General features: G+C 67.2%; 100 protein-coding genes and 2 tRNA genes (2 of these 102 cut by a window edge). 45 read left to right on the top strand and 57 right to left on the bottom strand.

Features of this window, described 5'->3' with window-relative positions; genetic code table 11:
* From AB4Z48_RS17430 to AB4Z48_RS17360, 15 genes are all read right to left on the bottom strand, one after another.
* On the bottom strand, positions 1-774 hold the 5' portion of the coding sequence (locus tag AB4Z48_RS17430) for an ABC transporter ATP-binding protein (protein WP_441616094.1). It extends 21 nt beyond the left edge of the window; 774 of the gene's 795 nt are visible here — the first part of the coding sequence; the start codon lies at positions 772-774; its stop codon lies beyond the left edge, outside the window.
* Between the two features lies 1 nt (position 775).
* Positions 776-1669 carry an ABC transporter permease gene (locus AB4Z48_RS17425; RefSeq protein WP_441616092.1) on the bottom strand — a complete coding sequence of 298 codons (894 nt, stop codon included), beginning with the start codon at positions 1667-1669 and terminating at the stop codon, positions 776-778.
* 161 nt (positions 1670-1830) lie between these two features.
* The gene (locus AB4Z48_RS17420; RefSeq protein WP_441616090.1) at positions 1831-2802 is read right to left on the bottom strand and encodes an ABC transporter substrate-binding protein; all 972 of its coding nucleotides are present in this window, start codon (positions 2800-2802) and stop codon (positions 1831-1833) included.
* Positions 2803-3084: 282 nt separating this feature from the next.
* A complete protein-coding gene (locus AB4Z48_RS17415) occupies positions 3085-4143 on the bottom strand; it encodes an aldo/keto reductase (protein ID WP_441616088.1) in 1059 nt (352 codons plus the stop codon).
* Positions 4144-4233: 90 nt separating this feature from the next.
* Complete coding sequence (locus AB4Z48_RS17410) at positions 4234-5268, bottom strand: quinone-dependent dihydroorotate dehydrogenase (RefSeq protein WP_441616086.1); 1035 nt, start codon at positions 5266-5268, stop codon at positions 4234-4236.
* Between the two features lie 107 nt (positions 5269-5375).
* Complete coding sequence (locus AB4Z48_RS17405) at positions 5376-6218, bottom strand: arginyltransferase (RefSeq protein WP_441616084.1); 843 nt, start codon at positions 6216-6218, stop codon at positions 5376-5378.
* A gap of 91 nt (positions 6219-6309) precedes the next feature.
* On the bottom strand, positions 6310-7062 hold the full coding sequence (aat, locus tag AB4Z48_RS17400; RefSeq protein ID WP_441616082.1) for a leucyl/phenylalanyl-tRNA--protein transferase: 753 nt from the start codon (positions 7060-7062) through the stop codon (positions 6310-6312).
* A 58-nt stretch (positions 7063-7120) separates the two neighbouring features.
* A complete protein-coding gene (locus AB4Z48_RS17395; RefSeq protein WP_441616080.1) occupies positions 7121-7705 on the bottom strand; it encodes an NUDIX hydrolase in 585 nt (194 codons plus the stop codon).
* Positions 7706-7898: 193 nt separating this feature from the next.
* A tRNA-Met gene (locus AB4Z48_RS17390) sits at positions 7899-7974 on the bottom strand.
* Between the two features lie 127 nt (positions 7975-8101).
* Positions 8102-8854: an RES family NAD+ phosphorylase gene (locus tag AB4Z48_RS17385; RefSeq protein ID WP_441616078.1), complete on the bottom strand. Its 753-nt coding sequence runs from the start codon at positions 8852-8854 to the stop codon at positions 8102-8104.
* Positions 8814-9227, bottom strand: a complete 414-nt coding sequence (locus AB4Z48_RS17380) for an MbcA/ParS/Xre antitoxin family protein (protein WP_441616076.1) — start codon at positions 9225-9227, stop codon at positions 8814-8816. The genes AB4Z48_RS17385 and AB4Z48_RS17380 overlap by 41 nt, the downstream gene beginning before the upstream one ends.
* Positions 9228-9361: 134 nt before the next feature.
* Positions 9362-10609 carry a benzoyl-CoA 2,3-epoxidase subunit BoxA gene (gene boxA, locus AB4Z48_RS17375; RefSeq protein WP_441616074.1) on the bottom strand — a complete coding sequence of 416 codons (1248 nt, stop codon included), beginning with the start codon at positions 10607-10609 and terminating at the stop codon, positions 9362-9364.
* Positions 10610-10704: 95 nt separating this feature from the next.
* Positions 10705-12141: a benzoyl-CoA 2,3-epoxidase subunit BoxB gene (gene boxB / locus AB4Z48_RS17370; RefSeq protein WP_441616072.1), complete on the bottom strand. Its 1437-nt coding sequence runs from the start codon at positions 12139-12141 to the stop codon at positions 10705-10707.
* A gap of 48 nt (positions 12142-12189) precedes the next feature.
* Positions 12190-13881 carry a 2,3-epoxybenzoyl-CoA dihydrolase gene (gene boxC, locus AB4Z48_RS17365; RefSeq protein WP_441616070.1) on the bottom strand — a complete coding sequence of 564 codons (1692 nt, stop codon included), beginning with the start codon at positions 13879-13881 and terminating at the stop codon, positions 12190-12192.
* Between the two features lie 113 nt (positions 13882-13994).
* On the bottom strand, positions 13995-14933 hold the full coding sequence (locus AB4Z48_RS17360; protein WP_441616068.1) for a helix-turn-helix transcriptional regulator: 939 nt from the start codon (positions 14931-14933) through the stop codon (positions 13995-13997).
* Between the two features lie 225 nt (positions 14934-15158).
* On the opposite strand from AB4Z48_RS17360, the gene AB4Z48_RS17355 reads away from it, so the two are divergent.
* The 10 genes from AB4Z48_RS17355 to AB4Z48_RS17310 all read left to right on the top strand — a co-directional run bounded on the left by AB4Z48_RS17355 (position 15159) and on the right by AB4Z48_RS17310 (position 26684).
* Complete coding sequence (locus tag AB4Z48_RS17355; protein ID WP_441616066.1) at positions 15159-16808, top strand: benzoate-CoA ligase family protein; 1650 nt, start codon at positions 15159-15161, stop codon at positions 16806-16808.
* Between the two features lie 127 nt (positions 16809-16935).
* Entirely contained in the window at positions 16936-17751 is an 816-nt protein-coding gene (locus AB4Z48_RS17350; protein ID WP_441616064.1) for an alpha/beta fold hydrolase, read from the top strand.
* Positions 17752-17905: 154 nt separating this feature from the next.
* A complete protein-coding gene (locus AB4Z48_RS17345) occupies positions 17906-19087 on the top strand; it encodes an ABC transporter substrate-binding protein (protein ID WP_441616062.1) in 1182 nt (393 codons plus the stop codon).
* A gap of 146 nt (positions 19088-19233) precedes the next feature.
* Positions 19234-20100 carry a branched-chain amino acid ABC transporter permease gene (locus AB4Z48_RS17340; RefSeq protein WP_441616060.1) on the top strand — a complete coding sequence of 289 codons (867 nt, stop codon included), beginning with the start codon at positions 19234-19236 and terminating at the stop codon, positions 20098-20100.
* 87 nt (positions 20101-20187) lie between these two features.
* A complete protein-coding gene (locus tag AB4Z48_RS17335) occupies positions 20188-21132 on the top strand; it encodes a branched-chain amino acid ABC transporter permease (protein WP_441616506.1) in 945 nt (314 codons plus the stop codon).
* Entirely contained in the window at positions 21129-21938 is an 810-nt protein-coding gene (locus AB4Z48_RS17330) for an ABC transporter ATP-binding protein (protein ID WP_441616059.1), read from the top strand. The genes AB4Z48_RS17335 and AB4Z48_RS17330 overlap by 4 nt, the downstream gene beginning before the upstream one ends.
* Entirely contained in the window at positions 21935-22645 is a 711-nt protein-coding gene (locus AB4Z48_RS17325) for an ABC transporter ATP-binding protein (RefSeq protein ID WP_441616057.1), read from the top strand. Before AB4Z48_RS17330 ends, AB4Z48_RS17325 begins: the two co-directional genes overlap by 4 nt.
* A 360-nt stretch (positions 22646-23005) precedes the next feature.
* A complete protein-coding gene (locus tag AB4Z48_RS17320; protein ID WP_441616055.1) occupies positions 23006-24904 on the top strand; it encodes a potassium transporter Kup in 1899 nt (632 codons plus the stop codon).
* A 165-nt stretch (positions 24905-25069) separates the two neighbouring features.
* On the top strand, positions 25070-25330 hold the full coding sequence (locus AB4Z48_RS17315) for a helix-turn-helix domain-containing protein (RefSeq protein ID WP_441616053.1): 261 nt from the start codon (positions 25070-25072) through the stop codon (positions 25328-25330).
* Between the two features lie 10 nt (positions 25331-25340).
* Positions 25341-26684 (top strand): type II toxin-antitoxin system HipA family toxin, encoded by a 1344-nt coding sequence (locus AB4Z48_RS17310; RefSeq protein ID WP_441616051.1) that lies wholly within the window; start codon positions 25341-25343, stop codon positions 26682-26684.
* 11 nt (positions 26685-26695) lie between these two features.
* Here AB4Z48_RS17310 and AB4Z48_RS17305 read toward each other — a convergent pair whose 3' ends face one another.
* A complete protein-coding gene (locus AB4Z48_RS17305) occupies positions 26696-29047 on the bottom strand; it encodes a Tex family protein (RefSeq protein WP_441616049.1) in 2352 nt (783 codons plus the stop codon).
* A 260-nt stretch (positions 29048-29307) separates the two neighbouring features.
* Here AB4Z48_RS17305 and AB4Z48_RS17300 point away from each other — a divergent pair, with 260 nt between their 5' ends.
* The 3 genes from AB4Z48_RS17300 to AB4Z48_RS17290 all read left to right on the top strand — a co-directional run bounded on the left by AB4Z48_RS17300 (position 29308) and on the right by AB4Z48_RS17290 (position 32631).
* On the top strand, positions 29308-30027 hold the full coding sequence (locus tag AB4Z48_RS17300) for a hypothetical protein (RefSeq protein WP_441616047.1): 720 nt from the start codon (positions 29308-29310) through the stop codon (positions 30025-30027).
* A 125-nt stretch (positions 30028-30152) separates the two neighbouring features.
* The gene (locus AB4Z48_RS17295; protein ID WP_441616045.1) at positions 30153-30356 is read left to right on the top strand and encodes a YdcH family protein; all 204 of its coding nucleotides are present in this window, start codon (positions 30153-30155) and stop codon (positions 30354-30356) included.
* A 67-nt stretch (positions 30357-30423) separates the two neighbouring features.
* The gene (locus AB4Z48_RS17290) at positions 30424-32631 is read left to right on the top strand and encodes an ATP-dependent DNA helicase (protein ID WP_441616043.1); all 2208 of its coding nucleotides are present in this window, start codon (positions 30424-30426) and stop codon (positions 32629-32631) included.
* 71 nt (positions 32632-32702) lie between these two features.
* Here the strand turns inward: AB4Z48_RS17290 and AB4Z48_RS17285 are convergent, their stop codons facing one another.
* Complete coding sequence (locus tag AB4Z48_RS17285) at positions 32703-33533, bottom strand: outer membrane protein assembly factor BamD (protein ID WP_441616041.1); 831 nt, start codon at positions 33531-33533, stop codon at positions 32703-32705.
* A 16-nt stretch (positions 33534-33549) separates the two neighbouring features.
* Between AB4Z48_RS17285 and AB4Z48_RS17280 the strand changes: the two genes are divergently transcribed.
* Positions 33550-34767, top strand: a complete 1218-nt coding sequence (locus AB4Z48_RS17280; RefSeq protein ID WP_441616039.1) for an RluA family pseudouridine synthase — start codon at positions 33550-33552, stop codon at positions 34765-34767.
* Entirely contained in the window at positions 34757-35551 is a 795-nt protein-coding gene (gene pgeF / locus AB4Z48_RS17275) for a peptidoglycan editing factor PgeF (RefSeq protein ID WP_441616038.1), read from the top strand. The genes AB4Z48_RS17280 and pgeF overlap by 11 nt, the downstream gene beginning before the upstream one ends.
* Before the next feature lie 12 nt (positions 35552-35563).
* Here the strand turns inward: pgeF and AB4Z48_RS17270 are convergent, their stop codons facing one another.
* A complete protein-coding gene (locus tag AB4Z48_RS17270; RefSeq protein ID WP_441616036.1) occupies positions 35564-35872 on the bottom strand; it encodes a hypothetical protein in 309 nt (102 codons plus the stop codon).
* A 393-nt stretch (positions 35873-36265) separates the two neighbouring features.
* Between AB4Z48_RS17270 and phaC the strand changes: the two genes are divergently transcribed.
* From phaC to AB4Z48_RS17225, 9 genes are all read left to right on the top strand, one after another.
* A complete protein-coding gene (phaC, locus tag AB4Z48_RS17265; protein ID WP_441616034.1) occupies positions 36266-38062 on the top strand; it encodes a class I poly(R)-hydroxyalkanoic acid synthase in 1797 nt (598 codons plus the stop codon).
* A 76-nt stretch (positions 38063-38138) separates the two neighbouring features.
* Complete coding sequence (locus AB4Z48_RS17260) at positions 38139-39320, top strand: acetyl-CoA C-acetyltransferase (RefSeq protein ID WP_441616032.1); 1182 nt, start codon at positions 38139-38141, stop codon at positions 39318-39320.
* 118 nt (positions 39321-39438) lie between these two features.
* The gene (locus tag AB4Z48_RS17255) at positions 39439-40179 is read left to right on the top strand and encodes a 3-ketoacyl-ACP reductase (RefSeq protein WP_441616030.1); all 741 of its coding nucleotides are present in this window, start codon (positions 39439-39441) and stop codon (positions 40177-40179) included.
* 427 nt (positions 40180-40606) lie between these two features.
* Positions 40607-41158, top strand: coding sequence for a polyhydroxyalkanoate synthesis repressor PhaR (gene phaR / locus AB4Z48_RS17250; RefSeq protein WP_006155938.1), 552 nt, complete (start codon positions 40607-40609; stop codon positions 41156-41158).
* A 463-nt stretch (positions 41159-41621) separates the two neighbouring features.
* Complete coding sequence (locus AB4Z48_RS17245) at positions 41622-42602, top strand: tRNA dihydrouridine synthase (RefSeq protein ID WP_441616027.1); 981 nt, start codon at positions 41622-41624, stop codon at positions 42600-42602.
* 232 nt (positions 42603-42834) lie between these two features.
* A complete protein-coding gene (rimO, locus tag AB4Z48_RS17240; RefSeq protein WP_441616025.1) occupies positions 42835-44214 on the top strand; it encodes a 30S ribosomal protein S12 methylthiotransferase RimO in 1380 nt (459 codons plus the stop codon).
* A gap of 103 nt (positions 44215-44317) precedes the next feature.
* Positions 44318-45502, top strand: coding sequence for a beta-ketothiolase BktB (bktB, locus tag AB4Z48_RS17235; RefSeq protein WP_441616023.1), 1185 nt, complete (start codon positions 44318-44320; stop codon positions 45500-45502).
* A gap of 34 nt (positions 45503-45536) precedes the next feature.
* Positions 45537-46154: a hypothetical protein gene (locus AB4Z48_RS17230; protein ID WP_441616504.1), complete on the top strand. Its 618-nt coding sequence runs from the start codon at positions 45537-45539 to the stop codon at positions 46152-46154.
* Positions 46155-46276: 122 nt separating this feature from the next.
* Positions 46277-47503: a cystathionine beta-lyase gene (locus AB4Z48_RS17225; protein ID WP_441616021.1), complete on the top strand. Its 1227-nt coding sequence runs from the start codon at positions 46277-46279 to the stop codon at positions 47501-47503.
* 83 nt (positions 47504-47586) lie between these two features.
* On the opposite strand, the gene AB4Z48_RS17220 is transcribed toward AB4Z48_RS17225, so the two are convergent.
* The 8 genes from AB4Z48_RS17220 to mfd form a co-directional block, all read right to left on the bottom strand.
* Positions 47587-49761 carry a TonB-dependent siderophore receptor gene (locus AB4Z48_RS17220; protein WP_441616019.1) on the bottom strand — a complete coding sequence of 725 codons (2175 nt, stop codon included), beginning with the start codon at positions 49759-49761 and terminating at the stop codon, positions 47587-47589.
* Positions 49762-49864: 103 nt separating this feature from the next.
* On the bottom strand, positions 49865-51496 hold the full coding sequence (locus AB4Z48_RS17215; RefSeq protein WP_441616017.1) for a PepSY-associated TM helix domain-containing protein: 1632 nt from the start codon (positions 51494-51496) through the stop codon (positions 49865-49867).
* 22 nt (positions 51497-51518) lie between these two features.
* Entirely contained in the window at positions 51519-51830 is a 312-nt protein-coding gene (locus AB4Z48_RS17210) for a hypothetical protein (RefSeq protein WP_441616015.1), read from the bottom strand.
* Positions 51827-52126 carry a hypothetical protein gene (locus tag AB4Z48_RS17205; protein ID WP_441616013.1) on the bottom strand — a complete coding sequence of 100 codons (300 nt, stop codon included), beginning with the start codon at positions 52124-52126 and terminating at the stop codon, positions 51827-51829. The genes AB4Z48_RS17210 and AB4Z48_RS17205 overlap by 4 nt, the downstream gene beginning before the upstream one ends.
* A gap of 246 nt (positions 52127-52372) precedes the next feature.
* The gene (serB, locus tag AB4Z48_RS17200) at positions 52373-53227 is read right to left on the bottom strand and encodes a phosphoserine phosphatase SerB (RefSeq protein ID WP_441616011.1); all 855 of its coding nucleotides are present in this window, start codon (positions 53225-53227) and stop codon (positions 52373-52375) included.
* A gap of 139 nt (positions 53228-53366) precedes the next feature.
* Positions 53367-54749 (bottom strand): amidohydrolase, encoded by a 1383-nt coding sequence (locus AB4Z48_RS17195; RefSeq protein WP_441616010.1) that lies wholly within the window; start codon positions 54747-54749, stop codon positions 53367-53369.
* A gap of 228 nt (positions 54750-54977) precedes the next feature.
* A complete protein-coding gene (argE, locus tag AB4Z48_RS17190; protein WP_441616008.1) occupies positions 54978-56183 on the bottom strand; it encodes an acetylornithine deacetylase in 1206 nt (401 codons plus the stop codon).
* Between the two features lie 143 nt (positions 56184-56326).
* Entirely contained in the window at positions 56327-59785 is a 3459-nt protein-coding gene (gene mfd / locus AB4Z48_RS17185; protein WP_441616006.1) for a transcription-repair coupling factor, read from the bottom strand.
* Positions 59786-60186: 401 nt separating this feature from the next.
* Here mfd and ispD point away from each other — a divergent pair, with 401 nt between their 5' ends.
* Positions 60187-60954, top strand: coding sequence for a 2-C-methyl-D-erythritol 4-phosphate cytidylyltransferase (gene ispD, locus AB4Z48_RS17180; RefSeq protein ID WP_441616004.1), 768 nt, complete (start codon positions 60187-60189; stop codon positions 60952-60954).
* Positions 60955-61013: 59 nt separating this feature from the next.
* Complete coding sequence (ispF, locus tag AB4Z48_RS17175) at positions 61014-61523, top strand: 2-C-methyl-D-erythritol 2,4-cyclodiphosphate synthase (protein ID WP_441616002.1); 510 nt, start codon at positions 61014-61016, stop codon at positions 61521-61523.
* Between the two features lie 52 nt (positions 61524-61575).
* On the opposite strand, the gene AB4Z48_RS17170 is transcribed toward ispF, so the two are convergent.
* From AB4Z48_RS17170 to ompR, 6 genes are all read right to left on the bottom strand, one after another.
* Positions 61576-62145 (bottom strand): GNAT family N-acetyltransferase, encoded by a 570-nt coding sequence (locus AB4Z48_RS17170; protein ID WP_441616000.1) that lies wholly within the window; start codon positions 62143-62145, stop codon positions 61576-61578.
* Positions 62146-62286: 141 nt separating this feature from the next.
* Entirely contained in the window at positions 62287-62808 is a 522-nt protein-coding gene (locus tag AB4Z48_RS17165) for a carboxymuconolactone decarboxylase family protein (protein ID WP_441615999.1), read from the bottom strand.
* Between the two features lie 140 nt (positions 62809-62948).
* Positions 62949-63497 (bottom strand): peroxiredoxin, encoded by a 549-nt coding sequence (locus AB4Z48_RS17160; RefSeq protein ID WP_441615997.1) that lies wholly within the window; start codon positions 63495-63497, stop codon positions 62949-62951.
* Positions 63498-63845: 348 nt separating this feature from the next.
* Positions 63846-65147 (bottom strand): MFS transporter, encoded by a 1302-nt coding sequence (locus tag AB4Z48_RS17155; RefSeq protein WP_441615995.1) that lies wholly within the window; start codon positions 65145-65147, stop codon positions 63846-63848.
* Positions 65148-65525: 378 nt separating this feature from the next.
* The gene (locus tag AB4Z48_RS17150) at positions 65526-66875 is read right to left on the bottom strand and encodes an ATP-binding protein (protein WP_441615993.1); all 1350 of its coding nucleotides are present in this window, start codon (positions 66873-66875) and stop codon (positions 65526-65528) included.
* 13 nt (positions 66876-66888) lie between these two features.
* Complete coding sequence (gene ompR, locus AB4Z48_RS17145) at positions 66889-67611, bottom strand: osmolarity response regulator transcription factor OmpR (protein ID WP_006576352.1); 723 nt, start codon at positions 67609-67611, stop codon at positions 66889-66891.
* A gap of 292 nt (positions 67612-67903) precedes the next feature.
* Here ompR and AB4Z48_RS17140 point away from each other — a divergent pair, with 292 nt between their 5' ends.
* Complete coding sequence (locus AB4Z48_RS17140; RefSeq protein WP_441615991.1) at positions 67904-68290, top strand: hypothetical protein; 387 nt, start codon at positions 67904-67906, stop codon at positions 68288-68290.
* 113 nt (positions 68291-68403) lie between these two features.
* Here the strand turns inward: AB4Z48_RS17140 and AB4Z48_RS17135 are convergent, their stop codons facing one another.
* The 3 genes from AB4Z48_RS17135 to hpnD all read right to left on the bottom strand — a co-directional run bounded on the left by AB4Z48_RS17135 (position 68404) and on the right by hpnD (position 71661).
* Positions 68404-69300 (bottom strand): SMP-30/gluconolactonase/LRE family protein, encoded by an 897-nt coding sequence (locus tag AB4Z48_RS17135; protein WP_441615989.1) that lies wholly within the window; start codon positions 69298-69300, stop codon positions 68404-68406.
* A gap of 105 nt (positions 69301-69405) precedes the next feature.
* Entirely contained in the window at positions 69406-70716 is a 1311-nt protein-coding gene (locus AB4Z48_RS17130; RefSeq protein ID WP_441615987.1) for a Zn-dependent hydrolase, read from the bottom strand.
* Positions 70717-70824: 108 nt separating this feature from the next.
* On the bottom strand, positions 70825-71661 hold the full coding sequence (gene hpnD / locus AB4Z48_RS17125; RefSeq protein ID WP_441615985.1) for a presqualene diphosphate synthase HpnD: 837 nt from the start codon (positions 71659-71661) through the stop codon (positions 70825-70827).
* 495 nt (positions 71662-72156) lie between these two features.
* On the opposite strand from hpnD, the gene AB4Z48_RS17120 reads away from it, so the two are divergent.
* Both AB4Z48_RS17120 and AB4Z48_RS17115 read left to right on the top strand, forming a co-directional pair.
* Positions 72157-73254 (top strand): efflux RND transporter periplasmic adaptor subunit, encoded by a 1098-nt coding sequence (locus tag AB4Z48_RS17120; RefSeq protein WP_441615983.1) that lies wholly within the window; start codon positions 72157-72159, stop codon positions 73252-73254.
* A gap of 10 nt (positions 73255-73264) precedes the next feature.
* A complete protein-coding gene (locus tag AB4Z48_RS17115) occupies positions 73265-76378 on the top strand; it encodes an efflux RND transporter permease subunit (protein WP_441615981.1) in 3114 nt (1037 codons plus the stop codon).
* Between the two features lie 37 nt (positions 76379-76415).
* Here the strand turns inward: AB4Z48_RS17115 and AB4Z48_RS17110 are convergent, their stop codons facing one another.
* From AB4Z48_RS17110 to AB4Z48_RS17080, 7 genes are all read right to left on the bottom strand, one after another.
* Positions 76416-76826 (bottom strand): DUF3830 family protein, encoded by a 411-nt coding sequence (locus AB4Z48_RS17110; protein ID WP_441615979.1) that lies wholly within the window; start codon positions 76824-76826, stop codon positions 76416-76418.
* 93 nt (positions 76827-76919) lie between these two features.
* Positions 76920-78110, bottom strand: a complete 1191-nt coding sequence (locus tag AB4Z48_RS17105) for an amidase (RefSeq protein ID WP_441615977.1) — start codon at positions 78108-78110, stop codon at positions 76920-76922.
* 28 nt (positions 78111-78138) lie between these two features.
* Positions 78139-79119, bottom strand: coding sequence for an ABC transporter ATP-binding protein (locus AB4Z48_RS17100; protein WP_441616502.1), 981 nt, complete (start codon positions 79117-79119; stop codon positions 78139-78141).
* 84 nt (positions 79120-79203) lie between these two features.
* Positions 79204-80259 (bottom strand): ABC transporter ATP-binding protein, encoded by a 1056-nt coding sequence (locus AB4Z48_RS17095; RefSeq protein WP_441615975.1) that lies wholly within the window; start codon positions 80257-80259, stop codon positions 79204-79206.
* Between the two features lie 4 nt (positions 80260-80263).
* The gene (locus AB4Z48_RS17090; RefSeq protein WP_441615973.1) at positions 80264-81151 is read right to left on the bottom strand and encodes an ABC transporter permease; all 888 of its coding nucleotides are present in this window, start codon (positions 81149-81151) and stop codon (positions 80264-80266) included.
* Between the two features lie 25 nt (positions 81152-81176).
* A complete protein-coding gene (locus AB4Z48_RS17085) occupies positions 81177-82127 on the bottom strand; it encodes an ABC transporter permease (protein WP_441615971.1) in 951 nt (316 codons plus the stop codon).
* A 152-nt stretch (positions 82128-82279) separates the two neighbouring features.
* Positions 82280-83968, bottom strand: coding sequence for an ABC transporter substrate-binding protein (locus AB4Z48_RS17080; protein ID WP_441615969.1), 1689 nt, complete (start codon positions 83966-83968; stop codon positions 82280-82282).
* Positions 83969-84182: 214 nt separating this feature from the next.
* On the opposite strand from AB4Z48_RS17080, the gene AB4Z48_RS17075 reads away from it, so the two are divergent.
* Positions 84183-85430, top strand: a complete 1248-nt coding sequence (locus tag AB4Z48_RS17075; protein ID WP_441615967.1) for a Zn-dependent hydrolase — start codon at positions 84183-84185, stop codon at positions 85428-85430.
* A gap of 77 nt (positions 85431-85507) precedes the next feature.
* On the opposite strand, the gene AB4Z48_RS17070 is transcribed toward AB4Z48_RS17075, so the two are convergent.
* Positions 85508-86347 carry an IclR family transcriptional regulator gene (locus tag AB4Z48_RS17070; RefSeq protein ID WP_441615965.1) on the bottom strand — a complete coding sequence of 280 codons (840 nt, stop codon included), beginning with the start codon at positions 86345-86347 and terminating at the stop codon, positions 85508-85510.
* Positions 86348-86749: 402 nt separating this feature from the next.
* On the opposite strand from AB4Z48_RS17070, the gene AB4Z48_RS17065 reads away from it, so the two are divergent.
* From AB4Z48_RS17065 to AB4Z48_RS17035, 7 genes are all read left to right on the top strand, one after another.
* Positions 86750-87457 (top strand): GntR family transcriptional regulator, encoded by a 708-nt coding sequence (locus AB4Z48_RS17065; RefSeq protein WP_441615963.1) that lies wholly within the window; start codon positions 86750-86752, stop codon positions 87455-87457.
* 37 nt (positions 87458-87494) lie between these two features.
* A complete protein-coding gene (locus AB4Z48_RS17060) occupies positions 87495-88172 on the top strand; it encodes a DUF2848 domain-containing protein (RefSeq protein ID WP_441615961.1) in 678 nt (225 codons plus the stop codon).
* Positions 88169-89503, top strand: coding sequence for an amidase (locus AB4Z48_RS17055; protein ID WP_441615959.1), 1335 nt, complete (start codon positions 88169-88171; stop codon positions 89501-89503). The genes AB4Z48_RS17060 and AB4Z48_RS17055 overlap by 4 nt, the downstream gene beginning before the upstream one ends.
* Before the next feature lie 102 nt (positions 89504-89605).
* A complete protein-coding gene (locus tag AB4Z48_RS17050; protein ID WP_441616500.1) occupies positions 89606-90895 on the top strand; it encodes an MFS transporter in 1290 nt (429 codons plus the stop codon).
* 239 nt (positions 90896-91134) lie between these two features.
* Positions 91135-91221 (top strand) — tRNA-Leu (locus tag AB4Z48_RS17045).
* 275 nt (positions 91222-91496) lie between these two features.
* Positions 91497-91661: a BrnT family toxin gene (locus AB4Z48_RS17040; RefSeq protein WP_441615958.1), complete on the top strand. Its 165-nt coding sequence runs from the start codon at positions 91497-91499 to the stop codon at positions 91659-91661.
* Positions 91645-91995, top strand: a complete 351-nt coding sequence (locus AB4Z48_RS17035; RefSeq protein ID WP_441615956.1) for a BrnA antitoxin family protein — start codon at positions 91645-91647, stop codon at positions 91993-91995. The genes AB4Z48_RS17040 and AB4Z48_RS17035 overlap by 17 nt, the downstream gene beginning before the upstream one ends.
* A gap of 647 nt (positions 91996-92642) precedes the next feature.
* Here the strand turns inward: AB4Z48_RS17035 and AB4Z48_RS17030 are convergent.
* Both AB4Z48_RS17030 and AB4Z48_RS17025 read right to left on the bottom strand, forming a co-directional pair.
* Positions 92643-93134, bottom strand: a complete 492-nt coding sequence (locus AB4Z48_RS17030) for a hypothetical protein (RefSeq protein ID WP_441615955.1) — start codon at positions 93132-93134, stop codon at positions 92643-92645.
* Between the two features lie 537 nt (positions 93135-93671).
* Positions 93672-94682 (bottom strand): GlxA family transcriptional regulator, encoded by a 1011-nt coding sequence (locus tag AB4Z48_RS17025; protein ID WP_441615953.1) that lies wholly within the window; start codon positions 94680-94682, stop codon positions 93672-93674.
* Between the two features lie 56 nt (positions 94683-94738).
* Here AB4Z48_RS17025 and AB4Z48_RS17020 point away from each other — a divergent pair, with 56 nt between their 5' ends.
* Both AB4Z48_RS17020 and AB4Z48_RS17015 read left to right on the top strand, forming a co-directional pair.
* On the top strand, positions 94739-95518 hold the full coding sequence (locus AB4Z48_RS17020; protein ID WP_441615951.1) for an MBL fold metallo-hydrolase: 780 nt from the start codon (positions 94739-94741) through the stop codon (positions 95516-95518).
* Between the two features lie 379 nt (positions 95519-95897).
* On the top strand, positions 95898-96200 hold the full coding sequence (locus AB4Z48_RS17015; RefSeq protein WP_441615949.1) for a hypothetical protein: 303 nt from the start codon (positions 95898-95900) through the stop codon (positions 96198-96200).
* Positions 96201-96212: 12 nt separating this feature from the next.
* Here AB4Z48_RS17015 and AB4Z48_RS17010 read toward each other — a convergent pair whose 3' ends face one another.
* Both AB4Z48_RS17010 and AB4Z48_RS17005 read right to left on the bottom strand, forming a co-directional pair.
* Positions 96213-96527 carry a hypothetical protein gene (locus AB4Z48_RS17010; protein ID WP_441615947.1) on the bottom strand — a complete coding sequence of 105 codons (315 nt, stop codon included), beginning with the start codon at positions 96525-96527 and terminating at the stop codon, positions 96213-96215.
* A gap of 39 nt (positions 96528-96566) precedes the next feature.
* Positions 96567-97277, bottom strand: coding sequence for a phospholipase D-like domain-containing protein (locus AB4Z48_RS17005; protein ID WP_441615945.1), 711 nt, complete (start codon positions 97275-97277; stop codon positions 96567-96569).
* A 160-nt stretch (positions 97278-97437) separates the two neighbouring features.
* On the opposite strand from AB4Z48_RS17005, the gene AB4Z48_RS17000 reads away from it, so the two are divergent.
* A complete protein-coding gene (locus AB4Z48_RS17000; RefSeq protein WP_441615943.1) occupies positions 97438-97719 on the top strand; it encodes an excalibur calcium-binding domain-containing protein in 282 nt (93 codons plus the stop codon).
* Positions 97720-97808: 89 nt separating this feature from the next.
* Here AB4Z48_RS17000 and AB4Z48_RS16995 read toward each other — a convergent pair whose 3' ends face one another.
* Positions 97809-99398: an arylsulfatase gene (locus AB4Z48_RS16995; RefSeq protein WP_441615941.1), complete on the bottom strand. Its 1590-nt coding sequence runs from the start codon at positions 99396-99398 to the stop codon at positions 97809-97811.
* Between the two features lie 313 nt (positions 99399-99711).
* Positions 99712-100770: a helix-turn-helix domain-containing protein gene (locus tag AB4Z48_RS16990; RefSeq protein WP_441615939.1), complete on the bottom strand. Its 1059-nt coding sequence runs from the start codon at positions 100768-100770 to the stop codon at positions 99712-99714.
* A 378-nt stretch (positions 100771-101148) separates the two neighbouring features.
* On the opposite strand from AB4Z48_RS16990, the gene AB4Z48_RS16985 reads away from it, so the two are divergent.
* On the top strand, positions 101149-101544 hold the full coding sequence (locus AB4Z48_RS16985) for an avidin/streptavidin family protein (RefSeq protein WP_441615938.1): 396 nt from the start codon (positions 101149-101151) through the stop codon (positions 101542-101544).
* Positions 101545-101548: 4 nt separating this feature from the next.
* Here AB4Z48_RS16985 and AB4Z48_RS16980 read toward each other — a convergent pair whose 3' ends face one another.
* On the bottom strand, positions 101549-102352 hold the full coding sequence (locus AB4Z48_RS16980) for a BPL-N domain-containing protein (protein WP_441615936.1): 804 nt from the start codon (positions 102350-102352) through the stop codon (positions 101549-101551).
* Between the two features lie 146 nt (positions 102353-102498).
* On the opposite strand from AB4Z48_RS16980, the gene AB4Z48_RS16975 reads away from it, so the two are divergent.
* Complete coding sequence (locus AB4Z48_RS16975) at positions 102499-103200, top strand: GntR family transcriptional regulator (protein ID WP_441615934.1); 702 nt, start codon at positions 102499-102501, stop codon at positions 103198-103200.
* A gap of 5 nt (positions 103201-103205) precedes the next feature.
* Here the strand turns inward: AB4Z48_RS16975 and AB4Z48_RS16970 are convergent, their stop codons facing one another.
* The 7 genes from AB4Z48_RS16970 to accB are packed head-to-tail and all read right to left on the bottom strand — an operon-like array spanning position 103206 to position 111314.
* Positions 103206-104375, bottom strand: coding sequence for a thiolase C-terminal domain-containing protein (locus AB4Z48_RS16970; RefSeq protein ID WP_441615932.1), 1170 nt, complete (start codon positions 104373-104375; stop codon positions 103206-103208).
* 10 nt (positions 104376-104385) lie between these two features.
* Positions 104386-105930 carry an AMP-binding protein gene (locus AB4Z48_RS16965; protein ID WP_441615930.1) on the bottom strand — a complete coding sequence of 515 codons (1545 nt, stop codon included), beginning with the start codon at positions 105928-105930 and terminating at the stop codon, positions 104386-104388.
* Positions 105927-106382, bottom strand: coding sequence for a Zn-ribbon domain-containing OB-fold protein (locus tag AB4Z48_RS16960; protein WP_441615928.1), 456 nt, complete (start codon positions 106380-106382; stop codon positions 105927-105929). The genes AB4Z48_RS16965 and AB4Z48_RS16960 overlap by 4 nt, the downstream gene beginning before the upstream one ends.
* A gap of 10 nt (positions 106383-106392) precedes the next feature.
* Positions 106393-107895, bottom strand: coding sequence for a carboxylase (locus AB4Z48_RS16955; protein ID WP_441615926.1), 1503 nt, complete (start codon positions 107893-107895; stop codon positions 106393-106395).
* Between the two features lie 4 nt (positions 107896-107899).
* Positions 107900-109369 (bottom strand): hypothetical protein, encoded by a 1470-nt coding sequence (locus AB4Z48_RS16950; RefSeq protein ID WP_441615924.1) that lies wholly within the window; start codon positions 109367-109369, stop codon positions 107900-107902.
* Positions 109366-110817 carry an acetyl-CoA carboxylase biotin carboxylase subunit gene (gene accC / locus AB4Z48_RS16945; RefSeq protein WP_441615922.1) on the bottom strand — a complete coding sequence of 484 codons (1452 nt, stop codon included), beginning with the start codon at positions 110815-110817 and terminating at the stop codon, positions 109366-109368. Before accC ends, AB4Z48_RS16950 begins: the two co-directional genes overlap by 4 nt.
* Positions 110818-110819: 2 nt before the next feature.
* On the bottom strand, positions 110820-111314 hold the full coding sequence (gene accB, locus AB4Z48_RS16940; RefSeq protein WP_441615921.1) for an acetyl-CoA carboxylase biotin carboxyl carrier protein: 495 nt from the start codon (positions 111312-111314) through the stop codon (positions 110820-110822).
* Positions 111315-111460: 146 nt separating this feature from the next.
* Between accB and AB4Z48_RS16935 the strand changes: the two genes are divergently transcribed.
* The 3 genes in view from AB4Z48_RS16935 to AB4Z48_RS16925 are tightly spaced (at most 5 nt apart) and all read left to right on the top strand, a layout consistent with a single transcriptional unit that may run on beyond the window.
* Positions 111461-111685, top strand: coding sequence for a biotin/lipoyl-binding carrier protein (locus AB4Z48_RS16935; protein ID WP_441615919.1), 225 nt, complete (start codon positions 111461-111463; stop codon positions 111683-111685).
* Between the two features lie 5 nt (positions 111686-111690).
* Positions 111691-112470 carry a GntR family transcriptional regulator gene (locus tag AB4Z48_RS16930; RefSeq protein WP_441615917.1) on the top strand — a complete coding sequence of 260 codons (780 nt, stop codon included), beginning with the start codon at positions 111691-111693 and terminating at the stop codon, positions 112468-112470.
* Positions 112467-113171: the beginning of a class I adenylate-forming enzyme family protein gene (locus AB4Z48_RS16925; RefSeq protein WP_441615915.1), read on the top strand. It continues 873 nt past the right edge of the window; the window shows 705 of its 1578 coding nt (coding positions 1-705); its start codon is at positions 112467-112469; its stop codon lies off the right edge, out of view. The genes AB4Z48_RS16930 and AB4Z48_RS16925 overlap by 4 nt, the downstream gene beginning before the upstream one ends.

Genomic DNA, 113171 nt, shown 5'->3' with positions numbered 1-113171 from the left:
GTCATCGAGCTGCTCATGCCGCGTCTGCTCGAACATGCGCAGCAGATCCGGCACGTCGAGCCCGGCACGCTGTTCGCCGGAGACGTCGAGCACCACTTGTCCCTGGTGCAGCATCACCGTGCGCTGGCCGTAGTCCAGCGCCTGTCGCATGCTGTGCGTGACCATCATGGTGGTGAGCTTGCTCTCTTCCACGATCTTGGCGGTCAGCTCCAGCACGAAGGCGGCGGTCTTGGGATCCAGCGCGGCGGTGTGCTCGTCGAGCAGCAGGATGCGCGAGGGCTGCAACGAGGCCATCAGCAGGCTGACCGCCTGGCGCTGGCCGCCCGAGAGCAGGCCGATACGGTCCGTCAGGCGGTTTTCCAGGCCCAGGTTGAGCAGGCGCAGCTTGTCGCGGAACAGCTCGCGCGAGGGCTTGTTGAGCGCTGCGCGGAAGCCGCGGCGGCTGCCGCGCGCCATGGCCAGCGCCATGTTTTCCTCGATCGTCAGCGCCTCGCAGGTGCCCGCCATCGGGTCCTGGAACACGCGCGCCACCAGGGGAGCGCGGTCCCAGGCCGGCTTGCGGGTGACATCGACGTCATCGATGGTGATGCGCCCCGTGTCCACCATCTGGTCGCCACTGATGGCGTTGAGGAAGGTCGACTTGCCGGCGCCGTTGGAGCCGATCACGGCCACGAACTGGCCGGTCGGGATATCCAGGCTGAGGCCGCGCAGGGCGCGCGTCTCGATCGGGGTGCCGGGATTGAAGGTGAGTTTCAGGTCTTGTGCGCGCAGCATCTCAGGCACCTCCCTTGCGGCCGAACAGCTTCTTGCGGGTGCCCGGCAGCACCAGGGCGCCGGTGACCAGCACGGCGGTGACCAGGTTCAGGTCTTGCGCCTTGAGGCCGATGAACTCGCTGTTGAGCGCGAGCGCGATGAAGAAGCGGTACAGGATGGCGCCCAGCACCACGGCCAGCGTGGTGTACACCAGCCGGCGCGCCGGCAGGATGCTTTCGCCGATGATCACCGCGGCCAGGCCGATCACGATAGTGCCTATGCCCATGGAGATGTCGGAGCCGCCCTGGGTCTGCGCGAACAGCGCGCCCGCCAGTGCCACCAGGCCGTTGGACAGCGCCATGCCGGCCAGCGTGGCGCGGCCGGTGGCGATGCCCTGGGAGCGCGCCATGCGCGGGTTGGCGCCGGTGGCGCGCATGGCCAGGCCGAGCTGCGAGGAGAAGAACCAGTCGAGGCCGAGCTTGGCCACGATCACCACGACCAGCAGCAGTGCGGGGCGCAACATGTAATCCGGCAGCCAGTCAGGCTGCAGGATGGTGAAGATGGTGGATTCGGTGATCAGCGGCACATTGGGCTTGCCCATGATGCGCAGGTTGACCGAGTACAGCGCGATCATCATCAGGATACTGGCCAGCAGGTCCATGATCTTGAGGCGCACATTGAGCCAGCCGGTGACGAAGCCGGCAAAGGCGCCCGCCACGATCGCCAGCGCGGTGGCCACGAAGGGATCCTGGCCCGCGGCAATCAGCGTGGCCGCCACGGCGCCGCCCAGCGGGAAGCTGCCGTCGACGGTCAGGTCGGGAAAGTTGAGGATGCGGAAGGAAATCAGCACCCCCAGGGCGACGAGGCTGAAGATCAGGCCGATCTCCAGTGCACCCAGGATGGAAAAGAGGGACATGGGGAAATCCAGTTGCTGTTTCCGGCACGGGGGGCCGGATCTGAAACGCCTGGCGCGCCGCCCGGATCAGGCGGCGCGCCACGGGCGTTCCGGGGCGGGCCCGGGTAAGGCCGGCGGCGGGGCCAACCGCGCGCCAGGGCGCGCGGGGTCAGCGTGCCGTATTACTTGATGACGGTCTTCGCTTCCTTGATCAGCTCGGGCGACAGCGTCACGCCTTGCTTTTCGGCCGCGCCGGTGTTCACGAACAGTTCGAGCTTGTCGCTGGTCTCGGAGGCGATCGCGCCGGGCTTCTCGCCCTTCAGGATGCGCACCACCACCTTGCCGGTCTGGTGGCCGAGGTCGCCGTAGTTGATGCCCAGGGCCGCGATGGCGCCGCGCTTCACGCTGTCGGTGTCAGCCGCCACCAGCGGGATCTTCGATTCGTTGGCGACCTTGACCAGGGCTTCGTACGCCGACACCACATTGTTGTCGGTGTTGGTGTAGATCACGTCGACCTTGCCGATCAGGCTCTTGGCGGCGGCGCCGATGTCAACCGTGCGCGGTGCGGCGGCTTCCTTGAGCGCCAGGCCGTCCTTGGCCAGCAAGGCCTTCAGTTCCTTGACCACCACCACCGAGTTGGCTTCGCCCGGGTTGTAGACCATGCCCACGGTCTTGACCTTGGGCACCACGCGCTTGATCAGCGCAACCTGGCGGTCCAGCGGCAGCTTGTCCGACACGCCGGTCACGTTGGTGCCCGAAGCGCCCCAGCCCTTCACCAGCTGGGCAGCGACCGGATCGGTCACGCCGGAATACACCACCGGCACCGACTTGGTGGCGGCAACCACGGACTGGGCCGACGGCGTCGCGATGGCAACGATCACGCTGGGCTGGTCGCCGACGAACTTGCGGGCGATCTGGGCGGCGGTGCCGGTGTTGCCCTGCGCGCTCTGGTATTCCCACTTCAGGTTCTTGTCGGCGTCGTAGCCGGCGGTCTTCAGTTCGTCGCGCACGCCATCACGGATGGCGTCGAGCGCGGGGTGGTCGACGATCGAAAGCACCTTGACGGTCTGGGCCTGCACGGCGCCGCCGTACAGCAGCGCGAGGGCGACGGCGCTGCCCAGGATGGTCTTGGTCGATGTCTTCAGGCACTTCATGGTCTTGTTCTCCCCCGGATATGGGTTCTGGGTGGTAAGCCGCTGTTCGTTGTTGCCGATCAGGCTCGGTCCGCCGTCCTGACTGGCCGCCGACCGGATCCGGTCGGCACGGGCCAGCCGCTCCGTGGCGTGGCGAGCCGCCTGGCGGCGGGCAGGCGCCTCGCTGCGGCGCCACGGTTGCGACGGCGATAAGCCTGCGAGGATACCATTTTCGCCGCGCGATTTGCCCGGTTTGCCCCGTTCTAGTGCGTCGGTGGGGAGCAAGCCGGGCGCGGCAGGGGCTTACTGGGCAGGGTTGTGGATCGCGGCGTGGATGCGCTCGATACCCGCGGCGATGTCTGCCGAAAGCGGCACCTGCCAGGCATCGATGTTCTCGCGCAGTTGTTCCACCGAAGTGGCGCCGACGATCGTGCTCGCCGCGAACCAGCGCGAGTAGGTCCAGGCCAGCGCCAGCGTGGCCGGCGAGATGCCGTGTTCGCGCGCCAGCTTCACGTAGCGGGCCGAGGCGGCCAGGCTGTCCGGGCGCAGGTAGCGCGGGCTCCACTCGGGCGGGAAGCGCGTCAGGCGTCCCTGGGCCTGCGTGTCGAACACCGGCTGCTCGGGCGTGCCGCCGATGTATTTGCCGGTCAGCTGGCCGAAGGCCAGCGGGCTGTACACCAGCAGGCTCACGTCGGTGCGGAAGCAGGCCTCGTCCGTGCCTTGCTCGAAGCTGCGATTGAGCAGGTTGTACGGATTCTGGACGGTGGCGATGCGCGGCAGGCCGTGCAGCTCGGCCTGCTTGACGAACTCCGCCACGCCCCACGGCGTCTCGTTGGACACCCCCACGTAGCGGATCTTGCCGGCGCGCACCAGCTCGCCCATGGCTTCGAGCTGGGCCTGGACCGACGCGCATTCGCGCTCCTTGGCCGGGTCGAACTGCTTTTGCCCGAAGATCGGCGCGTTGCGGGCCGGCCAGTGGATCTGGTAGAGATCGATGTAGTCGGTCTGCAGGCGCGCCAGCGAGGCGTCCACGGCGGCGCGGATGCTCTCCGGCGTCAGGTCGCCGCCATTGCGGATCCACGGCATGCGCGCCGGGCCGGCGACCTTGGTGGCCAGCACGATGCGGTCGCGCTGCTGGCGCTTGAGCCAGCTTCCGACGATGCGCTCGGTGCTGCCGTAGGTCTCGGCGCGCGGCTTGACCGGGTACATCTCGGCGGTATCGATGAAGTTGATGCCGCGCGACACGGCGTAATCGAGCTGGTCGTGGCCTTCGGCTTCGGTGTTCTGCTCGCCGAAGGTCATGGTGCCGAGGCAGATGCGCGAGACCTGCAGGTCACTGCGGCCCAGACGGATGGTTTCCATGGCGTTCCTTGTCACGCTGAGGGTGGGGTGGACGAGTGCGAGGCGCAGACGATACGGCTACGGCAGTATGCCGGCGTGCGGCCGTGCGCGTCAGGCGCGCAGCGCGTCCGCGCATTCCTTGACCAGTGCCGGCCCGCGGTAGATCAGTCCGCTGTACACCTGCACCAGTTGCGCGCCGGCGGCGATCTTGGCGCGTGCGTCGGCGCCGCTGAAGATGCCGCCCACGCCCACGATGGGTACCGCGTCGCCGACCACCGCGCGCAGGCCTTCCACCACGCGCGTGGAAGCCGCGAACACCGGCCGGCCGGACAGGCCGCCGGCTTCCTCGCCGTGCGGCATGCCCTTGACCGCGTCGCGCGCGATGGTGGTGTTGGTGGCGATCACGCCGTCGATGCGGTGGCGGACCAGGGCGTCGCCGATATTGCCGATCTGGTCGGCATCGAGATCGGGGGCGATCTTGAGCGCCAGCGGCACATAGCGCTTGTGCTGGTCGGCCAGGCGCTGCTGCGCGTCCTTGAGCGTGGAGAGCAGGCTGTCCAGCTCGCTCGCGCCCTGCAGCTGGCGCAGGTTCTTGGTATTGGGCGAGGAGATGTTGACCGTGACGTAGCTGGCGTGCGGATAGACGCGCTCCAGGCAGTGCAGGTAGTCGTCCACCGCACGCTCGATCGGGGTGTCGGCGTTCTTGCCGATGTTCAGGCCCAGCACACCGCCCCTGGCTTTCCATTCGGACGCATTGACGTTGGCGATGAAGGCGTCCACGCCGCCGTTGTTGAAGCCCATGCGGTTGATCAGCGCATCGGCCTGCGGCAGGCGGAACATGCGCGGGCGCGGATTGCCGGCCTGCGCGCGCGGCGTCACGGTGCCCACCTCGATAAAGCCGAAGCCGAAGGCGGACAGCCCGTCGATATAGGCGCCATCCTTGTCCAGCCCGGCGGCCAGGCCGACAGGGTTGGGGAAGCGCACGCCCATCACGGTGCGCGGGTCGTCGGCGATGGTGTTGCCGAGGCAGCCCGCCAGCCCCAGGCGTTTGGCGCGCCGCAGGTTGTTCAGGGTGAAGTGGTGGGCATCCTCCGCATCCATCGAAAACAGGGCGGGGCGAAACAGGGGGTAGAGCGCGTTCAGCACGGGGAGTCAGCTTGGAAGTCGGGACCAGGCCGGCATTGTAACGGTTGAGCCGCCACCAGGCCTGCCGGGCCTGCCGGGTTTGCACAACGCCGCAGGCCGGCGCCTGGCTACCGGCCGGGCAGGTTCTCGCTTGCGCCGTCCTCGTCGCCGGGCTGCGACGGGATCACGGGTGCCGCCGTCGGCGAGCCCGGTGGCGCAGGGACGGGCGGCGCGTCGAACGAGCGCCACTGGTTGCCGGTCAGCACCTGGAGCGGCTGGTAGCGCGCCTTGTAGGCCATCTTGCGGCTGTCGGCGATCCAGTAGCCAAGGTAGAGATGGGGCAGGGCGAGTTCCCGCGCCTGCCGGATCTGCCACAGGATGTTGTAGGTGCCATAGCTGGCGCCCGTCTCCAGCGGATCGTAGAAGGTGTAGACCGAAGACAGTCCGTCGTCGAGCACGTCGATCATGCTGACCATGCGCAGGCGCCCGGCCTGCGGCGAGCCCGGCGGCTCGCGGAACTCCACCAGGCGGGAGTTGACGCGGCTTTGCAGCAGGAACTGCTCGTACTGGTCGCGGCTGTCCTGGTCCATGCCGCCGCCGGCGTGGCGCATCGACTGGTACAGCAGATATAGCGCGTAGTGCTCTTCGACGTAGGTCAGCGGCGCCACCAGCGCCTGCAGGTCCTGGTGCTGCCGCCAGGCGCGGCGCTGGCTGCGGTCCGGCTGGAAGCGGTCCACCAGCACGCGGCAGGGCGTGCAGGCGTGGCATTCGTCGCAGTAGGGCCGGTAGGTGAAGATGCCGCTGCGGCGAAAGCCGGCACGCACCAGCCGCGAATAGACGTCGGCATTGATCAGGTGGGCCGGGGTGGCTACCTGCGAGCGCGCCATGCGCCCGTCGAGATAGCTGCAAGCGTAGGGCGCAGTGGCGTAGAACTGCAGCGCGGAAAGGGGTAGTTCCTTTAGCTTGCTCATGTGTCTGCAACGGCCAGAGGTGAAACGGCAAGGCGGGGAAGCCGTCCGCGCCGCGCCCGCCGGGCTTGCGGCCAAGGCGCCGGGCGACCCGCTAGGCCTGGGCCGGATCCGCAGCCTGAGTCCAATGCTGCAGCACCGTCTTGTCGAAGCGCCACGGCACGATTTCCGGCTGGCGGGTGGCGATGCGCACATGCGCCGCGAACTCCGCGCGGGGAATCGGGCTGGCGCCGAGCGAGGCCAGGTGGTCGGTTTCCTGCTGGCAGTCTATCATCGCCACGCCGTGCATGCCGAGGAACGCGCATAAGGCGGCCAGTGCGATCTTGGACGCATCGGTGCGCCGCGCAAACATCGATTCACCGTAGAACATGCGCCCCAGCGCCACGCCGTACAGGCCGCCCACGCGCTCGCCGCGGTACCAGCTTTCCACGCAGTGGGCCAGGCCGTTGCGATGCAGTGCACCATAGGCGGCGATGATGTCTTCGGTGATCCAAGTGCCGTGCTGTCCGTCGCGGGGCGTGAGGGCGCAGGCCTGCATTACCTCGACGAAATCGACGTCGATGCGGATTTCCCAGTCCGGGTCGCGCAGCACGCGCTTGAGGGTCTTGCGGAAGGTGGCGGAGACGCGCAGCGCCTGCGGCGCCAGCACCATGCGGGGGTCCGTGCTCCACCACAGCACCGGCTGGCCCTCGGCGTACCAGGGGAAGATGCCTTGCCGGTAAGCCAGCAGCAGGCGCTGGGCCGACAGTTCGCGGCTGGCCGCGAGCAAGCCGGGCGCGTCCGTGCCCGGGCCGAGCGCACGCTCGACCGGCGGAAACGGATCATGCGGATCCAGCCAGGTGATCATGCAGGATTGACGGGCTTGCGGGCAGCGGGGGTTTGCCTCGGGATGGATGGACCAGGAATCAGGGCTCGACCGTGGCGCGGCTGGTAAGCGGGCGCATCGGCTTGTCGATATCCAGGCTGTGCAGGCGGAAGCTGCCGTCGGCCAGCCGGCCCGCGGCACGGTCGGCGAAGAAGCATCGCAGCGAGTGGATCACGGTGGGGAAGGCCAGTTCGTCCCACGGAACGTCCGCCTCTTCCACCAGCTTCACTTCCAGGCTTTCCTCGCCCGCGCTGATATCGAGATCCTCCAGCGTGGCCAGGTAGAACATGTGCACCTGATGGACATGCGGCACATTCAGGATCGAAAACAGTTCGCCGACCTGTACGCGCGCGCCGGCTTCCTCCAGTGTCTCGCGCGCGGCGCCCTGCGCGGTGGTCTCGCCGATTTCCATGAAGCCGGCCGGCAGCGTCCAGAAGCCATAGCGGGGTTCGATCGCGCGCTTGCACAGAAGGACCTTGTCCTCCCACACGGGAATGGTGCCGACCACATTGCGCGGGTTGACGTAATGGATGGTGCCGCAGCTCTCGCACAGGTGGCGCGGGCGCGAGTCGCCTTCGGGGATGCGCAGCACGACCGCATGGCCGCAGTTCGAGCAGAATTTCATGAGGGGCGTCCGGGAGGAATGGCGAAAGTGTATCACCGCCGACGGACGCTGCCGGGCGGTGGGATGCGCTGGGGCAGGGGGGATTCGGGAATGTCCGGATGCCGATGTAGATCGTCCGGCGCACAAAACAAAAAACGCCCGTGATGGGCGTTGTCTTGTGTCTCGACGACCGTTGCATCGAACTGCACGGCGTTGGTTGCGGGGGCAGGACTTGAACCTGCGACCTTCGGGTTATGAGCCCGACGAGCTGCCAACTGCTCCACCCCGCGTCCGTCGAAGAAAAAGATTATATGGTAATTCCTTTTGCATTGCAACACCCCAGTCACAATTTGGTGTCGGGGGGCGCAGCGGGAACGCCATGCAGGTTGGACTGCATGGCGCGGCGCGGCGCGGCGTTCACTCGCGCCGGGGCGCTGTCGCGGCCGGCAGCCAGGAGTCGGCGGGGAACTGGAAACTGTCGCGCTGCAACAGGTCGTCGCGCTGCCAGATGACGCGGTCGGGCCGCACGGTCAGCATCCAGGTGGTCGTCACGAGCGGGTGTGGTTCGGCAAAGGCGCGTGGCGTCAGGAGTGCCGCGCAGGGGCCGTGGCCGGGATCGCGCACCGAGGTATAGCGGATCATGCCGAGGCCGGCCTCGCGCGCTGAACGTGCCAGCGCATGGCAGGCATCGTAGTTGTCGGGGTCGGTCCATCTGGCCGCGTCTTCCGCGAACGGGGGCGCATCGAGTGCGATGCCGTCGGTGCGCACGCTGACCTGGAACAACGTGTGCGGACGCGCGTCGATGCGCGGCAGCGCGGGGCTGTCGCGCAGGAAGCGCCAGCGCCAGTAGCCAAGCTCGGCGCAGGCGGTGCGGATCTGCTCCGCGCCATAGAACACGCCCGGATCCTGCTCTCCACGAAAACGCGAGCCCCAGAGCGAAGGCGGGTAGCGGAACGGCGTGAACAGGAGATAGTGGAGGTGGCGCGCCTCGGCCGGCACGGCGGGCTTGCCGGCATCGAGCACGGCCTCCAGCACGGCCTGTTCTTCCAGGCTGTCGACCAGCGGCATGGTCGAGACCACGTGCTGCGCCTCCACCGCGCGCCAGAGCGTCAGCGCGAACGGCCGGCGCTCAGACGCGACCGCGGGTTGCATCCAGATAGTGGACGACACGTACCAGGCCCTCGGTAGTGCGGATCAGATCGCTCGGCTTGCCGCCGAGAGCCAGGTTTTCGTTGGCCAGCCAGAGGCGGGCCTGGTCGCTGTGGCCCAGGATGGCGTCGAGCGAGCGGAACAGGCGCACGAACAGCACGCCGAACTCCCACTCCTTGCGGTGCGAATCGAGCACGTAGCCGCCCGAAGCCATGCGCGACACCGATGCCGTGCTGATGCCCAGCACGCTGGCCACGCCTGCCTGGCTGATGCCCAGGAAGCCGGCCGCGCGCATGACGGCCTTGGTCAGGGTGGTGCCGGGATCCGGACTGGCTGCTGAGCCACGGTCAGGAATACGCTCGGATACATGGTCGGAAACTTGCCTGGTTTGCATCGCCTCGCTCCTGTTTCTTGAGAAACATTATAGGCGCCACGTTTCGCAAGGGAAGCACTAAACAACACCTTGCGGATAATCTCCCGGGAAGTCCCGGCGTGGTCCCTGCGTCTCTTGCGTACCCTGTCATTCGCTCAATAGGTCTCGATATGCAGGCGGCCCTCCGCCTTCATGGCCGCCTCCAGCTCCGGCCAGGGCAGGCCGGTGGCGGCGCAGGCGTGCGCGAACGCGTTCAGCACGCCTTCCTCCATGCCCTTGAGCCCGCAGATGTAGACATGGCCGTGCGGGTCGTTGAGCAACTCGCACACGCGCGCGCTGGCCTCGCGGATGGCGTCCTGCACATAGCGGCGGGGCTGGCCGGGATCGCGCGAAAAGGCGAAATGGATATCGAGAAAGCTCGGCGGCAACTTCATCAGCGGGCCGAAGTACGGCAATTCGCGCGCATTGCGCGCGCCGAAGAACAGCATGCGCTGGCCGGCGAAATGGTCCAGGTTGCGGCGCATCCGCTCGGTCATGGCGCGCATCGGGGCCGAGCCGGTGCCGGTGCAGATCATCATCACGCTGGCTTCGCGGTGGTTCGGCATCAGGAAGGTGCTGCCGAACGGGCCCACCACGCGCACTTCGTCGCCACGCGCCAGGTCGCACAGGAAGTTTGACGCCACGCCGGCTACCGGACGCCCTTCGTGATCCTGCAGCACGCGCTTCACGGTGAGCGCCAGGTTGTTGTAGCCGGGCCGCTCGCCGTCGCGGGGGCTGGCGATGGAATACATGCGGATGTAGTGCGGCTTGCCGGACGCATCGGTGCCGGGCGGCACGATGCCGATGGCCTGGCCTTCGAGCACGGGGAAAAAGTGCTGCCCGAAATCCAGCACGATGTGGTGGACGTCGCTGGAAGCGTCCTCGGCGGTCAGGCGGTAATTGCCGGCCACGACAGCCGCGACCGGCGCGCGCACGCCGTGCAGGTTCACATAGGGATGCGCGGCCGACCACGGCGCCCTCGGCGAGGCGTGGCGGCTGGTCTCTACCTGCTGCGCCAGCGCCTCCGGTGGCGCCACCGGCACGCCATCTGGCGCGGGCCCGTCCGGCTCCGCGGGGGCGCCCAGGTCCGCCGGCAACGGGACGCTTGCCGGCAGTTCATCCCACAGCAGCTGGGCTTCGACGGGATAGGCGTCACGCTTGGGCAGCAAACGCCAGTTGTCGATGGCGCCGGTCGGGCAGGGCGGCAGGCAGGCGCCGCAGCCGTTGCATACGTCGGCCCTGACCACGTAGTTGCGGTCGTCGTGGGTGATCGCGTCGATCGGGCAGGTGTCTTCGCAGGTATTGCAGCGTATGCAGATCTCGGGGTCGATCAGGTGCTGCTTGATGATGTCGGGGGCGCCCATCTCTTGTCTCTCTCGGTTTGGCGGCGGCGGCCGGTCTGCTGCCGCCGCTGCACCGCCCGTTTCCTGTACCGCCGGCCGGGTCGTCGCCCGGTCCGTCAGTTGAAGCGCACGTACTCGAAGTCCGCCGGCTGGCGGTTGACGCCCACCATCGGCGGCGCGATCCAGTTGGCGTACCTGCCGGGCTCGGTCACGCGCCCCATCAGCGAGGCCACGAAGGCGCGGTCTTCTTCCGTGGCCAGCCATTCACGCTCGCGGGCCTGCCATTGCGCCTCGGTCAGCAGTTCGCCGGACGGCGACACATGGACATTGGCGAAGCTGCCGATCTTGCGGTTGAAGGCCTTGTGCGGCACGGTCAGGCGGAAATCGATGCCGTGCTTCTCGATCACCTTGTTCCAGCGCGCGATGCCGCCCACGGAATCCTTGATGTAGTCATCGCGCAGCACTTCGTTGAGTGCGTTGAGCATGGGCACCTCGCGCTCGCCCAGGCGGCCGTCCCTGACGTCGAGGATGCGGTAGACATCGTTCTTCAGCACATGGTCGTCGTCGCGCTTGCCCTCCTCGAAGCGGCCCTTGAGCCCGGCGCTGTAGAAGGTGGCGGCGTTGGACGACTGGTCCGCGCCGAACAGGTCGATCGTCACGCTGTAGTGGAAGTTGAGGTAGCGCTGGATGGTCTGCAGGTCGATCACGCCGGCGGCGCGCACGTCGGCCGGATCGCGGATATCGCGCTCGCGCATGACTTCGCAGGTGCGCTGGATCACGCGCGAGACACCCGATTCGCCCACGAACATATGGTGGGCCTCCTCGGTCAGCATGAAGCGCGTGGTGCGCGCCAGCGGGTCGAAGCTCGACTCGGCCAGCGCGCATAGCTGGAACTTGCCGTCGCGGTCGGTGAAGTACGTGAACATGAAGAAGGCCAGCCAGTCGGGGGTGCGCTCGTTGAAGGCGCCCAGGATGCGCGGGTTGTCTTCGTCGCCGGAGCGGCGGCCCAGCAGGGCCTCGGCTTCTTCGCGGCCATCGCGGCCGAAATGGCGGTGCAGCAGGTAAACCATGGCCCACAGGTGGCGCCCTTCCTCCACATTGACCTGGAACAGGTTGCGCAGGTCGTAGAGCGAAGGGCAGGTCATGCCGAGGTGACGCTGCTGCTCCACCGAGGCCGGCTCGGTATCGCCCTGGGTGACGATGATGCGGCGCAGGTTGGCGCGGTGCTCGCCCGGGACTTCCTGCCAGGCCGCCTCGCCCTTGTGCTCGCCGAAATGGATGCGGCGCCCCGGGTCCGCAGGCTGCAGGAAGATGCCCCAGCGGTAGTCCGGCATCTTGACGTGCTCGAAATGCGCCCAGCCCGCAGGATCCACCGATACGGCCGTGCGCAGGTAGACGTCGTGCTGATGCGAGCCTTCCGGCCCCATGTCGCGCCACCAGTCGAGAAAGGCCGGTTGCCAGTGTTCGAGTGCGCGCTGCAGGGCGCGGTCGTCGGACAGGTTGACGTTGTTGGGGATCTTCTGGCTGTAGTCGATGCTCACGGGGGTCTCCATGTCTGCGCCGGCTTCTTGTGCGAGCCGGCTTGTAATGTCTGTGCGGGCCTACACGCGCTCGCGGTCGAAGCGGGCCTTGTTGCCGGTGCCGAATACCTTGAGGGCGCCTTGCTCGCCGACCGCGTTGGGGCGGTTGAAGATCCAGTTCTGCCATGCCGTCAGGCGGCCAAAGACGCGGGTCGCCATGGTTTCCACCGGGCCGAAGCGCAGGTTGGCCTCGAGCCCGGTCAGCGCATCGGGCGACAGGCTTGCGCGTTCCTCGATGGCGATGCGGATCTCGTCTTCCCAGTCGATGTCGTCCGGGGTGGCGGTGACCAGCCCGAGCGAGGCCGCGCTGAGCGCGTCGAGCGGCGCGCCGGCATGGCTGCGCACGGCTTCGATGGCGGCTTCGTCCTGGTAGAAGCGCGCGGCCAGGCGCGTGAGGCCGTTGGGCATCGGATAGCTGCCGAAGTTGGCGGCGCTGGCAAACAGGCGCGGCGCGTCGTCGGGCGCGTCGGGCAAATGCAGCATGTAGCTGCGATCGGCGGCCAGCGCCAGCTCCAGCAATGTGCCGGCAAAGCAGGAATCCGGCTCGATCAGGGCGAACAGGCTGCGCGAGGTGACGTCCAGGCGCGCCAGCGTGCGTCGCAGCATGCCGATGGTCTCGCGCACGAACCAGTGCCCGGCATGCGCCGCCAGCAGGGCGTCGCTGGCCAGCACCTGGCGCGGGTCGCCTTCGGTCTTGAGGATCCAGATGCCAAGGTCCAGGTGGTTGGCGCGCAGCGTGAGGATGGCGTCGTCCAGTTCGCGCGCCATCTTCAGCGGCCACCAGTCGGCCCCCGCGGCGACGATGGCTTCGATCGTCTGCGGCTGGTGTTTGCCGGGCCCGGCCACGGTCAGCGTCACCTTGCGGGCGGCGGGGTCCAGGTGGACCTGCACGGTGTCGTAGCGATAGCCGTGGGCATCCTGGCTGCGCGAGAGCGGCGTGAGCCGCACGCCGCGCTGGTTCGCGGGCCGGTCGCTGCCGGCGGCGAGCGCCAGGGCGCGCTGCTGCACGTATTCGGCGAAGCGGGCCGGCTTGACCACTTCATCGACCAGCTTCCAGTCGCGCGCGCGTTGCCCGCGCACCCCTTCGGTGGTGGTGCAGAAGATGTCGGCATGATCGCGCCGCACCCGGCGCTTGTCGGTGACGCGCGTCAGGCCGCCGGTACCGGGCAGCACGCCCAGCAGCGGCACCTCCGGCAGGCTGACGGCCGAGGCACGGTCGTCCACCAGCACGATCTCGTCGCAGGCCAGCGCCAGCTCGTAGCCGCCGCCCGCGGTGGTGCCATTGCAGGCGGCGATGAACTTCAGGCCGGAGTGGCGGCTGGCGTCCTCGATGCCGTTGCGGGTCTCGTTGGTGAACTTGCAGAAATTCACCTTCCACGCATGGGACGACTTGCCGAGCATGAAGATATTGGCGCCGGAGCAGAAGATGCGGTCCTTCGCGCTGGTGAGCACCACCGTGCGCACCTCGGGGTGTTCGAAGCGGATGCGCTGCAGGGCATCGTGCAGTTCGATGTCGACGCCGAGGTCGTAGGAATTCAGCTTTAAGGCGTAGCCGGGGCGCAGCCCGGCGTTCTCGTCCACGTCCATGGCGAGCGTGGCGACCGGGCCGTCGAAGGTCAGTTTCCAGTGGCGATACTGGGCCGGGTCGCGTTCGAACGTGACCGGTGTTGCCTGGTCACCGGATGGGGATGCGGACGCAGCGGTGTCGGACATCGTGGTCTCCTGTATGCATTATATTTTTGATCACCTTGTGCGATGAAATATAGTGCATTGAGACGCACGGCGCAATCCCGGGTCAGCCTTAGGCCGGCCGCGCACGCGCATGCTCAGGCGCCGATCAGCCGGAGTTGCGCGCGCAGCGTTTGCAGGGACGCGGCCGGATCCTGGCCGCTGGTGTCGATCGTCAGGTCGGCGCGGGAATAGAGTGGCGTGCGGGCCTGCAGGATGCGGCGCAGGTCGGCCATGGCTTCGCGGTTGCCTTCCATCGGCCGCATATCGCCCTGCGCCACCACGCGCGCCATGTGTTCCTCGGCCGAGGTTCTTACCCACACGGTGTAGCAGCGCGCCAGCAGCAGGTTGAACGTCGACGGCTCGGAGACCAGGCTGCCAGGCGTGGCGAGCACCATGCGGTCGTTGTCGCGCAGCACGCGTTCCAGCGCGCGCATTTCATAGCGGCGGTACGCGGCCTGGCCATAGAGCGAGTGGATTTCCGCCAGGCTGGCGCCGGCTTCCTGTTCGATGGCGCCGTTGAGTTCCACGAAGGGCACTTCCATGGCCTCGGCCAGGGCGCGTCCCAGCGTGGATTTGCCCGCGCCGCGCAGGCCGATCAGGGTGATGCGGCGGTGGCGCGCATCGTGCGATTCGGATGGCGCCAGCGCGTGGCGGCAGGCTTCGCGCACGCGCGCCAGGTCGCCCGCGGGCAGTTGCGCCAGCCATTGCACCATCTGCGCGAACTCGGCGGCCGGCTGGCCGTCCTGTGCATGGCGGTTGTCGATCTCGGCCAGCACCACCGGCAGCGGCACGTCGAGCGCGCGCGCGACCTGGCGCAGGAGCAGCACAGACGCGTTGCCGGTGCCGGTTTCCAGGTTCGCCAGGTAGCGCTCCGACACCTCGGCGCCGCGCGCCAGGTCCTTGCGCGACATGCCGCGCGCAGCGCGCAGCGAGCGGATGCGCTCGCCCAGCTGGGTCAGGTAGGGGTCGCGCTCGCCGGGGTGGCGGGCGCCGGCGGGGTCGGGGGCCAGCAGGGGGTCAGGATCGCGGCGCATGGCGGGGCGGCAAAGGAGATGATGGAAGGCCGCCGGTTGCGGCGGGGTGGCGATTATAAGCGACACATTACTCGTGTCATATAGTGCATTTCTCTGCTTGCATAATAGTCGATATGCAATAAAATGCATTGTCAAAAGAAGCAGACAAGCACGCTGCCGAAAAAAACCGACTTCGTATCCCCGGGCGCCATGCGCATCCCGGGAACGGCACCGAGGAGTGGAGACATGACGCCCCCAGTTGCATCCCCGCAACCGCCGGCCGGAGCAGCCGTGGCCGCGCTGCCGGCCCGCTACAACGCGGCAGCCGACCTGCTCGGCCGCAACCTTGCCGCCGGCCGCGGCGCCAAGACCGCCTATATAGACGACACCGGTACGCTGAGCTTCGCGGCACTCGAGCAGCGTTGCCGCCGCTTCGCGTCGGCCCTGCTGGCCAGCGGCATACGCCCGGAGGAGCGCTTGCTGCTGTGCGCGCTCGACACCATCGATTTCCCCACGGCGTTCCTCGGCTGCCTGCTGGCCGGCGTGGTGCCGGTGGCCGTCAATACGTTGCTGACCGTCGACGACTACGCCTATATGCTGGAGCACAGCGGCGCGCGCGCCGTGGTGGTTTCGGCGCCACTGGCGGGCGTGCTGCGCCAAGCCGCCGCCAGGGCGGGCTGCGCGCCCGCATTTGTCCTCGCCGCGCCCGATGCCGATGATGACCGTGCCGCGCCGAGCGTGGCCGGCATGGCGGAGCAGGGCATCGCCCTGGCCGAGGCGGCCGCCACCCGCCAGGACGACATTGCCTTCTGGCTCTATTCATCCGGCTCCACCGGACGCCCGAAGGGCACGGTGCATACCCACGGCAACCTGTTCCATACCGCCGATCTCTATGCGCGCCAGGTGCTGGGCCTGCGCGAGGACGACGTGGTGTTTTCGGCGGCCAAGCTGTTCTTCGCCTATGGGCTTGGCAATGCGCTCACCTTTCCGCTTTCCGTGGGCGCCACCACCGTGCTGATGGCCGAGCGGCCCACGCCGCAGGCCGTGTTCCGCCGCCTGTGCGAGCAGCGCCCGACCGTGTTCTGCGGCGTGCCCACGCTCTACGCCGGCATGCTGGCGGCGGCCGAGCTGCCGCCGCGCGCGCAGGTCTCGCTGCGCGTGTGTACCTCGGCGGGCGAGGCGCTGCCCAGGGATATCGGCGACCGCTTCCTGGCGCATTTCGGCTGCGACATCCTCGACGGCATCGGCTCGACGGAGATGCTCCACATTTTCCTCTCGAACCGGCCCGGCGAGGTGCGCTACGGGACCACCGGCAAGCCGGTCCCGGGCTACGAGGTCAAGCTGCTCGACGAGGCGGGCCATCCGTGCGCGCCGGGCGAGATCGGCGACCTCTTCATCAAGGGACCCAGCGCCGCGCTGATGTACTGGGGCAACCGCGACAAGAGCCGCGACACCTTCGTGGGCGAATGGACGCGCAGCGGCGACAAGTACCTGCAGGACGCCGATGGCTATTTCATCTACGCGGGGCGCAGCGACGACATGCTCAAGGTAGGCGGCATCTATGTCTCGCCGTTCGAGGTGGAGGCCGTGCTGGCCCAGCATCCGGCGATACTCGAAGCCGCGGTGATCGGCGTGAGCGATGCCGACGGGCTGGTCAAGCCGAAGGCCTTCGTCGTGCCGCGGCCGGGCCAGCCCTGGCACGAGGGGATGGCCGCGGAGCTGCAAGCCTTCGTCAAGTCGCGCCTGGCGCCCTACAAATACCCGCGCCAGATCGAGTGCGTGGCGGAGCTGCCGAAGACCGCCACCGGCAAAATCCAGCGCTTCCGCCTGCGCCAGCGCGAAGAAGCCGCCGGCGCCGCCGAAGCCACCCGCCCGGCGCCGGCCGATGCGGGCTGACGGGCCGGGATCGGCAGCGCAAGGCAAGGACAGCGACGAGACAGCGACGAGACAGCGACGAGACAGCGACGAGACAGCGACGAGACAGCGACGAGACAGCGACAAGACAGCAACAACAGGCAGATGCATGCAAAGCGAGTTGGTTGAGATTCCCTTCGACGGCCGCCGTATCCGGGTGGAGGTGCAGTGGCTCAGGCCCGAACGGCGCGAACGCCCGCTGCTGGTCTTCCTGCACGAAGGCCTCGGTTCGGTCGGTTTGTGGCGCGACTATCCCGCCACGCTCTGCGAGGCCGGCGATTTTCGCGGCCTCGTGATCTCGCGCTACGGCTACGGCCGCGCGACGCCGCGCCCGGCCGAGGAAAAGTGGGGCGTCGATTTCATGCACCGCCAGGCGCGCGAGGCCTTGCCTGCGCTGTTCGATGCGCTGGACATCGGGCCTGGCCGCGGCCAGGGCGCGCCCTGGCTGTTCGGCCATAGCGACGGCGGCTCGATCGCGCTGATCCATGCGGCCAGCTTCCCCCAGGCGGTGGATGGCATCACCGTGCTGGCGCCGCACATCATCGTGGAAGACATCTCGGTCACCAGCATCCAGGCCACGCGCGAGGCCTACCTGCAGACCGACCTGCGCAGCAAGCTGGCGCGCTACCACGACGATGTGGATTCGGCCTTCTGGGGCTGGAACGACATCTGGCTCGACCCCGCCTTCCGCGCCTTCGACCTGCGCCCGCTGCTGGCACAACTGCGCTGCCCGGTACTGGCGGTGCAGGGCGAGGACGACGAGTACGGGACCATGGAACAGATCGAGGGTATCCATCGATATGCGCCGCAAACCGTGCTGCTTAAACTCGCGCGGTGCGGGCACTCGCCACATCGCGACCAGCCGGACCCGTTGACGCAGGCGGCAGTCCGGTTTATAACGACACATACTTCATACCTAAAATAATTTCGCGCCCCTGCGCGTCAGCCTGCGTTTCCTGCCATTGCGGTCATCCGTGGCGCCTTTGCGGCGCACGCCTGGCCGTCACGGTGCGGAGCCTGCCGGCGGGCGATGCATGCCACGGCGACGGAAGTCGGCTTGACCACCAGAGGAGACATCCATGCATCGCTTTACATCGCGCGGGCTGGCCCCCGCTTGCCTTGCCATCGCGGCATCCCTTGCCTTCGCCGGCGGCGCTGCCGCCCAGGGCACCGGCAAGATCAAGGTCGGGTTCATGCTGCCCTACACGGGCACCTACGCGTCGCTCGGCAATGCCATCGAGAACGGCTTCAAGATGTATGTGCAGGAGCAGGGCGGCAAGCTCGGCGGCCGGGAAATCGAATACTTCAAGGTCGACGACGAGTCCGATCCGGCCAAGGCGCCGGAGAATGCCACCAAGCTGATCAAGCGCGACCAGGTCGACGTGGTGGTGGGCACCGTGCATTCGGGCGTGCAGATGGGCATCGTCAAGGTGGCCAAGGAAAACAACACGCTGCTGATCATTCCCAACGCGGGCGTGGACGAAGCCACCGGCCCGCTGTGCGGCCCGAACATCTTCCGCTCCTCGTTCTCGAACTGGCAGCCCGGCTATGCCATGGGCCATGTGCTCGCCGATCGCGGCATGAAGAAGGTGGTCACGCTGACATGGAAGTACGCGGCCGGGGAGCAGTCGGTCAAGGGCTTCAAGGAGGCCTTCGAGGCCAAGGGCGGCAAGGTGGTGAAGGAGCTGAGCCTGCCGTTCCCCAATGTCGAGTTCCAGGCGCTGATCACCGAGGTGGCGTCGATCAAGCCGGACGCCGTGTTCGTGTTCTTCGCCGGCGGCGGCGCCGTGAAGTTCGTCAAGGACTGGGCCGCGGCTGGCCTCAAGGACAAGATCCCGCTGTACGCTTCGGGGTTCCTCACCGACGGCACGCTGGAGGCGCAGGGCCCGGCCGCGCAGGGCCTGGAAACCACGCTGCACTACGCCGACGGCCTGGCCAACCCGCGCGACCAGAGCTTCCGCCTGGGCTACGCCAAGACCTACAAGCTGCAGCCGGACGTCTACGCGGTGCAAGGCTACGACGCCGCCCAGCTGCTGGCCGCGGGGGCGAACGCGGTCAAGGGCGACATGGGCAAGAAGGCCGAGGTGATCAAGGCGATGGAGCAGACCCGGGTGGACAGCCCGCGCGGCTCCTTTACGCTGTCGAAGGCGCATAACCCGGTGCAGGACTTCTACCTGCGCAAGGTCGATGGCCGCGAGAACAAGATCGGCGGCATCGCCGTGAAGGCGCTGGCCGATCCGGCGCGCGGCTGCCGCCTCTGAGCGGCTGATGGCGGCTGACCGCCGCGGCCCGCCGATCGCGCGGTGGCGGGCCAAAGTCAGTTCCTCCGCGCCGCGTCCCCGCGCCAGCCGCGGGACGGCGCGGTCGCATACCGCAACTGCGTTGCCGCTTTGGCGCATGGGCATCCATGGATATCGTTTCCTTCTTCATACAGTGCCTTAACAGCATCCAGTACGGCTTGCTGCTCTTCCTCGTGGCGAGCGGCCTGACGCTGATCTTCGGCATCATGGGCGTGATCAACCTCGCCCATGGCAGCTTCTACATGCTGGGCGCCTACCTGGCCTTCACGCTGGCCGGGCTGACCGGCAACCTGCTGGTCGCCATCCCGCTGGGCATCGTGCTGGCGGTAGCATTCGGCTATGTGCTTGAGTGGGTGTTCTTCAGCTATCTCTATCAGCGCGAGCACCTGCAGCAGGTGCTGATGACCTACGGCCTGATCCTGGTCTTCGAGGAAATGCGCAGCATCCTGGTGGACGACGACGTCCACGGTGTCACCGTGCCGCCCATCCTCGACTGGGCGCTGCCGATCGGCAACGACATGACCTATCCGGTCTATCGCCTGTTCATCTCGGCGATCTGCCTGCTGGTGGCGGCCGCCATGTACGTGGTGATCCGTCGCACGCGCCTGGGCATGATGATCCGCGCCGGCGCCACCAACCGGGAGATGGTGCAGTCGCTCGGCATCAACGTGACGGTGCTGTACCGGTTCGTGTTCGCGCTCGGCGTGGCGCTGGCGGTGCTGGCCGGCATGATCGCCGCGCCGGTGTCCTCGGTCTACCCGGGCATGGGCGGCCAGGTGCTGATCGTGTGCTTCGTGGTGGTGGTGATCGGCGGCATCGGCTCTGTCAAGGGCGCCATGGTGGCGTCGCTGCTGCTGGGTTTCGTCGATACCTTCGGCAAGGTGTTCTGGCAGGAGGCCTCGGGCGTGCTGGTCTACCTGCTGATGGCACTCATCCTGCTCTGGAAACCCCAGGGCTTGTTCAAGGCGGGGTAGGAAGATATGCCGAGCGATATCAATGCACTGGATGGCGCGCCGCGCGTGCGTGCCGGGGCCGTGCCCTGGCGCGGCGGGCTGGGCTGGATGGCGGTGTTCGCGGCGCTGGCCGTGATGCCGCTGCTGCTGGGCGCGGAAGGGCAGCGCTTCTATATCGAGCTGCTCAGCAAGGTCATGATCATGGCGATCTTCGCGCTGTCGCTGCAGCTGCTGATCGGCTACACCGGGCTGGTCAGCCTGGGACACGCGGCCTATTTCGCGGTGGCGGCCTACGCTACCGCGATACTGGCGCCGCAGGCCGGTCCCGGCAACGGCTGGCTGCTGCTGCTAGGCGCGCTCGGCGCGGCGGCGGCGCTGGCGCTGGTGGTGGGCGCGCTGGTGCTGCGCACGCGCGGCATCTATTTCATCATGGTCACGCTGGCCTTCGCCCAGATGGTGTTCTTCGTGTTCCACGACACCAAGATCGCAGGCGGCAGCGACGGCACCTATATCTATTTCCGGCCCGAGTTCGATCTGCTGGGCGCGCGTCCGTTCGACGTCAACGACGTCGCGCATTTCTACTGGCTGGTGCTCGGCGCGCTGGTGCTGACGGTGGCGGGGCTGGCGCTGGTGCTGCGCTCGCGCTTCGGCCACGCGCTGGTGGGCATCCGGCACAACGAGCAGCGCATGCGCGCGGCGGGCTATGCCACCTACCGCTACCAGCTCGGCGCCTTCGTGGTGGCCGGGACCTTCGCCGGGCTGGCAGGCTACCTGTATGCGATCCAGTATGGCTTCGTCAACCCGGAAATCGCATCCTGGCACCAGTCTGGCAATGCCATGCTGATGGTGATCCTGGGCGGGGCGGGCAGCCTGGCCGGCGCGGTACTGGGCGCCTTTTCCTTCGTCTTGCTGGCGGAATGGTTCAGCACGCTGACCAAGCACTGGCAATTGCTGATGGGCGGCTTCATCATCGTGGCGGTGGCCTTGCTGCCGCACGGGCTGATCAGCCTGGCGCGCGTGTTCGCGCGCCGCCGCCAAGGAGAATCGCGATGAACGCACCGGTCTTGTCGGCCCGCAAGCTGACGCGCCGCTTCGGCGGACTCACGGCAGTGGGCGACGTGGATATCGACCTCGCCCTGCATGAGATCCACGCCGTGATCGGCACCAACGGCGCTGGCAAGTCCACGCTGATCAATATGCTTTCCGGCGAGCTGCCGCCGTCCTCGGGCACCCTGCGGCTGCAGGGGCGCGATGTGACCGGGTGGGCGCAGCCGCGGCTGGCGCGCGAGGGCATTGGCCGCAGCTACCAGCGCAACAATATCTTCCTGCCGCTGACGGTGCGCGAGAACTGCCGCCTCGCGGCGCAGTCGCGCGCCCAGCGCGCATGGCGCCTGTGGGAGGGCGCGCAGCGCTGCCGCACCAGCCGGGCGCTGGGCGACGAGGCGATGGATTGCGCCGGCCTGGCCGGCTGTGCCGATACCTTGGCCGCCGCCTTGTCACACGGCCAGAAGCGCCAGCTGGAGGTGGCCATGTGCCTGGCCACGCAGCCCACCGTGCTGTTGCTGGACGAGCCGCTGGCGGGCATGGGCGCGGAGGAGTCGGCGCGCATGCTGGCACTGCTGCGCTCGCTGCGCGACGGCCACGCGGTGCTGCTCGTCGAGCATGACATGGAAGCGGTGTTCTCGGTCGCCGACCGGATCACGGTGATGGTCAACGGCACCGTGATCGCCTCCGGCGAGCCGGACGCGATCCGCGTCAACCGGGAGGTGCAACAGGCATACCTGGGGGAAGAGGACGACCACGGGGGAGCCCACGCAGGCGGGCAGCAGCGCGCGGCATGCAAGGAGCAGGCAGCATGAGCGAAATGATCGCAGCCACCGGCGTGAACGCCTGGTACGGCAGCAGCCATGTCCTGCGCGGCATCGATTTCAGCGTCGGCAAGGGCGAAACGGTGGGCTTGCTCGGCCGCAACGGCATGGGCAAGAGCACGCTGCTGCGGACCCTGCTCGGGCATGTGCGGCAGCGCCAGGGCACCGTCTTCGCCGGCGGGCGCGATGTCTCGCGTGCCCAGCCGTATGAGGTGGCGCGGCTGGGGGTGGCCTACGTGCCCGAGGGGCGCGGTATCTTCCCCAATCTCTCGGTGCGCGAGAACCTGGTGATGGCGGCCCGCAAGGGACCGTCCGGCCGGCTCGACTGGGACGAGGCCAGGGTGCTTGATCTGTTCCCCCGCCTCAAGGAGCGCCTCGCTCACGGTGGGCAGCAGTTGTCCGGCGGCGAGCAGCAGATGCTTTCGATCGGCCGCGCGCTCATGACCAATCCCGACTGCCTGATCCTCGACGAAGCCACCGAGGGCCTGGCACCGCGCATCGTGGCGGAAATCTGGCAGGTGATCGCCACCGTGCGCGCTACCGGCATCGCCTCGGTCGTGGTGGACCGCAACTTCCGCACCGTGCTGGCCAATGCCGACCGCGTGGTGGTGCTGGAGAAGGGCCTGGTGGTCATGAACGGGCCCGCGGCGGAGCTGTCCGCGCAGCCAGGCGTGCTGGACCGCTACCTCGGCGTATAGATGTGGATTAAGAGGCATGTTTTGTGGCGACGCAGCAACGGCATGCCCGCGCGGCCCTGCCAGGAATTGGTGCGCTGGCGCGCGCAAGCGCTTGACCGGGCGGGGCTTCCCTCGCATGCTTGACCAGTCACCGGCTCGAGGCAGGTTCTCAAGGCAGGATGCTCCCCAGTGGTCGTCTCCCGGCACTTCATCTAGAATGGCGCGCGTTTGTGCAATGCAATAGCGTGACGGGGTTCTGTTGCCCGTTTCGCACGTTTCGCCCGTTTCGCCTGTTTCGGCCGCTTTGCCAGTTCCGCCAGTCATGGCGGTCCGGCCAGGCGCCGGAAGCGTTGCGCGAGCCTTTCAACCAGACCCATATCCATGACCCAGACCGCAACCAGTCATTATTTCGTCGAAAGCCCTAGCAAGCGTGCACTGGTGATCGGCGCGATCGGCGTCGTCTTTGGCGATATCGGTACCAGCCCGCTGTACTCGCTCAAAGAGTGCTTCAGCGCCGAGCACGGCATTCCCTTCAGCGCAGACGCGGTACTGGGCATCATCTCGATGCTGTTCTGGGCCATGACCATCGTGGTGTCCATCAAGTACGTGATGTTCGTCATGCGGGCCGACAACGATGGCGAAGGCGGCGTGCTGGCGCTGATGGCGCTGGCCCTGCGCACGGCTGCGCCACGCTCCAGGACGGCCAAGATGCTGATGATGCTGGGCATCTTCGGCGCCTGCATGTTCTATGGCGATGCGGTCATCACCCCCGCCATTTCCGTGCTTTCCGCGGTGGAGGGGCTGGAGATCGCGGCGCCAGGCCTGTCGCATTTCGTCATCCCGATCACGCTGGTGATCCTGGTGGCGCTGTTCATGATCCAGCGCAGCGGCACCAGCGCGGTGGGCAAGCTGTTCGGGCCGATCATGATCGTCTGGTTCTTGGCCCTGGGCGCGCTTGGCCTGTATAACCTGGTGGGCGTGCCGTCGGTCCTGCTGGCCGTCAACCCGCTCTATGGCGTGCGCTTCCTGACGGAGCATTCGCTGCAGGCCTTCGTGGTGCTGGGCTCGGTGTTCCTGGTGCTGACCGGCGCGGAAGCCCTGTATGTGGACATGGGGCATTTCGGCAGGCGCCCGATCAGCTTGGGCTGGTTCGTGCTGGTGATGCCTTGCCTGATGCTCAACTATTTCGGCCAGGGCGCGATGCTCCTGCAGAACCCGGCGGCCATCCAGAATCCCTTCTACCTGATGGTCCCGGAGCCACTGCTGCTGCCGATGGTGTTGCTGGCCACCTGCGCCACCGTGATCGCCTCGCAGGCCGTCATCTCGGGCGCATTCTCGCTGACCAGCCAGGCCATCCAGCTTGGTTTCGTGCCGCGCATGCGCATCCGCTACACCTCCGCCGCCGAGATCGGCCAGATCTACCTGCCGGTGATCAACTGGATCCTGCTGGTCCTGGTCGTGGCCGTGGTGCTGGCATTCAAGAAGTCGGAGAACCTTGCCGCCGCCTACGGCATCGCGGTGACGACCACGATGGTGATCACCACCTTCCTGGCCGCCGTGGTGATGCGCAATGTGTGGAAGTGGAACCCCGTCCTGGTGACGGTGATCGGACTGACCTTCCTGCTGGTCGACCTGGCTTTCTTCGCGGCCAACCTGCTCAAGGTCGCCGAAGGCGGCTGGTTCCCGCTGCTGATGGGCGGCACCGCCTTCTTCCTGCTGATGACCTGGCACAGCGGCCGCAAGCTGCTGCGCGCCCGCAGCCTGGAAGACGGCATCCCGCTCGAGCCGTTCATCGGCGGGCTGCTGGCGCATCCGCCACATCGCGTCGAAGGCACGGCCGTGTTCCTGACCGGCAATACCGAATCGGTGCCGGTTTCGCTGCTGCACAATCTCAAGCACAACCGCGTGCTGCACGAGCGCGTGGTGTTCCTGAGCTTTGTCACGCGCGACATCCCCTTCGTGGACGACGATCACCGCCTGATCTGCAAGGATCTGGGCGGCGGCGTCTTTGTCCTCAAGTCCGAGTACGGCTTCAAGGAGACCCCGGACGTGCAGCGCGTGCTGGATCTCGCGCAGCGCAAGCTCAATATGCAATTCGAGTTGATGGAAACTTCCTTCTTCATCGCCCGCGAATCGGTGATTCCCTCGAAGCTGCCGGGCATGTCGATGTGGCGCGAAAGCCTGTTTGCCTGGATGCATCAGAACGGCGCCAAGCCGTCTGACTTCTTCCAGATCCCGGCCAATCGGGTGGTGGAGCTGGGGACGAAGGTAGAGATCTGATCCGGTTCGGCGCCAGGAGCCCGGCATTTGATGCCCATGGGCTACAGAATACGGGCTTTCCCCCAATTTTGTAGCCCGAAGGCATCAGGATTGACCTTTTATTTTGTCGCCCACCGGCTACAATAAAACGGTTTTCGAACTGTTTTGATGCTCGGGGGCTACAGAATGACAACCATGGCCGATGTCGGCGAGATGCTTCGCGAGGTCCGCCGCGAAGCCGGCCTGTCCCAGCAGGAACTGGCCGACCGCGCCGGGGTGGCACGCACTACCGTCGCCCGCATGGAAACCCTCGCCCGCGGCGATATGAGCGTCTCCGCGCTGGTCAGGCTGCTCGAATCGGCCGGCTACGACCTCAAGGTGGTCAGGCATGGCCACGGCCGCACCCTCGACGACATCCTGGCCGAGCAGCGCGAGACGCCGCAATGAGGGTGCTGCCATGAGGCTCGATGTCCATGTCATGCGGCGGCGCGTCGCCACGCTCTACCGCGAGCGCGACGAATACGTGCTCAAGTATCTCGCGCAGGCACAGCCGCAAGACTTCGTCTCGCTTGCCATGCCGGTGCGCGAAGAGCCCTGGCGCTGGCCGCGCGACCTGCATCCCTTCTTTCGCCAGAACCTGCCCGAGGGCTTCCTGCTCAACCTGATCCGCGAGCAGTTCGGGCCTTTGCTCGACGGCACCGATCTGTCGCTGCTGGCGGTGGTGGGTGCCATGGGCATCGGCCGCGTCACGGTCACGCCGGAGGGCGTGGCGCCCGGCACGGAACTGCAGGGGCTGGACGTGCAGCGTATCCTGCACGGTGACAACACCGAAGCGCATTTCGCGGCCCTGGTCAGGGAATATGCCCGCGCGGCCATTTCCGGCGCGGTGCCGAAATTCATCGCGCCGGACGCGCGTGACGAGGAGGCGATGCCGCTTGGCAAGCCCACCTTGCGCACCAGCCGCTATATCGTCAAGGGATCGGACGACAGCACGCCGTTCCTCGGTTTCAACGAGTTCCATTCGATGCGCGTGCTCGAGCGCCTGGGCGTGGTGCCGGTGGCCGCCACGCGCATGTCGGACGATGGCCGCGCGCTGGTGGTCGAGCGTTTCGACGTGGATGAAGCGGGCCTGCCGGTGTACGGCGTGGAAGACATGTGCGGCCTGCTCGGCTTGCCGCCGCACGAGAAGTACGCTGCCACCACGGAGAAGGTGCTGGCGGCGGCCCGCTCCTACCTGGCGCGCGATGCCTTGCAGGCACAGATGGAACACCTGGCCTGGCATCTGCTGGTCAACTATGTGGTGCGCAATGCCGATTGCCACGCGAAGAACATCGCGCTGTACTACTCGGGCGTGGACGATGTGAGGTTCACCCCGGTCTACGACATCGTCACGACCCAGGCCTACCCGCGCTACGCCAGCAACCCGCCCGGACTCTTCATCGACGGACGCAAGACCTGGGCGGCAGGCAAGGCGCTGGAGCGGTTGCTGAACACACGCATGGGCATCGCGCCGCGCCGCTATGCGGCCATGGTCGAGGCGTTGTGCGATTCGGCGGTGGCGGTCGGCCATGAACTCATCGCGGCGTCGCGCAACGAGCCGCAATGGCGAGACGTGGCCAAGCAGATGCTGCACGCGTGGAACGACGGCATGGAGTCGCTGCGCAGCGCGCGCAGGAATGCCGGCTTGCGGCAACTGTCGCCGGCCATCGAGGCGGCCGGTTTCTCTGACCCGGAGCCGGCGCACAAGACGGGGACCGTGATCGGACGGTCCGGCCTGATGGGCAAGCGAGGGGGGCGGTAGCCCCCCGCCTTTCAGCGCTTGAGCTTGGCGAAGGCGGCCGCCATCGCGCCGCTCGGCTCGGCTTCCCGGCGTCCGCCGCCAGCGCCCTTGTTCTGGCCCTGGCGCGGCGCGTTGCCGCGCTCGCCCTGGCCGGCACGCGCCGGGCCCTGGCCGGGTTCGTCGTCGAGCCGCATGCTCAGCCCGATCCGGTTGCGCTTGACGTCCACCTCCATCACCTTGACCTTGACGATCTGGCCGGCCTTGACCGCCTCGTGCGCATCCTTGATGAACTTGGTGGACAGCGCCGAGATGTGGACCAGGCCATCCTGGTGCACGCCGATATCGACGAACGCGCCGAAGGCGGCCACGTTGGTGACCACGCCTTCGAGCACCATGCCCGGCTGCAGGTCCTTGATGTCTTCCACGCCGTCCTGGAAGGTGGCGGTCTTGAACTCGGGGCGCGGATCGCGGCCGGGCTTTTCCAGCTCGGACAGGATGTCGCGCACCGTCGGCAGGCCGAAGGTCTCGTCGGTGAAAGCCGTCGGCGACAGGCCGCGCAAGGCTTCGCGGTTGCCCATCACGTCGGGCAGGCCCTTCTTGATGTGTTCGAGGATGCGCGTGACCACCGGGTAGGCTTCGGGGTGGACCGAGGAACGGTCCAGCGGGTTGTCGCCATCGTTGACGCGCAGGAAGCCGGCGGCCTGCTCGAAGGTCTTGTCGCCCAGGCGCGGCACCTTCTTGAGGGCATCGCGGTTGGGGAAGGCGCCGTTGGCGTCACGGTAGTCGACGATATTGCGCGCCAGCACCGTGTTCAGGCCCGACACGCGCGCCAGCAGCGGGGCCGAGGCGGTGTTGACGTCCACGCCCACGGCGTTCACGCAATCCTCGACCACGGCGTCCAGCGCGCGCGCCAGCTCGCGCTGGTTGACGTCATGCTGGTACTGGCCCACGCCAATCGACTTGGGGTCGATCTTCACCAGTTCCGCCAGCGGGTCTTGCAGGCGGCGCGCGATCGAGACCGCGCCGCGGATCGACACGTCGAGGTCGGGGAATTCCTTGGCCGCCAGCTCGGATGCCGAGTAGACCGAAGCGCCTGCCTCGCTGACCACGATCTTGGTCAGCTTGGCTTCGGGCAATTGCTTCATGAGGTCCTGCACCAGCTTGTCGGTCTCGCGGCTGGCGGTGCCGTTGCCGATCGAGACCAGCATCACGTTGTGCTGGCGGGCCAGGCGCGCCAGCGTGGCGAGCGAGCCGTTCCAGTCGCGGCGCGGCTCGTGCGGGTAGATGGTGGCGGTGTCGATCAGCTTGCCGGTGGTGTCGACCACGGCGATCTTGCAGCCGGTGCGGATACCCGGGTCGATGCCCATCACGGACTTCGGGCCCGCCGGCGCGGCCAGCAACAGTTCATGCAGGTTGCGGCCGAACACCTTGATGGCCTCGTTCTCGGCGCTCTCGCGCACCTGCGTCAGCAGTTCGGTTTCCAGGTGCGGCTGCACCTTGACGCGCCAGCACCAGCGGCAGACGTCGCCGAGCCACTTGTCGGCCGGGCGGTTCTGGTTCTGGATGCCGAAATGGCGCGCGATCATGCCTTCGCACGGATGCGGCACCAGCGCGTCCTGTTCTTCGCCGAGGCCCAGCTTGACCATCAGCACGCCGGCATTGCGGCCACGGAACAGCGCCAGCGCGCGGTGCGACGGCACGGTGCGGATGGTTTCGCTGTACTGGTAGTAGTCGCGGAATTTTTCTTCTTCGGCGTTTTCCTTGCCTTCCATCACGGAAGAACTGACCAGGCCGTTGCTCCACAGGTGCTCGCGCAGCTTGCCGAGCAACTCGGCGGTCTCGCCGAACTGCTCGGAGAGGATGTCGCGCGCGCCGTCCAGCGCGGCCTTGACGTCGGGCACGCCGCCGTCGGCGGTGGGGTTGCCGTTGACGTATTTGGCGGCCTCGGCCTGCGGATCCAGCGTGGGGTCGGCCAGCAGCGCCTGGGCCAGCGGCTCCAGCCCGCATTCGCGTGCGATCTGGGCGCGCGTGCGGCGCTTGGGCTTGTAGGGCAGGTAGAGGTCTTCCAGCGTCTGCTTGGTCTCGGCGCCTTCGATGGCGGCGCGCAGCTCGGGCGTGAGCTTGCCCTGTTCCTCGATGGAGGCCAGGATGGCGGCGCGGCGCTCTTCCATCTCGCGCAGGTAGAGCAGGCGCTCTTCCAGCGTACGCAGATGCGTGTCGTCCAGGTTGCCGGTCACTTCCTTGCGGTAGCGGGCGATAAAAGGCACGGTCGCGCCTTCGTCGAGCAGTTCAACGGCCGCCGCCACCTGGCGGGGCTGGACGGACAGTTCGGCCGCGATGAGCGACACGATCTTTTGCGTGACGGAAGCTGGCAGTTTGGACATCAGGAAAACAGTCAGTCGAAAGCGGGGCATTTTGCCACAAGCGCGACGCGGCGAGACGCGGTGCGCGCAAGCCGGCGTGGTGCCGCCACGCCGGCATGCGGCCGGCGTGATATCAATGCGGCCCGGGTGCGGCCCCGGTGCGGCCCCAGTGGGGCAACAAGCAGGCCGGATGTTAGAATCGGGGCATGATCGTCAAGCCACATCCGGCCGCTTGCGCGCCCGCGTTCCCAGCCCTTCGCGCTACCCGCGCGGCGACCCGCATGCCTCGCTCGCTGCGGGCTCACTTCATCCTGCTGGTTGCCAGCGCGGCAGCCTTGCTGGCGCCGGTGCCGGGCGCCGCGCAGAGTGCTGCGCCTGCCGCCGAAGCTGCAGCGCCGCAGGCGCCGCCCCGGGACTTCGCCGCCGAGCGCAAGGCCATCAACGATTCGCGCGACTGGACCAACTACCGCTACGGCCAGGCGGCGCACGATTGCTACGCCAAGTTCTTCGTCACGCACTGCGTGGACAAGGCCAAGGACGTGCAGCGCGCGGAACTGCAGGTGCTGCGCAAGCGCGAGCTCGAGGTGGGCGATGCGGAGCGCGCGTTCAAGGCGGTCGAGCGCGATCGCGAACAGGCCATCCGGCGTGCCGAATACGAGGCCGATCAACCCAAGCGCCAGGCCAACGAGCAGGCCAGCCGCGCGAGCTTCGAGCGCAAGCAGCAGGAGCAGCAGCTGCGCGACGCCGAGCACCAGGCGGGCGCCCCGCAGCGCGCAGCCAATGCGCAGGCCTATGACAAGAAGCAGGCCGACTTCGATGCCCGCGTCAGGCAAGCGCAGGAGCAGGGCGCGCAGAAGGCGCAGCAGCGGCAAGAGAACGTAAAGGCCTTCGAGGCCAAGCAGCACGACGCCGAACAACGGCAGAAGGATGTCGACGAGCGTCGCGCCAAGGCCAAGGAGCAGCAAGGGCCGGCGTCCGCGCCGCGGCCCTTCGGTTTCTGAGCGGTGCGAGCCGCGCCCACGGCCGGGGGCAATACCGGCGACAATAGCCTGATTGGCGACAACAGCCGGTGCCCGACACCATGCCGGCCCGCCGGCGCCAGCGCCGGCATTGAGCGGGGGAGCCCATGGACCGCAATCTGAATACCCTGGAGCGACAGATCATGGAGTTGCAGATCGAACATCGCGATCTCGACTACCTGATCGACCGCATGGCGGCTGACGCCACCCATGACGAACTGCAGATGCGGCGCCTGAAAAAGCGCCGTCTCAAGCTCAAGGATGCGATCACGCTGCTCCAGTTGCAGCTCGAGCCGGACGTGCCGGCCTGACCTGATCACCTTGCCATTCCTCTCATCCCCGGGCCGGCGCTGAGCCGGCTCGCCAGAAAGCCTTGCCTTGCCTGCTTCCGAAGACATTCCAGACGCGCCGGCCGCCGCCCTGACGCCCGCGCCGAGCGACGCGCACGGCGGTGCCGCCAGCGGCACCGGCGCCGCCGTGCCTGCCGGCAACGCGGCCGCCCAGGCGGCCCAGCTTGCCACCATCTTCGCCAAGACCGGCACGCTGGCGCAGGCCATCGAGGGCTATCGTCCGCGCGATGCGCAGGAGCGCATGGCCGCGGCCGTGGCAGGTGCGATCGAAACCAGCGACACCGTCATCGTCGAGGCCGGCACGGGCACCGGCAAGACCTTTGCCTACCTGGTGCCCGCCATGCTGTGGGGCGGCAAGGTGATCCTTTCGACCGGCACCAAGAACCTGCAGGACCAGCTCTTCCTGCGCGACATTCCCACCGTGCGGCGGGCGCTCAATGTGCCCGTGTCGGTCGCCCTGCTCAAGGGGCGGGCCAACTACCTCTGCCACTACCATCTGGAACGCGCCGAGGCCCAGGGCCGGCTGGCATCGCGCCAGGACGCGGCGTGGCTGCGCGAGATCGCGCGCTTCGCCAAGGTCACCGCTTCGGGCGACAAGGCCGAACTGGCCTCGGTGCCGGAGAATGCGCCGGTCTGGCAGCTCGTCACCTCGACGCGCGACAACTGCCTTGGCACGGAGTGCCCGAACTACAAAGAGTGCTTCGTCATGCGTGCCCGCAAGGAGGCGCAACAGGCGGACATGGTGGTGGTCAACCATCACCTGTTCTTTGCCGATGTGGTGCTGCGCGATACCGGCATGGCCGAGTTGCTGCCGGCGGCCAACACGGTGATCTTCGACGAAGCCCATCAGCTGCCCGAAACCGCCACGCTGTTCTTCGGCGAGAGTCTGTCGACCAGCCAGTTGCTGGAGATCGCGCGCGACACCGTGGCCGAGGGCCTCTCGCACGCGCGGGACGCGGCCGACTGGGTGCGCATTGCCGCGCCGCTGGAGCGCGCCGCGCGCGACCTGCGGCTGGCCTTCACCAAGGACAATGCGCGCCTGGCGGTCAGCCAGATCGAGGCCGACCCCCGCATCAGCAAGCCGTTCTTCGAAACGCTGGACGCGCTGGAAGCCGCGCTGGGGGAATTCGTGGCCTTGCTCGAGAGCCAGGCCGAGCGCGCCGAATCGCTCGAACAGTGCCATCGGCGCGCGGTGGAGCTGGAGCAGCGCCTGGCTGCCTGGCGCAGCGAGGCCAAGGCCGCGCCGAAACCCGCGCCGGCCGGCGACGAGGCTGCAACCGCTGCCGCGCCGGAAGCCGCCTTCGGGCCGGACACGGTGCGCTGGGTGGAGGTGTTCTCCCATACCGTGCAGCTGCACCGCACGCCCTTGTCGATCGCGCCGATCTTCACTCGCCAGCGCGAAGGGCATCCGCGGGCCTGGGTCTTCACCTCGGCTACGCTGTCGGTGAAGGGCAATTTCAGCCATTACGCCGCGCAGCTCGGCCTGGACAAGGACAAATCGCTGACCCTGCCCAGCCCCTTCGACTATGCGGAGCAGGGCCTGCTCTACGTGCCGCGCGATCTCCCGGCGCCGCAGTCGCCGCAGTTCACCGACGCCGTGGTGCAGGCCGCGCTGCCGCTGATCGAGGCGGCCGGAGGGCGGGCCTTCCTGCTCTGTACCACGCTGCGCGCGGTACAGCGTGCTTCGGACCTGCTCTATGACGCCTTCGCCGAGCGTGGCCTCGAACTGCCGCTGCTGGTGCAGGGCCAGGCCAGCCGCACCGAATTGCTCGACCGTTTCCGCGAACTGGGCAATGCCGTGCTGGTTGGCAGCCAGAGTTTCTGGGAGGGGGTGGATGTGCGTGGCGAGGCGCTATCGCTGGTGATCATCGACAAGCTGCCATTTGCGCCACCCGACGATCCGGTGCTGGCCGCGCGCATGGAAGTGCTGCAGAAGAAGGGCCTGAGTCCGTTTGCCGTGCATCAGCTGCCACACGCGGTGATCACGCTGAAGCAGGGCGCGGGGCGCCTGATCCGCTCGGAGACGGATCGCGGCGTGCTGGTGATCTGCGACACGCGGCTGGTGGAGAAGCCCTATGGCCGCCAAATCTGGCAAAGCCTGCCGCCGTTCAAGCGCACGCGCGAGGCCGAGACGGTGATCCATTTCCTGGAAACGCTGCGCAATGGCGGCGAGCCCGCGCAGGCGGTGGAAGACGCGGTCGGCGCCGGTGACGGCGATGCATCACCCGCCGACTGAGGCCGGCGGGGACAACGAAAATAAAAAAGCCCGATCGGAATCGGGCTTTTTTGCGGCCGGGTGGCTGACTTTCAGAACACTTCCCACCAGGACTTGTCCTTGCGGCGCTCGCCGTACTTGATGTAATCGCTGTTCGGGAAGTTCTTTTCCATCACGCGGGCGGTGTCGTCGCGCAGATCCTTCATGCCCAGCGAATCGTACGAGCGGATCATGATGTACAGCGCTTCCTCGTTGGCCGGCGCGCCGTCATAGTCCTTGAGCGCCTGCTGGGCCCGGTTGGCGGCGGCCAGGTAGGCGCCGCGGCGGTAGTAGTAGCGTGCCGCATGGACCTCATGCTGTGCCAGCGAATTCACGATGTACTGCATGCGTGCCGCGGCGTCGGGCGTGTACTTGCTTTCCGGGAAGCGCGAGACCAGTGTGTTGAACGCGTCATACGCGGCGCGCGCGGCCTTCGGGTCGCGCTCGCTGAGATCCTGGCCGGAAAAGCGGCCCAGCCATCCCAGGTTGTCGTTGAAGTTGATCAGGCCCTTGAGGTAGTAGGCGTAATCGATATTCGGGTGGCTCGGGTGCAGCTGGATGAAGCGATCGACCGAAGCCAGTGCCGCGGCGGTCTCGCCATCCTTGTAGTTGGCATAGGCGGTATCGATCTGTGCCTGCTGCGCGAAACGGCCGAACGGGTAGCGGCTTTCGAGCTTTTCGTACAGCTTGACTGCGCGGGTAAAGTCACCTGAATCGAGGGCTTCCTTGGCTTCAGAATATAATTTGTTAGCCGACCAGCCGGCAGTCTCGTCTGGTTGATCCGACAGCAGGCCGCATGCCGACAGCATGACGCAGCCGCCTGCGAGCAGAATCGCTCCAATTCTTGCGCGCCAGCTGGCGCGCTTCATGCTCATCAATTGCATGGGCAACGTATCCCGGATGAAAAATAGCATCAAGCATTATAGCCCAAGCCCCTTGCCCGAAACCGCGGCCAAGGGCCCCACACAGCAAGCCGAGGATCTTGCCGACACCTTGAACGAGGTGGAGGATCTCGAAGACCTGGTCGACGTGGCCGCGCTGGACGGCCTGCCGGCCGGCGCGCAGCTGTCGCCGATCGAGACCGAAATGCAGCCGGTGTCGTTCGATGTCGATAGTGCCTCACATGGAGAGCGCCTCGACAAGCTGCTGGCCCGCCATCTCAGCGGCTTCTCGCGCAGCCGCCTGCAGCAATGGATCGAAGGCGGCTCGGTGCTGGTCAACGGCACCGCGCGCCGTTCGCGCGATGCCGTGCAGATGGGCGAGCGCATCGAGGTCCGGCCCCAGGTCGCGCCCGAATCGCGCGCCTTCGTGCCGGAAGACGTCGAACTGGACGTGGTGTACGAAGACGCCACGCTGCTGGTCATCAACAAGTCCGCCGGCCTGGTTGTCCATCCGGCTGCCGGCAACTGGAGCGGGACCGTGCTCAACGGCCTGCTGCATCGCTATCCCGAGGCGGTGGGACTGCCGCGTGCGGGCATCGTCCACCGGCTCGACAAGGAAACCACGGGGCTGATGGTGGTGGCGCGCACGCTGACCGCGCAGACGGACCTGGTGCGGCAGTTGCAGGCGCGCACCGTCAAGCGCCGCTACCTGGCGCTGGTGTGGGGCACGACGCCCGACTCCGGCACCATCGACGCGCCGATCGGCCGCGATCCGCGCGAGCGCACACGCATGGGCGTGGTATTGACCAACAGCGGCAAGCCTTCGCGCACGCATTTCCGCACGCTGGGCACGGTGCCGCTTGGACGCGGCAATGTCTCCATGGTCATGTGCCAGCTCGAGACCGGACGTACCCACCAGATCCGCGTGCATTTCGAATCCATCGGCCACCCGCTGCTCGGCGACACGGTCTATCACCGCGCCGCCACGCGGCGCGGCCAGCGTCCGGCCATCAAGGCGCCGCTGCCCGTGCCGCTGGGCCGTCAGGCCCTGCACGCATTCCGGCTCGGGCTGGTGCACCCAGTCACGGGCAAGGACATTTCGTGGGAGGCGCCGCCGCCCGACGACCTGCAGGCGCTTATCGACGTCCTCGACTTCGAAGGCGACGATGCCGACGATGAGGACGATGGCTGGGTGGAGGGCGAAGACGGCGTGTGGGTGTACGGCGATGACGACTGACCCCGCCTGGCTGGTGCCTGACTGGCCGGCGCCCGCGCGCGTGCGCGCGCTGTCGACCACGCGCCAGGGTGGCCTGAGCGTCAGCCCCTATGGCCTGGCGGACGGCAGCCAGGGCGGGCTGAACCTGGGCACGCATGTGGGCGACGACCCCGCGGCCGTGGCCGGCAACCGTGCGCGCCTGGCGGCGCGGCTGCCCAGCGCGCCGGCATGGCTGGAGCAGGTGCATGGCTGCGCCGTCGCGAGCGGGGACGAATTCGCCGGCGGCGATGCCGTGGTGCCGAAGGCTGACGCAAGCATCGCCACGACGCCGGGCCGCGTTTGCGCTGTGATGACCGCCGACTGCCTGCCGGTGCTGCTATGCGACCGTGCCGGCACCGTGGTGGGCGCGGCGCATGCCGGCTGGCGCGGGCTGTGCGCGGGCGTGATCGAGGCCACGCTGGCAGGCATGAGCACCCGGGCCGGACCGCAGGCGCGGTGGCTGGCGTGGCTTGGGCCGGCCATCGGGCCGCAAGCGTTCGAGGTGGGGGCGGAAGTGCGCCAGGCTTTCCTGGCCGCGGCACTGCCGCAGGAGATGGCTGCCGTCGAGGCGGCTTTCCGTCCCGGCGCGCCCGGGAAATACTTTGCCGACATCTATGGCCTGGCCCGGACCCGGCTGGCCCGTGCCGGCTGCGCCGACGTGCATGGCGGCGATACCTGCACCGTCACCGACGCGCAGCGCTTCTATTCCTACCGCCGGGACGGCGTCACCGGCCGCATGGCCAGCCTTGTCTGGCTGGCCGCCTGAGGCCTGCCGGGTTTACTCGCGGGCAGCGGGGCGGCCCTCTGCGCTGGCGGGCGGCGCCGCGCCTGCTGCTGCCTCCGCTGCCTCCGCTGCCTCGCCAGCCGGCGGCGTGGGCCGCGCCTGCGCTTGCACTGCCGCCTGCTCTTGTCTCGCTTCTTCGGCCTTGCGCCGCCGCCGGCGGCCCGGCGTGCCCATGATGTACATCAGGATGGCGACCGGCCCCAGGCCGTAAAAGACGAAGGTGGCCACGCCCGCGACCACGGTGTGCTCGGTAATGGCCATCATCAGGACCACATAGATCCAGCCGATTGCAACGATGTACATCAGAACGTCATCCTTCTCGGGCAAGCTCGTCCCTTTGGCCGGTGCGAGCGGCGGGCACGAGGTGCGGGTGGGGCGCGCAGCATGGGCGCCGGGCGCGCAGGGTGCATTTTGCCCGCGGCGCCGGTCCGCGCAATTTTCCGCATTGACAGGCACAACATTGCAAGGCAACAATGGCCTCGAATGTATTGCGAGGCAGGTCAGTTCGCAGGCATTCGCAGGCTTCGCCGGGACCTTTCGGTCGGCGGCGCGGCGTGTCCGGCAAGCATACCGCATGGCGTCACCAGCCGAGGGCGTCAGCGCGGGCCGGTTTCGAGGCTGGCGGCGGGGCAGTCCGCAGTGGCGGCATGCGCCCGGCCAGCCTTCAAATAAGTGACGGCAGAGAGACGAAACATCATGGCAACCGGCAAAGGTGCGGCAGCTTCCGCCAAGGAAGACAAGTCCCAACCGTTTTCATTTGCACCGGGGCCATTCGATCCAGCTGCATGGCTGGCATGGTCCCGTCAGGCACAGGCCAACGGTAACGGCAACGGCGCGGCAATGCCCCAGGGCATGCCCGGCCTGCCTGGATTGGAGGCGCTGGCGGGTTCCGCCCTGGCGGGCGTGAAGTTCGCGCCCGACCAGCTTGCCGACATCCAGCAGCGCTACATGAAGGACTTCAGCGAACTGTGGCGCGGCATGGCCGAGGGGGGCGGCAATCCCTCGACGGCCCTGCGCGACCGCCGTTTCGCCGGCGAGGCCTGGCGCAGCAGCGCGGCCTTCCACTACGCGGCCGCCTTCTACCTCATCAATGCGCGCGCCATGAACGAGTTGGCGGACGCGGTGGAAGCCGACGCCAAGACGCGCCAGCGCATCCGCTTCGCGGTCTCGCAGTGGGTCGACGCCATGTCGCCGGCCAACTTCCTCGCCACCAATCCGGAAGCGCAGAAGCGGCTGATCGAATCGGGCGGGGAATCGCTGCGTGCCGGCGTGCGCAACATGCTCGACGACCTGGGCCGCGGCAAGATCTCGCAGACCGACGAATCCGCTTTCGAAGTGGGCCGCAACGTGGCGGTCACCGAAGGCGCGGTGGTCTACGAGAACGCCTACTTCCAGCTGCTGCAGTACAAGGCCACCACCGACAAGGTGTTTGCCCGTCCGCTGCTGCTGGTGCCGCCCTGCATCAACAAGTACTACATCCTCGATCTGCAGCCGGAAAGCTCGCTGGTGAGCTACATGGTGGCGCAGGGCCATACGGTCTACATGGTGTCCTGGCGCAATCCGGACGCATCGATGGCCGAGCTGGGCTGGGACGACTACATCGAGCACGCGGCCATCCGCGCCATCGACGTCACGCGCGAGATCAGCGGCCAGGACCAGATCAACGTGCTCGGCTTCTGCGTCGGCGGCACCATTGTCGCCACGGCACTGGCGGTGCTGGCCCAGCGCGGCGAGCACCCCGCGGCCAGCCTGACGCTGCTGACGACGCTGCTGGATTTCGCCGATACCGGCGTGCTGGATGTCTTTGTCGACGAGGCGCATGTGGCGCTGCGCGAGGCCACCCTCGGCGGTGCCGCGGGCACGCCCTGCGCGCTGCTGCGCGGGGTGGAGCTGGCCAATACCTTCTCCTTCCTGCGTCCCAACGACCTGGTGTGGAACTACGTCGTCGACAACTACCTCAAGGGCAACACGCCGGTGCCGTTCGACCTGCTGTTCTGGAACGGCGATGCCACCAACCTGCCGGGCCCCTGGTACTGCTGGTACCTGCGCCACACCTACCTGCAGAACGAACTGAAGGTGCCGGGCAAGCTGACCGTGTGCAACGCGCCGGTGGACCTGGGCAGCATCGACGTGCCCACCTATGTCTACGGTTCGCGCGAGGACCACATCGTGCCGTGGACGTCGGCCTATGCCTCGACCGGGCTGCTGGAGAACAAGGTGCGCTTCGTGCTGGGCGCGTCCGGCCATATCGCGGGCGTCATCAATCCGCCGGCCAAGAAGAAGCGCAGCCACTGGACCAATGACAAGGTCGCTGCCTCGGCGCAGGAATGGCTGGCCGATGCCACCGAGCATGCCGGCAGCTGGTGGCCGGACTGGGCGTCCTGGCTGGCCAAGCATGCCGGCGCGCGCAAGGCCGCCCCTGCCGACTACGGCAACAAGGACTATCGCGCCATCGAGCCCGCGCCCGGCCGCTACGTCAAGGCCAAGGCATGAGATTCGTCCGGGCCGGCGCCGTGCGGCGCCGGTCTGATTCACTCATTTCACGCATTTACCTCGAGAGGACCTCCCAATGACTGACATTGTCATCGTATCCGCTGCCCGTACCGCGGTTGGCAAGTTCGGCGGCTCGCTCGCCAAGATCCCCGCGCCGGAGCTGGGCGCCATCGTCATCAAGGCTGCACTCGAGCGCGCTGGCGTCAAGCCCGAGCAGGTCAGCGAAGTGATCATGGGCCAGGTGCTGACCGCCGGCTCCGGCCAGAACCCGGCGCGCCAGGCCGCGATCAAGGCAGGCCTGCCGGTGATGGTGCCGGCCATGACGATCAACAAGGTGTGCGGCTCCGGCCTGAAGGCCGTGATGCTGGCCGCCAACGCCATCGCCGCCGGCGATGCCGAGATCGTGGTGGCGGGCGGCCAGGAAAACATGAGCGCCGCGCCGCACGTGCTGCCGGGCTCGCGCGACGGCTTCCGCATGGGCGATGCCAAGCTGGTCGACACCATGATCGTCGACGGTCTGTGGGATGTCTACAACCAGTACCACATGGGCGTCACCGCCGAGAACGTGGCCAAGGAATACGGCATCACGCGCGAGGCGCAGGACGAGTTCGCGGTCGCTTCGCAGAACAAGGCCGAAGCCGCCCAGAAGGCCGGCCGCTTCGACGAGGAAATCGTCCCGGTGCCGATTCCGCAGCGCAAGGGCGATCCGGTGCAGTTCGCCACCGACGAGTTCGTGCGTCATGGTGTCACGCTGGACGGCCTGTCCGGCCTCAAGCCGGCATTCGACAAGGCCGGCTCGGTCACCGCGGCCAATGCCTCGGGCCTGAACGACGGCGCCGCCGCCGTGGTGGTGATGTCCGCGGCCAAGGCCAAGGAACTCGGCCTGACTCCGCTGGCGACCATCCGCGCCTACGGCACCGCCGGCGTCGATCCGAAGGTGATGGGCATGGGTCCGGTTCCGGCATCCAAGCGCTGCCTGTCGCGCGCCGGCTGGAGCGTGGAAGAACTGGACCTGATGGAGATCAACGAAGCCTTCGCCGCGCAGGCCCTGGCCGTGCACAAGCAGATGGGCTGGGATACCTCCAAGGTGAACGTCAATGGCGGCGCCATCGCCATCGGCCACCCGATCGGTGCGTCGGGCTGCCGCGTGCTGGTCACGCTGCTGCACGAGATGAAGCGCCGCGACGCCAAGAAGGGCCTGGCCTCGCTGTGCATCGGCGGTGGCATGGGCGTGGCGCTCGCGGTGGAGCGCAAGTAAGGAAGCGGACGGCCGGCCCGCGATACGTGGCGGACTGGCCTATCAGAGGGGTGTGCCGGCGGCGCGAAGGCTTTTCCCGCCGCCAGCTTAAATAACAATTAGCCATCAAGGAGTAGATATGACTCAGCGCATTGCATACGTAACGGGTGGCATGGGCGGCATCGGAACCGCCATCTGCCAACGCCTGGCCAAGGAAGGCTTCAAGGTGGTGGCCGGTTGCGGCCCGAACTCGCCGCGCCGCGAGAAGTGGCTCGAGCAGCAGAAGGCTCTGGGCTTCGATTTCGTTGCGTCCGAAGGCAATGTTGCCGACTGGGATTCGACCAAGTCCGCGTTCGACAAGGTCAAGTCCGAAGTGGGCGAAGTCGATATCCTGATCAACAACGCCGGCATCACCCGCGACGTGGTATTCCGCAAGATGACGCGCGCCGACTGGGATGCGGTGATCGACACCAACCTGACCTCGCTGTTCAACGTGACCAAGCAGGTCATCGACGGCATGGCCGACCGCGGTTTCGGCCGCATCGTCAATATCTCGTCGGTCAACGGGCAGAAGGGCCAGTTCGGCCAGACCAACTATTCCACCGCCAAGGCTGGCCTGCATGGCTTCACCATGGCGCTGGCACAGGAAGTGGCGACCAAGGGCGTGACCGTGAACACGGTGTCGCCGGGCTATATCGCCACCGACATGGTCAAGTCGATCCGCCAGGATGTGCTGGACAAGATCGTCGGCACGATTCCCGTCAAGCGCCTCGGCGGCCCGGAGGAGATCGCGTCGATCTGCGCATGGCTGTCCTCGGACGAGTCGGGCTTCGCGACCGGTGCGGACTTCTCGCTGAACGGCGGTCTGCACATGGGTTGAGTCCGGCAGGCCACCTCTTTGTGCGGGGTGGCCTTTCTTGCTCTGCAGGGCCCTCTCAGGAGGGCTCTTTCTTTTGGGGCGAAGGCCGGTTGGCGTAACGCGACCGGCACAGGGCGGGGCGGCCGGATGCCCTCCGGTCGCGGATATTGCATCGCACCGCCCGCACTGCATCAACGCTGCGCTGCAAACGGCGGTCTTTGCCGTCTGACTTCCCGCAATCCGTTGCCCCGTGCGGGTTTTCCTTAAAGGCTCCGGCTTTCAATAGTGCCTTGTTGGGCATAGAATCAGGGCAGCGGCTTGCCCGCACCAAAATAGATCATGCGTTGCAGGTCAAACACGTTGCATCCCCCGCTGCCGGTTCCCATTGCGCACCGCACAGCATGCGGTGCAGCAGCATGCAACAGCGACGATAAAGGATAGAGCACCGATGGCTACCACCAAGAAAGGCGCAGAGCGACTGATCAAGAAGTATCCAAATCGCCGGCTCTACGATACGCAAACCAGTACCTACATCACGCTGGCCGACGTCAAGCAGCTCGTGATGGACACCGAGGATTTCAAGGTGATCGACGCCAAGTCGGGCGACGAACTCACGCGCAGCATCCTGCTGCAGATCATCCTGGAAGAAGAGACCGGCGGGGTACCGATGTTCTCCAGCTCGATGCTCTCGCAGATCATCCGCTACTACGGCCATGCGATGCAGGGCATGATGGGCACCTACCTGGAAAAGAATATCCAGGCCTTCATCGACATCCAGAGCAAGCTGGCCGAGAACTCCAAGGGCCTGTACTCGGGCGAGCCGTTCAGCCCGGACATGTGGTCCCAGTTCATGAACATGCAGGGCCCGATGATGCAGGGGATGATGAGCAACTACATCGAGCAGAGCAAGAACCTGTTCGTGCAGATGCAGGAACAGATGCAGAGCCAGGCCAAGAACATGTTCGGCACGTTCCCGTTCAACCAGCCCGACAAGAAGTAGGGCGGGCGTTCACCGGCTTCCTGCCTGCCCCCTTTCGCCCCCTTTCGCCCCCTTTCGCCCGCTCCCGTTCGCGGGGGCGCGGCGTGCCCGCACGGTGGATACGGCCAGTGCCGCGCCGTGTGGTGGCGTCGTGTTATGGCGTCGACTCCTGATCGCTTTCGCCGCCTGGCTGGCGACTCGATGCCGCTCCCCATGGCCCGTCGCCTGGGGCCCCACGGGCAATCGGTTAAAATCACGCCTATTCGGCTGACGCGCGGAATCCCGCGCCGGCCATCCATCACAAATGTGGCGATTCATTTTGCGGACTCGCCTGCAAAGCCCGAATCGCAATGCCCCCCGAATTCCCAGACATTCGCCACGCGCTTGCCGCCGCGGCCAGGCCCGTTCCAGGCGCCGCTTGCCCGTTCTCCGGTCTTCCGGCTGGGCGCCGGCAGAAGCGCTGCCCAGCGGCGGCGGCTTTCGCATGAGCCGGCTGTTCCTTGCCCCCATGGAAGGGCTGGCGGACTACGTGCTGCGCGACGTGCTGACCGGCACGGGCGGGTACGACGGCTGCGTGTCTGAGTTCGTCCGGGTGACGGGCTCCTTGCTTCCCGATCGCGTCTACGAGCGGGATACCCCCGAGGTTCTCGACGGCGGCCATACACCCGGCGGCACGCCGATGGTGATCCAGCTGCTCGGCAGTGATCCCGAGTGGCTGGCACGCAATGCCGCCCAGGCCGCTACGCTGTCGCCGCATGGTCTTGACCTGAACTTCGGCTGCCCCGCCAAGCTCGTCAACCGGCACGGCGGCGGCGCCATGCTGCTGGCGGATCCGGGGCTGCTGAACCGTATCGTTTCATCGGTGCGCGCCGCGGTGCCCGCCGGCATCGCCGTGACGGCAAAGATGCGGCTGGGCGTGTCTGATACCTCGCTGGCCATCGACTGCGCCACCGCGCTGGCCGAAGGCGGCGCGGCCTCCATCGTCGTGCATGCCAGAACCCGCGATCACGGCTACCGGCCGCCAGCCCACTGGGAGTGGATCGCGCGGATCGATGCCGCGGTGGACGTGCCCGTCATCGCCAACGGCGAGGTCTGGACCGTCGATGACTGGGAGCGCTGCCGGGCCGTGAGCGGCTGCGCCGACGTGATGATCGGCCGGGGCGCCGTGTCCGATCCTTTCCTGGCCCTGCGGATACGCGGACTGATGGAGCGCTCGGCCTGCGCCGAGGAATGGCCGCTCGTGCTCCGCCATATCGCCGACTATCTGAGGAAACTGCAGGACCGCATCGCCTCCTGTCATGAGCACGGGCGCGTCAAGCTGTGGCTCAGCTATCTGAAGCGGACCTGGCCGCAGGCTGCCGAGCTGCACGACGCGATCCGGCGCATGCAGGATTCGCGCGAGGTGCGCGAGGTCATCGAGAGCGCCATGGCGCTCTCGCCGGCGGCGTTATCCGCGCGGGCGTGAGATCGGTGACACCTGCGGAACACACCGAGCCGCCGCGCTGACGCGCCGCGCGGCTCCGGCAGCCGGCAGCCGGCGAGCAACGGGTACCTTAAGCCTCAAGGACCTGCACGCCAGGCGCGGATGTGCGGCGCCAGTCGCCGGCAAACGTTGCCGAACGGTTAAAATGCGCGATTGGCTTCGTACCGCCCGGCGGCCATGTCCCGCCCGGCACGCCCCACATTTGGAAGTAACCGTGAAAAACCCTGCAGAATCAACGACTAACAAAGACCGTATTCCAAATGTGGGATTCGTCAGCCTCGGCTGCCCGAAGGCCCTGGTCGACTCCGAACAGATCATCACCCAGCTGCGCGCCGAAGGCTATGCCATCAGCGGCACCTACGACGGTGCCGACCTGGTGGTGGTCAACACCTGCGGCTTTATCGACGAAGCGGTGCAGGAAAGCCTGGACGCGATCGGCGAGGCGCTGAGCGAGAACGGCAAGGTCATCGTGACCGGCTGCCTGGGCGCCAAGAAGAACGCCAAGGGCGAGGACATCATCACCTCGGTGCACCCCAAGGTGCTGGCCGTGACCGGCCCGCACGCGCTGGGCGAAGTGATGCAGGCGGTGCACACGCACCTGCCCAAGCCGCACGATCCGTTTACCGACCTGGTGCCGCCCGCGGGCATCAAGCTCACGCCCAAGCATTACGCCTACCTGAAGATCTCCGAAGGCTGCAACCACCGCTGCTCGTTCTGCATCATCCCGTCGATGCGCGGCGACCTGGTCTCGCGCCCGGTGGCGGAAGTCATGCTGGAGGCGGAAAACCTGTTCAAGTCGGGCGTGAAGGAACTGCTGGTGATTTCGCAGGACACCAGCGCCTACGGCGTGGACGTGAAGTACCGCACCGGCTTCTGGGACGGCCGTCCGCTCAAGACCCGCATGACCGAACTGGTGGCGGCGCTGGGCGAGCTGGCCAGCCAGTACGGCGCTTGGGTGCGCCTGCACTATGTGTACCCGTACCCGCACGTGGACGAGATCATCCCGCTGATGTCGCAGGGCCATGTGCTGCCTTACCTGGACGTGCCGCTGCAGCATGCGCACCCGGACGTGCTCAAGCGCATGAAGCGCCCGGCCAATGCCGAGAAGACCATGGACCGCATCCGCGCCTGGCGCGCGATCTGTCCCGAGCTGACCATCCGCAGCACGTTCATTGCCGGTTTTCCCGGCGAGACGGAAGAAGAGTTCCAGACGCTGCTCGACTTCATCGCCGAGGCCGAGCTGGACCGCGTGGGCTGCTTTGCCTACTCGCCGGTGGATGGCGCCACCGCCAACGACCTGCCGGGCGCCTTGCCCGACGAAGTGCGCGAGGAACGGCGCGCCCGCTTCATGGAAGTGGCCGAGGAGGTCTCCGCGCGCCGCCTGCAGCGCAAGGTGGGCCAGACTCTGCGGGTGCTGGTGGACGAGATCAACCAGGACGGCGGTATCGGCCGCTCCGCCGCGGATGCGCCGGAAATCGACGGCCTGGTCTATATCGACCCGCCCGCCGGCGCCGCGCGGCGCTACAGGGTCGGCGAGTTCGTCGAGGTGAAGATCACCGGCGCCGACGGTCACGACCTGTGGGGCGAAGTCTGACCGGATTCCGGCGGCCAAGCCTGGATAGGTAAAAGTACGATCGTTCGCTTTCCCCGGCGCGCCGCTATACTGTGCGCTGCAACATCAGCCCAGGAGACACAAGATGACACGTGAAGTGGTGGTGGTGAGCGGCGTGCGGACCGCGATCGGTACCTTCGGCGGCAGCCTGAAGGACTTTTCCCCGACCCAGATGGGCGCCATGGTCGTGCGCGAGGCACTGTCCCGCGCGCAGGTCGGCGGCGACGAGGTCGGCCATGTGGTGTTCGGCAATGTCATCCAGACCGAGCCCCGGGACATGTACCTGGGCCGGGTGGCGGCAGTGGAGGGTGGCGTCAGCACCGACGCGCCGGCGCTGACCGTCAACCGCTTGTGCGGCTCCGGCCTGCAGGCCATCGTCAGCGCTGCGCAAACCATCATGCTGGGCGATGCCGACGTGGCCATCGGCGGCGGCGCCGAGAGCATGAGCCGCGCGCCGTACCTGGCGCAGTCGGCCCGCTGGGGCGCGCGCATGGGCGACGCCAAGCTGCTCGACATGATGCTGGGCGCGCTGCATGACCCGTTCCACGGCATCCACATGGGCGTGACCGCCGAGAACGTGGCCAAGGAATACGACATCGGCCGCAGCCAGCAGGACGAGACCGCGCTGGAATCGCACCGCCGCGCTTCGGCGGCCATCCGCGCCGGCTATTTCAAGGACCAGATCCTGCCGGTCACGCTGAAGTCCCGCAAGGGCGACGTGACCTTCGACACCGACGAGCATGTCCGCCACGACGCCACCATCGACGACATGACCAAGCTCAAGCCGGTCTTCGTCAAGGAAAACGGTACGGTGACCGCGGGCAATGCCTCGGGCCTGAACGACGCCGCCGCGGCCGTGGTGCTGATGGAGCGCGGCGTTGCCGAAAAACGTGGCCTCAAGCCGCTGGCGCGCCTGGTTTCGTATGCGCATGCCGGTGTCGACCCGAAGACCATGGGTATCGGCCCGGTGCCGGCCACCAGGAAGGCGCTGGAGCGTGCCGGCCTGAGCGTGGCCGACCTCGACGTTATCGAAGCCAATGAAGCCTTCGCCGCGCAGGCCTGCGCCGTCAGCAAGGCGCTCGGCCTCGATCCGGCCAAGGTCAACCCGAACGGCTCCGGCATCTCGCTTGGCCACCCGATCGGCGCCACCGGCGCCCTGATCACCGTCAAGGCACTGTACGAGCTACAGCGCGTGCAGGGCCGCTATGCACTGGTGACCATGTGCATCGGCGGCGGCCAGGGCATCGCGGCCATCTTCGAGCGCATCTGAGGCTGACTTGCGGCGCCTAGCGAATCTCCTGTCCTTGCCGGCGCCGGCCCGGCTGCTCGCGGCCGGCCTGGCCACGGCAGCGCTGTGCGGCGCTGCGCTGGCCGCCGGCGGCACCGAGTTGTCCACCAGCACCGCCGGCGCGGCCGACGGCGCCAGCCAGGGCTTCGGCATCAACCAGGCGATCCGCGAAGGCGAGACCAGGCGGGGCACGCAGCTCTCCACGGGCGCCGCGCCCAGGCCCCTGTCGCCGCGTCCCGAATACGCGTCGCTGCCGGTCTACGTAGGCACGCTGGGCGACCAGCCGGTGCGCCTGCGGCTCGGGCCCAAGTCCGACGAGCGCGACAGCGTGCATGGCGAATACAGCGTGGGCCGCGGCGGCGGCGTGCGCCTGCTCGCCGGCGAGTACGAGAACGGGGCCTTCCTGATGGAAGAGTCCAGCGACGGCACCCGCGTCACCGGCAACTGGGAAGGCGCCATCGACGGCGCTGGCGTCGTCCGCGGCAACTGGACCGATCCGGCCAACCCGGCCATCAATCTGCCCTTCATGATCCGGCCGCTCGGCACGCTGGTGATCCCGCCGTTCGACATGACGCCCAACAGCGGCGTCACTTACGCGCCGCCGCCGCCAAAATCGTCGATCTCGGGCTGGTAAGCCCAAGGCAGGACGGCAAGGGGCGGACAGCAAAGGGACCGGCAAGGCGCTTCAGGCCAACGCATGCCCGAATGCTGGTAAGCTCGAAGGCTCATCGAGTCACTGCCAGACAAGGAACCATCGTGTCCGATCGCAAGCCGCCCGAGCCGTCCGGCTCCCATTCCGCCTTCCTGCAAACCGTGGCCGTCCAGCCGGAGCTGGATATCGCGCCCGGCTTTGCTTCGTTCTCGCCGCCCACGCACCGCGGCTCCACCGTGGTGTTCCGCAACCTGGCGGAACTGCGCGCGCACGGCGACGGCGCCACCACCTACTGGCGCTACGGCCTGCACGCCACGCCGACCAGCGAAGCACTCTGCCAGCATCTCGCACTGATCGAAGGCGCGCGTCATACGCTGCTGCTGCCGTCTGGCCTGGCAGCCATCTCGCAGGTGTATTTCGCGCTGGTCAAGTCGGGCGACGACGTGCTGGTCCCCGACAACGTCTACGGCCCCAACCGCGAGCACGGCGAATGGCTGGCGCGCGATTACGGCGTGTCGGTGCGCTACTACGATCCGATGATCGGCGCCGGCATCGCGGGCCTGATCCGCCCGAACACGAAACTGATCTGGATGGAGTCGCCGGGTTCGGTGACCATGGAAATTCCCGACACCCAGGCCATCGTCGCTGCCGCGCGGGCGCGCGGCGTGATCACGGCCATCGACAATACCTGGTCGGCGGGCGTCTATTTCCGGCCCTTCGACAAGGGCATCGACATCTCGGTGCAGGCCCTGACCAAGTACCAGTCGGGCGGCGGCGACGTGCTGATGGGCGCGGTGCTGACCTGCGACGACAAGCTCCACGACCGTATCAGGCGCACCCGCATGCTGATGGGCTGGGGCGTGTCCGCCGACGACTGCTATCTGGTGCTGCGCTCGCTGCCGAGCATGCCAGTGCGGCTGGCCGCGCACGACCGCGCCGCGCGCGAAGTGGCCGAATGGCTGTGCCAGCGTCCGGAAGTGGCCAGGGTGCTGCACCCGGCGCTGCCCGATTGCCCCGGCCACGAGGTGTGGCGGCGCGATTTCACCGGCGCCACGGGGCTGTTCTCGATCGTGCTGCGCGACCGCTATACGCGCGCGCAGGTCGATGCCTTCGTCGAGGCGCTGCGCCTGTTCGCGATCGGCTGGTCCTGGGGCGGGGCGCACAGCCTGGCGGTGCCGTACCACGTGCAGACCATGCGGCCGGCGGGCAGCTGGCCCCCCGCCGGCTGGGAGCACGCGGGTGAACTGGTGCGCCTGTATATCGGGCTGGAGGACACCCGTGACCTGATCGCCGACCTGCGCGCGGCCATGGAAGCGAAGCTGGTGGCCTGAGCAGGCCGGCCCCCCCCCCGGAACAGAGAACGGCCCCGTCTTCGCCAGACGGGGCCGTTCTCTTTTGCGGCAGGCCCGGAGGGTCAGAACTGCACGCTGGCATTGGCCAGGAAGGTGCGCGATGCGCCTGGCAGCACGAAGCCGTCGTAGGTGGTGGTCCAGAAGCGCTTGTCGGCCAGGTTGGTGACCGCGGCGCGCAGCGTGACGGCCTTGCCGGCGACCTTGGTCAGGTAGCGGGCGCCGAGGTCCACCGTGGTGTACGAGGGCACCTTCTGCGTGTTGGCCGAGTTCACGTACATGTCGCCGGTGATCTTGGCGCCGGCCGACAGCGTCAGGCCGCGCAGGAACGGGGTGTCGTACTCGATGCGGGCGGTGGCGATGTATTGCGGCGTGGCGAACACGCGATTGCCGTTGACGGCCGGATCATCCACGCCGGTCGCCTTGGCGTTGAGCCACATCACGCCGCCCAGCAGGCGGAAATCGCGCGCGAAGCGCACCCAGCCGCTGGTATCCAGGCCGGTGAAGCGCTGCGTGCCGTCCTGCACGAACACGTTCGACGTATTGGTGTATTCGTAGCCACGGTCCACGCGGAACAGGGCCACGCTGGCGCCCCAGTCGCGGCGCTCGGTCTTGAAGCCAAGCTCGTACTGCTTGCTCTTGAGCGGGCCGTAGACCTGCGGGTAGTTGGCGTTGGTGATGCTGGCCGAGCCGCCTTGCTCGAGCGCCTGCACGTAGCTGAAGTACACGGTCGAGAAGTCGTCCGTCTTGTACATCAGCGCCACGGTCGGCGAGACCGGGCTGGCCTTGTAGCGCGAGGTGGTCTGCGCCGAGGTGTCGTAGTTGCTCTGGGCGAAGTCCGTATAGCGCAGGCCGGCCAGCACCGAGAAGCGCTGGGTGAACTGGATGGTGTCGCTCAGGTACAGCGACTTCTGCGTGATCTTGTAGTCGCGGTAGGGCATGTAGTCCGTTCCCACGCCTGGCTGCTCGGGCAGCAGCACCGGGTTGTACAGGTTGCTCTGGCCCAGGTAGATGCCGTTGCCGCCGATGCCCGAGTCCAGTTCGCGCACCTGCGTCTGGTAGCCCACGCCCGCCACCACTTCATGCTTGATGCCGCCGGTGTCGAACTTGCCCTGCACCATGGCATCGTAGGCCTGGTAGTAGTAGGCCGTCTTCCATTTGTACTGCGTGTCGGCGAAGTTGCCCGCCGCGTCCTCGACAAACAGGAAGCTGTCCGCGTTCAGGCGGTTCTGGCGCACGAAGCGGTACTTGAAGCTGGCCTTCCATGCGTCATCGATGCGGTAGTCGAGGCCCGTGCCGACGGTCGTCATGTCGGTCTCGTGCGTCGAGTACGGCTGCGCCAGGTTGCGCGCCACCTTGCTGGCGCTGGGCACGGACACGTCCGAGGCAAACGACATGCCGAAGATCGTGCCGCTGGTCTTGCGCTTCCAGTACATGACGTCGGCCGACCAGGTCAGGTCAGGCGTGATGCGGAAGTCCGTGGCCAGCGAGAACACCTGCCGGCGCACATGCACGTTCGGGTCGACCGAGTTGCCGTCCTCGTTGACGGCATTGATGCGGTAGCCGAACCGGTCGTCCACGCCGAAGCGCCCGCCCACGTCCAGTTTTTCGCTCCAGATGTTGTTGGCCTGGTAGCCGAAGGTGAACTGGCGATAGGGCGTGTCGGTCGGGCGCTTGACCACGTAGTTGATGATGCCGCCCGGCGAACCGAAGCCGTACATGAAGCCGGACAGGCCCTTGAGCAGTTCCACCTGTTCGAACGGCTCCAGCGGGATGTCGGTATCCCAGGCGACGAAGTTCTGGCCGTCGACCTTGGTGCCGTTGAGCGGGTCCACGCGCATGCCGCGCACCGCGAAGTACGAGTTCTCCGTGCGGGTGTTGTCGCCGAGGATGGACACGGACGGGTCGTACTTGAAGACATCGTTGGCGGTCAGCGCCATGCGGTCCTGGATCTCCTCGCTGGTCACGCCCACCACGGAGAACGGCGTGTCGACCGGCTTGCGGTCGCCCAGCGCGCCACCGCTGACGCGCTCTACCTTGACCGGGTCGGTGCTGCGCGCGGCAGTGACGGTGGCGGTCGGCAGGGTGGTGTCGGCGGATGCCGCGGTCTGCGCCTGGGCAAGGGCCGGCAGCGCGCCGAAGGCGAGGGTCAGGCCCAGCACTGCGCTCGCGATGGGCGAGAGGCGAAGCGCGGGCGCGCATGCGGCGGCGCACCCTTGCGAAGGGTGGAGGTTAGACATGGAGGGTGAATCCTAGGAAGGTTAAGGTGGGCCTGCCTGCGGACAGGCCCGGACGGTTATGGCGAAAAGCCTGGAAAGGGGCTGTGCGGCGCCCGGCCCCGGGTCAGGAAGGCTCGGCTACCGAGGCCGGCACCTTGGCCGCCGCGGGGTCGCCGCGCGCGGGCAGCGCCCAGACCGAATGGGGCGGTCCGTTGCGGGCGCGGCGGCGCGTGACCAGGGCCAGCACGGCAAAGCCGCAGGCCAGCGCCAGCGCGCCGAGGTCGAAGCCGGCCACGGCCCAGTGGCCTGCCAGCGCGGCGGTCCAGAGGTAGTCGCCCGTTACCAGCGCGTTGACCACCGGCACCAGCAGCGCGCCGGCGGCGGCGACCCACAGCAATTCGATGGCGGCCCGCGCCGGGGCACGCAGCAGCGCCCACGCCAGGGCGACGAAGAAGACCGGGAAGTAGCTCCAGCCGGCGGTGCGTCCGGGCCAGATCAGGGCGCCGCAGAAGGCCGCGGCCACGCCGATGCAGCATCCGATGCACACGCCCACGGTGGCCTGCGCCAGCAGGCGGTGCACGCGCGGCTGATCTGCCTTGCGGGTCTTGCGGCGCGACTCGATCCACAGCAGGTTGCCGGAATAGAACAGGAAGGCGCCGGCCAGGCCGGCCAGCAGGTAGACCAGGCGCAGCGCGAGGTCGCCATAGGTGCCGAAATGCAGGGCGTAGATGGTGCTGTAGATGGCGTGGTTGCCGTCGCGCCCGCCGGGTGTCTGGTTGGCCAGCACCTTGCCGCTGTCGTCGCGGCCGGCGGCGGCATGTACCGAGACCGAGCCATAGTTGCCGAGCGCGCGCGTGGTATCGCCGCGGATCTCGATCAAGGCATTGGCGTCGCCGTAGTGCTGGTAGCGCAGCGACAGCGGGGTGAAACGCTCGCCCGCGCGTTCGCGCGCGGCGGCCATCAGCGTGGCCGCCGGCAGCATCTGCGCCGGCTGCCCCGCTGCCTTCAGTTCGGGCGAGGCGGTGGTCATGCGCGGCAGGGCTTCGAACAGCTTGCCGTCGAAGGCCAGCACGTTGAAGACCATGACCAGCACCATCGCCAGGCACAGCACGGCGCCGGTGATGGCGAACACCAGGTGGAAGGGCAGGCTGAACAGGCCGACCACGTTGTGCGCATCCATCCAGAAGCGCTTGAGGTTGCGGCCCGGCCGGATCGCGAACAGGTCCGGCTTCAGGCGCGGCAGGTGCAGCAGCACGCCCGACACCAGCGCCAGGCCGTACAGCACCGAAATCGCGCCCATGAAGTAGTTGCCCGCCACGGGCACGCCCAGCGTGTAGTGCAGGCTGTTGAGGAAGGCGGCCAGTTCGCCCTGGCTCGCGTCGAGCGAAGTGTCCCTGGGCGTGTTCCTGCCGGCTTCAAGCTTGGCCGAGCTGCTGGTCTGCCACTCGCCGTCCTTGTCCTGCCAGTAGGCGGTGAACTCCGGCTCGTGCACGGTCGGCAGCGTGACGTAGGCGCTGTCGGCGCTTTTCGGGTGCGCCGCCACCAGCTCACGCATGAAGCGGTCGAGGGCGGCCGGGTCGCTCTCCTGCGCCACCGGGCGGTCGGCCACGGAGCGGTGCGGCGACTGCCAGGTATGCAGTTCTTCGTGGAAGACGGTGATGGCGCCGGCGAAGAAGGCGATGAAGAGGGCCCAGCCGGCCATCAGGCCGACCCAGGTATGCAGGGTCTGGTAAAGGCGCAGCGTTGCAGCTTTCATGTGTTGGTCCCGATGCCCCGTGTCATGCCGCGCCGGCGGCCAGCAGGCGCCAGGCCCACAGCGCGCCGAAGGCGGCTGCGTTGCCCGCCGCCAGCCACAGCCAGGCGGCGCGGCTGCTGCGGAACAGCAGCGCGGCACTGATGATGACCACCCACAACGGCAGGCAGGCCAGCAGGGCGCCTATGGCGCCGCTCTCCCAGCCGCCCGGCAGCCAGATCACGGACAGCGCGCACAATGCGACGGAAAGGGGCAGGCCAAGCAGGGTGCCGGCCAGCCATTTCGTACCCATGCCCGGCTGGGGCTTGCGCGGGGTGCGCACGGTTGCCGCGGTCATCGGGTCACCCCATGCTGGCGCCGGCGGCGGGCATCGAGATAGGCGCCCGTGAATGGCCACAGCGAGAGGCCGGTGCCGACCGTGGCCAGCGTGGCCGCGATGGCGCTGGGCCAGCCTTGCAACGTGCTCCACGCCCATGCGGAGACCGCGATGGCCAGCGTCGCCGTCCAGCAGAGCCATGTGCCGCGGCTACGCGCCGCGCCTGCCGCGAACGAGGACAGGAGGCGCTGGTTGGGCGAGGCAAGATAGAAGCAGCAGGCGCCGCCCAACCCTAGCAGCGCGGCAAGCACTTGCATGACAGGTTCATAGCATTTAAGTAAAGGCAAATGATAATGATTCCGATTTAAACTTGCAAGCGCTGCGCATGTGATGCTGCCGGCCGCGCGCGCTGGCGCTACCGGTTCAGGCTGGTACGGGGGGTGGGATACGGGGGGTGCGGGAGGATGCGGGAGGCGAACCCCCGGCATGGCGCCGGGGTGCCGCGGCCGAAGGCCCGGGGGGCCAGGGCCTGGAGGCCGGATGCGGGCGGAACGCCCGGCCGGTCAGCGCGGGAACAGTTGCAGCAGGCCGTCCAGGCCGACATGGTTGAACGCCACGCTGGCCTGCGCGCGCACCACGGGCTTGGCGCGGAAGGCCACCGACAGGCCGGCCACGGCCATCATCTTCAGGTCGTTCGAGCCGTCGCCCATGACGATGGCTTGCGCGGGTTCGGCGCCGATCTGCTCGCAGACCTCGCGCACCGTGCGCGCCTTGACGTCGGCGTTGACGATCTCGCCCAGCACCTGGCCCGTCAGCTTGCCGTTGACGATCTCGAGCGTATTGGCGCGGGTGACGTCGAGCTTGAGGCGGGCTTTGAGCTTCTCCGTGAAATGCACGAAGCCACCCGACACCAGCAGCGTGCGCAGACCCAGCGCCTGCACGGTCTGCAGCATGTTTTCCGCACCCGGCGACAGGCGCAGCCGCTCTTCATAGACGCGGTCCAGCACGCTGGCGTCGAGTCCCTTGAGCAGCGCCACGCGGCGGCGCAGGCTCTCGTTGAAGTCCGTGATCTCGCCGCGCATGGCGGCCTCGGTGATGGCGGAGACTTCGGCCTTGAGGCCGCAGAAATCGGCGATTTCGTCGATGCACTCGATGGTGATCAGCGTGGAGTCCATGTCCATCGCCACTAGGCGGAAGTCCGACAGCCTGCGGCCGGCCGGCACCATGGCCCAGTCGATCGCGCGCGGGCCGCAGTAGGCATCCAGGGCCTCGCGCAGGGCGGGGGTGAGCGGGGCGCAGTCGTCGGCGGCGGCGACGAACTCCGTGCGCGCAGCCAGTTGCGGCGCCTGGGCCAGGGAACGCAGCGCGTCGAGATCGGCGGCGCCGATCGGCGCGAGACTTTGAAGAATCAGGGGCATGGCGTGGATGCGGGCGCGCGGCGCGCGCCCGGTGGCGTTGGGTCCGGAAATGCAGGCCGCCTCGGCGGCCAGGACCCGTATTGTAGACGCCCGCGCGCCCCGGGGGCGCCTGGCGCCGCCCGGGGCTCGCGCCAATGCCTCAGCGCTGCGCCATCGTCATGTAGTCGAGCGTCAGGTTCGACAGCGCGCGCACGCCGTTGACCAGCGCCGGTTCGTCCACATAGAACTCGGGCGAGTGGTTGGAGGCCGCCTTGGTCACATCGGTGCCCTTCGGCGTGACGCCGAGGTTGAAGAACAGGCCCGGCACCTTTTCCTGGTAGAAGGAGAAATCCTCGGAGGCGGTGGCCTTGGGCGCGATCATCCAGTTGCCGTCGCCGGCCACGCGCTTGAGCGTGGGCGCCATCTTGTCGGTCAGCGCGGGCTGGTTGACGGTGGCGTTGTAGAGCTCCACCACCTTGAAGGTGGCTTCGGCGCCGGCGCTGGTGGCGATGGCCTCGGTGGTGCGCTTCATGCGGGCATGGATGTCTTTCTTCATGCCTTCGTCATAGGTGCGCACCGTGCCCATCATCTCGACCTTCTCCGGCACGATATTCATGCGGTTGCCGCCGTGGATGGTGCCCACGGTGATCACCGAAGGCTCCAGCATGGCGTTGACCTGGCGGCTCTGGATGGTCTGCAGGCCCATCACGATCTGCGACGCCACCACGATCGGGTCGATCCCGCCCCAGGGTCGCGCGCCGTGGGTCTGGCGGCCCTTGACGTCGATCCAGAACTGGTCGGCGGCGGCCATCGACGGGCCGCTGCGCCAGGCCAGCTTGCCGGACTCGATGCCGCTGCTCACGTGCAGGCCGAAAATGGCGTCCACCTTGGGGTTGTCCAGCACGCCCTCGGCCACCATCTGCTTGGCGCCCCACGTATTGCTGCCGTTGGGCTCGAAATCCGCCGGGCTTTCCTCGGCCGGCTGGAAGATGAACTTGACCGTGCCCGGCAACTGGTCCTTCATGCCGGCCAGCACCTCGGCCGTCGCCATCAGTATCGCCACGTGGGTGTCATGCCCGCATGCGTGCATGACGTCCACTTCCTTGCCGAGGTACTGGCCCTTTGCCTTCGAAGCGAAGGGCACGTCGACGCGCTCCTTCACCGGCAGCGCATCCATGTCGGCGCGCAGTGCCACTACCGGGCCAGGCTTGCCGCCCTTGAGCACGCCCACCACACCGGTCCTGGCCACGCCCGTCTTCACTTCCATGCCCAGCTTGCGCAGGTGGTCGGCCACCAGCTTGCTGGTGCGCACCTCGTAGTTGCCGAGCTCGGGGTGCTGGTGGATATCCCGGCGCCATGCGATGAGCTGCGCCTCGACGGCCTTGGCGCGGGTGTCGATCTGCGCCTGCAGGCTGTCGGCGGACTGCGCATGCGCGGCGGGCGCCAGGCACAGCAGGCCGGCGGCCAGCGACAGGGCCGACACCGTCGCGCGCAGCGCGTGGCGGCTGGAAGGTCGGGAAAAACGGGCTTGGGATGCTGCCATGAGGTCTCCTCTCTGTGGTGTTGCCATCGATATTGTTTTGTGAAAGACGGGGGTGCGAAAAGCGGGCGGGCGGCGCGCGGAAACGACAGGGCGCCCTAGCGCATGCCAAGGCATGGCGCGGCGGCCTGCCCGCGGGGGGGCAGGCCGGGAATGGCAGGGAGCAGCCGCAAATGGCCGCAAATGGCCGCAAATGGCCGGAAAATGGCCGGAAAATGGCCAGGGCGCGGCTCAGTTCACGCGCAGGCTGTCGACCACCTTGTGCAGGAACGACTCGCAGGCCGCGAGCTGTTCGATTTCGACGTATTCGTCGGGCTTGTGCGCCTGCTGGATATCGCCGGGGCCGCACACCACGGCCGGGATGCCGGCGCGCTGGAACAGGCCGGCCTCGGTGCCGTAGGCCACCTTGTTGACATCGCGGTCGGCGGTCAGCGCGCGCACCAGCTGCGTGATGGCATCCTGCTCGGCGGCGTCGAGCGAGGGCGCCGCGGCGATCTTGCTGATGGCGAGGCCGGCGTCGGCATGTTCGGCGCGCATCTTCGGCAGCAGCACGTCGTTGGCATAGGCCTGGACGCGGGCGAAGATGGCTTCGGGATCGACCCCCGGCAGGTTGCGGAACTCGAACACGAACTCGCACAGTGCCGGGATGGTGTTGAGCGCGATGCCACCCTGGATGGTGCCGGTGGAGGCGGTGGTGAACGGCACGTCGAAGGCCTGGTCGTAGGGCCCCTTGGCCTTGAACTCGTCGGCGATGTCGCGGATGAAGCAGATCAGGCGCGCGGCGTATTCGATGGCGTTGACGCCCTTGGGCGTGAGCGAGGAATGCGCGGCCTGTCCCTTGACGCAGCAGCGATATGCATTGATGCCCTTGTGCGCCACGATCACGCGCATGCTGGTGGGCTCGCCCACGATGCAGCCGGCCGGGCGCACGCCGCGCTCGCGCAGCTCGGCCAGCAGGTAGGGCGCGCCCATGCAGCCGATTTCCTCGTCGAACGAGAGCGCGTAATGCACCGGCTCGCGCAGCCTGGCCTGCAGGATGGTGGGCAGCAGCGCCAGGCTGGTACCGATGAAGCCTTTCATGTCGCAGGTGCCGCGGCCGTACAGGCGGCCGTCGCGCACGACCGCCTTGAACGGGTCGGTGGTCCAGTTCTGGCCGTCCACCGGCACCACGTCGGTGTGGCCGGACAACACGATGCCGCCATCGGTGCTGCCGTCGGCGGCGGGCACGGTGACGAACAGGTTGGCCTTGTCGTTCTGCGGGTTGTAGCTCAGGTGGGGGCGCAGGCCCTTGGCCAGGAAGTGGTCGCGCACGGCCTCGATCAGGCCGAGGTTGGAGTGGCGGCTGGTGGTGTCGTAGCTGACCAGGCGCTGGGTCCAGTCGAGGGCGCTGCCGCGGGTGGCGGCTTCCGCAGGCTTGCTGAGAGTGTCGGCTTGCATGGCTTGTGGCCTTAGGTGAGGCTATGGGTAACGTGTTAAGCAAACGATGCTACACCGTGCCGGCCCGCGGGTCCATGCGCGTTGCACCATCGTGGCGCCGCCGCCCGCGTTGCGCGGGCGGGAAGCCATGCGGCGAGCAATGATCAGGCCAGCTGGCGCAACGTATGCTTGATGGTCTGCGCGCGCACCGCCACGTCGGCCATCTTGGCTTCGATGCGTAGCTTGTCCTGCCCGGCCAGCTTGATATGGCGGTTCTTCTGCACCAGGTCGATGATCTTCATGGCGTCGATCGGCGGATTCGGCAGGAACTGCATGCTGATGGCTGTCTCGCTGGCGTCGATCTTGCGCACGCCCAGCGGCACCGCGGCAATGCGCAGCCGGTGGGTCTCGATCAGCGCCTGCGCCTGCGCCGGCAGGCGGCCGAAGCGGTCGATCAGCTCTTCCTGGATATCGTCCACGCGCTCGGCCGTCTCGCAGTTGGCCAGGCGCTTGTACAGCGACAGGCGTTCGTGCACGTCGGTGCAGTAGTCGTTGGGCAGCAGCGCCGGCGTGCCGAGGTTGATCTCGGTGGTGGCCGCCAGCGGCGCCATCAGGTCAGGCTCCTTGCCCGCCTTGAGCGCTTTCACGGCCGCGTTGAGCATGTCGGTATAGAGCTGGAAGCCGATCTCGTGGATCTCGCCCGACTGCTTGTCGCCCAGCACTTCGCCCGCGCCGCGGATCTCCAGGTCGTGCATGGCCAGGTAGAAGCCCGAGCCCAGTTCTTCCATCTGCTGGATGGCTTCGAGCCGGCGCTGCGCCAGCTTGCTCAGGCCGTCCACGTCGTGCACCAGCATATAGGCGTAGGCCTGGTGGTGCGAGCGGCCGACGCGCCCGCGCAGCTGGTGCAGCTGCGCCAGGCCGAACTTGTCCGAGCGATGGATCAGGATGGTATTGGCGGTCGGCACGTCGATGCCGGTCTCGATGATGGTGGTGCACAGCAGGATGTTGTCGCGCCGCGCGACGAAATCGCGCATCACGCGCTCCAGCTCGCGCTCGTGCATCTGCCCGTGCGCCACGGCGATACGTGCCTCCGGCACCAGCTCGGCCAGCTTGGCGCGCTTGTTCTCGATGGTCTCGACCTCGTTGTGCAGGAAGTAGACCTGGCCGCCGCGCTTGAGCTCGCGCAGGATGGCCTCGCGCAGCACGCCGTCTTCCTCGCGCCGCACGAAGGTCTTGATGGCCAGGCGCTTCTGCGGCGCGGTGGCGATCACGGAGAAGTCGCGCAGGCCCTCGAGCGCCATGCCCAGCGTGCGCGGGATCGGCGTGGCGGTGAGCGTCAGCACGTCCACCTCGGCGCGCAGGGTCTTGAGCGCTTCCTTCTGGCGCACGCCGAAGCGGTGTTCCTCGTCGATGATGACCAGGCCCAGGCGCTGGAAGCGCACGTCGTCGGACAGCATCTTGTGGGTGCCGATCACGATGTCGGCGGTGCCGTCGTTGATCATCTTGATGGCGCCGTCGATCTCCTTCTTGGTCTTGAAGCGCGACAGCTCCACGATGCGCACCGGCCATTCGGCGAAGCGGTCGGAGAGGTTCTGGAAGTGCTGCTCGGCCAGCAGCGTGGTGGGCGCCAGCATGGCCACCTGCTTGCCGCCCATCACCGCGACGAAGGCCGCGCGCAGCGCCACCTCGGTCTTGCCGAAGCCCACGTCGCCGCACACCAGGCGGTCCATCGGCTTGCCCGAGGTCATGTCGGCGATCACCGCGGAAATGGCCGCGGCCTGGTCGGGCGTTTCCTCGAAGCCGAAGCTCTCGGCGAACTTCTCGTAGTCCCTGGGCGAGAGCGGGAAGGCGTGGCCTTCGCGCAAGGCGCGGCGCGCGTACAGGTTGAGCAGCTCGGCCGCCGTATCGCGGATCTGCTGCGCGGCGCGGCGCTTGGCGCGGTCCCACTGGCCGGAGCCGAGCGAGTGCAGCGGCGCGGTGTCGGGATCGGCGCCGGAATAGCGCGAGATCACGTGCAGCTGGTGCACCGGCACATAGAGCTTGCTGCCCTTCTCATAGTCCAGGTGCAGGAACTCTTCGTTGCCCTGGCCCAGGTCGAGCGTCACCAGGCCCTGGTAGCGGCCGATGCCGTGCTCGCTGTGCACCACCGGGTCGCCGATCTTGAGCTCGGCGAGGTCGCGCACCATCGAGTCGACCGCGCTGGCCTGTTCCTGCTTGCGCCGCCCGGTGCGGCGCGCCACGCCCGCGTAGAGCTCGGCTTCGGTGACGAAGACCAGCGGCATGCCGCCATCGGCCGCGGGCAGGGCGAAGCCGCTCTGCAGCGGCGCCACCGCGATGGAGAAGGGAGAATCGCCGGCCAGGAAGGCGGCGAAGTCATCCACCGGCAGCGGGCGCAGGCCGCTTTCGCCGAACAGTTGCAGCAAGGTCTCGCGGCGGCCGGCGGAATCGGCGCACATCAGCACGCGCCGGTCTTTCTTCAGCAGCAGCGCTTCGAGGTTGACCAGCGGATCTTCCGCGCGCCGGTTGACCGACACATCGGGCAATGCCTCGGCCAGCGGCGCGGCGTCGGTGGCGCCGGCCTGCAGCACCAGGCGCGCCAGCGGCTTGGCGGCGGCGAAGAACTGCTCGTCGGAGAGGAACAGGGCCGCGGGTGCGAGCAGCGGGCGCTCGCGGTCATGCCGCATGAAGTTGTAGCGCTGCGTGGTGTCGGCCCAGAAGCGGCGGATGGCGTCGGGCACGTCGCCTACGAAGGCGAGCTGGCTGCCCTCGGGCAGGTAGTCGAACGCGGTCGCGGTTTGCTCGAAGAACAGCGGCAGGTAGTACTCGATGCCGGCCGACGGTACGCCGTTGCCGATGTCCTTGTAGATCGGCGACTTGGTCGGGTCGCCCTCGAATATCTCGCGCCAGCGGCCGCGGAACGCGGTGCGCGCGGCCTCGTCGAGCGGGAATTCCCGGCCCGGCAGCAGGCGCACTTCCTTGACCGGATACAGGCTGCGCTGCGTGTCCGGGTCGAACGCGCGGATGGTCTCGATCTCGTCGCCGAACAGGTCGATGCGGTAAGGCAGCGCCGAGCCCATCGGGTAGAGGTCGATCAGCCCGCCGCGCACGCTGTATTCGCCGGGCCGCATCACCGCGCTCACGTGCTCGTAGCCGGCCAGCGTGAACTGGGCCTTGAGCGCGTTTTCGTCAAGCCGCTCGCCCTGCTTGAAGAAGAAGGTATAGGCCGCCAGGAAGGCAGGTGGCGCCAGCCGGTAGAGCACGGTCTGCGCCGGCACCAGCATGATGTCGCACTGGCCGCCCTGGATATCGTGCAAGGTCGCCAGGCGCTCGGAGACCAGGTCCTGGTGCGGCGAAAAGCTGTCGTACGGCAAGGTTTCCCAGTCCGGCAGCAGCCGCACGCGCAGTTCCGGCGCGAACCAGGGGATTTCTTCGGCCAGGCGCTGGGCATCGGTCGCGTTGGCGCACACCACGGCCAGCATGGGCACGCGCTCGCGGTGCTGGCGGGCGTAGGCGGCCAGCGCCAGCGCATCGGCGGAGCCAGGCAGGCCGGCGACGGTATTGCGCTGGCCTGCCTTGACCAGGGGCAGGTTGGCGAAGGGGGCGGGGCGAATGGCTTCGGGCATCGGGTACGGACTGGCGGTTGGCGTGCTGCGCGCGCTGTAGGTGTTTGGGCCTGGACGGAAAACCGCACGCAATCATGCGAAAAAGGCGCGCACGAAAGAGACCAGGCATGAATGCGCGGCCACGCAACGGCAACGCCCCGCCGGCGTCGCGGGCGGGGGGTGGGCGGTGCATGCGCCGCCCGCAAAAGACAAACGGGCCGCACGCTTTCATCGGCTTTTATCGCCCGCTTGTCCGCGGGCGAAGGCCGTATTATAGAATGCGCACCGAATCCACGTTTCAAGAAGCACGTTTCCATCGCCGCGTTTCCACGGCCGCGCCTGCCTGCCCCCCGAGGGGGCGGAATCCGCCGGCCTTGCAGCGCGTCCTGTGCCCCGCACCCACCTTGCTCCTTGCGCTATCCGTGTCTGCCCGCCGTTTTGCCCTGATTCCCTGTGCCGGTACCGGCAGCCGCGCCGGCGGAAGCCTGCCCAAGCAATACCAGACCGTGGCCGGCAGGCCGATGATCTGGTACGCACTCGCCGCCTTTGCTGCCTGTGACGCCATCAGCGCCACCGCGCTGGTGCTGGCGCCCGACGACATGCCGCTGGAGTCGCGCTTCGGCGCCGATGCCTTTGCCGGCCTGCGCTTCGATACCGCCTTCGTGGGTGGCGATACGCGCCACGCGTCGGTGCTGGCTGGCCTGCATCACCTGGCGCAGCTTGGCGCGACCGATCGCGACTGGGTGCTGGTGCACGATGCCGCGCGTCCCGGACTCACGCCCGCCATGATTCACGCGCTGGTGCGCGCGGTGGAGGGCGAGGGCGGCGAGGAAGACGGCCCCGACGCCGCCATCGGCGGCATCCTGGCCGTGCCGGTGCCCGACACGCTCAAGCGCGCCAACCCGGCGCCCGGCCAGAGTGCGGTGGTGCGCATCGGCGCCACAGTCTCGCGCGAAGGCCTCTGGCAGGCGCAGACTCCGCAGATGTTCCGCATCGGCGTGCTGCGCCAGGCCCTGCAGGAGGCGCTGGCGGCCGGCGCGGTGGTGACCGACGAGGCCAGCGCCATCGAGCGGCTGGGCCTGCATCCGCGCCTGGTGAACGGTTCGCTGCGCAACTTCAAGGTGACCTATCCGGAAGATTTCGCGCTGGCCGAACTGCTGCTGGGCGATGCCGCCGCGGTCAAGTCCTGAACTGCATTGCCTGATCCCGAATCCCGAACTCGTCTTTTTCCTCAAGGAGTGACGCTTCCATGACCCCATTCGATATCCGCGTCGGCCAAGGCTACGACGTGCACGCACTGGTGCCCGGCCGCAAGCTCATCCTGGGTGGCGTGGACATTCCCCACGACCGCGGCCTGCTGGGGCATTCCGACGCGGACGCGCTGCTCCATGCCATCACCGATGCGCTGTTCGGCGCGGCCGGCCTGGGCGATATCGGCCGTCATTTCCCCGATACCGATGCGCGCTTTGCCGGCGCGGACAGCCGCGCGCTGCTGCGCGAGGCGGCCAGGCGCGTGCGCGAGGCCGGCTACGAGATCGGTAACGTGGATGCGACGGTGATTGCGCAGGCGCCCAAGCTGGCGCCGCATATCGGCGGCATGGTAGCTAACCTGGCCGAGGATCTCGAACTGCCCGCGTCGAGTTGCAACGTCAAGGCCAAGACCAACGAGAAGCTCGGTTTCGAAGGCCGTCAGGAAGGGATCGTGGCGCAGGCCGTGGTGCTGATCTGGCGCGGCGCGATCACGCCTTCGCAGGACTGAAGACGCGGCTCGGGGGAGGTCGCCTCCAGGGGCGCGCGGGTAGTGGCGGCGTTCAGCCCGCGGGCGCGGCGGCGCCTTCGGGCGGCACGGCGTAGATGTAGTCGATCAGCCCGGCCATCGGCCCCGAGCGCGCACCGGCCTCGGTGCGCTTGACGAAGCCCATCTGCTGGCACAGCTGGTTGGCCGATTTCATCTCCGGCATGGTACGCACCAGCAGCGCACCGGCGCCGATGTCGCGCGCGCGCTGGATGCATACCTGCATCAGCGTGCGGCCCAGGCCGAGTCCGCGGGCCTGCGGGCTGACCGCCAGCAGGCGTGCCTCGGGCAGGGCCAGCGTGATGGTGCTGCCGTCCAGCGCCTGCAGGGTGGCGCCCGGGTGGCAGAACAGCACCGCGCCGCTGACGCCGTGATCGGTCTCGGCCACCCACCATTCCATTTCCGATGTGTTTGCCGCCAGTACGGATTTCATGCCCTGCTGGAACGATGCACGGCAATCCTCCATGATATCCAGCTCGTACTGCCCGTAAGCCTGCTGGGTCACGGCGGCGATGTCGCCCCAGTCATGCACGGCGGCAAGCCGGTAGCGAAAGCGCGGGGAGGTATGCGAGGGGAGGGTGCTCATGGCGAAGGGGGGCGAAGGCTGTGACCTTGCTGGATTGTAGGCCCTTCGGAGCACAAATGCAGTCAGTGAATTACCGACTTGGCGCGTCGGCAACAAAAGCCGGCGCGGCGGGACGGCTAGCGCCGTCCCGCCCGTGGATGCTTACTCTGCAGCGATCACATTGGCGGCTGCCACGATCACGGCGGCGATGCGGCCCACGTCACGCAGTTGCTGCGCCGTCATGCCTTGCTCGTTCTTGAGCAGATGGTAGTGCGACTTCACGCAGAACTGGCACTTGCCGACGATGGACGCCGCCAGCGCGTACATTTCGAAGCGGCGCTTGTCCACGCCGCCGTGCGTGGCGTACGCGTTCATGCGCAGGCCCGCGGGCTGGCTGGCCAGGTCGGGATCGTCGGCCATCTCGATGTACGGATACCAGACATTGTTCATGCCCATCAGCGCGGCGGCGGTCAGCACCGCGTTGGTTTCCTCGGGCGAGAGCACGCCGGCGTTGCGGATCGCATCGACGAGCACGCGGCTCTTGGCGGCGAAGGCGGCGGCCAGGGCCACGGCCACGGCATCATTGCCCTCGAGCGAGGAGCGCACGATGGTGCCGTCGAGGTTCAGGCGGATATCCTTGGCGTAGTCAGGAATCAGGCCCTTAATCGTGCTGATGAATTCCATACAAATCTCCTATCGGTACGGGCTCAAAAAACCCGCCATGGCGGGTTTCGAGGCGCGGGCCGAAGCCCGCGCGCAGATCGCCGCAGGCCGCCGGCAATGCATCACCGGCAGCCTGCGCAGCATGCAAGCGGTGCGGCTGCTTACAGCGTGGCGCCACCAACGGCGCGGTTGCACGGGCACAGTTCGTCCGTTTGCAGGCCGTCCAGGATACGCAGGACTTCGTCCGGGTTGCGGCCGACGTTCAGGTTGTTCACCGAGACGTGCTGGATGACATTGTCGGGGTCGACGATGAAGGTAGCGCGCAGGGCGACGCCGGCAGCGTGGTCACGCACGCCCAGCTGGTCGATCAGCGAGCCGGTCACGTCGGCGAATTGCCACTGGTCCAGCTTGCTCAGGTCCTTGTGTTCGCGGCGCCATGCCAGCTTCACGAATTCGTTGTCGGTCGAGCCGCCCAGCACGATCGCGTCGCGGTCGGCGAAGTCGCCGTTGAGCTTGGCGAAGGCAACGATTTCGGTCGGGCACACGAAGGTGAAATCCTTCGGGTAGAAGTAAATGATCTTCCACTTGCCTTCGAACGACTTCTCGGTGATGTCTTCAAAGGCCGACTGGCCATTCTCTTCATGGTTGTTGAAACCCGGCTTGACACCGACGACGTGGAAGGCTTCGATCTTGTCACCAACGGTCTTCATAGACTGCTCCTGGATACGGTTGAAGAGAGACGCTCGCGCTGCCGGCCAGCCGGGGGGGCGGGCCGCAGCGCAACGAACATGGATTATGCGTCATCCCCGCAGGCTGGGCTAATTGATATTCTCAAAGAGCCCGATAGCCAGCGCGGGAAGTCCGCGCGACCGGCAGTGCGTGCCAGGCGAGTGCCGGCTGACGACGAATGCCACGAATGCCGGCAGACGATAGTGGCCGCCTGATATTGCGGCCCCGTGTCAGCCAGGGCGGGGGCGCGCCGCACGCGTCGCATCGACCCGCCCGCCAGGGGCGGCGTGCCGGAACCGGAAGTCTACTCCACCGGCGCGCGCGGCGGTTCAGGCGGTCTTGCCCGCCGGCGCCGCATAGACGTGCTGCCGGCCGGCGCGGAAGATCACCAGCGTGGCGACCAGCCCGCACGCCGCGGCGAACATCAGCCACAAGCCGGGCGCGGCCTTGTTGCCGGTGCTGTGGATCAGGTAGGTGGAGATCGCCGGCGTGAAGCCGCCGAACAGGGCCGTGGCCAGGCTGTACGCGAGCGAAAAGCCTGCCGTGCGCACCGCGGGCGGCATCACTTCGGTCAGCGTCACCACCATGGCGCCGTTATAGCTGCCGTAGAGGAAGGACAGCCACAGCTCCACCATCAGCAGGCGGCTGAACGACGGTTCTGCCACCAGCCACGACACCGCCGGGTAGGCCGTGACCAGCGTGGCGATGGTGAAGATGATCAGCAGGGGCTTGCGGCCCACGCGGTCCGACACGGCACCCATCAGCGGCAGCCAGATGAAGTTGGACAGGCCGATGCAGATGGTCACGACCAGGTTGTCGACATCGTCGAGCTTGAGCACGGTCTTGCCGAAGGTCGGCGTATAGGCCGTGATCATGTAGAACGACACGGTGGTCATCACCACCAGCAAGCAGCCGGCAACGATGATGCGCCAGTTCTCGGCCATCGAGCGGTAGATCTCGCTGATGCTGGGGCGATGCTTGCGCGTCTTGAACTCCTCGGTTTCCTCCAGCGAACGGCGGATCAGGAACAGGAAAGGCACGATCAGGCAGCCGATCAGGAACGGCACGCGCCAGCCCCATTCGCCCATCTGCTCGGGCGACAGCAGCGAGTGCAGTATCACGCCGAGCAGGCCGGCGAAGATCACCGCCACCTGCTGGCTGGCCGATTGCCAGGCCACGTAGAAGCCCTTCTTGCCGGGCTTGGCGATTTCGGCCAGGTAGACCGAGACGCCGCCCAGTTCCACGCCGGCCGAAAAGCCCTGCAGCAGGCGGCCCGCCAGCACCAGCAGCGGCGCGGCCACGCCGATCGAGGCATAGCCCGGCACGCAGGCGATCAGCAAGGTACCCAGCGCCATCAGCACCAGCGTCAGGATCAGGCCTTTGCGGCGGCCGTGATGATCGATATAGGCGCCCAGCACGATGGCGCCGAGCGGGCGCATCAGGAAGCCCGCGCCGAAGGTCGCGAGCGAAAGCATGAGCGAAGCGAACTCATTGCCGCTGGGGAAGAACGTCTTGGCGATGGCGGCGGCGTAGAAGCCGTACACCATGAAGTCGTACATTTCCAGGAAGTTGCCGCTGACGACACGGAACACGGTACGGAACCCGTGCTGCTGGGATGGGGAGCTTGACATGTGGCTGTCTCTCGCAGACGCCGCCGGTTGGTCCCGGTGGCTTGATTGTGGTGATGACGGTCAGCGTGGCGGAGGCACCGTTCCCGGGCTTTTGCCTTGTCCTGGGGCGGCCTCCGGCTGATGGCGGGAGTGTGCGCCGGGGCGCTGTCATTCCGCTGTCAAAGGGCTTTCAAACAGATATCAATGGCTGTCGAAAACCTGTCAATGCGAGAGCGGGGTGTGGGGAGCGCCACTTGTCGGGTGCCACAGGAGTCGGCTTCGCAAGCCCGTGCGCGCCCGCAAAAGCGAAAGGCCATCGCGCGGTGCCCAGGCGGGCGCCGCGCGATGGCCTTCGATATGCGCGCCGGAACGTTGGCGCGAAGTGGCGGGAACGAGCGCCTAGGCCCGCTTGAAGAAGGCGCTGACCACCAGCCCGGTGCGCGGGGGCGGGCGGTTGGCCAGCATCAGCCTGCCGCCGTTGCGTTGCAGTATCCGGTTGACGATCGACATCCCCAGGCCTGCGCCCTTGGCTTCGCTGCGCGCGCCGTCGAGCCGGTAGAACGGCCGGGTCAGCAGCGGCAGTTGCGCCTCCGGCACGCCGCTGCCATTGTCGGCCACGGTCAGCACCGCTTCCTTGTCCTCGATGCGCGTGCTGATCTCGACCACGGCCACGCCGTTATCCTCGTCCTTGGCATAGCGCCGGGCGTTTTCCACCAGGTTGTCCAGGATGCGCTGCACTTCCATGCGGTTGGCGACGGCCATGACCGGCTCGCCGGCGCGCACATGCACGCGCACGTCGTCGTGCGCGCCGTAGACGCCCACCGCGTCCTGCACCAGCGCCGACAGGTCCACCGGCTCCACGGTTTCCAGCGCCGGCCGCGCATAGTTGAGGAACTGGCCGATGATGGCGTCCATCTGCTCGATGTCCGCGATCATGGCCTCGCGCGTGGAGTCGTCCACGGGCGACATCTCGGTCTCCAGCCGCAGCCGCGTGAGCGGGGTGCGCAGATCGTGCGAGATGCCGGCCAGCATGACCACGCGATCGTCGTCGAGCTGGCGCAGGTCGTGCACCATCTGGTTGAAGCTGTGATTGGCCAGCGCCACTTCGCTGGCGCCGTGCTCGGGCAACGTGGGCGGGTCGCCGCCGCCGCCGATGGCGCGCGCCGCGTTGGCCAGCCGCTTGAGCGGGTGGTTGACCAGCGAGGTGATGAAGGCGGCGCCGATGATCGACAGCAGCAGCGCGGCGATACTCCACCATAGCCACTGGATGCCTGGCACGCGTTCGAAGCGCTCGGGGCTGATCGCTACCCAGTAGTCATCGCCCTCGATCTCGAAGCTGACCCACACGCCGGGAATATCGTTGACGGTGGTGGCGAGGACGGTGTCCTCGCCGAGCCGGCCGCGGATCTCCTGCTGCACCAGCTGGGTCAGGAAGGGGTTCGTGGTCGGTACCGAGAAGTCGTCGTCTTTCTCGCGCGGGTAGACCTTGATGCCTTCGTTCTGCACCAGGTCGAGCAGCAGGAAGCGCCGCCGCGCGGGGTCGGAATAGAGCAGGGCAGCGCGCGTGAGCTTGACCACGCTGACCACCTGCATGGCAATCTGCTGGGCGCGCGGCGCGCGTTCGAAGAGCCGGTAGCTCTGGAACCAGATACCCAGCGAGAGGGCCAGCAGGAGGGCGATCAGCATGAAGGTTCGCCAGAATAGCGAACCGAACAGGCGCGTAGCCGTGCGGCTGAAAACAGTCGCCACGATCCCCGGCGCCTTACTTCACGCCATCGGGGATGAATACGTAGCCGAGGCCCCAGACCGTCTGGATGAAGCGCGGGTTGCCCGGGTCGGGCTCGATGAGCTTGCGCAGGCGGGAGATCTGCACGTCGAGGCTGCGGTCGAAGACTTCATACTCGCGGCCGCGCGCCATTTCCATGAGCTTTTCGCGCGACAGCGGCTGGCGCGGATGGCGGGCAAATACCTTGAGCACCGAGAATTCGCCGGTGGTCAGGGTGATTTCTTCGTCGTTCTTGGTCAGCGTGCGCGTGGCGAGGTTGAGCACGAAGTCGCCGAAGGCGAACGTTTCCGGCGTCTCCGACGGTGCGCCGGGCACTTCGGCCGGGCCCTTGCGGCGCAGCACCGCATGGATGCGTGCGATCAGCTCGCGCGGGTTGAACGGCTTGGGGAGGTAGTCGTCGGCGCCCATTTCGAGCCCGACGATGCGGTCGACGTCCTCGCCCTTGGCGGTGAGCATGATGATGGGCGTCTGGTCATTGGCGCCGCGCAGGCGGCGGCAGATCGACAGGCCGTCCTCGCCGGGCATCATCAGGTCGAGGACCAGCAGGTCGAAGCGCTCGCGCAACCACAGCTTGTTCATCGCGGTGGCGTTTTCCGCTACCAGTACCGTGAAGCCCTGTTCGCCAAGGTAACGGCGCAGCAGGTCGCGCAGACGGGGGTCGTCGTCTACGACGAGAATCTTGTGACTGGTATTTTCCATGGCGGTATCTTAGCGACAATCGCTTTCGGTCAAAATGGCTTAACAAAAGGTTACATACTTTACCGCGTGGTATGGCGGTGCGCATCCACCCTGCTTGTACACTGCCGCATACCGTTTCCGCAGCTGCCTCCGCGCGCGCTTTTTCTGCTCTGTTCGCGTGCTTTGTCAGCGCATTTCGCGGTTGCCTGCCAGGCTGGCAGGCAAGCCCCGACGGCGTGCGGCTGGATAACGGGATTTCCGGCTTCCGGCGGCCAGACGGCCGCTGTTTCAGAAGCTAAAACCGCTATTATCAATGAAAGTCACCCGCAAGCGCGCCGGGCAACTCCTTTATCATGCCGGCGCGACGGCAGTACTGCTGCTTGCCGCCGGCGCAGCGCTCCCCCAGTCGCCCGGCATCGCACATCTGCTGCCGGCACCGGGCCGGGCGGCTTCCCCCGTCGCTCCCATGCCCGCGGGCACTCCCAATGGCCTCGGCGCCCGCGACGGGTTTCCCCGCAACGACCGCGAGCGCCTGAACCAGGACGAGGCGCGCGCGCACGCCGGCAAGGCCCGCGCCGAGCGCAGCCTCAATGACCGCCTTCCGCGCACCTTGCCCAACGACAAGCTGTCGCCCGACGAGCGACGCAAGCTGCGCCAGAGCCTCTACGACCTCGGCAGGGAGATGTACCAGGGCGGCTGACGCCACTCTGGCATGAGCTTGCCACCATTCGTGGCAGCGGGGATATCGGCGTCCGTCCTACTTGGCCGGGTCCGGGCTTGCACGTGGCTGCCGGCCCCGGCGGCGCAACGCGCTCAGGGCAGGCCGGCGTGCGGCACTTCCACCTCGGTCATCAGGACATGGCCAAGGTGGGAGGCACGCCGCTGCGCCTCGTCGAAGTTCGGCGCCGCGGCGAGGAACAGGGTCCTGCCGTGCGGGCCACCCAGCGCGGCGGCAAAGACGCCCGTGCCGCAGGCGATTTCCTCGGCGATATGGCCGCCCGGCATGACCCGCAGCACGCGGTTGCCGATCGCATCCGCCACCCACAGCGCGCCTTCGGCATCCTGCGCGCAGCCGTCCGGTGCGACCCTGGCGCCGCCCAGGACCTGCGCCAGTTCGGTCCCGGCAGGCTGGCTGCCGAACAGCGCCCAGTCGCGCCGCGGGCCCAGCGAGCCATCGTCGTGCAGGTCGAAGGCCGATATGCGGTTGCCCAGGGTCTCGCCCACCACCAGCGTCTTGCCGTCCGGCGTGATCACCGAGCCATTGGGGAAGAACAGGCCATCCGCCACCACCGACACCGTGCCGTCCGGGTCGACGCGCGCCAGGCTGGCGGTGCGCATCGGCGCGCCGGCCATCAGGTCGAAGCCGAAATTGCCGACGTAAGCGCGGCCGTGCCGGTCGACCACCATGTCGTTGACGTGCCCGGTGGCGACGGCCGAGAGGTCGGCGTGCACCGCCAGGCTGCCATCGGGCTCGCGCCGCAGCAGCTTGCGGTCGCGCATGGAGACGATCAGCAGGCGCCCGTCCGGCAGCCAGCCAAGGCCGGACGGCTGCTGCGGCACCTCGGCGATCTGCTCCACGCTGCCGTCCAGGCTCACCGCGATCACCCGCTGGCTATAGAAGTCCGAGAGCCAGAGCCGGTCCTCATGCCAGCGTGGGCCTTCCAGGAAGGTGTGGCCCTCCGTCAGCACCGACAGTCTGCGTTGCGCCATGCGCGTCTCCTTTGTGATCTTTCGATCTTGTGATTGGTGTGCCTTTCATCCAATACGATTTACGGGGAGACCGCAAGCGCACCGCGCCCGGACAGCAAAGCGGGATCAGGCGCGCGGCTGGAAATGCCGCAGGAAATCGACGAACACCTCGGCCGCGAGCTGGGCGTCTTCGGCGGTGATGGTCTCCAGCGGATTGTGGCTGATGCCACCGTTGCCGCAGCGCACGAACAGCATGGCCACATCGGTGATGCGCTGCATCATCATGGCGTCGTGGCCGGCGCCCGAGGGCAGCTCGAACGCGTCCAGCCCGCGCTTCCTGAGCACGGCGCCGAACTGGTCCATCAGCCAGCGCGCGCAGGGCGCATTGTTGACCGGCGTCACCCGTTCGACCTCGGCGGCCAGGCCGCGGCGCGCCGCGATGGCCTGGATGCCGGCCAGGATGTCGGCGATGGCGGCTTCGCGGATGGCGTCCTCGCCGGCACGGATGTCCATCGAGAACACGCATTCGGCGGGAATGACGTTGCTGGACCCGTTCGGCACCTGCAACTGGCCGACGGTACCCACCAGCGTCGGCGCCTCGCCGCAGCGCCGCTCCACCAGCAGCACCATCTCGGCGGCGGCGGCGGCGGCATCCTTGCGCATGGTCATGGGCGTGGTGCCGGCGTGGCTGGCGAGGCCCTGCACGCGCACCTGGAAACGGCTGCTGCCGGCGATCTGCGTCACCACGCCGAGCGGCAGTTCGTGGTGGAGCAGGACCGGCCCCTGTTCGATATGGACTTCGACGAAGCCGTGCAGGGTGGCAGGGTCGACCGCAGCAGCCCGCAAGGCATCGGGGTCGCCCGCGCCCGGCAGGCCGGAGGTGGCCAGCGCTTCGCGCATCGTTACCCCATCGGTATCGCTGCGCTCCGGCAGGGCCGGGTCGAAGCGGCCGGCCAGCACGCTGCTGGCCAGGAAGCTGGTCTTGAAGCGCAGCCCTTCCTCCTCGGCAAAGGCCACCACGTCGAAGTGGTAGGGCAGGCGGATGCCGGCCGCGTTGAGCGCACCCGCCACGGCGACCGGCAGCAGGATGCCGAGCCGGCCGTCGTAGCGGCCGCCGTTGCGCACCGTGTCGAAGTGCGAACCCGTCATCAGCACGCGGGCCGCTTCGCCCGCGGCGGGATCGGCGGCGTAGCGGCCGATCACGTTGCCAATGGCGTCGATGCGCACCGCCATGCCGGCTTCGCGCATCCAGTCAGCCAGCTGGGCTTGCGCGGCGCGGTGGGCCGTGGTCAGGTAGGCGCAGGTCAGGCCGCCTTCCATGTCCGAGAAGCGCGCCAGCGCGGCGGCCTGGTCGAGGATGGCCTGGCCGAGCGACAGGCTGGCTTGCGGGGATTGGGCGGATTGGGCGGATTGGCTGGGTTGGGCCGATGGGGTCATGGCAGGCAGGGCAGGGGGAAGCGCAAATGGCCGCACGCCCTTGGGCGGGCAGCGCGGATCAGGACAATCAGATTCAGGATGATAGCGCCGGCGCGCCGGGGGCGGTGCCTAGCGGTTGAGCATCCACGTCTTCCATGCAATCCACAGCTTGCGCATGGGGGTGAGCGAGATGCGCTGGCCGAGCACCTGGAAGTCGCTGGCCTCGAGTTCGTCGAGCAGCGTCTGGCAGAGCGCGCCCATCACCAGGCCGGCGCGCTGGGCACGGCGGTCGGTGCGCGGCAGCAGGGCCAGCGCCTCGCGGTACAGCGTGCGCGCCTGGCCGGCCCGTTCGCGCATCAACGCCACGAAGCGGTCCGAATGCGTGCCCTGGGTGATCTCCGAGGCAGGCACCTGGAAGCGCTGCAGCGTGTTTACCGGCAGGTAGATGCGGCCGCGGCGCGCGTCCTCGCCCACGTCGCGCAGGATATCGACCATCTGCAGCGACAAGCCGAGCTTTTCGGCGAATTCGAGCGTGCGCGGATCCTGGTAGCCGAGCATGCGCGCGCTCATGGTCCCGACCACGCCGGCCACGCAATGGCAATAGCGCGCCAGCGCGATGTCGTCGAGGTAGCGGGACTGGGTCAGGTCCATCTCCATGCCTTCGAGCACCTCGCCGAACATGGCCTGCGTCAGGCCGCTGGCCTGCAGGTGCGGCTGCAGCGCCTTGGTCACCGGGTGGGTGGGGGCGCCCCTGAACATCTGGCCGAGTTCGTTGCGCCACCAGGCAAGCTGCTGGTGCGCCACGCTTTCATCGTGGGTGTCATCGACGACCAGGCTGAGTTCCTTGCACCAGGCAAAGAGCGCGGTCATCGCCTGCCGCCGCGCGGGGGGCAGGAACAGGAGGCTGTAGTACAGGCTGGAGCCGCTCGCGGCGGCTTTTTCTTGGCAATACTGATCGGGCGTCACGCCGTTCTCGGGTCGGTGAAGTGGGGCATTCCGCGGTGCGCGGCGGGGTCCGCGCGGGCGACGCGGCGGATTGTAGCACTGCGCTCGCGCGGCCCGCGCCGCCGCCGCCGCGGGTGCAGCGGATGCAGCGAGGGGCCGGAACGCGCGCAAGGTCTCGCCCGGACACGGCTGCGGCATTTCGCCACTGGAGCCAGGCTGCGGCCTGGCGCCTGTGCTTTCTGCGCCCGGCCGGCCGGTCCGCGGGCGCTTTTGGCTGTGTCCGTCGCGGATGGCAATTTGACGCATCCGGGTCAGCCCCGCTATATTACTGACCGACGAGTTATTAAATTCGCCATCGTCCCGTGCATAGCCCGCAGTCCCACCGCGCAGTCCCACCGATCTCACGCTTAACTCATGCCAGTGCCTTGTCCCAGGCCGGATGTTGCGGCCGTCGATGTGCTTTTCCCATCGCTTCCTGATGTTGCCAGGCCCGCTTCCGGGACTGGCGGGCTGCGCATGCCCGGACGGGTCACCACGCTGGCGCTGGCCTGCCTGCTTTGCCTGCTGGCCGGCTGCGGCCCCAAGGCCGCGCGTGCGCCGGAGATCCGCCCGGTGCGCCTGATGCACCTGCAGGCGGGCGCGGGCAAGACCGATCTGGAGTTCTCCGGCGATGTCCGGCCCCGCATCGAGTCGCGGCTGGGATTCCGCGTCGGGGGCAAGATTGCCGCCCGGCTGGTGGACGTGGGCGCCACGGTGCGCAAGGGGCAGCCGCTGGCGCGTCTCGATCCGACCGACCTGGGTCTGGCCGAAGCCAGTTCGCGCGCGCAGTTCGATGCGGCCAGGACCGACCGCGATCTCGCCGCGGCAGACCTCAAGCGTTACAACGACCTGTTCGCCAAGGGCTTTATCAGCGCCGCGGAGCAGCAGCGCCGCCAGGCCACGCTGGACGCTGCCGCGTCGCGCCTGCGCCAGGCCGAGGCGGGGCTGCGCAACCAGTCCAACCAGACCGCCTATGCGGTGCTGCCCGCCGATGCCGACGGCGTGGTCACTGCGATCGATGCCGAAGTCGGCCAGGTAGTCACGGCCGGGCAATCGGTGGTGCGGGTGGCGCAGACCGCCGAGAAAGAAGTGGCGGTGGGCCTGCCCGAGGATCAGGTGGAACGCCTGCGCGGCATTTCCGACGTGACGGTGCGGACCTGGGCCGGGCCGGCTCGTGCGCTGCCCGGCCATGTTCGCGAGATCGCGCCGATGGCGGACCCGGTCACGCGGACCTACGCCGCGCGCATCAGCGTGCCCAACCCGCCGGCCGACTTCAAGTTCGGCATGACCGCGGTGGTGACCTTCACCCGTACCGGCGACAGCACGGCGCTGCGCGTGCCGCTGTCCGCCTTGCTGCAGCAGGACGGCAGCAACCAGGTCTGGGTATACGAAAGCGCTGCCGGCACGGTAAGCCCGGTCAGCGTGACGCTGGGCGAGCTGCAGGGCAACGAAGTGCAGGTCACCAAGGGGCTGGTGCCGGGGCAGACCATCGTCACGGCCGGCGTGCACCTGCTCAAGCCGGGCCAGAAGGTCAAGCCGCTGCAATCCGTGGCGCCAGCCACCGCGCGCAACTGAGGCGCGCTGCATGGAACATTCCCGCTTCAATCTTTCGCGCTGGGCGCTCGAGCACCAGCCGCTGACCCGCTACCTGCTGGTGGTGCTGCTGCTGGGCGGGCTCTTCGCGTTCTTCCAGCTCGGGCAGGACGAGGATCCGCCCTTCACCTTCCGCGTGATGGTGGTGCAAGCCTTCTGGCCCGGCGCCACCGCCGAGCAGATCGCGGTGCAGGTGACCGACAAGATCGAGCGCCAGTTGCAGGAAGTGCCGTACGCCGACAAGATCCGCAGCTTCTCCAAGCCCGGCGAGACCACGGTGATCTTCCAGCTCAAGGACACCTCGCCGGCCAGGGACACCGCGCAGATCTGGTACACGGTGCGGAAGAAGGTCGGCGACATCGCGCAGACGCTGCCGGCGGGCGTGCGCGGGCCATACTTCAACGACGAGTTCGGTGACGTGTACGGCTCGATCTACGCGCTCTCCGCCGACGGTTTCAACTACAAGGAGCTGCGCGAGTACGCCGACCTGGTGCGCCAGCAGCTGCTGCGCGTGCCCTCGGTGGCCAAGGTGGCGCTGATCGGGCTGCAGGACGAGAAGATCTTCATCGAGTTCAACCAGGCCCGCTTCGCCCAGCTCGGCCTCGATATCAACGCCATCGCCGACCAGATCTCGCAGCAGAACAGCATGAACGCCAGCGGCGTGCTGGTGACGCCGGGCGACAACCTGCAGGTGCGCCTGTCGGGCCAGTTCGCCAAGGTGGCCGACCTGGAGAACCTGGTACTGCGCGGGCCCAGCGGCGCGGCCAATATCCGCCTGGGTGACATCGCCCACGTCTACCGCGGCTATGTAGACCCGCCGCAGAGCAAGATGCGCTTCCAGGGCAAGGAAGTGATCGGCCTCGGCATCTCGATGGAGAAGGGCGGCGACATCATCGCGCTGGGCAAGAACCTGCGCGCCGCCATGGACGGCATGCGCGGGCAGCTGCCGGTCGGCATCGAGCTGGACCAGGTGCAGAACCAGCCCGAGGCGGTGGAGCGCTCGGTGGGCGAGTTCGTGCACGTGCTGATCGAGGCGGTGGTGATCGTGCTGGGTGTCAGCTTCGTTTCGCTCGGCCTGCACACCAGGCCGTTGCGGCTGGACGTGCGCCCGGGGCTGGTGGTCGCATTGACCATCCCGCTGGTGCTGGCCGTCACCTTCCTGTTCATGAACATGTTCGGCATCGGCCTGCACAAGATCTCGCTCGGCGCGCTGATCGTGGCGCTCGGCCTGCTGGTGGACGACGCCATCATCGCGGTGGAGATGATGGTGCGCAAGCTTGAAGAGGGCTTCTCCAAGATGGAGGCGGCCACCTTCGCCTACACCTCCACCGCGATGCCGATGCTGACCGGCACGCTGATCACCGCCGCCGGCTTCCTGCCGGTGGGGCTGGCACGCTCCACCGTGGGCGAGTACACCTTCGCCATCTTCGCCGTGACGGCGCTGGCGCTGGTGCTGTCGTGGCTGGCCGCGGTCTACTTCACGCCCTACCTGGGCTACCTGCTGCTCAAGGCCAGGCCGGCCGGCGAGGGCGCCCATCACGAAGTCTTCGACACGCCGTTCTACAATCGCTTCCGCCAGCTGGTGAACTGGTGCGTCACCTGGCGCAAGACCGTGATCGCCGTCACCCTGGTGGCCTTCGGGCTCGGCTTGTACGCCTTCAAGTTCGTCGAGAAGCAGTTCTTCCCGGATTCCAGCCGCCCCGAGCTGATGGTGGAGCTGTGGCTGCCCGAAGGCAGCAGCTTCGCCCAGACCGAGGCCGAGACCAAGCGCTTCGAGCGCGCGCTGCGCGCGGACCGCGAGATCGCCAGCCTGACCAGCTTCGTCGGCAGCGGCGCGCCGCGCTTCTACCTGCCGCTGGACCAGATCTTCCCGCAGAGCAACGTGGCCCAGGTGATCGTGCTGCCCGCCGACGTGGCGTTGCGCGACCGCGTGCGCCAGCGCGTCACCAGCCTGCTGGCGACCGATTTCCCGCAGCTGCGCGGACGTGTCAAGCTGCTGCCGAACGGCCCGCCCGTGCCTTACCCGGTGCAGTTCCGCGTGATCGGCCCGGACGCCGCCGGCGTGCGCAAGCTGGCCGACCAGGTCAAGGCCGTGATGAGCGCCAACCCCAACACGCAGGGCGTCAACGATAACTGGAACGAGAGCGTCAAGGTGCTGCGCCTGGATATCGACCAGGACAAGGCGCGCGCGCTCGGCGTCAGCAGCACCGCCATCGCCCGCGTGACCCAGACCGTGCTCACCGGCGTGGCGGTCGGCCAGTATCGCGACGGCGACAAGCTGATCGATATCCTGATGCGCGCCCCGCGCAACGAGCGCGATGCCATGTCGGACCTGCAGAACGTGCAGGTGCCCACGGCCAATGGCCGCGTGGTGCCGCTGACGCAGGTGGCGCGCATTGCCTTCCGCTCCGAGCCCGGCGTGATCTGGCGCGAGAACCGCGACTTCGGCGTGACCGTGCAGTCCGACGTGGTGGAGGGCATCCAGGGACCCACCGTGACCGCGCAGATCAATCCCAAGCTCGATCCGCTGCGGGCGCAGCTGCCGGCCGGCTACCGCATCACCATCGCCGGCGCCGAGGAAGAAAGCGGCAAGGCCGGCGCTTCCATCGCCGCGCAGTTGCCGCTGTGCATCTTCCTTATCTTCACGCTGCTGATGCTGCAGCTGCACAGCTTCTCGCGCGCGCTGATGGTGTTCCTGACCGGCCCGCTGGGGCTGATCGGCGCGGCCGCCACGCTGCTGCTGCTGAGCGCGCCGATGGGCTTCGTGGCCCAGCTCGGCATCACCGCGCTGCTCGGCATGATCATCCGCAACTCGGTCATCCTGGTCGACCAGATCGAGCAGGACGTGCGCGGCGGCGCGGCGGTATGGGATGCGATCGTGGAATCGGCGGTGCGCCGCTGCCGCCCCATCATCCTGACCGCGGCGGCGGCCGTGCTGGCCATGATCCCGCTGTCGCGCTCGGTGTTCTGGGGGCCGATGGCCGTGGCCATCATGGGCGGGCTGATCGTGGCCACGGCGCTGACGCTGCTGTTCCTGCCGGCGCTCTATGCGGCCTGGTTCCGGGTCAGGGCGCCGGAGGCAGGATCCGCCCTGGTGGCGCGCTGAGCGCCGGATGCGGGGCGCTGCCGGCGCGCCCCGCGACTCACATCGCTTCGAACACCACGTCCTGCGCGCCTTCCCACAGCACCTTGGTGCCGAGCGCCCGCAGGTTTTCCTTGCCTTCCACGATGGTCAGGAAGTGGTTGCCGGCAAGCTGGCCCATCTTGCTGGCGAAGCAGCAGCTGCCGTAGGCCAGGATGATCTCGGTCTCGCTGTAGCCACCCGGGTAGAACAGGATGTCGCCCACCGACGGGTGGCTGGTGTGGTTCTCGAAGTCCACGCCGAGCCTGAACTCGCCCAGCGGGATCCAGCAGCCTTCGCCGCTCCAGCGCACATGGATCAGTTTTTGCCGGTAGGGCAGCAGCTTGGTGAAGGCCGCCACGGTCAGCGGGGCGTCGGGGTTGGTCTCGGCGACGAACTGATAGCCGCCGGCGGCGATGCGGATGCGGGCCATTGAGGCTCTCCTTGTCTTGTCGGAAAATCGGGCAGAAATGCGCGCGCCGCCGGGTTGGCCGGCGGCGCGCGGGAAAAGCAGGCGCAATGTAGCTTAGCCTAGTGCCTTCACCAGGCTTTGCGCAAATGCGATCAGGCTGCGGTCGCTGCCGGCGGGGCCCATCAGGGACAGGCCGAGCGGCGCGCCGGCGCGGCCCGACAGCGGCAGGCTCATCTGCGGGAAGCCGGTCAGCGGCGCCAGGCAGAGGATCTGGGACGAGCGGTTGCGGTAATCCTCGAGCGTGTCGCCGTCGGCGTCCGAGAGCGGCGCGATGTCGGGCATGCTCGGCATCAGCAGGACGCCGTCGTCGCCGAGCAGGGCGCCGATGTGCGCGGTGACGGCGCGGCGGAGCGCGCTCGAGGCCTCGAACTGCGCCGCCGTGACCCCCTTGGAAAAGGCAAAGCGCCCGGCCACGTCGGGGCCGAGCTGCAGGCCGTATTGCTCGATCAGCTCGCCGTCGGCCTGCCAGGCTTCCCAGCCCTGCACGTAGCGGAAGGCCCACCAGATATCCTCGATCGGCCGGTCCGCCACGGCGACCGGCGCGGCCTTGCCGAGGGCGGCTTCGATGCGGCCGACCACCGGTAGCAGCGCATCCAGCGCGGGCGCGGTGGGCAGGCGGAACAGGTCTTCGGCCAGCAGCAGGCGCGGGGCCGACGGCAGGGGGCGGCTGTCGGTGCCCAACAGGACGTCGGCCACGCGCGAGAAGGTGCCGATATCGCGCGCGAAGAAGCCGCAGGTGTCGAGGCTCTCGGCCAGCGCCAGGGTGCGCTCCAGCGAGATGCGGCCGTGGGTGGGGCGGATGCCGTACAGGCCGCAATGGCTGGCCGGCGCGCGCACCGAGCCGCCGGTGTCGCTGCCGAGCGCGAAGTCGCACAGCCGGTTGGATACCGCCGAGGCCGAGCCGGACGAGGAGCCGCCGGTGATGCGCCCGGGCGCAGCGCCGTTGACCGGCGAGCCGTAGTGGGCGTTCTTGCCGTTCATCGAGAAGGCCAGTTCGTCGGTATGGGTCTTGCCGACGAAGGCCGCGCCGGCGTCCAGCAGGCGCTGCACGGCGGGTGCGGTGCCGGTCTTGATGCCGGACAGCGCCAGCACATGCGGATTGCCGCCGCCGGTGGGGTAGCCGGCCACGTCGAACAGGTCCTTGGCCGCGAAGGTGAGGCCGTGGAGCGGGCCCGACGGCGCATTGGGGACGTCGGCGGCGGGATACGGCATGAAGGCGCGGGCGGGATGGGTGGCCAGGGACATATCGGTCGGGTTCCTAGTATCGGGATTCTCAGGCGGCAACTTCTGCAACGGCGGGCTCGGACACCAGCATACAGCTCACGCGGTGTCCGTGGCCAAGATCGGTGGCGGCGGGCACCTGGGCCAGGCAGGACGGGCGCGCATGGGCGCAGCGCGGCGCAAAGGTGCAGCCGGGCGGCAGCGCGGCCAGGTCGGGCGGCGAGCCGGCAATGGTCTGCAGCCGCTGGCCGCGGTCCATGCCGTGCTGGCGGCTTTGCAGCAGCGCGATGGTGTAAGGGTGGCGGGCGGCGCGCAGCAGCGTGCGGATCGGCCCTTCCTCGACGATGCGCCCGCCGTACATCACCGCCACGCGGTCGGCGATCTCCACCGCCGCGCCGATGTCGTGCGTGACGAACACGATCGACAGGCCCAGCTCGCGCTGCAGCTCGCGCAGCAGGATCAGCACCTGGATCTGCACGGTGGCGTCGAGCGCGGTGGTGGGTTCGTCGGCCAGCAGCACCTTGGGGCTGGCCGACAGCGCCAGCGCGATCATGGCGCGCTGGCGCATGCCGCCGGACATCTCGTGCGGGTAGGCCGCCAGGCGCCGCTCGGGGCTGGGAATGCGCACCGACTCCAGCGCGCGCAGCGCGCGCTGGCGCGCCTCGGCGGCGGACACGCGCGCATGGGTGCGGATGCACTCGATGATCTGCTGGCCCACCGTGTAGACCGGGTCCAGCGCCAGCAGCGGCTCCTGGAACACCATCGCCACCGTGCCACCGCGCAGGCGCTGCAGCGCGCGCGCATCGAGCGCCATGACGTCGGCGCCGTCGATGCGGATGCTGCCTTCCATGCGCGTGCGGCGCGGCGGGTGCAGGCGCATCAGCGCGCGCAGGGTCACGCTCTTGCCCGAGCCGGACTCGCCGATCAGGGCCAGCGCCTCGCCCGGCGCCACGTCCAGCGACACGCCGTTGACGGCGCGGATGGTCTTGCCGCTGCCGGAGAAAGTCACGCGCAGGTCGCGCACCGATACCATCGGGGCCGTGGAGGCTTGCTGTTCGGTGTTGTTGTCTTGTGGGGTCACTTGTGGGGTCACTTGTGGGGTCACGATAAGCCTCGCTCAGATCCTTGCAGCCAGATGGCGGCTGTGGCCGCCGTCCGCATTGGCCATCAGGCAGGCCACGGGATGCCCGGCCAGCGCGTCGGACAGCACCGGCGCGCGGCGCGCACAGACCGCCTCGGCCATGGCGCAGCGCGGGTGGAAGCTGCAGCCGGATGGCGGGTTGATCGGGTTGGGCGGATCGCCCGCCAGCGGCGCGACCAGGGTGCGGTGGTCCGGGTCGGTGGCCGGCATCGAGGCCAGCAGCGCGCGCGTGTATGGGTGGGAAGGGTTGGCGTAGAGCGTCTCGGTGTCGCCCACTTCGACCACCTTGCCCAGGTACATCACCATCACGCGGTCGCACAGGTAGCGGATCACGTTGAGGTCGTGGCTGATGAAGACGTAGGTGAGGTCGAACTCGGCCTTGAGCTCCAGCAGCAGGTTCAGCACCTGCGCTTCGACCGACTTGTCGAGCGCCGAGACGGCCTCGTCCAGGATCACCAGGCGCGGGCGCAGCACCAGCGCCCGGGCGATGTTCACGCGCTGGCGCTGGCCGCCGGACAGCTCGTGCGGATAGCGCCCGGCGAAGCGCGCCGGCTCCAGGCCCACGCGGTCGAGCAGGGCGCGCGCCCGCGCGCTGGCCTCGGCCGCGCCGATGCCGTGCACGCGCGCGGTGAAGGCGATCGATTCCTCGATGGTCAGGCGCGGGTTGAGCGAGGAGTAGCTGTCCTGGAACACCATCTGCACCTGGCTGCGAAAGCGCTTCATCGGCAACTGCGCCGAGCCCACGCCCTGCGCGTCGAAGATCAGCTCGCCGCTGTCCTGCTCGATGAGCTGCATCAGCAGGCGCGCGGTGGTGGACTTGCCGCAGCCCGATTCGCCCACCACGCCGAGCGTCTCGCCCTTGAGGACCTCGAAGCCGACGCCGTCGACGGCGCGTACCACGCCGGCGCGGCGCCCGGGGATCTTCGACTTGAGCGGGAAATGCTTGACCAGCTCGCGGGCGATCACCAGCGGCTGGGCCGGGCCGCCGACGTCGGCGTTGCGCAGGGCTTGCGGCAAAGTGGTTTCGGTCATGGCGTCAGTCCTTGATTTCCATCGCCGAGCGGATGCCGTCGGCGAGCAGGTTGAAGGAGATCGAGGTCAGGAAGATCATCGCGCCGGGCAGTGCGGCCACCCACGGCTGCGTGTAGATGGCGGTGCGCAGCGTGTTGAGCATCAGGCCCCATTCCGGCTCGGGCGGCTTGACGCCGAGGCCGAGGAAGGACAGCCCCGAGGCCAGGATCATCGACACCGAGATCAGGCTGGTGGCGTAGACGAAGATCGGGCCCAGCACGTTGTTGAGCACGTGCGCGCGCACGATGGTGAGCGACGACGCGCCCGAGGCGCGCGCCGCGTCGACGAATTCGCGGTTGCGCACCTGGGTGGTCACGCTCTCGGCCACGCGCACGATCTGCGGCACGAACACGATGGTGAGCGACAGCAGCGCATTGCCCACGCCCGCGCCCAGCGTGCCCGACAGCGCAATGGCCAGCAGCACGGAGGGGAAGGCGTAGAGGATGTCGACCAGGCGCATGATCACGGTATTGGTCCAGCCGCCGGCGTAGCCCGCCACGATGCCCAGCGCGCTGCCGACCACGAAGGCGATCAGCACCGGCGTGATGCCCATGAACAGCGACAGGCGCGCGCCCAGCATCAGGCGCGAGAGCATGTCGCGCCCGAGTTCGTCGGTGCCAAGCAGGTAGTGCTCGGTGCCGACGGGCTTGAGGCGCTTGAGGATCGACGCGGCGTAGGGATCGGCCGGCATCAGCGCCGGCGCGAAGAGCGCCATCAGCACCAGCGCCAGCAGGATCAGCGCGGCCAGCATGGCCAGCTTGTTGCGCAGCAGGCGCCGGCCGACCGTGGTCCAGTAGCCGGGCGAGCGCTGCACGAGCGGCGCGACGGCGGGCTTCTTCAAAGTCATTTCCATGATGGCTTCCGGTTGGCTTGCTGGGTCAGTTGCGCTGGATGCGGGGATCGAACAGCGTCTGCAGCGCGTCCACCAGCAGGTTCAGCAGCACGAAGAACACGGCCAGCACGAGGATGGTCCCCTGCAGCAGCGGGAAGTCGCGCTGGAAGATCGCCGAATTGAGCAGGAAGCCGGTGCCGGGCCAGGAGAACACGGTCTCGATCAGGATCGAGCCGCCCAGCAGGTAGCCGAGCTGCAGGCCCATCACCGACAGCGCGGTCGGCGCCACGTTCTTGAGCACGTGGCGGAACACCGCGAGCTCGGACAGCCCGCGCGCCTTGAGGCCGACGATGAACTCGTTGGAGAGGATCTCCGCGACCAGCGCGCGGATGGTGCGCGCGACGATGCCCATCGGAATCACCGACATCGTGATCGCCGGCAGCAGCATGTACTGCAGATGTTCCCAGTCCCATTGCCAGTCGGCGGAGCCGCCCGGCCCCGCGCCGGTGGCGGGCAGCCAGCCGAGGAAGACCGAGAATACGATCACCAGCACCATGCCCAGCCAGTAGTGCGGCATGCTGACGCCGAACACCGACAGGAAGGATGCGGTGCGGTCGGCCACGGAATCGCGGAAGTAGCCCGCCACGAAGCCGAACAGGCAGCCGAAGGTAAAGCCGATCAACGTGGCCACGGCGGCCAGGCGCACCGAGTTGACCACCGCGGTCATCACTTCGCTCATGACCGGCCGGTTGGTGGCGATGGAGGTGCCCAGGTCGCCGTGCAGCGCACGGGCGAGCCAGTGCAGGAATTGCTCGAGGAAGGGCTTGTCGAAGCCGTACAGCGCGGTGAGCTGGCGGCGCAGGTCCTCCGAGGCGTCGGGCGGCAGCACCGACACCAGCGGATCGCCCGGCGCGATATGGACCAGCGAGAAGCACAGCAGGGCGACCCCGAGCAGGATGGGGATCGCATAGACGATGCGGCGGAGCAGGTAAGTCATGGGCTTGGCCGGCTAGAGAAAAGGAAAGAGTGGGGCAGGGCAATGCAAGGCGATGCGCTTGTTGTTTCCCCCAATCCCGCTTGTGGGCGAGGGAGCGGGGGGCCAAGCCGGCGCGGCGCATCTCCCCCTTGCGCCCGCACCGGCAACACGGCTCAGTCCATCGACATCGTGGCCAGGTCGATGAACCAGCTTTGCGGCTGCACCACGCCCTTGACCTTCTTCGAGATGGCGCGCGGGCCCACGTCATGCGCAATCAGCACGAAAGGCGATTCTTCCACGATGCGCGCGTGCAACCTGGCCAGCGCGGTGTCGCGCGCCTTGTCATCGAAGGAGGTGCGCGCGGTCTCGATCAACTTGTCGAACTCGGCGTTGCCGAAGTAGCCCCAGTTGTTGGAGACCGGTGGCTGCGTCTTGGTGCTGACGAAGCGGACCATGGCGAAGAACGGGTCCATCGCCGCGAAGCTCACGTTGATGGCGTTGGCGCCGTGCGCGCTCGGGTCCTTGCTGCCGACGCGCCAGTTGGTAAACAGCGTGTTCCACTCGACCACGTCGAAGTCCACGTCGAAGAAGCACTCCTTCAGGTTCTGCTGCACATACTCGTTCATCGGCAGCGGCTGCATCTGGCCCGAGCCCGAGGCAGACACCTGCACCTTGACCTTGAGCGGCTTGGCTGCCGAGTAGCCGGCTTCCGTCATCAGCTTGCGCGCGGCGCTGGCGTCGTACTTGACATCGAACTTGGGATTGCCCCACCACGGGCTGCCCGGCTCGACGATGCCCTTGGCCTCGGCCATGTAGCCGCCCAGCAGCGTCTTCAGGCCCGAGCGGTTGACGCACAGGTTGGCCGCCTCGCGCACGCGCTTGTCGAGCCAGGGCGAGCCGGGCGCGAAGGACAGCTGCCACGGCCACATATGCGGCTGCGCATTGGCGTAGACCTCGAAGCCGCGGCTCTTGATCTGCGCCACGGCGTCAGGCGCCGGCGCCTCGATCCAGTCCACCTGGCCGGACAGCAGCGCGGCGGTGCGCGCATTGGCTTCCGGCATCGGCAGCATCACCACCTTGTCGATCCTGGGCACGCGCTTGCTGTCCCAGTACTGCGCGTTCTTCACCACCTCGAGCCGCTCGCGCGGCACGAAGCGGCTCATCTTGAACGGGCCGGTGCCGGAGGCGTCGGCGGCGAAGGCCACCCATGCCTGCTTGCTGCGTTCGGCCGTATCGGTGACCGAGGCCGGCACCGCGGCGAGCTTTTTCTCCCACTGCGCGGGGGAGGCCATGAACAGGTTGCTCAGGTTGTAGGGCAGGAAGGAGTCGGGCTCGGAGGTGACCAGCTCCACCGTGAGGTCGTCGATCTTCTTGGCCGAGCGCAGCGTCGGCATGCGCGAGGCGGTCACGCCGACCTGGCTGGGGTCGAACTGCCTGGCAGTCTTGTCGAGCACCTTGTTCACGTTCCACACCACGGCGTCGGCGTTGAACGCCGAGCCGTCGTGGAACTTCACGCCGGGGCGCAGCTTGAAGACCCACCTGGTCTTGTCCTTGGCATCCACCTTCCATTCCGTGGCCAGGTCGGGGATCAGCAGGCTCGGGCCGTTGCCCTTGGAGAGATCCCACTGGGTCAGGCCGTCGTACATCGGGATGCCGGTGAACCGGTTGCCTTCGAAGCCCTGGTCGGGCTGGCCCAGCGTGCGCGGGATGTCGGCGGCGGTCATGCCCACGCGCAGCACCTTCTCGGCATGGGCGGCGCCGGGCAGGGCGAGCAGGGAAAGCGAAGTGAGCGCGGCGGCAGCGGCGACGGCTTTCAGGCTGGGTTTCGTGCTTCCGGCGGCGGGGGAAGAAAAAACGGTCACGGGCAGTGCTCCTGGGTGGGGGGAAGGGCGGACGCATCCCTTCAAGCAAGTCATGTGCCAGTTGCCGCGGCACCCGGCCGAGGCAGAGGCGTTGCGGCGACCGGTGTCACGCAGGCGCAAGGGGGGCGTCCGCTTCATGGCTTGTGCCTGCCTTGCCCATGGCCTGCTTTTTGCTGGCCTGTCCTTTCGTTTTCCAACCAACCGGCTTCCCGACATGGACCAGCAACACCTTCCCCGCATCAACGCAACCCGCCTGTGGCAATCGCTGATGGACCTGGCGCAGATCGGCGCCACGCCCAAGGGCGGCGTGTGCCGCATCGCCCTGACCGAGTTGGACCGCCAGGGTCGCGACCTGGTGGTGGGCTGGTGCCGCGAGGCCGGGCTCGAGGTGCGCACCGACGAAGTGGGCAATGTGTTCGCGCGGCGCGCGGGCAGCGATCCCGATGCGGCCGCCGTGGCCACCGGCAGCCATATCGACACCCAGCCCTCGGGGGGCAAGTTCGACGGCAACTTCGGCGTGCTGGCCGGGCTGGAGGTCATGCGCACGCTCAACGACCTCGGCATCGTCACCCGCGCGCCGCTGGAACTGGCCTTCTGGACCAACGAGGAGGGCACCCGCTTCACGCCGGTGATGATGGGCTCGGGCGCCTTTGCCGGCGTGTTCGAGGCCGGGTTCGTGCGCGCCCAGCGCGACCTCGATGGCATCAGCGTGGGCGAGGCGCTGGCGCAGATCGGCTACCGCGGCGAGCATGCGGTGGGCGAGGTGCCCGGCGGCATGTTCGCTGCCTATTTCGAGGCGCATATCGAGCAGGGGCCGGTGCTCGAAGCCGCCGGGCTGCCGATCGGCGTGGTCTCCGGCGCGCTCGGCCAGCAGTGGTACGACGTGACCGTGACCGGGCAGGACGCGCATGCCGGCCCCACGCCGCTGGCGCTGCGCCACGACGCCATGCTGGCGGCCGCGCGCATGATCGACGAGGTCAACCGCATTGCCGTGGCCGAGGCCCCGCATGGCCGCGGCACGGTCGGCTACGTGCACGTGGCGCCCAACTCGCGCAACGTGATCCCGGGCCACGTGGACTTCTCGGTGGACTTGCGCAATCTCTCGCAGGAGGGGCTTGACCGCATGGACGCGGCCATGCGCGCGCAGTTCGCCCGGATCGCGCGCGACGGCGCGGTGCAAGTGGAGATCCGCCAGGTGGTGAAGTTCGAGCCCTGCGCGTTCGCGCCCGCCTGCGTGGACAGCGTGCGGCGCGCGGCCGCGGCGCTGGGGCTGCCGCATATGGACGTGGTCAGCGGCGCAGGCCATGACGCCGTCTACGTGGCCCAGCGCGCGCCGACCGGCATGATCTTCGTGCCTTGCAAGGACGGCATCAGCCACAACGAACTGGAAGACGCGCTGCCCGAGCATGTCGAGGCCGGCGCCAACGTGCTGCTGCAGGCCATGCTGGAGCACGCCCGCTAGCCCGGCCTTTCCCGCTTCCTTCCGCCCCGCTTCATTCCGCCCCGCGCGGCTGTTTCAGGGCACGGCGAAGCAGCCTCTCAGTGGGCGATGGAGCGGGAGATTGCCCATGCGCACTCGATCACCATCGGCGCCAGCTTCTTCTGCGCCTCGGCCATGCTCCAGCGGCTGGCGGGCGGCGATACATGGACCGCGCCCACCGCCTGGCCCTGGCTGTTGACGATGGCCGCGCCAATGCCCATGTCGCCCAGGAACAGTTCCTCGTTGTTGCAGGCATAGCCCACCTTGCGGCAGGCCGCCACGGTCTCGAAGATCGCCGCCACATCGGTCAGCGTGGCCGGCGTGCGCGCAACGCGCGCGGAGCTTTCCAGCATCGCCATCACTTGCTCGTCCGGCAGCGTGCTGAGGTAGGCCCGGCCGCTGCTGGTGCAATACATGGGGATGCGCATGCCAACCGGGGTCAGCACCGGGATGTACTTCGACGTCATGAGCTGCGCCACGTAGACCATGTCCAGGCCGACCGGCTCGGTCAGGTTGGCGGTTTCGCCGCTGGCATTGGCGAGCTGCGACAGATAAGGGCTGGCGGCCTGGATCAGCGCGTCCGCGGACAGGTAGTTGTAGCCAATCTCCATCACCTTCGGGGTCAGGCGAAAGCGCCGCGTCTGCGGATGCTTGGCGACGTAGCCGAGCTTCTCCAGCGTATGCACGGTGCGCTGCGCCGAACTCTTGGTCATGCCGGTGAGCCCGGCCAACTCCGCCAGGGTGAGCGTGCGATGCACCGCACTGAAGGCGCGCAGGACCTCCAGGCCCTTCTCGAGCGACTGGTTGAAAAGCGGGTCCGGGCGGGTGGTGTCCTCGCTGCTTTCTGCGGTGGCCGCCGGCGTGTCGGCGTCCTCGTTTTTTTTGTACTGCCCGGTCATGTTCGCATTTTCCGTCGAGGTCGCATGCAGGTCTGGGCACCATCGCTGGGAGGTCTTGCACCACGATGAATGCATATTGCACCAATATACGACTGAATCGATTATCGATTCTAGGTCGATGTGGACATGATAGAAGGGCTGCGAGTTTTTGGGAATAGCGATAGCGGGCACGGTATTGCGCATCATGCGGGAACGCTTTTGATGGCGCACCGGAAAGCTTTGCCCAGCATGGGTTTGCGGGGAGCTCTCGCCATGCGGCGAAGCGATGCAAGGGCGGCGCTGCGTGGATTCCCGTCGCCTGGCGGTGCCGCAGCCTAGCGTTTACCCTGCGCTTCATCGTGTTGACGATCAGTGAAATATCAGACTAGTATCACAACAACTTCAACACCGCAGGAACGCATCATGGCGAACCCGATCAGGCTCGTTGCCAGTGCCGGCGAACCCGCCGCCGAGAGTGGCGCCGCAAGCCGCGCCGCGACCGGCGCCGCCATGCGCGAGCAGGCCTACGCCGAGATCAAGCGCCGCATCATCGCCTGCGAGTTCCGCCCGGGCGAGCCGCTCAACGAGGCCCAGGTCGCGGGCCTGCTCGGGCTGGGCCGCACGCCTGTCCACCAGGCGCTGCACCGGCTCGAGGTGGAAGGGCTGGTCTCGATCATGCCGCGCAAGGGCGTGCTGGTCTCGCCGCTGTCGCTCAATGAAGTGCTCGACATGATCGAAGTGCGCGCGACCAACGAGGTCCTGTGCGCCACGCTCGCCGCCGAGCGCGGCCACGAAAGCGATTTCAAGGCCATGCGCGAGATCCTCGGCCGTTCGCCGGAGCTGATCGCGCGGCGTGACATTGCCGGCCTGGCCTCGCTCGACCTCAAGTTCCATACCGCCATGTCGGCCGCCTCGCGCAACCGCGTGCTGGCCGACCTGCTGCGCAACCTGCACGAGAAGCAGGCCCGTTTCTGGTTCCTCTCGCTATCCGATCCGCAGCACCTGGAGAACGTCTACCAGGAGCACCTGCTGATCGTCGACGCGCTCGAGCGGCGCGACATCCCGGCGGTGCGCGAGGCCATCCGGGAACACATCGACGAATTCCGGAAGAACATCATCCGGACCATCTGACCCACTGACCGTTTTTCTCCGCAACAGGTAGTACGACATGCCGACACTGCAATTCCAGGTCGCCGGCGAGGGCGCACTCGCCCTCGACATCCAGCGCCTCATCATCGCCGGCTGGACCGGCCGCGACGCCGACGCCGTCAACCATCACATCCGCGAGCTCGAAGAGATCGGCGTCAGGCCGCCCTCGACCGTGCCTTGCTTCTACCCGCTGGCCGCCTCGCTGCTGACCACCGAGACGCTGCTCGAAGTGCCGCGCGAGGATTCCTCGGGCGAGATCGAGTTCGTGCTGCTGGCCGGCCAGGACGCCATGTACATCGGCGTCGGCTCCGACCACACCGACCGCAAGGTCGAGGCCTACGACGTCACCGTCTCCAAGCAGATGTGCGCCAAGCCGCTCGGCACCGAACTCTGGCGCTTTGCCGACGTGGCGGATCACTGGGACCAGCTGCAGATGCGCTGCTGGCGCACCCGCAACGGCCAGCGCGAGCTGTACCAGGAAGGCCTGGTGACGCGCCTGCTCGATCCGCGTGACCTGATCCGGCGCCTCACCGGTGAAGACACGCTGCCGCCCGGCACCGCCATGTTCTGCGGCACGCAGGCGGTGATCGGCGAACTCGGCAGTGGCGAAGCCTTCGAAGTGGAGCTGCACGACCCGGTACGCAAGCGCACCCTGCGCCATGCCTATCGCGTGGCCTGCCTGGCGGTGGCACCATGAGCGCCGCGCAACCGACCATCGCCGCGCTCGCCGCCGAACTCGGCGCGGGGCGCACCACCAGCGTGGCGCTGACCGAGCAGGCGCTGGCGCGCATCGAAGACCATCGCGCTAAGGGCGGCGTCGCCTTCCTGGAGGTGGACGCGGCCGGCGCGCTGGCCGCCGCGCGTGCCGCCGACCAGGCCCGCGCGGCCGGCCTGGTGGCGTCGCCGCTGGCCGGCCTGCCGATTTCCATCAAGGACCTGTTCGACGTAAAAGGGCAGGTGACGCGGGCCGGATCGAAGGCGCTTGCCGGCGCGCCCGCCAGCGCAGACGCAGTCGCCGTGGCGCGCCTGCGCGCAGCGGGCGCCGTGCTGATCGGGCGTACCAATATGAGCGAGTTCGCCTTCTCCGGCCTTGGGCTGAACCCGCACTACGGCACGCCGCGCACGCCGTTCGACGAAGCCCGCATCGCCGGCGGCTCCACCTCGGGCGGCGCCGTCAGCGTGGCGCTCGGCATGGCAGCCGCGGCGCTCGGCACCGATACTGGCGGCTCCATCCGCATCCCCAGCGCATTCTGCGGCCTGACCGGCTTCAAGCCCAGCGCGCGCCGCGTGCCGCTGGATGGCGGCGTACCGCTCTCCACCTCGCTCGACTCCGCCGGCCCGCTGGCACGCTCGGTGGCCTGCTGCGCGGCGTTCGACGCCATCGTCAGCGGCGAGGCCCTGGACAGCAGGCCCGCGCCGCTGGCCGGATTGCGCCTGCTGGTTACGCGCGATTTCGTCTGCGACAGCCTCGACGCCGAGGTCGCCCAGGCCTTCGACGCCACGCTCGACATGCTCGCGCGCCTTGGCGCGCGCATCGTGCCGTTCAATTTCCCCGAACTCAAGCGCCTGCCGGACATCAACGCCGGCGGCGGCCTGACCGCGGCCGAGGCGTGGCACTGGCACAAGCAACTGCTGGCCGAACGCGGCGGCGATTATGACCCGCGCGTCGCCATGCGCATCCGCCGCGGCGAGCAGCTCGGCGCCGCCGACTACCTCGACCTGCTGGCCGCGCGCCGCGCCATGCAAGCGCGCGCCGCCGGGCTGCTGCGCGAGGCCGACGCCTGGCTGATGCCCACCGTGGCCGTACGCCCGCCACGGCTGGATGCGCTGCAAAGCGACGAAGCCTTCTTCGCCACCAACGGCCTCGTGCTGCGCAACGCCAGCGTGATCAATTTCCTCGACGGCTGCGCCGTCTCGCTGCCGCTGCCGGTGGCCGGGCAGGGCATCGGCCTTGGCGTGTGCGGCCTCAACGGGCAGGACGCGCGCGTGCTGCAGGTAGCGGGCGCCATCGAGACCGTGCTTCAGTAATCCAGGAACGAACCGAGGGCCGCAGCCACGCAGCGCGGCCCCGCCATCCACACCCAAGGAGTTACACCGATGACCACCGTGATGACCGGAGCCCCCGACGCGATGGCGCCCGCCGCCGCGCCCAGCGCCGCCGAGCGCGACCACGCCTACCGCAAGATCGCGGTGCGGCTGATTCCCTTCCTCGTCTTCCTGTTCGTGCTGGCCTGGATCGACCGCGTCAACGTCGGCTTCGCCAAGCTGCAGATGCTGCAAGACCTGCAGTTCAGCGAAGCCGTGTACGGCTTCGGCGCCGGCATCTTCTTCATCGGTTATTTCCTCTTCGAAGTCCCCAGCAACCTGCTGCTGGAAAAGATCGGCGCGCGCCGCACGCTCGCGCGCATCACCATCCTGTGGGGCCTGGCGTCGATGGCGATGATCTTCGTCAAGACTCCCATGCAGTTCTACGCGCTGCGCTTCCTGCTCGGCATCTTCGAAGCCGGCTTCTTCCCCGGCGTGGTGCTCTATCTCACCTACTGGTTCCCCGCCCAGCGCCGCGCCCGCATCAACGGCCTGTTCATGACCTCGTTCGCCATCGCCGGCGTGATCGGCGGCCCGCTTGCCGGCTTCATCATGAGCCGCATGGAAGGCGTCGAAGGCCTTGCCAACTGGCAATGGCTGTTCGTCATCGAAGGCATCCCCTCGGTGCTCGCCGGCATCGCCGTGCTCATGTTCCTGCCAGAAAAGCCCGCCAGCGCCAACTGGCTCACCCAGGGCGAGCGCGATCTCGTCAGCCGCGAGATCGAAGCCGAGAACCGCGACCCCGCCAAGCACTCATCCCTGCGCGACGCCTTCGCCAACGCCCGCGTCTGGATCTGCGCCGCCATCTACTTCTGCGTGGTCAGCGGCAACGCCACCATCGCCTTCTGGTCGCCGTCCATCATCAAAGAGCTCGGTGTGCAGGGCAATCTCCAGATCGGCCTGGTCTCCGCCATCCCCTTCATCGCCGGCACCATCGCCATGGTCTGGAACGGCATCCACTCCGACCGCACCGGCGAACGCCGCCTGCACTGCGCCCTGGCGACACTCATGGCCGCCGCCGGCCTCGTGCTCACCGGCATGTGGCTGCACAGCGCCGTGCTCGCGCTCGTCGCCCTGACCATCGCCTCCGTAGGCATCCTCGCCGCCTTCCCCGTATTCTGGTCCCTGCCGTCCGCCTTCCTCGCCGGCACCGCGGCCGCCGGCGGCATCGCCCTGATCAACTCCATCGGCAACCTGGCCGGATTCGTCGCCCCGTACATGATCGGCTGGTTCAAGACCAGCACCGGCCAGCTATCCTCCGGCCTGTACTTCGTCGCCGCCCTCGAAGCCTGCGCCACCGTCCTTGTACTCTCCTGCATCAAGGGCAAGCGCTGAAACCGTGGGCAGCGCACGTTGATTGCGCCGATGCAGGCAAGGGGCTGGATTCCCCGCGCGCTTTGCGCTAGAATCCGCAGCCTCGTTGCGCTGCATGCGCAAAGTGCGCCGGCAGCACAGGAAACACAAGCCAGGCGGGCAGTCTTGCCCGCCGCTTCTGTGACCTCACACGCTGCCCGGCCCGCCTGCAACGCCAGCGAGCACAGCGGCCTCCCGCCAGGGATGCGCCCGCAGGGACTGCGAGGGTGGCGAAATTGGTAGACGCACCAGGTTTAGGTCCTGACGCCAGCAATGGTGTAGGGGTTCGAGTCCCCTCCCTCGCACCACCCACCCCTTTCCGCAGTACACAAATCCACACCAAAGTAGACCGCAAACCTAAGCCCCACAAGGGTTTCTAGGATTTTGCACGTCCTCGCTTTCGTGTCGGGAAAGCCGCACAAAAACCCGCGAAAATACGCCTCATTACGCTTGAATTACGCCAGCACTACGTCCGGGTCTGCCGGCGCGCGGCCTGCTCGGTACAATGGCCATGTGCCAAGCGCACCACAATATCGGGATGAGCGCGTTTGCTCTGGCTCCGGGGCCCTAAGGAATTTGGGCAGTGGCAAGTCGGTTCGAGTACGGTGAAACGCGCTTTGTCGCTACAGGCATGATCGGTGAGCGTGTCTATGTGCTGGTGTACACAATGCGAGGCGAGACGATGCGCGTCATCAGCCTGCGCAAAGCCAACCGCCGCCAGGTGTTGAACTATGTCGACGAAACGTAGTGTCCATATCCCTAGCGAAGCCGAGGACAGGGCGCTGACACTCGCGGCGGAATCCGACCCCGACAACCCGCCGCTTACCGATGAGGAACTGGCGCGCATGCGACCCGCGCGGGAAGTGCTGCCCAAGCTGATCGGTGAGAAGGCAGCGCAGCCCTTGCTCAAGCCGCGCGGCCGGCCGGCGCTGCCGGCAGACCAGCGCAAGGTATCGCTCAACATGCGAGCCGACCGCGATGTGATCGACGCATTCAAGGCAACCGGAGATGGCTGGCAGACGCGTATCAACGAAGTACTGCGCGCCTACGCGAAGTCCCACCGCATGCTGCCCCGCGGCTGACCTGCTGCTTTCCTCCGTGCCACTTGCCTCTTTCCTGTGGTCGTCCCCGTAGCGGCGCCTAGAGCGCCGCTATTCGTTTCTCCTCTCCAAGCCACCACTCCGACATCGATGCCGCCGATGCACTTCCAGGTGGCGATCACGTTGCCGACCTGCGAGGCTGCCTGTTTGAATCCCTTGGCGCCGCCACGGAGGCCACAGCAGAAGCCGAATGTCTTGTACTCGCGGCGGATCGTGCGAGCACCTCGCTGTAGGAGAAAGCCTCGCTGCGGGAGGACGTAGTTCCTACATTCTGCCGATCGATCGATGCGTATGCTGGAAAAAGCCGAAGGGTGTTTAGGAGAGCCTCATGAAGACCATTCTTGTGTTGATTGCCGCATCAGTTGCGCTGCTTGGCGGGTGCGTTGTCGCACCCGATCGAGACGAGCACCGCGGGGGGTACTACGGCGGAGATGGGCGAGCAGATCATGGTGATCGCTATTGGGGGGATCATCGGGACTACAGTGGTGACAGAGATCGATGGCAGGGCGCCCCGAGGTACTAGCGTGCTCCGCACCCTCTAGCATTCCTCCATCCAAAGGCCGGATACCCGTGCTGCCCCGATAGGCAGACCTGCCAAGGATTGACGCTCGCAGCCACCTTGGGGTGGGTTATTTTTGGGTCTTGGGCTGCTGGAGCGTGGAGCCGGCCGACGACTGATACAGAGACGGTTGGGAATATGATGTTTCGCTATCGCTCGTCGCGGTGTCTCCTTTAGAGCGAGAGCGGGCACCTGCGGCGCTGTAGCGCTTTCCAAGATCGGCGTTCACTCCACCCGCGGAGTAGCCCTGCGTCTGGCCAGAACCGTAGCTGCCCATGGTGGCAGTCTGGCCGTAGCCAGACGTGCCGCCGGCTTGGCCATAACTGGCCGCACCAAGACGCGGCCCGGCCTGGGCTGTCCCAGCCAACAGCACAAGAATCAAGCAGGGTATCTGTTTCATTTGTAGGCTCCACTTCGTAGATGTAAGGCTGATTACCTGATAGGAGGTCATTGTGCTGTCCAGCCAATGACTGGCTTTCCCTACCGAAGTTGGGAACGACAAATACAACGGGCCAGGGGGCGCGTCGGCCAGCAGCTTCTTGAGCGCGGCCTTGCGTTGCATGGGGGGAGAATTCGGGCAGCTGCGGCGCCGATGCGCGCGAGGGCACGATATGGCGGAGCGCCTACGAGCCGCAGGTGGCCACGGAATCTAGACTAGTCGCCGGTCAGCCAATCGAAGAACTTGTACACACCATAGGCTGCCGCTGCGCCCAGTGCAACAGGTGCCGCGGCTGCTGCAACTGCCGAGCCACCGGCGAGGGACGCGATTCCAGCCACGACCCCGGATCCCGACGGCAAGGTACTTAACGGGCGGAGTGGTGGCCGCTAAACCCCTCATTCGGAGGGGTTTGACTGGACATGCAATCAGAATGCCGAAGGCCGGTCCGGCGGCTATAGCTTTGCGAGCGCATTCACTCCTGACGCGCGCGGCGCGGGCGCGGCATCCATCAGCGCGCCACAGGCCCGCGATGGCGGGCGGACTGCCGCTGCCGGCCACAGCAGCCAATCAGCTCGACATCCACGATGGGCATTTTCACTGTGAAGCGCAGTGGCCAGGGCGACAGCCGCCGACTGAGGCAGCCCACTCCTCCGGGGAGATTTAGGATCGTCCAAATGCCTGCCGGTATTGCGCCGGCGTAAGCGCTGTCAGGTCCTTGAACATCCGGCGCATCCCGGAGTCGCTGCTAAAGCCGAGTTCCGCGCTGATCGTATTGGCCGGCGCAGAGGTATGAATCAGGCGCTCGCTTACTTGATTGAGCTTTATCCGGCGCACATAGCTTGCGACCGGCAAGCCGGTCGCGGCAACAACTTTCCGGGCCAGGGTTCGCTCTGTCATGTTCAGTTCCTGGGCCAGGCGGGCAACTGTCGCCTCAGTAGCAGAAATCTGTTCCGCAATCATGTGCAGCTTGCGCAGTAACCGATCCGGCTGCTCGATCAGACTCCTCATCTGAAAGGCATGATGAGTGCGCTCGGGACGCGGCAAGACCATAAGCTTCGTCAGATCCCGGTAGGCTTCCCTGCTGATCCGCTTTTCTATGAAAGACTGTGCGATCGGCAGATAACCGTTGACCCCTGACGCGGTCGCAGTACGCAAGTTGTAAACACTGGTTCGTTCGGTTTGCCAAACGGCCTTGGGAAACTGCTCTCGCATCATGTCGGCCAGCCACCATGTGACCGTCGCCTTTTGCCCGTTCAGCCTGCCCGTGGCGGCAGCCAGGCAGACGCCGGTGCAGTAGCTCCACATCATCACGCTTCTTTGCAGGCCGGCCAAAGCCGTGATCATGCCCGCATTCTTCGCCAGGGCGCCGGCTATCTGCCAGGCTGATTCAGCCCAGAACCCGGGTATCAGTATTGCATTGAGGCAGGCGTCTTGAGCCGCGGACGCGGCTTTCAGCGAATGGCCGTGAGCGCATTCGACAAGGCCCGCCTGGGCCGCTACAAACACCGGCTCGAAGAGAACCATCCCGGCCCGGCGGTTCGCCGCATGAACAAGATCCGCGAACGCGAACAGCCCTGCCGGCAAGCATTCCGGGTACAGCAGCAAACCGATGCGGAAGGGAGCCGGCGGAGGCATGGCAGAAAATAATCGTTTTATGTCAGTTCTGGCCATTTTAGGAGAGCGACGCGCAGCACACAATGAATTCCTCCCATCAGGAAGGATAGATCATGAAAATAACGCAACTCCGCAATGCCACGGCCGTCGTCGAGATTGGCGCTTATACGATCCTGGTTGATCCGATGCTGGCACCAAGAGGCGCATTGCCGCCACTGAGGTTTCTCGGCCAGCGAGAGCGCAATCCCGTCGTTGATTTGCCGCCGGTGACCGATTCGTTGCTGGAATCGGTGACGCATTGCCTGATTACGCATTGCCAGAAAGGGCATTTCGACCATCTCGACCGCATGGGAAAGCACTGGCTACGCAGCAGGCAAATTCCCGTTATCTGCACGCCGCACGATGCGGAGCATCTTCGTCAACGCGGCTTAAACGTACATCCGCTGGCGGAGAATCATCAAGAACCGCAACCATTCCTCGGCGGGAAAATCAGGACAATGGCTTGCCGGCATGGGAAAGGCATGGTTGGACTGTTGATGGAGCACGGCGTCGGCTACTTAATCGAGATGCCGGGGGAGCCTAGCCTGTATCTCTCCGGCGATACCATTTTTACACCCGCAATTCGCGAATTTATCGCGCGCCTTCAACCCCAGGTTTCCCTGATCCCGGCCGGAGGAGCCAAGTTCGACGTCGGGGACGAAATCATCATGGGCACGGGTGACGTGATTGAATTCACCCAGGCCCTGAAAGGCATAGTAGTTGCCAATCATCTGGAAGCGCTGAGTCATTGCCCCGTACAACGGGCGGAACTAAGGGTCGCGGCAGCCCGTGCAGGCGTGGGCGACAGGTTGCGGATTCCCGCGGATGGGGAGGCCTTGGAATTCGCGGCTTGAAGGTTTGGCCTTGGGGTCGAGAGCAGCAGTTCGTCGGTTATCAGCTCCCGGAGCCGGACTGTCCGCTGGTGAAAGTTCCGGGGACGGCCAGCGACGTTGAGTGGTACCGCGCCGCGCTGGCCGAGTTGCTGTTGCGCGCCGGCTATGAGGTCAGGCTGAAGGCGGCGGCGGTGGCGGCGTGTCAGTGAGCGCACGCAGCGGAGCAAGGGACGCGGCTGGCGGACCCGGAGAACAATGCTAGGGCCTGCAGGGGAAGGCTTTCCTCAACTCTCGTAGCAATGTGGGGGTCACGTAGTCGACGTCGGGGGGGCTGTTCAAGATAAGCTGTTTGGCGGTGTCATTGGTCAGCGCCAAGTTGCCCGGCATGCAGAATAGCGGCGTGCCATTGATCACCCGCGCGGTAGAGGCACTCCAGGTTACGCCTTCCGTCAAGCCTTGCAGAAAGGCGTCGGTGTGCGAGTTCATGGCGGGATTTGCGGCCATTGCACGGAAGAATTTGACAGTCATGTCGGCGTGCGCGGGGGCAGCAACGGTCGCGGTGAGCGTCGCAGCAAGCAATATTCGAAGGCTAATTGACATAGGTTTCGTTTTATTTTTCAGTGGGTATGAAATCAGGCTGAGGGCGGCGATGGCGGCGATGGCGGCGATGGCGGCGATGGCGGCGATGGCCGCGTGCCTGTAGCCGGGCAGTTTCTCAGTTTCCGCCGCGTTGGGAAATGAGGTCTATGCCCTTGGTCATGGCGTCGATGATGGCTACGGCCGATTCCGCGCCCATCGCCACGACGATATGGCCGCCGCCAGACGGAATGATCCTGATGCTCAGTAGCCTGTCTCCAGCCTGGAACTCTTCGATGGCCCGCGTGACGGCAGATTCAAAGCCGATTGAGACGCTGGGGTCATCGATGCGACCAGCAGACCAGGCGAACCTGTTGTTCAGGCTCACGCCGATCAGAAGCCGCTCTCTGGCCGGCAGGTGTTTAATTTCGGTGAACGCTTCGAACACATTCATCAGTCTTGTTCCTCATGATTTCCGGTGTGCGGGTGCCGGTCAGCGCGCGGGATAGGGCTTCCCGAGATCCCAGCGCGACTGCCAGTGCGCGATGTACTGGCGCGAAACCTCCGGCATGTCTCGAATGACGACCACATTTTCGGAGTTGGCCGTCTCGGCGGACGGCGCGAAATTGAAAGAGCCCGTTTCTACCGTATTGCCGTCGACGATGATCGTCTTGTCGTGATGGATGTGGAAATGGTCGTTGGTCCGCAGTTCCACACCATTGCGGGTCACGAAGTCCATGGCCGCATTGCTGACTTTGCCCAGGTTGCGCTTCTTGTCGATCACCACGCGCACATCCACGCCGCGATTCCTGGCATCGACCAGCGCCTGCATGATGTCGGGGGCCTGGAACGCGTAGGCGAGCATCTGGATGCTGCGCTTCGCGCTACCGATCGTCTCCAGCACCAGCATCCGCGCCGAGCCTTCCGGAGAGAAGCCGACCTGAATGCTGGGTTCGGCATGGGAAAGGGATGGACTGCCGAGCAGGGCCGCCAGCGCGATGCATCGAATTGTCTTCCACGGGCCGGAGAACGATCGCTTCTCGCCGACCGGCTCCGACCGGGCATTGGTCGTGTCGAACTTGCCCACGATGATCGGCGCGGCATAGTCCGGCCAGGTCTCTGCGGGATCGTCGAGTGCAGGCGGCTCGACGCAATACACGTCACGCAGCAGCTGGCGCTGCACCGGGGCGTAGTTGTTGTACATGGGTGGTTCTCGTGGGCTTGGGCTTGCAGTATCTCACTCGGCGCCGTCGACTGGCTCGGCCCGGCAGGCTGACGCCAGCGGCTTCGGGCCGGAGTTCATTCAATAGTGTCAGCGTTCGGTGTCCGGTTGTGGCATTCTTCGCACAAAGAAAAGGGGTCACATGAACAAGCTTCTATTGCTCTGCGTCGCGGCGGCGGCCGCTTGGTTCTACTTCAAGCAATCACCCAAGGTTGAGCAAGCTGCCCAAGCTGCTTTGCCCATGATTGAAAAAACAGCACCTCCTGCGGCTTCGCCAGTCTTTCAATGCCAGGGGAAGCAGCACTGCAGCCAGATGACTTCATGCGAGGAGGCTCGTTTCTACCTGCGCAACTGCCCGAGCGTGAAGATTGACGGCGACCACGATGGCATCCCATGCGAGACGCCGCCGCTGCAGTGTTCGTAGATGGCGCGGGCCCGGCGCGCGACGCAGCTACACCCGCTTGAAGGCGGGCGTAGCTGCGTGTCGGTGAGTTCGCGGATTGCGGCGGACGGTCAGCGTGAACCCGCTCCCGTCCTGAGTTGCTCTTCTATCTTGGTAAGATTGAACGAGCCGGGTGACTGACTTGGCGGGTATTCTTTCATCGATTGCAGGAACTGAGCAGCCATTGCCTGAATCGGTACGATGACATACACCCTGTCCAGGAGCCAGTCGTTATAGGTGTTGGAGTTATGCTGGGATTTCTCGAATGGATCTCGACGCAGGTTGAAAACCAGCGGGACGCGCAGCTCCGTAAAAGGCTCTCGCCACACACCGAACGCTTCCCCCCGATTCTCCAGGAACACTACCTTCCAATCCTGATACCGGGCGGCGACGACCTGGCCGTCATCATTGACATACCAAAACTCCTTGCGGGGCGATTCCTTTGCCTTGCCCGACAGGTAGTCGTTCAGGTCGTAACCATCGCAATGTGCCCGGTATTTCCTGCCGGCAAACGTAGCTCCCTTCAGAAGGCGCTCCTTTACGTCTGGCATGCCGGCGGCCGCCAACAGCGTTGGCATCCAGTCCTCATGTGCGACGATGCCGGTGAGTATCGTGTCGGCTTGCCAATGACCCGGCCATCGGACGAAAGCAGGGACGCGGTAGGCACCTTCCCAATTGGAGTTTTTCTCGCTGCGGAACGGCGTGGTGCCCGCGTCGGGCCAGGTGTTGTAGTGAGGCCCGTTGTCGGTCGAATACATGACGATGGTGTCGTTGGTCAACCCCAGGCTGTCCAGCTCCTTAAGCAAGTCCCCGACCATGCGGTCATGCTCGACCATTCCGTCGCTGTATTCGTCCTGTCCCGAGATGCCGCGATTCTGGGCCTTCACATGGGTCCTGAAATGCATCCGAGTCGCATTCCACCAGATGAAGAACGGCTTGTCGGCTTTCGCCTGCCGGCCCATGAACTCCTTGGCGGCGGCGAGCGTCTCTTCATCAATTGTCTCCATCCGCTTCTTTGTGAGTGGCCCGGTGTCCTCGACCGTCTGCCCGCCCTTTCCATCCGCCTTGGACCGGATCACGCCGCGCGGGCCAAACTTCTTGGCAAATCCCGGATCCTTCGGGTAATCGAGGTTTTCGGGCTCCTCCGATGCGTTCAAGTGATACAGGCTTCCAAAATACTCGTCAAAGCCTTGCATGGTGGGCAGGTGCTCGTCACGGTCTCCAAAGTGATTCTTGCCAAACTGGCCGGTAGCGTACCCCTGCGCTTTTAGCAGTGCGGCAATTGTGGGATCGGATTTCTGCCAGCCTTCCTTGGCCCCCGGCAGCCCGACCTTTGTCATCCCGGTGCGCACCGGGACCGCGCCCCCGATAAAGGCCGCGCGCCCGGCGGTGCAACTCTGCTGTCCGTAGTAATCGGTGAACCCCACGCCTTCCTTGGCCAAGCGGTCAATGTTTGGCGTCGTGTAGCCCATCATGCCGTGGCTGTTCCGACTGATGTTCCAGGTGCCGATATCGTCGCCCCAAATAATGAGAATGTTGGGCTTCTTCCCGGTGGCCTGGGCCTGGGCCGGAGGACCGGCGATCAGCAGTGACAGGCAGAAAATCGGCAAGAGGAGCGCTGCGCCCCAAGTTGAACGCGAGCGTTGGAGTGCCTGGAGCATGCTGTACCTCACATGTATACGCGCAAGACGATGTGGATGCACCGAGATCAGGCTAGCAGAGAGGCGGCAGAAGCTGAATTAACTGTTATGTGCGGCGGTCTTACTTATTTCGCCTGCGCCCTCTGGCGAACGGAAGTGAACGGAGTCTCCTCCACTCGGCGGAGGCCCGGCAAAGTATTTGGGCGTTTCCTACCTGTAGGGGTTCGGCGGACGCGTTGGCTGGTTCCCGTATATGCCTTGTCAAGGGCGAGCGGGTTTCGAAGTTTCCGAAATCTTCCTGAGCACGGGATCGGCGTTGGCCGTGACGGCCCGGCTATGTGAAGCGCTCCCGTGCTGCCTGCTTGCGCTGGAGCAACGGCGCGTACTCGTGCAATTCCCGTGGCGCGATGTCGAAGGCGCGGCGGAATGCGCGCGTAAAGCTCGACGCATCATTGAAACCCAACCCCAGGGCAATATCCTGGACCTCCATATGCGGAAAGCGCACAAGCTCATCGGCCGCCATTCGCAGCCTGCGGCTGCGGATATAGGCGGCCAGGCCGCCTTCATGCTCAAAGAGACGGTAGACGCTGGCGCGCGAGAGATGCAGCGATGCCAACACGCTGTCAGGCGACAAATCCGGATCGTGCAGATTGGCCTCGACATGTCGCCGCACCTGTCCATAGACGGCAGCGCGTACCGCTGCGCGCCGATTGCCGGAAAGCCCTGCCTGACGGCTGAAAGCGGTGGCGAGTAGCTCTACCGTGGTGAGAAAGCGCTGACGCGCTTCCTGCCGGTCGAGACCGCTGATTTGTCGGTTTAATGCAACGAGATGCTCAATGATCAGGCGTGTCAAGGGGGTGGTGGCTTGAATCGAGCGACCATGCAGCGAGGCGGCATCGGGAAACGAGCTTTCCACCAGATCGCGTGGCACAAAAAGGAGCAGTATCCGGCCATCAAAATTCCGGATTGTGCACGGCTGGTCCATGTCCAGCGCGAGGATACTTGGCGCGTGCGGTATCTGTGGCGCGTCGAGCCGTGGCTTGCCGTTCAGGAACTGCCCCGGCGGCCCTTCAAGGAACACGCTGAAGCTTATGTCATGAATGCTCTCGGTCGATACCCGGCCCAACGATCGCACGGCCAGGTTCGGCCCGGTGCGGAAGTCGAAGAGGCTCAGATTGTCGATCGTGTAGCGAGACAGCGATGCGTCGAACCTATCCTCGGCTTGCTTTGACGAAGGCCGTATGTCGTAGACAGGGCTCATGCGCTCCTGCCAGGCCCGGAAGCTTTGACGGGCGTCGCCCTGCACGCTGAAATTGCTGTGCACGATGCCGGGCGCAAGCGTCGGCGGCTCTGGCGGCAATAACAAGCGGCCGTGTAGCGGGTCGTCGTTCAATGCAGCGCTCCTGGCTGATTTTCGTCCAGATAGGGTCCGCCCCGTGTGGCTGAACTTTATGTTGAGCCACCAGCCCGCGCGGAGCGAGCTATGGCAGGTTGCCAAGCATATCAGTACTTGTTTTGCCGGAGCACACAGCGAGCGGCTCGCCGGAAAAGCGATGGCTTTCAGTACTCGGAAAACCACACACGATCCTGAGCGCGGACCGCCTGCCGGCGGCCGCTTTCGAGGAGGGATAGCGTCTCTCCCGGGTCGACATCGCGGCCAGCGCGTGGTGCCCGGGCAATCCCGACAAAGTTGTCCCCGGCAAACCGCTGTCCTAAACTAAGTGCGCAGTTCTCCCCGTTCAAACATGCTGGGCAATACCAAGGAGACACCATGACAATCCGGGTCGGACGATGGCTCAGCCGCAACGGCGGCGGGCTCGAAATCCTCTCCATCGGGCCGGGTGCCCACTTTACCGGGCGCTACCAGACCAAGGTCGGGAAGCCCGATCCCAGCGCCTGGTTCGAGACGCACGGCATGACCGACGGCGCGCTGATCGGATTCACGGTGCTCTGGAAGAACCAAGCTGAGCAGCATGCCTCGCTGACCACCTTTGCCGGTCGCTACCTAGCCGCGGGCGAGCAGGATGGCCTGGGCGATCCATCGCGCGAGCGCATCGAGGCCCAATGGGTACTGGCCCGTCGCTACGAGGACGATGATCCCGCCAAGCCGCACGCCATGTGGGAGACCTTTATCTCCAACTCCGCCATCTGGTACTGGACGCCCTGAGCGGTCAACCCAGCGCGAGCCCGGCATGGAACAGTAACTGGCGGAACACCGCCAGTCGCGCCTCGCCCGTCTGCGCCAGCCTCTGGCAGACGTGGATGTGCGCGGTCCTGTCGCTGTGACCTAGCAAGGCGTCCTTGCACTCGCGCTCCGAGATCTCCAGGTGCACGCCGGTCAGGATCGCGCTGCCCTTGCCCACGCGTGAGCTCACGATCGCGGGCGGGTCGCCTTCGATGCCGGTATAAACGGCCAGGACCTGGGTCTCCGGCCCCGGCGCATCGCCGAAATCGAAGCGGCAGCCGCCGTGGTAGTGCGTGTAGAGCGACACCGGCGCAGCGGTCAGCCGTTCCGTCGTCCGGATCTCCACCGCGGCGGTGCTGCGCGGCGTGCCGTCATAGGCGACGCCTCCCGTGAGTTCGGGCAAGGAGCCCACCGCAACCGCGTCCACGAAGCTCAGCTCCCGCGTGCCGCAGATCTCGCCCGCGCTGCCGGCGTGAAAGGCGAGTTCCCTGCAGGCGTAGTACGCACCCGCGCAGATGCCCAGGTAGACCCCGCCTTGTTCGACAAAGCGCCGGATGCGCGCGTTGGGGGCGCCGTTCAGCGCTGCGCAATAGGGCAGGTCGGCGCCACCCGGCATGACGAACAGCACTGCGTCATCGAACAGCGATGCGTCATGCCGGATGTCATCGGCCATGACCGTGCGGATCTCGTACATACCGGAACGAAGCTGCTGCCCGATGGTGCGCATCAGGCGCGCGGTGCCGTCGGAGGTGCCGGCATCGATATAGGTCAGGATCTGGGGCTTTGACATGATGGTTCGTCGTGATTCGTCGTGGTTTAGCGCAGTCTGTCTTCACGGCTCGTGATCTTGCGCGCGCAGTTGTGGTCTAATCTCGTGCTTACATTGCGTTTGTCTACAATCGTAGTTTCATAATTGCGCAGTTTCGAGCTTTCGACATGACCACACAATCCAATCGTCCCGCCAGCCGCCAGCTGAGGACACTGCCCGAGCAGATCGCCGACAGCATCTTCACTGCCATCGCGAATGGCGAATACGCCCCGGGCGAGCGTATCCGTGAAGAAGCGCTGGCCGAGCAGTTCGCGGTCAGCCGCGGACCGGTGCGCGAGGCCTTGCGCATCCTTGAGAAGGATTCGGTGGTGAACATCCTGCCCAACAAGGGCGCCCACGTCACCCAGCTATCGATCAAGGAGGTTGCAGACATCTTCGAGATTCGCGGCAAGCTTTCCGGCACCATGGTAAGCCGGCTAAGCCCGGAAGAGGCGGCGCAGATTGCGGCGACCATCGATGCCGACGTGCGCGCGCTGGAAACGCTGGCGCAGGAGGCGGATAGCACCGTCGCCTTCATCGAAACCTCGTTCCGCCTCGGGCGCGTCATGCGCGAGGCTTGCACCAATGAGCGCCTGGCCGAGATCCTGGGTTCGCTGGCGCGGCAGACGCTGCGTTACACCCAGCTTGGCCTGTCCACGCCGGCACGGCGCAAGGAATCGGCCCGCAACTGGCGCACGCTGCAAAAGGGCCTCAAGTCGGGCAACCTCGATGCCGCGGCGGAAGCGGCCGAGAAGCTGATCGGCGATTCGATGCGCGAGGCGATCAGGCAGCTCGAAGCGCAGCGGGATGCCGCGCCGCGCACCGTCTGAATCGGCTAAGCCGTTCCCAGCACCATCACCATATACGCGGACATCACCAGGCCGCCCGCCTGCACCAGGCAGTTGCGGGCGCCAGGCACCTGGCGCTCCCCGCAATCCCCGCGTAGCTGACGGACCGACTCGATCATCAGCGGCATGCCGAACATGCCGCCGTGATTGAAGGACAGGCCGCCGCCCGAGGTATTCAGCGGAAATGCCCCGCCCGGCGCAATGCGCCCGCCTCGCACGAAGGCGCCGCTCTCGCCGCGCCCGCAGAATCCCAGCTCCTCCAGGCCGATCAGCACGTTGCTGGTGAACGCGTCGTAGATCTGCACGATGTCGATCTCGCTACGGCTCAGGCTGGCGCGCTCCAGCGCCAGCCGGCCCATCTCCGCGAGCACGCCATTGTCGATCCAGTCGTCCATGCCAAACGGCGTGGCGTGCTGGATATATTGCTCCGCGAACCCTTGCACCAGCACCGGCGGACGGCGCAAGTCGCGCGCGCGCCCGGTCCGCACCAGCACCATGGCGCCGGCGCTGTCGGTGACCTGGCAGATATCGAGCTTGCGCAGCGGGTCGGCGACCATGGGCGAGGCCAGGTAGTCGGCCATGGTCAGCGGCTCGCGCGCGACCGCATTCGGATTGCGCTGTGCCCAGCGCCTCGCCGCGATCGCGACTTCCCCAAGGTCTTCGGCAAGCGTGCCGTAGCGATGCATGTGCAGGCGTGCCTGCATCGCGTAGAAGCCGATCGGGCTCAGCATGCCGTACGGCTGCACGAACTGGCCGTTCGGCATGCGGGCATCCTGCGCATGGCCGCCGCGCGCGCGGCTGCGGTCCAGGCGCTGCGTGCTGCCATAGGTGATCAGCGCCACATTGCACAGTCCCGCCTCCATCGCCGCCATTGCATGGGCGATATGCGTCAGGTTGGATTGCCCGCCGACCACGGTGCTGTCGACATAGCGCGGTTGCAGCCCCATGTGCTCGGTCACCAGCAAGCCGGCGGCGCGGTCGTCCCAGTGCGCGAAGACGGCGTCGATGTCGGAGGGCTTCAGCCCCGCGTCCAGGATCGCGAGCCGCGCCGCGTCGCATTGCAGCGACAACGCGGTGTCGCCCGGCAGGGCCTTGCCCATGCCGGCCTCGCCGACGCCCGCGATGGCATAGCGGCCACTCAGTGCTTTCGGGTCCATGTCCATCCTTTCAAACCGGCTTTGATGCAGCCGTAAGCTGCGCTCGCACATCCTTCTTCAGCACCTTGCCGACCGGGCTGCGTGGCAGCGTGGGCCAGAACTCGACCTGCTTGGGCGTCTTCAGGCTGCCGAAGCGCTTGCGGCACAGCTCGACGATCTCGTCGGCGGTGGCATTGCAACCGGGCTTGAGCTCGATCACGGCGGTCAGGCGTTCGCCCCAGTCGGCGTCGGGTATGCCGACCACGGCGCAGTCCTGCACCGCCGGGTGGCCCCAGATCACCTGCTCGATCTCGCTCGGGTAGATGTTGAAGCCGCCGGAGATGACCATGTCCTTCTTGCGATCGACCACATACAGGTAGCCGTTCTCGTCAAACACGCCGATGTCGCCGGTGTGGTGCCAGCCAAAGGCGCGCGCCTCGGCGGTGGCTTCGGGGTTGTTGTAGTAGCCGGGCGAGACGAGGTCGCCGCGGGCCACGATCTCGCCGCGTTCGCCCGTGCCCACGATATTGCCCTCGTCGTCCATCAGCGCCACCTCGCAGGCGCCCGAGGGGCGGCCGGCGGAGCCGAGGTGCTTGTCGAGTTCGGGGTCGTCGTGCACGAAATGATCCTTGCGCGACAGGCAGGTGATGACACCGGGCACTTCCGACTGGCCGTAGCTCTGCATGAACACCTGGCCCCAGAGGGCGATGCCTTCGCGCAGCTTGTCGACCGACATCGGCGCGGCACCATACAGCACGTACTCGAGCGAGGAGCAGTCGCGTGTGCGCGCATCGGGGTGGGCGAGCAGGCGATAGATCATGGTCGGCGGCAGGAAGATATGCGTCACGCGTTCGCGCTCGATCGCTTCGAGGATCACGCCCGGATCGGCCGACGCAGCGATCACGTTGCGCGCGCCGATGCGTGCCAGTGCCACCATCGTGGCGCCCGCGGCATGCGTGAGCGGCGCCACCACCAGGTGCACGGGGTCCTTGCGCGGTGGCGTGAACTGGTTGCTGATCCGGTAGGCCGTCTCGAGCGAGCGGTGGCTCTGCATGATCGCCTTCGGACGGCCCGTGGTGCCGCCGGACGACTTGATGATGGCGATGTCGTCCGCTTCGCGCCGCACCGTCACGCGCGTCCCGGCGAAGTCCTTCACCCATTGCGCGATGCAGTGGCCGTTCGGCTCCAGCGGCTCCGTCAGCCCGATGACGCGCCTGAGCGTCGGGATCTCCTGCTTCAGGCGTTCCAGGTGCGGCGCGTACTGCGGATGGCAGATCAGCACGGTGATCTCGCAGAAACTGGCGAACCAGATGATGTCCTCGATGGGATCGCGCGCGTTGAGCGGCACGAAGACCGCACCGCTGCGCATCACGCCCAGCATCGCCGGCAGCACCATCGGATGATTGGGCGACAGCATGCCGACGTGCGTGCCCGGTTGCACGTCGCGCACCAGCGCGGCGGCAACCGCGTGCGATGCGCCGGCCGCGTCCTGGTAGCTCAGGCGCACGTCGCCTCCCTGGACGAAGATGCGGTCGGGATATGCCGTGGCGCCGGCGTCGAAGGAATCGATGATCATGGTTTGTCTCTGGTATCGGGAACGGGCCGGGCATTGGCGCTGCCCGTGAGCCGGAACATCGGCAGTGCGACGTCGTCGCTGATGCGTTCGAAGCACACCTCGACCGGCGCGCCGACGGCAAGGCAATCGGGGTCGGCGTCGACAATGCCTGCCAGCATGCGCACGCCCTCGTCGAGCTCGATCATGCCGATCGCATACGGCACGTCCGACGCGAAGGCGGGATGCGCGGCGACGTGGCACACGGTGTAGGTATAGATCCGCCCGTGGCCGCTCGCCTGCACCCATTCGAGCTGGTCGGACAGGCATTGCGTGCAGAAGCGGCGCGGGTAGAACTGGTGGCGCGTACAGGCCGGGCAATACTGTATTTCGAGCCGGCCTTCGTGCGCCGCCTGCCAGTAGTGCGCGGTCTCGGCGGTGGGAATCGGCTGCGGCCTTGCGAGGGAAACGTTCATGTGGCGCTCCTCAGTTCGCGCTCAGCGAGAACTCGCTGCCGCGGACCTGCACCTTCGCCTTGCTCTGGCGCTGTGCCAGGCCGGCCACGAGATCGACGACCGGGTGGTGGACGCTGAAGCTGTCGCCCGTGCCCGTCGGCGCCAGGCCGTTTACCTTCTCGTCGCCGTACATATAGCGCAGCAGCAGTTCGTCGTCGCCCATGTTCTTGTAGCGCTGGCGCAAGCCCGGCAGCACCGGTTCGATCACGGGGGGCGTCAGGCTCACATCCTTCGAGCCGTTGGCGATGACCTTGTCCTTCACGTTCGCGTCGACCGGCAGCGGCAGGGCGCCGAAATACCCGCAGACGTACTTCTTCACTTCATCCGGGACGGCCTTGTAGCGCTCGCCGTTGATGACATTCATCACCGCCTGCGCCCCGATGATCGCGGGATAGGGCGTGACCATGATCGGCGAGCCGAGCTCCACCCGCACCCGCCCGATCTCTTCCAGCACCGCCGGCAGCTTGTCGGAAATGCCGGCGAGCTTGAGCTGAGATTCCAGGTTGCTCATCGCGCCGCCCGCGTACTGGGTGATGTAGTGGCTGGGCTCGTATTCGGCAGGCACGCCGACCGGATGGCCTTCCCGCTCGGCCAGCGCGCCAAGATACGCGCCCACTTCGTCGAGCAAGTCGTCATTGACCACCACGTCGAAGCCGATCTCGCGCAGGTTGCGCGCAATCATCTGGCTGGCCGGCAGCGAATTGCCATTGGCCATCGGGTCCACCGCCGTCAGGATGCTGTCGGCGCCGTGCACCGCGGCCTCGAGTGCGAGCAGCGGCCCGAGTCCGGTCAGGCAGTGGGTGTTGAATTCCAGTCGTGCTCGATCACCGATGGCCTGCTTCATTGCCGGCACCAGGGTGCGTACGCGGTCGATCGTCAGGATGCCGGCCGCATCGGCCAGCGTGACGGTCTGCACGCCAAAGCGCTCGACGGCCTCGCGCGCCTTGCGCGCATACAAGGCGTCGTCATAGCCGGGCGCGATGTTGTAGCCGAGCAAGAGCGTCACGTTGGCGCCGAGCCGGCGCGCCGTGGCGATGCTGGGGGCGAGGTTGTCCGAGCACATCAGCGCATCGAAGATGCCGATGTCGCGGACGCCGTTGGCGATCTGCCGCTCGACGAAGAGCTCGGTGATGTCGTCGGCCACCGGAAAGAAGCCGCGCATCAGGTTGCTGCGGATGGCGGCGCGCAGCGGCGTGCGCGTGAAGCGCTCGCGCAGCAGGCGGATGCGTTCGAACGGGTCCTGGTTCAGGAACAGCACGCTGGCATCGAACTGCACCAGCGCGATCGCCTGCAGCGACAGGAAGCCGGCCTGGTCCATGCGTTCCGCTATCGGCAGCATGTGCTCGGTGCGCATGCGGGTGGCCCACAGGCATTGCTGGCCGTCGCGCAGCGTGTCGTCGGTCAGGTGGATGGTGCGGCGCTTGCCGGTGCGCGCGGTTTCCGCGGCGACCAGTTTCTTGAGGTCTTCGAGCATGAGTTCAGCCCTCCGTGCCCTGGAGTTGGATCGAAACGCCGGGGCCCTGCACGCTGAGTTGCGCATAGGGTGCGGCGCGTGCCGTGAGTCCGGCCAGGAGTGCATCCGCTGGCGTGGTGGGTACATAACGCAGCGCGTCTGGTGAAGCCGGTGCAGGAAGCGATTCCGGTGCGACGCCGCAGGCAAGGAAGAGCACCAGCGCCGCGTCATTCGACGTGGGATGTGCCGCGCGCAATGCGGCGAGCGATGGTGCCGCTGCCTTGGGCACCGCACCGACACGCTGGAGCAACCCGGCGTCGACATTGCCTGCCGCCGCGCCGTGAACCTGCTGCAAGGCGCGGCGCACGCCGGGCCGAAGCTCGGCATAGCGCGGCAGGCCCTGCAGGTGCCGCAGCGCCTGTTCCGCAATCGGCCGCGCGAACGGCGCCAGCATCGGCGGCATGCCGATCTCGCTGCGGACCAGCGCGCACTCGTTGGCAAAGGCGTGCAGCTTGTGCGTCAGCCCCAGTTCGGCCAGCCGTTGCATGCACTGCGCAGCGACTTCGCCCGGCAACTGGTGTGCGTAGGGGGCGAGGTCAAAGACCCACGGGCGGGCCGGCGCGAAGCCGTGGCGATCGGCCAGTTCCGCGAGCAGGCGGCCGGCGTCGCCCACGGCGTGCAGTGTCTGCTCGCTCGCCGGTGTTCCCAGGGCCAGCATGCGCAGCGATTTCAGCAGCGTGCCCAGCGCCGGCACCGAGGCGCCGTTGGCGAGCGGCGCGAACGCGGTGTCGAGCCCGGCGATACCCAGCCGTATCGCCTCCAGCGCAACCATGGGACCGAGCGCGGTCTGGCAGCGCAGATGCAGATCCAGCGGCGTGGCGCCCGGTCCCGTGCCCAGTCCCGCGCGCAGCGCGGGCAGCAGCGTGGCCAGGCGGTCCGGGGTCAGCAGGCCGGCTTCGTCGCGCAGCATCACGCGGGCCGCGCCTGCCTCGGCCAGGGCCGCGGCCTGCTCCTGCAACGCATCGTCGCTGTGCGTGGAGCCGGGCGCGAACGGCAGGGCCGCGATCATGGTCAGGCCGAGCGCCTTGCCAGCCTTCAGCACCGGCGCGATACGCGCGATCTCCACCATCGGGTCGAGCAGCACGATCTCGGACACGCCGCGCTGCGCCAGTTCGCGCAACCACAGCGTGACGGCCTCGGTCGGTAGCACATCGATGCCGCGCCTGCCATGTTCCGTCAGCAGCGCAATGGCGGCGCGCAGCGCAATGCCGGGGCAGCGTTCGCGCAGCAGCGCGATGCGCTGCCAGGGGTCTTCGCCCCTCGTCACGCATTGCTGCAGCGTGGCCGGGGAGGCGACTTCGATCGCCGCCGGGGCGGCCGCCGCCAGCCGCGCGGCGACGGCAAGCATCATCGGGGTCGTCATGGCGCCGGCCCAGCGCGCGCTCTGGCCGTCGGTCAGGCTGACGTCGGTGTAACGCAGGGCGGGCGTGCTCATGACTTCACCTCGGCGGCAGCCAGTGCCTGCTTGGCGGCCTGCGCAGCGGCCTTTTGCTCCGCCTTGCGCTGCGGCAGGAAGGTATCTTCGACCCAGCGCGTCGTGACCCGGCCGCCGACGAAGTCTTCATGCGCCAGCACGGCGTCATGGAAGCGCGCGGTCGTGGTCGGGCCTTCGACCTGCAGGCCTTCCAGTGCGGCGCGCATGCGCGCGATGGCTTGCTCGCGCGTGGCCGCATGCACGATCAGCTTGCCGAGCAGCGAATCGTAGTAGGGCGGCACGGTGTAGCCGGCATAGCAATGCGTATCGACGCGGATGCCTTCGCCGCTTGGCACGTCCCAGCGCGAGATCAGCCCCGGACGCGGCAGGAAGTTGCGGTCCGGGTCCTCGGCGTTGATGCGGCATTCGATGGCATGTCCCTGCAGCTGGACGTCGTCCTGCGTGAACGACAGCGGCAGCCCGGCCGCAACCCGGATCTGCTCGGCGACCAGGTCGAAGCCGGTGATCATCTCCGTCACCGGGTGCTCGACCTGGATGCGCGTGTTCATCTCCAGGAAGAAGTACTTGTTATCGCGCTGGTCGACCACGAACTCGATCGTGCCCGCGCCGCAGTAGCCGGCGTTACGTGTCAGGCTCACCGCGCACTCGCCCATGGCCTGGCGCATTGCCGCATCGACCGCCGGGGAGGGTGCCTCTTCGATCAGCTTCTGGTGGCGGCGCTGCGTCGAGCATTCGCGTTCGCCAAGGTAGACCACGTTGCCGTGCGCATCGGCCATCACCTGGATCTCGATATGGCGCGCATGCTCGATGAATTTCTCCATATACAGCGTGGCGTCGCCGAACGCGGACTGCGCCTCGTTGGCGGCCGAGCTCATCAGCGATTCAAGTTCGCTTTCTTCCCTGACCACCCGCATGCCGCGCCCGCCGCCGCCGGCGGTGGCCTTGATCAGCACCGGGTAGCCGATCTGCGCCCCGACGTGGCGCGCATGCGCCACATCGGCCAGCGCGCCGGAGCCGGGTACGCGCGGTACGCCAGCCTGCTCGGCCAGGCCCACGGCGGTGATCTTGTCACCCATCGCATCGATGGCTTCGGCAGACGGCCCCACGAACACCAGCCCGGCCTTGATGCAGGCGCGCACGAACGACGAGCGTTCGGACAGGAAGCCGTAGCCGGGATGCACCGCGTCGCAGCCAGTGCGCAAAGCCGCCTCGACGATCTTGTCGGCACGCAGGTAGCTCTCGGCAGCGAGCGGGGGACCGAGCACGACCATTTCGTCGGCCAGCCTGGCGGCTAGCGTATCGGTGTCCGCTTCGGAGACACCTGCCACCGCCTCGATACCCAGGGTGCGGCAGGCGCGAATCACGCGCACGGCGATTTCGCCACGGTTGGCGACGAACACGCGCCGGATATCGCGCTTTGCCACGGGGGCTTGTGCATTGTTGTTCATATTCAGCCCTCCTGTGCCGGCTTCATCAGCATCACGATCTGGCCGTGCTGCACCGGCTTGCCGTCCTCGACCACGATGCGCTCGACGGTGCCTGCCACTTCGGCCTTGACCGAGTTGAACATCTTCATCACCTCGACCAGACACACCGTGTCGCCGATATCGACCGTGCTGCCCACCGCGACAAAGGCCGGCTGGTCGGGGCTGGGGTGCAGATAGAAGGTGCCGACCATCGGCGCGCGTACCGCAACCAGGCCCGCAGGCACGTCTTCAAGAGGGGGTGGCGCGGCAGACGCACCGGTGGTGCCGGGGGCTTGCGCCGCAGGCACGGCGGCGCGCGGGGCGGCGGACTGCGGTGCCCGCTCTGGCGCGAACGCCGCGGCCCCGGGCTTGCGGGCATGCAGCGCGAACTCGCCGACCGTCACGTCCAGCGATTCCAGGTGTTCAGCGCTGTCGAGGATTTCGAGGATACGACGTACGTCGGTATGGGAAAGGGGCATGGCTTTGTCTCCATCTACGGAAGTGTGCGCGTCTTCGTCAGCGCATGGATTCATTAAATCATGCTCACATTCCTATTGTCAACAATCGTAATGTAGAATAAAGTCCAGTCATCCGACGTGGGGTCGGGCTAATTCAGGAACTCGACATGACGACAGAGACGATTCGATCCGAGATCACCGGCACCGTGTGGAAGGTAGTGGTGGAACCAGGCACCGCGCTGCAGGCCGACGACACCATCATGATTCTCGAATCGATGAAGATGGAGATCCCGGTGCTGGCGCCCGAAGTCGGCAGGGTCCTCAAGCTGCTGATCGCCGAGGGCGAGCCGGTGCGCGAAGGGCAGGAAATCGCGGTCTTCGAAGAAGAGTGAGCGCCATGAAGCACCCGGACGCGGCAGGGGACTCGCAAGGGGCGCCGATGCGCGCCGGCGCGAGCCATCACTTGCAGACGGTGCCGGAGCAGATCGCAGAGCGCATCTTCGCGGCCATCGAACGGGGCGAGTACGCGCCGGGCGAACGCATCCGCGAAGAAACGCTCGCCGAGCAGTTCGCGGTGAGCCGCGGACCGGTGCGCGAAGCGTTGCGCATCCTGGAGAAGGACTCGGTCGTGCGCATCCTGCCCAATCGTGGCGCCCACGTCACGCAGCTCTCCATCAAGGAGGTCTGCGACCTCTTCGATATCCGCCGCGACCTGGTGGCCGCGATGATCCGCCGGCTTGGCCGCCGCAACGATGCGGTCATTGCCTGGATCGACGCCGAAGTGCGCGAGCTTGAAACGGTGGTGCAGGGCTGCGGCCCGGGCGACGCCTATCTCGCCATCATCGACCGCCTGGGCCGCATGCTGGCCGACAGTTCCGGCAACGAGCGGCTCGCTGAAATCCTGGGCTCGCTGGCGCGGCAGACGCGGCGCTACGCCAGGCTCGGGCTGGCCACCGCGGCGCGACGCGAAGCATCGGCACGCATCTGGCGGACGCTGCTGAACGACCTGAAGGCCGGCGACGCGAACCGCGCGGCCAATGCCATCGAACAACTGATCGACGCTTCGCGCCACGAAGCCGTGAGGCAACTGGAGGCGGACACGGCGAGCGCCGGGCGCGAAGCCGCCGGACACGAAAGGGCGAGTGCCGCCCTCCGAACAAAGGACTTGCTCCAATGAGTGCAAAGAGAATCGCAGGCCATGCCCTGTCATGGGCCGCAGCGCAGTTTCGCGACCGGCCCGCGGTCGTGTTCCGCGACCGCAGCTTCAGCTATACGCAGATCGAACGGCGCAGCAATCAGCTCGCCAACGCGCTGATCGGCCTGGAACTGCGTCCCGGCGAACGGCTTGCCGTGCTGCTCAACAACTCGGTGGAGAGCATCGACAGCCAGTTCGGCGCCGAAAAGGCGGCGCAGGCCTACGTGGCCCTGAACGCGCGCCACACCTTGCGCGAGCAGGCGGCGATCCTCAACGACGCCGAGGCTTCGGTGCTGATCGCCGGCGCCGAGTTTCGCGAGATTGCGCAGCAGGTGCGCCATCACGTGCCGTCGCTGCGGCACGTGATCGGCGTGGGCTGGCATGACGCCGGCGTGCTCGGGTTCGATGCGCTGCTCGCCCGCGCTTCGGACCGTTTCCCGGGCCTTGAGGTGCCGGCCGGTCTGCTGCTGCGAATCGCCTACACCTCGGGGACGACCGGCCAGCCGAAGGGCGTTGCCTATAGCATCGAGCGCTGGGAAGCACGCCTGGCCAACCAGTTTGGTGCCATGGAATACGGCCTCGGCATCGATGACGCGATGCTTCACGCCGGCCCGCTCACACACGCGGCCGGGGTGCACCTGCTGCCGTGCTACTTGCGTGGGGCACGCAATATCGTGGCCGAC

Origin of the sequence: Cupriavidus sp. 2TAF22, from assembly GCF_052115045.1 — a bacterium.
In the GTDB taxonomy this organism is placed as follows: domain Bacteria; phylum Pseudomonadota; class Gammaproteobacteria; order Burkholderiales; family Burkholderiaceae; genus Cupriavidus.
The sequence above is the reverse complement of the archived record's forward strand: the minus strand, read 5'-3'. Positions and strand labels throughout refer to the sequence as shown.

Excerpts from the sequence above, each read along its gene's own strand:
- AB4Z48_RS16960 (WP_441615928.1), bottom strand. The coding sequence starts at position 106,382 with ATGAACGTTTCCCTCGCAAGGCCGCAGCCGATTCCCACCGCCGAGACC.
- AB4Z48_RS17025 (WP_441615953.1), bottom strand. The coding sequence starts at position 94,682 with ATGGCCAGAACTGACATAAAACGATTATTTTCTGCCATGCCTCCGCCG.
- phaC (WP_441616034.1), top strand. The coding sequence starts at position 36,266 with ATGGCAACCGGCAAAGGTGCGGCAGCTTCCGCCAAGGAAGACAAGTCC.
- argE (WP_441616008.1), bottom strand. The coding sequence starts at position 56,183 with ATGCAAGCCGACACTCTCAGCAAGCCTGCGGAAGCCGCCACCCGCGGC.
- AB4Z48_RS17395 (WP_441616080.1), bottom strand. The coding sequence starts at position 7,705 with ATGAAATTCTGCTCGAACTGCGGCCATGCGGTCGTGCTGCGCATCCCC.
- AB4Z48_RS17305 (WP_441616049.1), bottom strand. The coding sequence starts at position 29,047 with ATGTCCAAACTGCCAGCTTCCGTCACGCAAAAGATCGTGTCGCTCATC.
- boxB (WP_441616072.1), bottom strand. The coding sequence starts at position 12,141 with ATGGAGACCCCCGTGAGCATCGACTACAGCCAGAAGATCCCCAACAAC.
- AB4Z48_RS17310 (WP_441616051.1), top strand. The coding sequence starts at position 25,341 with ATGAGGCTCGATGTCCATGTCATGCGGCGGCGCGTCGCCACGCTCTAC.
- ispF (WP_441616002.1), top strand. The coding sequence starts at position 61,014 with ATGACCCCATTCGATATCCGCGTCGGCCAAGGCTACGACGTGCACGCA.
- AB4Z48_RS16955 (WP_441615926.1), bottom strand. The coding sequence starts at position 107,895 with ATGCTCGAAGACCTCAAGAAACTGGTCGCCGCGGAAACCGCGCGCACC.
- AB4Z48_RS17085 (WP_441615971.1), bottom strand. The coding sequence starts at position 82,127 with ATGACTTACCTGCTCCGCCGCATCGTCTATGCGATCCCCATCCTGCTC.
- AB4Z48_RS17405 (WP_441616084.1), bottom strand. The coding sequence starts at position 6,218 with ATGAGCAAGCTAAAGGAACTACCCCTTTCCGCGCTGCAGTTCTACGCC.
- AB4Z48_RS17000 (WP_441615943.1), top strand. The coding sequence starts at position 97,438 with ATGAACAAGCTTCTATTGCTCTGCGTCGCGGCGGCGGCCGCTTGGTTC.
- boxC (WP_441616070.1), bottom strand. The coding sequence starts at position 13,881 with ATGTCCGACACCGCTGCGTCCGCATCCCCATCCGGTGACCAGGCAACA.
- AB4Z48_RS17050 (WP_441616500.1), top strand. The coding sequence starts at position 89,606 with ATGGCGCCCGCCGCCGCGCCCAGCGCCGCCGAGCGCGACCACGCCTAC.
- AB4Z48_RS16995 (WP_441615941.1), bottom strand. The coding sequence starts at position 99,398 with ATGCTCCAGGCACTCCAACGCTCGCGTTCAACTTGGGGCGCAGCGCTC.
- AB4Z48_RS17260 (WP_441616032.1), top strand. The coding sequence starts at position 38,139 with ATGACTGACATTGTCATCGTATCCGCTGCCCGTACCGCGGTTGGCAAG.
- bktB (WP_441616023.1), top strand. The coding sequence starts at position 44,318 with ATGACACGTGAAGTGGTGGTGGTGAGCGGCGTGCGGACCGCGATCGGT.
- AB4Z48_RS17205 (WP_441616013.1), bottom strand. The coding sequence starts at position 52,126 with ATGCAAGTGCTTGCCGCGCTGCTAGGGTTGGGCGGCGCCTGCTGCTTC.
- AB4Z48_RS17055 (WP_441615959.1), top strand. The coding sequence starts at position 88,169 with ATGAGCGCCGCGCAACCGACCATCGCCGCGCTCGCCGCCGAACTCGGC.
- AB4Z48_RS17130 (WP_441615987.1), bottom strand. The coding sequence starts at position 70,716 with ATGACCCCATCGGCCCAACCCAGCCAATCCGCCCAATCCGCCCAATCC.
- AB4Z48_RS17340 (WP_441616060.1), top strand. The coding sequence starts at position 19,234 with ATGGATATCGTTTCCTTCTTCATACAGTGCCTTAACAGCATCCAGTAC.
- AB4Z48_RS17320 (WP_441616055.1), top strand. The coding sequence starts at position 23,006 with ATGACCCAGACCGCAACCAGTCATTATTTCGTCGAAAGCCCTAGCAAG.
- AB4Z48_RS17280 (WP_441616039.1), top strand. The coding sequence starts at position 33,550 with ATGAAAAATAGCATCAAGCATTATAGCCCAAGCCCCTTGCCCGAAACC.
- AB4Z48_RS17005 (WP_441615945.1), bottom strand. The coding sequence starts at position 97,277 with ATGTACAACAACTACGCCCCGGTGCAGCGCCAGCTGCTGCGTGACGTG.
- pgeF (WP_441616038.1), top strand. The coding sequence starts at position 34,757 with ATGACGACTGACCCCGCCTGGCTGGTGCCTGACTGGCCGGCGCCCGCG.
- AB4Z48_RS17380 (WP_441616076.1), bottom strand. The coding sequence starts at position 9,227 with ATGCAAACCAGGCAAGTTTCCGACCATGTATCCGAGCGTATTCCTGAC.
- AB4Z48_RS17095 (WP_441615975.1), bottom strand. The coding sequence starts at position 80,259 with ATGACCGAAACCACTTTGCCGCAAGCCCTGCGCAACGCCGACGTCGGC.
- AB4Z48_RS17010 (WP_441615947.1), bottom strand. The coding sequence starts at position 96,527 with ATGAATGTGTTCGAAGCGTTCACCGAAATTAAACACCTGCCGGCCAGA.
- AB4Z48_RS16935 (WP_441615919.1), top strand. The coding sequence starts at position 111,461 with ATGACGACAGAGACGATTCGATCCGAGATCACCGGCACCGTGTGGAAG.
- AB4Z48_RS17170 (WP_441616000.1), bottom strand. The coding sequence starts at position 62,145 with ATGAGCACCCTCCCCTCGCATACCTCCCCGCGCTTTCGCTACCGGCTT.
- AB4Z48_RS17420 (WP_441616090.1), bottom strand. The coding sequence starts at position 2,802 with ATGAAGTGCCTGAAGACATCGACCAAGACCATCCTGGGCAGCGCCGTC.
- AB4Z48_RS17060 (WP_441615961.1), top strand. The coding sequence starts at position 87,495 with ATGCCGACACTGCAATTCCAGGTCGCCGGCGAGGGCGCACTCGCCCTC.
- AB4Z48_RS17295 (WP_441616045.1), top strand. The coding sequence starts at position 30,153 with ATGGACCGCAATCTGAATACCCTGGAGCGACAGATCATGGAGTTGCAG.
- AB4Z48_RS17105 (WP_441615977.1), bottom strand. The coding sequence starts at position 78,110 with ATGTCCCTGGCCACCCATCCCGCCCGCGCCTTCATGCCGTATCCCGCC.
- AB4Z48_RS16965 (WP_441615930.1), bottom strand. The coding sequence starts at position 105,930 with ATGATCATCGATTCCTTCGACGCCGGCGCCACGGCATATCCCGACCGC.
- AB4Z48_RS17100 (WP_441616502.1), bottom strand. The coding sequence starts at position 79,119 with ATGGTATCGGTGCGCGACCTGCGCGTGACTTTCTCCGGCAGCGGCAAG.
- AB4Z48_RS16950 (WP_441615924.1), bottom strand. The coding sequence starts at position 109,369 with ATGAGCACGCCCGCCCTGCGTTACACCGACGTCAGCCTGACCGACGGC.
- AB4Z48_RS17285 (WP_441616041.1), bottom strand. The coding sequence starts at position 33,533 with ATGCAATTGATGAGCATGAAGCGCGCCAGCTGGCGCGCAAGAATTGGA.
- AB4Z48_RS17065 (WP_441615963.1), top strand. The coding sequence starts at position 86,750 with ATGGCGAACCCGATCAGGCTCGTTGCCAGTGCCGGCGAACCCGCCGCC.
- AB4Z48_RS16930 (WP_441615917.1), top strand. The coding sequence starts at position 111,691 with ATGAAGCACCCGGACGCGGCAGGGGACTCGCAAGGGGCGCCGATGCGC.
- AB4Z48_RS17030 (WP_441615955.1), bottom strand. The coding sequence starts at position 93,134 with ATGCAACGCAAGGCCGCGCTCAAGAAGCTGCTGGCCGACGCGCCCCCT.
- aat (WP_441616082.1), bottom strand. The coding sequence starts at position 7,062 with ATGATCACCTGGCTGGATCCGCATGATCCGTTTCCGCCGGTCGAGCGT.
- AB4Z48_RS16970 (WP_441615932.1), bottom strand. The coding sequence starts at position 104,375 with ATGGACCCGAAAGCACTGAGTGGCCGCTATGCCATCGCGGGCGTCGGC.
- AB4Z48_RS17215 (WP_441616017.1), bottom strand. The coding sequence starts at position 51,496 with ATGAAAGCTGCAACGCTGCGCCTTTACCAGACCCTGCATACCTGGGTC.
- AB4Z48_RS17110 (WP_441615979.1), bottom strand. The coding sequence starts at position 76,826 with ATGGCCCGCATCCGCATCGCCGCCGGCGGCTATCAGTTCGTCGCCGAG.
- AB4Z48_RS17075 (WP_441615967.1), top strand. The coding sequence starts at position 84,183 with ATGGACCAGCAACACCTTCCCCGCATCAACGCAACCCGCCTGTGGCAA.
- AB4Z48_RS17270 (WP_441616036.1), bottom strand. The coding sequence starts at position 35,872 with ATGTACATCGTTGCAATCGGCTGGATCTATGTGGTCCTGATGATGGCC.
- AB4Z48_RS17345 (WP_441616062.1), top strand. The coding sequence starts at position 17,906 with ATGCATCGCTTTACATCGCGCGGGCTGGCCCCCGCTTGCCTTGCCATC.
- AB4Z48_RS17255 (WP_441616030.1), top strand. The coding sequence starts at position 39,439 with ATGACTCAGCGCATTGCATACGTAACGGGTGGCATGGGCGGCATCGGA.
- serB (WP_441616011.1), bottom strand. The coding sequence starts at position 53,227 with ATGCCCCTGATTCTTCAAAGTCTCGCGCCGATCGGCGCCGCCGATCTC.
- AB4Z48_RS17355 (WP_441616066.1), top strand. The coding sequence starts at position 15,159 with ATGACGCCCCCAGTTGCATCCCCGCAACCGCCGGCCGGAGCAGCCGTG.
- AB4Z48_RS17165 (WP_441615999.1), bottom strand. The coding sequence starts at position 62,808 with ATGGAATTCATCAGCACGATTAAGGGCCTGATTCCTGACTACGCCAAG.
- AB4Z48_RS17160 (WP_441615997.1), bottom strand. The coding sequence starts at position 63,497 with ATGAAGACCGTTGGTGACAAGATCGAAGCCTTCCACGTCGTCGGTGTC.
- AB4Z48_RS17325 (WP_441616057.1), top strand. The coding sequence starts at position 21,935 with ATGAGCGAAATGATCGCAGCCACCGGCGTGAACGCCTGGTACGGCAGC.
- AB4Z48_RS17155 (WP_441615995.1), bottom strand. The coding sequence starts at position 65,147 with ATGTCAAGCTCCCCATCCCAGCAGCACGGGTTCCGTACCGTGTTCCGT.
- AB4Z48_RS17220 (WP_441616019.1), bottom strand. The coding sequence starts at position 49,761 with ATGTCTAACCTCCACCCTTCGCAAGGGTGCGCCGCCGCATGCGCGCCC.
- mfd (WP_441616006.1), bottom strand. The coding sequence starts at position 59,785 with ATGCCCGAAGCCATTCGCCCCGCCCCCTTCGCCAACCTGCCCCTGGTC.
- accC (WP_441615922.1), bottom strand. The coding sequence starts at position 110,817 with ATGAACAACAATGCACAAGCCCCCGTGGCAAAGCGCGATATCCGGCGC.
- AB4Z48_RS17360 (WP_441616068.1), bottom strand. The coding sequence starts at position 14,933 with ATGCGCCGCGATCCTGACCCCCTGCTGGCCCCCGACCCCGCCGGCGCC.
- AB4Z48_RS17195 (WP_441616010.1), bottom strand. The coding sequence starts at position 54,749 with ATGGCAGCATCCCAAGCCCGTTTTTCCCGACCTTCCAGCCGCCACGCG.
- AB4Z48_RS17350 (WP_441616064.1), top strand. The coding sequence starts at position 16,936 with ATGCAAAGCGAGTTGGTTGAGATTCCCTTCGACGGCCGCCGTATCCGG.
- accB (WP_441615921.1), bottom strand. The coding sequence starts at position 111,314 with ATGCCCCTTTCCCATACCGACGTACGTCGTATCCTCGAAATCCTCGAC.
- AB4Z48_RS16985 (WP_441615938.1), top strand. The coding sequence starts at position 101,149 with ATGACAATCCGGGTCGGACGATGGCTCAGCCGCAACGGCGGCGGGCTC.
- AB4Z48_RS17245 (WP_441616027.1), top strand. The coding sequence starts at position 41,622 with ATGAGCCGGCTGTTCCTTGCCCCCATGGAAGGGCTGGCGGACTACGTG.
- AB4Z48_RS17020 (WP_441615951.1), top strand. The coding sequence starts at position 94,739 with ATGAAAATAACGCAACTCCGCAATGCCACGGCCGTCGTCGAGATTGGC.
- AB4Z48_RS17070 (WP_441615965.1), bottom strand. The coding sequence starts at position 86,347 with ATGACCGGGCAGTACAAAAAAAACGAGGACGCCGACACGCCGGCGGCC.
- AB4Z48_RS17135 (WP_441615989.1), bottom strand. The coding sequence starts at position 69,300 with ATGGCGCAACGCAGACTGTCGGTGCTGACGGAGGGCCACACCTTCCTG.
- AB4Z48_RS16975 (WP_441615934.1), top strand. The coding sequence starts at position 102,499 with ATGACCACACAATCCAATCGTCCCGCCAGCCGCCAGCTGAGGACACTG.
- AB4Z48_RS17330 (WP_441616059.1), top strand. The coding sequence starts at position 21,129 with ATGAACGCACCGGTCTTGTCGGCCCGCAAGCTGACGCGCCGCTTCGGC.
- ompR (WP_006576352.1), bottom strand. The coding sequence starts at position 67,611 with ATGGAAAATACCAGTCACAAGATTCTCGTCGTAGACGACGACCCCCGT.
- AB4Z48_RS17415 (WP_441616088.1), bottom strand. The coding sequence starts at position 4,143 with ATGGAAACCATCCGTCTGGGCCGCAGTGACCTGCAGGTCTCGCGCATC.
- AB4Z48_RS17315 (WP_441616053.1), top strand. The coding sequence starts at position 25,070 with ATGACAACCATGGCCGATGTCGGCGAGATGCTTCGCGAGGTCCGCCGC.
- AB4Z48_RS16980 (WP_441615936.1), bottom strand. The coding sequence starts at position 102,352 with ATGTCAAAGCCCCAGATCCTGACCTATATCGATGCCGGCACCTCCGAC.
- AB4Z48_RS17115 (WP_441615981.1), top strand. The coding sequence starts at position 73,265 with ATGGAACATTCCCGCTTCAATCTTTCGCGCTGGGCGCTCGAGCACCAG.
- AB4Z48_RS17210 (WP_441616015.1), bottom strand. The coding sequence starts at position 51,830 with ATGACCGCGGCAACCGTGCGCACCCCGCGCAAGCCCCAGCCGGGCATG.
- AB4Z48_RS17140 (WP_441615991.1), top strand. The coding sequence starts at position 67,904 with ATGAAAGTCACCCGCAAGCGCGCCGGGCAACTCCTTTATCATGCCGGC.
- AB4Z48_RS17335 (WP_441616506.1), top strand. The coding sequence starts at position 20,188 with ATGGCGGTGTTCGCGGCGCTGGCCGTGATGCCGCTGCTGCTGGGCGCG.
- AB4Z48_RS17090 (WP_441615973.1), bottom strand. The coding sequence starts at position 81,151 with ATGGAAATGACTTTGAAGAAGCCCGCCGTCGCGCCGCTCGTGCAGCGC.
- AB4Z48_RS17300 (WP_441616047.1), top strand. The coding sequence starts at position 29,308 with ATGCCTCGCTCGCTGCGGGCTCACTTCATCCTGCTGGTTGCCAGCGCG.
- phaR (WP_006155938.1), top strand. The coding sequence starts at position 40,607 with ATGGCTACCACCAAGAAAGGCGCAGAGCGACTGATCAAGAAGTATCCA.
- AB4Z48_RS17035 (WP_441615956.1), top strand. The coding sequence starts at position 91,645 with ATGTCGACGAAACGTAGTGTCCATATCCCTAGCGAAGCCGAGGACAGG.
- boxA (WP_441616074.1), bottom strand. The coding sequence starts at position 10,609 with ATGGGCGCCCCCGACATCATCAAGCAGCACCTGATCGACCCCGAGATC.
- AB4Z48_RS17120 (WP_441615983.1), top strand. The coding sequence starts at position 72,157 with ATGCCCGGACGGGTCACCACGCTGGCGCTGGCCTGCCTGCTTTGCCTG.
- AB4Z48_RS17425 (WP_441616092.1), bottom strand. The coding sequence starts at position 1,669 with ATGTCCCTCTTTTCCATCCTGGGTGCACTGGAGATCGGCCTGATCTTC.